Genomic DNA, 110,285 nt, shown 5'->3' with positions numbered 1-110,285 from the left:
CCAGCCCTTTTTGGTTTCCCGAATGATCCTGAACGACCCGCGCGCCGCCCACCCTTCGGCCGACAGACCCCTGCGGAGCGGATTCGTCGCCACCGCCAGCCTGATCGCCCTGATGGCGGCCGGGCCTGCCCTGGCCCAGACGGCACCCCCGGCGCCGAACGTCCAGCCCGGTCAGCTCCAGGCCACCGGCCAGGCGCCGACGGCACCGCCGACCGAGACCGGTGTGGTCAACCGCATCCTCGTGCAGGGCAACCAGCGGATCGACCAGACCACGGTCCTGTCCTATCTGCCGATCCAGCCGGGCGACACCATCGACCCGGTCATTCTGGACGTCGCCATCCGCACCCTGACGCGGACCCAGCTGTTCGCCGACGTCCAGATCGGGCTGCAGGAAAACGGTGACCTGGTCGTCCGCATCGTCGAGAACCCCATCATCAACCAGGTGGTGTTCGAGGGGAACAGCGCGATCAACGAGGACAAGCTGCGCGAAGAGGTCACCATCTCGCCGCGCGGCATCTACACCCGGGCCCGGGTCCAGGAGGACGTGGGCAAGCTGATCGAGCTGTATCGCCTGTCCGGCCGGATCTCGGCGACCGTCACGCCCAAGCTGGTCCAGCTGGAGCAGAACCGCGTCGACGTCGTCTTCGAGATCGACGAGGGCCCCGAGACCGGCGTTCAGGCCATCACCTTCCTGGGCAACCAGGCGTTCTCGGATTCCGAGCTGCGCGAGGTCATGGTCACCAAGGAATCGGCCTGGTACCGCCTGTTCACCAAGAACGACAACTACGACCCCGGCCGCCTCGACTACGACCGCGAGCAGCTGCGCAAGTTCTACACCAACCGCGGCTACTACGACTTCCGCATCACCTCGGCCGTGGCCGAGCTGGTGCCCGACGACAGCGCCTTCGGCATGACGCTGACGGTGGACGAGGGCGACCGCTACAACTTCGGCACCATCGACGTGGTGACCGAGAACGACCGCCTGAACGCGGACTTCCTGAAGCTGCTGCTGCCGATCCAGTCGGGCGACCTCTACGAGAGCGACAAGATCGAGAGTTCGGTCGACGCGCTGACCTTCGCGGCCGGTTCGGCCGGCTACGCCTTCGTCGACATCAACCCGACCTACCGGGCCAACCCCGACACCGACACCGTCGATGTGACCTTCAACATTTCCGAGGGCCAGCGCGTCTACGTCGACCGCATCAACATCATCGGCAACACCCGCACCGTCGACCCGGTCATCCGGCGCGAACTGCTGCTGACCGAAGGCGACGCCTTCAACCGCACCCTCGTGGAGCGGTCGCGCAACAACCTGCGGGGTCTGGGCTTCTTCAAAGATGTGACCATCGAGGAGCAGCGCGGCTCCGCGCCCGACCGTTCGATCGTCAACGTCACCGTCCAGGAACAGCCGACCGGCGAACTGTCCGTCGGCGCGGGCTTCAGCTCGGTCGACAGCTTCGTCGTCAACCTGGGCATCTCGGAGCGGAACTTCCGTGGCCGGGGCCAGAACGTGGTCGCGCGCGTCGAATGGGGTTCGCTGCGCCAGCAGATCGACTTCCGCTTCACCGAGCCCCGCTTCCTGGGTCGTGACATCGGCGCGGGCTTCGACCTGTTCCATTCGCGTTATGACTTCCAGGAAGAGTCCTCGTTCGACTACCGCTCGACCGGCGCGGGCCTGCGCCTGACCTATCCGCTGAACGGCTACAGCCGCCTGGCGACGCGCTACTTCATCAAGGACGACGAGATCATCGTCCCGACGGGCTATTGCTCGGGCGGTGGACAGGGCTCGGCCGCGCTGTGCGAACAGATCGGGGCCTCGCTCAACTCCTCGGTCGGCTACACCCTGCTGGTCGATCGCCGGAACGATCCGATCCGTCCGACGCGCGGCTGGACCGGGTCTCTGCGTCAGGACGTGGCCGGCCTGGGTGGCGACGTGAACTATGTGAAGACCGAGATCGAATCGTCGGTCTACTACGGCATCACGCCCAGCTGGATCGTCACCGTCACCGGATCGACCGGCTATGTCTCCGGCTGGGCCGGCGACGCGATCCGCATCAACGATCGCTTCTTCAAGGGCGGCAACACCTTCCGCGGCTTCGAGAACGCCGGCATGGGTCCCCGCGACCTGGCCACCAACGACGCCCTGGGCGGCAACTTCTACGCCGTCGGCAGCGTCGAGCTGACCCTGCCCAACGGCCTGCCCGAACAGTACGGGATCAAGACGTCGCTGTTCGCCGACGTCGGGACCCTGGGCGTGCTCGACGACCGCTATACGCTGAACGCGACCACGGGCCTGTCCAGCGCCTGTCCCGACGGTGCCGTCATCGGCGATTCCTGCGTCGCGGACGACCTGTCGCTGCGCGCGTCCGTCGGCCTCAGCGTCCACTGGAGAGCGCCGGTCGGACCGATCCGATTCGACTTCTCCAAGATCCTCAGCTCCGAAGAATACGACCGCACCGAAACCTTCCGCTTCTCCACCTCCACCCAGTTCTAAGCCGGGCCGTTCCGGCCTCCATAAGGTTACCCATGAAACTCCTCGCTCTCGGCGCCGTCGCCCTGGCCTCGTTCGTCGCCACCGCCGCCCCTACCGCCGCCTCCGCCCAGACCGCCGGTCCGCAGAACCCCGGCCCGGCCATCCCCGGCGTGTGCGTCTATTTCAACCAGCGCCTGCTGGCCCAGTCGACCGTCGGCCAGGCCGTCCAGGCCCGCGTCGAACAGCTGGCAACCGAAGTGCAGGGTGAACTCGCCCCCTACGGCACGACGATCCAGACCGAAATCACGGCCCTGCAGCAGGGTGGCCAGGCCGCCGATCCGGACGGCTCGCGCCGCACGGCCCTGCAACAGCGCATCCAGGAAGCCCAGACGCTGGAACAGACCCGCCAGGAAGAGCTGCGCTACACCCTGTCGGAACAGCGCCGCCTGATCTCGGCCGCGGTCGAGCCCATTCTGGTCGCCGTCTATCAGGAGCGCGGCTGCGGCATCCTGCTGGACCGCGAAAGCGTCTTCATCATGAACCCCGCCATGGACGTGACCGACACGGTCATCGAGCGCCTGAACACGCAGCTGCCGACGCTCAGCTTCAACCGCCTGCCGGTGCCCGTCCAGCAGGCCCAGTAAGGCCTCTGGCATGATGCCCGACGCCCGGTTCTTCACCACGTCGGCTCCGCTCGGCCTGGACGACCTCGCTGCCCTGACGGGTGGCGAGGTCGTTCGCCGTTCGGAGGTCGCCGTGACCCGCGTGGCCCCCCTCGCCGAGGCCGACGCCGGGTCCCTGGCCTTCATGGCCGACCGCAAGTTCGCCGCGGCCCTGTCCGCCTCCGGCGCCGGGGTGGTCATCGTGCCGCCGTCGGCCGTGGACGCGGTCCCCGCCGGGGCCGCCGTGATCGTCTCGCGTGAGGCCCAGGCCGCCTGGGCCCGCGTGGCGGCGCATCTCCACCGCCCGATCCTGCTGGAGGCCGCTGGTCCGAGCGACGTCTGCGAGGACGATACGGTCGTGCTCGAGCCCGGCGTGGTCGTCGGCATCGGCGCGCGCATCGGGCGGGGATCCCGGATCGGGGCCAACACCGTCATCGGCCCGGGCGTCCAGATCGGACGGGACTGCGTCATCGGGTCCGGCGCGACGATCGGCTTCTCCCTGATCGGGGACCGGGTGAAGATCTATGCCGGGGCGCGGATCGGAGAGGCCGGATTCGGGGCCGCCGGGGCTGCCGGCGGGCCGGTGGACATCCCGCAACTGGGTCGGGTCATCCTGCAGGACGGCGTGACGATCGGAGCCAACACCTGCATCGACCGGGGGGCCTACGGCGACACCGTCGTGGGCGAGAACACCAAGATCGATAATCTGGTCCAGATCGGCCACAACTGCATCATCGGCCGCAGCTGCCTGATCGCTGCCCACACCGGCATTTCCGGATCGGTCACCGTCGGCGACAACGTCATGTTCGGCGGCAAGGCGGGGATCGGCGACCACATCGCCATCGGCGAGGGGGCCCGCGTCGCGGCCGGTGCCGGCGTGCTGGCCGACATTCCGGCGGGCGAGACCTGGTCCGGCTATCCGGCCAAACCGATCCGTCAGTTCTTGCGCGAGGCCGTCTGGCTTGCCAGACAGGTCAATCGCAAGAAGGACTGAGTGCGTGACCGACCCGACGACCGACGACATCAAGATCGACTATGCCGAGGTGATGCGGCGCCTGCCGCATCGCTATCCGTTCCTGCTGGTCGACAAGGCCGAGGCCTTCGTGCCCGCGACCTCGATCGTCGGCATCAAGAACGTGACGCATAACGAGCCGTTCTTTCCCGGCCATTTTCCGATCGACCCGGTCATGCCCGGCGTCCTGATCGTGGAGGCCATGGCCCAGACCGGCGCGCTGCTGATGTCCAAGACCCTGGACGTCGCGGTGGCCGACAAGGTCATCATGTTCATGTCGATCGACGGGGTGCGGTTCAGGAAGCCCGCGCGTCCGGGCGACCAGCTGCGCATGGAGGTCAAGGTGACCCGCGCCCGGGGTGACGCCTACAAGTTCCGCGGCGAGACCTTCATCGAGGGCAAGCTGGCGGCCGAGGCCGAGTTCATGGCCATGGTGGTCAAGGTCGACCAGCCCGCGACATGACCGTCCACCCCAGCGCCATCGTCGATCCGTCGGCGCGTCTGGCCGACGACGTCGTGATCGGTCCCTGGTGCACCGTGGGGCCGGGCGTGACCCTGGCGGCGGGCGTTCACCTGGTCAGTCATGTGGTTGTCCAGCAGGACACCAGCGTCGGCGAACGCACCGTCATCCATCCCTTCGCCGTCATCGGCGGCGACCCCCAGCACAACGGCTACAGGGGCGAGCCGGTACGGCTGGAGATCGGCGCGGACAATTCCATCCGCGAACACTGCACCTTCAACCGGGGCACGCCGCAGGGATCGGGCGTGACCCGCGTGGGCTCCCACGGCCTGTTCATGACCGGGGCCCACGTCGGCCACGACGCGGTCGTCGGCGACCATGTGGTCATGGCCAACCAGGCGACCCTGGGCGGCCACGCGAAGATCGGCGACCGGGTCTTCCTCGGCGGCCTGTGCGCCGTGCACCAGAACGGTCGGGTCGGGCAGGGCGCGATCGTCGGAGGCCTGGCCGCCGTGACCCGCGACGTCATCCCCTACGGCTCGGCCTGGGGAAATCACGCGCAACTGCACGGGCTGAACCTGATCGGGCTGAAGCGGAAGGGCTACGGCAAGGATGCCGTGCGCCGGCTGCTGGCCGCGTTCCGCGAGCTGTTCGAGGGGGACGGCGTCTTCGCGGACCGGCTGGACCGGGTCGAGGCGACCTATGCCGACCTGCCCGAGATCATGGAGATCGTCGCCTTCATCCGTGCCGACGCCAGACGCCCCCTCTGTCTGCCGGGCGAATGACCGGCGAAGCGGGCAAGCTGGGCCTGATCGCGGGCGGCGGCGAACTGCCCCATGCGATCGCCCGACGCTGCGACGAGGAGGGGCGGCCGCTGTTCATCGTGCGGCTGGACGGCTTCGCCGATCACCATCTGGATCGCTGGCCCGGCGCGACCTTCGGCATGGCCGAGATCGGCGGGATCCTGAAGGCGCTGAAGCAACAGGGGTGCGCGGCCGTCTGCCTGGCCGGCACCGTCAGCCGCCCCGATTTCAAGCGGCTGAAACCCGACCTGAAGGGGGCCTCGGTCCTGCCCGGGATCATCGCGGCGGCGACGAAGGGCGACGACGCCCTGCTGCGCAAGATCCTGTCGGTCTTCGAGACCGAGGGATATGGCGTCGAGGGGGCCGACGACATTCTGGGCGGTGAGACCCTGCCGGGCGGGGCTCTGGGCGCGATCACGCCGACCCCGGAACACCTTTCGGATCTGAAGAAGGCGCTTCACGTCGCTGAAAAGGCAGGCGAACTGGACATCGGTCAGGGGGCCGTCGTCTGCGACGGTCTGGTGCTGGCGGTCGAGGCCCAGGAGGGCACGGACGCCATGCTGTCGCGGGTGGCGGAGCTTCCCGCCGATCTCCGGGGCTCCCCGTCGGCCCGCAAGGGCGCGCTGGGCAAGGCCCCCAAACCCATTCAGGACCTGCGGGTCGACATGCCGGTCATCGGCACCCGCACGGTCGAGATGGCGGCGGCCGCCGGCCTCGCGGGCATCGGCGGCCTCACGGACCATCTGATCCTGATCGACAGGAAATCAATCATTGATACGGCTGACCGGCTAGGCCTGTTCGTCTGGGGCGAGACGCGGTCATGAAGGTGATGCTGGTCGCAGCCGAGGCCTCCGGCGACGCCCTGGGCGCGGGCCTGGCCTCGGCCATCAAGGCGCGGAACCCCGGCGTCGAACTGGTCGGCATCGGCGGTCCCCGCCTGGCCGAGCAGGGCATCGTCAGCCCCTTCGACATCGCCGAACTGTCGGTCCTGGGCTGGCTCGAGGGCCTGCGGGCCTATGGTCGGGTCAAGGCGCGCGTGGCCGACACCGTTGCCATGGCGGTGCGCGAACGGCCCGATGCCGTCGTCCTGATTGACAGCTGGGGCTTCACCATCCGCGTCGCCAAGGCCATCCGAGCCGCCCTGCCGAACGTGAAGCTGGTCAAGTATGTCGGCCCCCAGGTCTGGGCCTCGCGCCCGGGCCGGGCGAAGACGCTGGCCGCCGCCGTCGACCACCTGCTGGCCCTCTATGCCTTCGACGCGCCCTGGTTCGAGGCCGAGGGCCTGCCCACCACGGTCGTCGGCTCGCAGGCGCTTCATGTCGATATGACCGCGTCCGATCCGGTCACCTTCCGGGCGGCGCGCGGGATCGCGCTCGATGCGCCCCTGCTGCTGATCCTGCCCGGCAGCCGACCGGGTGAAATCCGCCTGATGACGCCCGTCTATGAGGCGGCTGCCGCGCGCCTGAAGGCCGAGCGTCCGGACCTGCAGATCGCCGTGGTCGCCGCCGGCACGGTCGCCGCCGACGTCACCGCCCGCGTCGCCGCCTGGCCCTTCCGCGCCCATCTGGTGACCGAGACGGACAAGTACGCCGCCATGAAGGCCGCCACCGTGGCCCTCGCCACCAGCGGCACGGTCTCGACCGAGCTGGCTCTGGCCGGCGTGCCCATGGTCATCGGCTACCGGTTCGCGCCGGTCAGTTATGCGATCATGAAGCCCTTCTTCACCGGCAAGTACGCGACCCTGTTCAACCACGCCGCCGACGCCGAGATCGCCCGGGAGCTGATCCAGACCGACGCGACCCCCGATCGCTTCGCCGCCGAACTGGCCCGGCTGCTGGACGACCCCGCCGCCCGCGCCGACCAGTCTGCCCGCCAGACCGCCGCCCTCGACAGGATGGGCCGGGAAGGGCGGGATCCGTCGGAGATCGCGGCGGACACCGTCCTCAGCCTTCTGGACGGTGTCTCGGCCAGTCCGCGCACTGGTTCCTGAACCAGGTCAGCTGGCGCTTGGCATAGTTTCGCGTGGCCTGCTGCAGGGCGACGGTCGCCTCCGCCAGTGTCAGGTCGCCCGCCAGATGCGCCGCCAGCTCGCGCACGCCCACGGCCTTCATGGCGGGCAGGGCCGGCTCCAGCCCGCGCGCCGACAGGGCACGGACCTCATCCAGCGCGCCGGTCTTCAGCATCGTCACCACCCGCGCGTCGCAGGCGGCATAGAGGGCCGTCCGGTCCGGCTCGATCACCCGCCGGTCGTAGGTGCCTGGCTCCAGCAGCGGCCGGGTCGAGGCGCGCCAGTCGCTGAGCGAGCGCCCCGTCGCCCGTGCCACGGCATAGGCCCGCGTCAGGCGCTGGCGGTCCCCGGCCTCGATGGCGGCTTCGGCCGGTGGATCGAAGGTCGTCAGCCGCAGACGGAACGCGGCCTCGCCCTCGGTGTCGTACAGCGCCGTCGCCTCCTCGCGCGCCTCCATCGGCACACCGGGAATGTCCGCCAACCCCTTGATCAGGGCGTTGAAATACAGGCCCGTGCCGCCCACGATCAGCGCCGGGCGACCCTCGGCACGCAGCGTTTCCAGCAGCGGCATCACCGCCCGGCTCCAGCGCCCCACCGACCAGGCCTCGGCCGCATCGACGGTGCCGTACAGGTGGTGCGGCGCCTGCGCCTCTTCCTCCGGCGACGGCCGGGCGGTCAGGATGCGCAGGTCGGCATACAGCTGCTGGCTGTCGGCATTGACGATGGCGGCCCCCGTCCGCGCGGCGATCTCCAGCGCCAGCCGCGACTTGCCCGAGGCGGTCGGTCCGGCGATCAGGGTGATGGACGGTCGGGGCACGGGACGCTCGCTTGCGGCAGGGGTTGGCGATAGAACGCGCGTCCCGGGCCTGCAACCATGGCCCCGCAACAGCCCCCGAGTCCGTCTTGATCGATCGTGCCGCCGTCGAAGCCGTCCTGAACGCCATCCCCGACCCCGCGACGGGTCGGGGCCTGGTCGAGGCGGGGGTGCCGAAGGGCCTGACGGTCACGGAGGATCGCGCGGGCTTCGTCATCGAGGTGCCCGCCGACCGCACCGCCGCCTATGCCCCGGTGCGCGACGCGGCCGAGGCGGCACTCAAGGCCATGCCCGGCATGGCGCGTGTGTCCGTCATCCTGACGGCCGAGACCGCCCCCGCCGCCCGCAAGGCCTCCCTGTCGCCCGCCGCCGTCGAACAGACCCGGGCGAAGGCCCCCGTGCCCACCGACCGCCCGGCCCATGTCCGTCGCGTCCTGGCCGTCGCCAGCGGCAAGGGCGGCGTCGGCAAGTCCACGGTCTCGGTCAATCTGGCTACCGCTCTGGCGCGGCGGGGCCTGAGCGTCGGCATCCTCGACGCCGACGTCCACGGCCCCAGCCTGCCGACCATGCTCGGCCTGTCGGGCAAGCCGGACTATGTCGACGGGGCCATGGTCCCGCACCGCGCCCACGGGCTGAAGGCCATGTCCGTCGGCCTGCTGACGAAGGCGGAGGACGCCATGGTCTGGCGCGGCCCCATGGCGTCGCAGGCCCTGACCCAGATGCTGACCCAGACCCGCTGGGGCACAGAGGATCAGCCGCTGGACGTCCTCGTCGTCGACCTGCCGCCCGGCACCGGCGATGTCCAGCTGACCCTGATCCAGAAGACCCCGCTGGACGGGGCCGTTATCGTCTCGACCCCGCAGGAGGTCGCTTTGGCCGATGCCCGCCGCGCCCACACCCTGTTCCAGCGTGTCAACGTCCCGACCCTGGGCCTGATCGAGAACATGTCCGGCCCGGTCTTCGGACGCGGCGGGGCGGAGGCGGAGGCCGGCCGTCTGGGCGTCGACTTCCTCGGCGATCTGCCGCTGGAGGCCTCGGTCCGGGAGGCGGGCGATGCGGGCGCGCCCCTGACATCCGGCGACGTCGCCGATCGGTTCGACGCCATCGCCGCGGCGGTCGCGCAAAAACTCGGCCTCTGAGGGTTTTCAAAGGCAACGCAAACGGCCACCTTGTCGGTATCAATCCCCGAGCGAGACTTTCCCGATGAGCGTCGACACCCTGTTCCGGCCTTTCACGATCAAGGGCCTGACCCTGCCCAACCGCATCGTCATGGCCCCGATGACGCGCTCGTTCTCTCCGGGCGGCATCCCGACGTCGGACGTCGCCGCCTACTACCGCCGCCGCGCCGAGGGTGAGGTCGGCCTGATCATCACCGAGGGCACGGTCGTGGAACGCCCGGCCGCCCGCAACGACGCGGCCGTGCCCGTCTTCCACGGCGACGCCCTGCCGGAATGGAAGAAGGTCGTCGACGAGGTCCACGCCGCCGGCGGTCTGATCGCGCCGCAGATCTGGCACGTCGGGGCCGCCCGCGGCCAGGGAGCGGATTGGCAGCCGCTGGGCCAGGTCGACAGCCCGTCCGGCCTCGTCGCCCCCGGCAAGCAGAAATACGAGCCGATGACCGAGGAGGACATCGCCGATACCATCGCCGCCTTCGGCCGGTCCGCCCGCGCCTCGCGCGAACTGGGCTTCGACGCGGCCGAGATCCACTCCGCCCACGGCTATCTGATCGACCAGTTCTACTGGTCCGGCCTGAACGCCCGGGGCGACAAATGGGGCGGTCCGTCGATCGCCGAACGCGCCCGTTTCGGCGTCGAGGTGGTCAAGGCGGTCCGCGAGGGGCTTGGCCCCGACATCCCGCTGATCATCCGCCTGTCGCAGTGGAAGCAGCAGGATTACACGGCAAAGATCGCCCTGAACCCCGACGAGATGGCCGAATGGCTGATGCCGCTCTCCGATGCGGGCGTCGACGTCTTCCACTGCTCGCAGCGCCGGTTCTGGGAGCCGGAGTTCGAGGGTTCGGACCTGAACTTCGCGGGCTGGGCCAAGAAGATCACCGGCAAGCCGACCATCAGCGTCGGTTCGGTCGGCCTGGACGGCGAATTCATCGCGGCCTTCGGTGGCGAGGGCTCCAGGCCCGCCTCGCTGGACGGCCTGATCCAGCGCATGGAGCGCGAGGAGTTCGACCTGATCGCCGTCGGTCGCGCCCTGCTGTCCGATCCCCACTGGGTGCTGAAGGTCAAGGAAGGCCGCCAGGACGAACTGTCCGCCTTCGAGCGCGGCCATATGGCGGTTCTGCACTGATATTCCTCCCCCGTGGGGGGTGGAGGAAGGATCGCATGCGATCCGACGACGGGACCACGAAGTGGTGGAGGGGGCCAACCGCGGACGAGTTGCTCGGGTTTGGCCCCCTCCGTCACGACGCAAAGCGGCGTCGCGCCACCTCCCCCAAAGGGGGAGGATTGGTTAGGGTGACGCCATGACCCCGACCGCCGTCCTCGTCACCACCCTGTGGCTGACCCTGATCATCGGGGCGCGCTATCTGCTGATCGCGGGCGGGGTCTGGTGGCTGACCTGGGGCCGGGCCCGGGGCGTGGGCCGCCGCCTGAACCGCGAGCGGCCGTCGCGCAAACTCATCGCGCACGAGATCAAGTTCTCGCTGCTGTCGACGCCGATCTATGCCTTCCCCGCCGCCATCGCGCTGGAGGCTTGGAAGGCCGGCGGGACCCTGATCTACGTCGATCCGGGCGCGTATCCGCTGTGGTGGCTGCCGGTCAGCTTCATGCTGCTGCTGGTGGTGCAGGACACCCACTACTACTGGACCCACCGGCTGCTGCACGACCGGCGGATCTTCAAATGGGCCCACGCCGCCCATCACCGCGCCCGCGACCCCAGCCCCTTCGCCAGCTTCGCCTTCGACCCGGCCGAGGCCGTGGCGACGGCCTGGCTGCTGCCGCTGCTGACCTTCCTGATCCCGCTGAACCTGTGGATGCTGGCCGTCATGCTGGCGTTCATGACGGCGACGGCCGTGATGAATCACTGCGGCTGGGAGATGTGGCCCGAGCGCTGGGTGCGCGGCCGGGTCGGGTCGCAGCTCATCACCGCCACCCACCACAGCCGCCACCACACCCACATGAAGACGAATTTCGGGCTCTATTTCCGACTGTGGGACCGCTGGTGCGGGACGGATGCGATGCCGGAGGAGAAGGCAGTAGGCAGTAGGCAGTAGGCAGTAGGCAGTAGGAAGTAGGATTCGGCTCAGTGGCTTGTGTGGGCTTCCAGGCTCACGATCAGCCCCCTCAGCATGCGTCCGCGTTCGTCGGTCTGGGAGAGGAGCTCCGTCACGACGGCCTCGTCACAATTCGACAGTCGCGATGCCAGGATCAGGTGGGTCTCGGTTTCCTTCAGTGAGCCCTGTGCGATCCGCAGGAAGTTCAGGTAGGCGGGCTTGGTGGAGCGGCCATATCCTTCTGCGATATTGGCGGCGACCGAAACCACGGACCTTCTGACCTGTGAGGTCAGCCCATACTGCTCGTCCCTCGGGAAGCTCCGCGTAAGCTCATAGACGACGACCGTCAGGTCCATGGCGTGCTGCCACACCTTGAGGTCCCGATAGCTTCTGACCGCTGGCACAGCTCAGTTTCCTACTGCCTACTGCCTACTGCCTGAGCCCTAAGCCCTAAGCCCTAGCCTTCCTCCACCACCACCGCCGTCCCGTAGGCCAGCACCTCGGTGACGCCCGGCATGATCTCGTTGGACTCGTAGCGCAGGGCCAGGATCGCGTTGGCGCCGGCGGCCTGGGCGTGTTCGACCAGCTGTTCGAAGGCTTCCTGCCGGCCCGCCTCGGCCAGCTTCACATAGGCCCCGACGCGCCCGCCCATCATCGATTGCAGCCCGCCGATGGCGTCGGACACGACGTTGCGCGACCGGACGGTGATGCCGCGCACGACGCCGATGTGGCGCACGATCCGGTGTCCGGCGATGTCGTTGGTGGTGGCAGTCAGCATGGCGGCGGGCCCTTGTTCAGATGCGGTCCAGGATGCGGAAGACGAACGGATGGTCGTCCTTCTCGCCGGCATCATGCCGTTCGTTCAGCGTCTCGGCAAAGAGGGATTCGTCGAACGCCGGGAACAGGGCGTCGCCCTCCGGCTCGGCCTCGACCTCGGTGATGTACAGCCGCTTCGCGCGGGGCAGGGCGGCCTCGAACAGGGCCGTGCCGCCGATCACGCAGATCTCGTCGATCCCGTCGTCCTCGGCCGTCTCGCGCGCCATGTCGATGGCGTCGGCCAAGTTGGAGCAGACGACCGCCCCCTTGGCCTTGCCCCGCTCCTCGTAGGACAGGTCGCGCGACAGCACGAGATTGAGCCGGCCAGGCAGGGGCCGCAGCGGCAGGCTCTCCCACGTCGAGCGCCCCATTATGCAGGGCTTGCCCAGGGTGATCTGTTTGAACCGCTGCAGGTCGCTGCGCAGCTTCCACGGCAGGTCGCCGTCCCGACCGATGACGCCGTTGCGGGCCCGGGCGACGACGAGGGCGATATGGGGGATGGGCATCAGGCGGGCTCCAGCCAGCGCAGCCATTTGCGGCGCATCGCGGCTTCAAGGTCGATGCCCTGTCCATGGCAGTAGATCAGCAGCATGCCCAGCACATCGGCCGCCTCGTCGGCCTGGGCCTGCGGATCGGCGCCGCCACGGGCGCGCGAGGAAAGCCGCAGATGCTCCGCCGTCAGCTCGCCGAGTTCCTCCTGCAGCTTCAGCAGGGCCCAGTCGCGATCGCGGTCGATCGCGTGTTCGGCGGCGTAGATGTCGGAGATGCGCAGCACGTCGGCCTGCAGGCCGGTCAGGTCCATCGCCATCAGATCGCGACAGCCGCCTTGATGTGCGGATGCGCCTCATAGCCCGAGAGCACGAAGTCGCCCGGCTCGAACGCGAACAGGTCCCGCTTCGGCGCGATCGTCATGGTCGGCAGCGCCAGCGGCTGGCGGGTCAGCTGCAGCTGCGCCTGTTCGATATGGTTCGAATACAGGTGGGCGTCGCCGAAGGTGTGGACGAAGTCGCCGGGCTCCAGCCCCACCACCTCGGCCACCATCATCGTCAGCAGGGCATAGCTGGCGATGTTGAACGGCACGCCCAGGAAGACGTCGGCCGAGCGCTGGTACAGCTGGCAGCTCAGCTTTCCATCCGCCACGAAGAACTGGAACAGGCAGTGGCAGGGCGGCAGGGCCATGTCCTCGATATCGGCCGGGTTCCAGGCGCTGACGATGTGACGGCGGCTGTTGGGGTTGGTCTTCAGCCCCTCGATCAGGCGGGCGATCTGGTCGATGCTCTCGCCGTTCGGCGCGGCCCAGGACCGCCACTGCTTGCCATAGACGGGGCCCAGCTCGCCGCTCTCGTCGGCCCACTCGTCCCAGATCGAACAGCCGTTGTCCTTCAGCCAGCGGATGTTGGTCTCGCCGCGCAGGAACCACAGCAGCTCGACGATGATGGAGCGCAGATGCAGCTTCTTGGTCGTCAGCAGGGGGAAGCCCTTCGACAGGTCGAACCGCATCTGGCGGCCGAACACGCCCAGCGTCCCCGTGCCGGTCCGGTCGTCGCGTCGCACGCCATTGTCGAGGATGTCCCGCAGCAGGTTCAGATACTGGAACTCGGGATGGTCGGCGGGCGCAGCGGCCTGCGCTCCGGTCCGGGCTTCGAGCTCACTGATTCGGGCGACGGCGTTCATGGATGACACCATCGGTCATCAGGCCGGAAAGTGAAGACGCTAACCGCGCCCCGGAGTGTCTCCGTCGGCTTGTACTGTGGATGGCCTTGCGCCCGGGGCCTTGTTGCGTCCCTCGCCACGGTGCGACCGATACTGACGTAGCGTTGCTGCAGGATGACGTCATGTCCCTCGTATCGATGCGCCTTCAGCCGGTCCGCAAGGCGAACAGGTCGGACGGGTCGGACGGGTCGGACGGTGTTTTTCGGTCGCTCGCCGTCCGTTCAGCCGCTGAACCCGCCCTGATCCAGGAACGCCTGCTCCTCCGCCGTCGTCTCGCGGCCCAGCGCCCGGTTCCGGTGCGGGAAGCGGCCGAAGCGGACGATGATGTCGCGGTGGATCTTCGCGTATCTCGCCGTTTCCGGCATGTCCTCACCCAGCAGAGGGATCAGGGCGTCGTGGTCGGCCAGGTCCTCGGAATGCTCGAACGGCGTCATGAAGAACTGGCGCAGGTCCGGAGCGAACGTCGCGGGATGGCCGAGGTCGAAGGCCCGGCGGGCGAACATCAGGCCCAGGGCATCCGTCGCGAACTGGTGCCCCGTGCCGCGAAAGCTGTTTCGGGGGTACTGGTCCAGCAGGATCATGAGGGCCAGCGCGCCCTCGGCCGTCTCGATCCAGTCGTCCAGCTCGCGGCGCGCCGCCGCCCAGTGCAGGGCGTGGCCCGCGTCGCGGAATTCGCGGTCGAAGGCCTCGTCCTTGGCATACCACCTGTCCTTTCCGGCCTCTTTCCAGAAGGCGACGACGGACGAAGGCGTTATGAGAGGCGTCATGACCCAGACCCTACCCGCTCCCTTGCCCGTCTTCCATGACCGCGATTGCGACCTGTCGATCATCCGCGGCAAACGCGTCGCCGTGATCGGCTACGGCAGCCAGGGTCGGACCCATGCCCTGAACCTGCGTGATTCGGGCGTCGCCGACATCGTCGTGGGGCTGAAGGCGGGCTCGGCGACGCGGGCGAAGGCCATCGCCGACGGCTTTCCTGTCCTGACGGCCGGCGAGGCGACCGCCGGGGCCGACGTCGTGGCCATGATGGTCTCGGACGAGGCGCATCGCGACCTGTACCGCGACGAGATCGAACCCAATATCCGCGCCGGGGCGGCGCTGATCTTCGCCCACGGCCTGTCGGTCCGGTTCGGTCTGGTGACGCCGCGCGCGGACATCGACGTCATCCTTGATTCGCCCAAGGGCATCGGCCCGCGCATCCGGGACCTGTACGAGGCCGGGGAGGGCGTCTTCTGCCTGTTCGGCGTGCACCAGGACGCGACCGGCGGCGCCCATGCCCTGGGCCTGTCCTATGCGGCGGCTCTGGGTTGCGGCCGCAAGGGCATTTTGGAAACGACCTTTGCCGCCGAGTGCGAGAGCGACCTGTTCGGCGAGCAGGTGGTGCTGTGTGGCGGGGTGGGCGAACTGATCGACGCGGCCTTCATGAAACTGGTCAATGCCGGCTATCCGCCCGAGGTCGCCTGGTTCGAATGTTTCTACGAGGTCAAGCTGGTCACCGACCTGATGTACGAGCGCGGCATCGCCGGGGCCTTTGCCAAGATCTCCAACACCGCAGAATACGGGGCCTATCTGACGGGACCGCGCGTGATCGGCGACGCCTCCCGGACCGCCATGGACGCAGTGCTGGGCGAGGTCCGCGACGGATCGTTCGTCAAACGCCTGATGGCCGACTACGACGCCGGCTCTCCCGAACTCCTGGCGCGCCGCAAGGCCTTGGGCGAGCGCACGATCGAGACCGTCGGCGCGCGACTGGCGGCCGTGGCGGCGAAAGCGACCGATTGAGGAAAGAGAGAGAAAGTTCGCGCTGGAGGCCCGGCCCCCCGAGGGGTGAGCGTCACCGCAACGATGTGATGGTCGGAGTGGCAGGATTCGAACCTGCGACCCCTGCGTCCCGAACGCAGTGCTCTACCAGACTGAGCCACACTCCGACTTGAGGACGGGGCTTATAGCGACGGGGTTCGGGGCCCGCAAGCGGCGTTCATGCCGACTGCAAAATAGTCCGGAAACCGGGTGTTGCATCCCCCGACGCCTTGGCGTATTCGACCGCCTCCCTCGGGCCCAGGCCCTTGGGCGCACCGGTCCTGCTGGGGAATGGTGTAATGGTAACACTCCGGTTTTTGGTACCGTCATTCTAGGTTCGAGTCCTAGTTCCCCAGCCACCGACCCCGCCGCCGCCGCGACGCGACCGTAACCCGGCCGCGGTCAGTGGGTGGTGGTTCCCGCGATCGGCAGCCGCACGCGCACGCCGACCCCGGCCCCCGCTGCGGTCTCGATCGCCAGCGTGCCTCCCAGATGTTCGACCAGGCCCTGCACGAGCGCCAGTCCGTCCCGCGGCGTCAGCGCGTCGGTGCCCACGCCCGTGTCCCGGATCACCAGGCTGACCCCGTCCGACGCCCGCGAGTAGGCGACGGCGATCGACCCGCGCTCGCGCTCGGGGAAGGCATGACGCACGGCATTGGACATCACCTCGTGCACGATGATGGCCAGCGGCAGGGCATGGGTTTCCGGCAGCAGGGCCTCGGCCGCGCGCACGTCGATACGGACCCCGCGCGCCTCGCCGACCCGTCGCCAGAAGGCCGTGGCGTCGTTCAGATAGGCGGCGAAATCCACCGGGCCTTCATCGGTCATCCGACGGTTCAGCAGACCCATGGCCGCGACCACGTCGCTGAGCCAGGTCAGATGCCGCCGGCTCTCGGGATCGGAAACGCTGCGCAGGCGTATACCCAGCAGGGCCTGCAGCAGGGTGTAGCTTCCCGTCAGGCGGCGCTCGAGCGTCGCGATCCGGACTTCCGCATTCGCGGTCATTCGCCCTCCGGGCATGAAATACTGACGCTTTTCATAGAGGCGGTGAACCCTTTGGCCAAGGACGCGTTGGAAGTGTTCGGTAACCGACATAGTAACCGTAATTCGGTGGCCGGGGCTTTGGGGTGTTTGGGTGAAGCAGGCTTCTGACCTTCGGGTCATGATCGTGGAAGACCAGGCCATCCTCGCGATGGAACTGGAGCTGGTGCTTGGCGACGCCGGGTGCGACGTCGTCGGCTGTGCCATGGACCGGGCAGGCGCGTTCGAGATTGCGGACCGCGAACGGCCCATGCTGGCGTTGGTTGATGTGAACCTTCTGGACGGCATGACGGGACCGCAGATCGCCCAGAGACTCGTCAGCGAATACGGCACGGCCGTGATCTTCCTGACCGCCAATCCCGAGCAGATCCCCGAGGGGTTCGCCGGGGCCCTGGGTGCGGTCTGCAAGCCGTTCGACGACCAGACCATTCGCGCCGTCGTCGCTTTTGCCAGCCGGTTCATCACCGACCGCACCGTGGGCGAGGCGCCCCGAAAGTTCCGCCTCGCCCCCTGGCTCAAGACGCCGCCTGCCGGCATCCCGTCGCACTGACGTCAGTCGATCTTCAACCGAATGAAGATCATCCCGCCGTCCGGATCGCCGCCGTAGGAAGGCTCGAGCCCGTCCGGGACGAAGTTGCTGGCATAGAGCGCGCCCACGCCAAACCGGACGTGCTCTGCCACGCGCCAGTCTCGGATCGCCCCGACCGAGACCTTGCCGACCGTATAGACCGGTCCATGCGCCCCGCCCGGCAGTTCCAGCAGCTCGTCGGTCTCCGTCCTTTCGGCCCGCGCGAACATCGTCCATCGGTCGTTGGGGCTGAAGGCCGACTCGAGCGCCAGCGCGTTCGTCGCGTCGTCACCCCCGTGGGACTTTGCGCCCCAGGCCAGGGTCGTGGACCACCAGCCCTCAGCGCCGATCCGGCGGGTGTGGATGGCGCTGGCGGACCACTTCGTGTCGTCCTCTCCAGGCGACAGCTGTTCGGGCGACGTCACATCGGCATAGGAGGCCTGCAGCGACCATTCGGCCGACGGGTTCCAGGAAGCGCGCACCGACCAGCTGTCGAACTCCGGCCGTTCAATATCGTAGCGATCCTGGTCGGGCTCGCGGCCCTTGAACGTCGAGGCCTCCAGCTTGAAGGCATCGTGCACCCAGCCCAGGGTCGCCACGCCGAAGACGATGTGGGTCGAATCCAGCCAGTGATGGGTGATGGGCGCTTCGGGCGAATCCATCGCGCTCATGCGGTGCATGAAGGCGGGTGGCCCGAAGGCGGGCTCGCCCGGCAGACCGACGTAGGCGAAGACGCTGTCGGTGTCCGAAAGGCGGCGCGCGTAGCTGGCTGACAGCTCCATGAACAGGTCGTGGGGATGCTGGCGGTCAATCAGGGTCTCGACGCCGTCCGCAGTCTCCCCGGCGGCCAGCAGCAGGGGATAGCCGCGCTTGCCCATGAGAGGATCGGGGCTGACCATGGCCCGCAGGTTCAGGGTCGATCCATCGTCGAAGTCGCGGCGCGCCGACGTCATGACCATTCCAGACACGAAGGTCTGATCGTCCCCGCGCGGTCCGTTCTGGCCGTCATAGGTCAGGTTCAGCAGGGCGTGGGTCATGAACGACCAGCCGCCCTGCGTCGTGTGGATCCCTGCGTGCTCCGACACGTCCGGCTGCCAGCTGGTCCCCGAGGCATCCCGGCCTATGGGCCAGGGACCGAGGGCACTGGTCATGGGGTGGTCGCCGGGGGGCATGCCGCTCATGGCGTGATCCATCCCTTGCATCGCCGACATGTCGTGGCCCTGATGCGAAGACGGTGACGGGGCTGTCTGTGGAGCTCGTGCCGCAGGCATCGCATGCCCGGCGTGGGGGGCGGCAGAGACGGGCGTCTGTGCCGGAGTGGCCGCGGGCTGCGGGATCGGCATGGTGTGCCCGGCATGATCCTGCGCGAACACAGGCAGGGCGAAGGCGAGCAGGGAAGCGCCGGCGCTGAGCGCGGCGAGAGATCGGGCAGCCATCAAGGGCTCCTTGCAAAGAGAGTTCGGGGTGGCGAGCGGGTCGCCGACGAATCTGTTCGAAAGGATCAGGCCTTGGGCGGGCCGGTCTCTGGTGCTGTGAGCAGGCCGTTCGGCAATGCGCGGTCGAGCGCCACCGGACGCGCGCGGGGCAGGGTGACCACCGACCGCAGGGGCGGAGTCACATGGGGCGCGGCGATGCAGGCGACACAGCAGGCCATGCTCTTCATCGGGCGTTCGGGTGCGGAGGACGGTGTGCCGTGATCCATGCCCGCCATGGCGGCCGTCTCGTGACAGGGCGCGGGACCGGTGTCGGCCAGGACCGGTGAGGTCGCGCCGAGGAGCAGGACGCCCAAGGCGCCCAGAAGCATAAACAGGGTCCGAACCGTCGCCATGAGCCTGTCTAGGCCCGATGGCATCTCGCCTCAAGCAAGACCACCGCCCAGGTCGAGACCCGGCGTGGTGGGCGGCTGGCCATCGGGCAGGAGGTCCAGCTGCATCAGGTGCACGTCGATCCACCGATCGAACTTCCAGCCGACCTGGGCGTAAGTGCCGACCCGACGGAAGCCCAGCCGCTCATGCAGGGCGATCGACGCCTCGCTGGTCGCGCTGTCGCTGATGGCCCCGATTACGTGGCGCAGACCCATCGCGCGGACCCGTTCGACCAGCGCCGTCAGCAGGGCGCGCCCGACGCCATGACCGCGCGCCGCCTCCTCGACATAGATCGACCCCTCGACGCCATAGCGATAGGCGGGGCGAGGCCGGAACGGCGAGGCGTAGGCATAGCCGGCGAAGGCTCCGTCGATCTCGGCGACGAGCCACGGCAGACCCTTGGCCCGCACGGCCTCGAACCGCGTTGTCATGTCCGCCGCCGAGGGCGGATCCAGTTCGAAGGTCGCGGTGCCGGTCAGGACCTCGCGGCCATACAGCGCCGCGATGGCGGGCAGGTCAGCCGGGGTGGCCGCCCGGATCACGCGGTCTCCCAGCCCCGGTCCACGGCCCACACGGCGAAGGCATAGTCGTGAGCGACTTCCTTCAGATAGTCGAACCGGCCCGACGCCCCGCCGTGACCGGCCTGCATGTTGATCTTCAGCAGGACCGGATTGCCCGAGGTCGTCGCCGGACGCAGCTTGGCGACCCATTTCTGGGGCTCCCAGTAGGTGACGCGCGGATCGGAAAGCCCGCCGGTCGCCAGGATCGCCGGATAGGGCTTGGCCTCGACCTGATCGTAGGGGCTGTAGCTCATCATGTAGTCGTAGGCCGCGGGGTCCTCGATCGGATTGCCCCACTCGGGCCACTCCGGCGGGGTCAGGGGCAGGGAGGTGTCGGACATGGTGTTGATCACGTCCACGAACGGCACCTGGCCGATCACGCCGGCCCACAGGTCCGGACGCATGTTGTTGACCGCTCCCATCAGCAGGCCGCCGGCCGATCCGCCTTGGGCCACGATCCTGCCGGCGCTGGCATAGCGGTTGGCGATCAGGTGTTCGGCCGAGGCGATGAAGTCGGTGAAGGTGTTCTTCTTGGTCATCTTCCGGGCGTCCAGGAACCAGCCCCAGCCCTTGTCCGACCCGCCCCGGATGTGGGCGATGGCATAGATCCAGCCGCGATCCACCAGCGACAGACGCCCGGTCGAGAAGCTGGCAGCCATGGGAATCCCGTAGGATCCATAGCCGTAGAGCAGCAGGGGAGCGGACCCGTCGACCGGCGTGGTCTTCCGGCGCAGCACGGTCACGGGGACCAGCTGCCCGTCGGGGGCCGGCGCGTTCAGCCGCTCGACAACATAGCCGGCCGGATCGTGGCCGGACGGGATTTCCTGCACCTTCATCAGCGTCCGGGCCTTGCTGCCCATGTCGTAGTCGTAGGTCGAGGTCGGGGTCGAGGGTGAGTTGTAGGTGTAGCGGGTGACGGTCGTATCGAACTCCGACGCCCCCGCCAGCGACAGGGCATAGGCCGGTTCGTCCGCAGCGATCGCGTGCTCATCGCCCGCCTTGTCCCGGATGATGATCGTGGTGTTCGCCTCGGCGCGCTCCTGCCAGGCCAGGTGCGCCGAGGTCAGGTCGAAGCCCTCGATGAACCGGCCCGGGCGATGCGGCACCAGCTCGCGCCAGGCGATGCGCGCCGGCTGTCCCGTCGGGGCCTGCATCAGCTTGAAATCGACGGCGTCGTTGTCGTTGGTGCGGAACACCCAGCCGTCCGGCCAGTGATCGGCGTCGTAGCGGATACCGACCCGGCGAGGTGCCAGGACGGTCGGCATGGCGGTCGGGGCACCGTTCGGGATCGCCCAGGCCTCGGACGTCTCCTGGTTCTGGACGCTGATGACGACGAAGGCGTCGTCCGACGAGCGTCCTACGCCGAGGAACATGCCTTCGTCGGCCTCGTCATAGACCAGGACGGTCTCCCCGCCGCGCGCGGGACGGCGATAGATCTTGTCGGGGCGTCCGTTGTCGTCGCGGTTGGTCCAGAAGATGTAGCAACTGCAGGGGCTGAACGTGAAGTTGCCGTTCGACGACTGGATCGGGTCGGGCAGCAGTTCGCCGGTGTTCAGATCGCGGGTGTAGATCTGATGCACCTCGGAGCCCTGCGCATCCTCGGCGTAGGCAAACAGGGTGTGGTCGGGACTGTGCTCGACGGAAGCCACTTCCGAATAGGCTTTGCCCTCGGCCAGGGCGTTGGCGTCCAGCAGGATCGTTTCGGCTCCCCCGCCGCGCGGACGGCGACAGAACAGCGGATGCTGCATGCCCGTCTCGAACCGGCTGTAGTACTCCCACGGACCGTCGGGGGAAGGGACCGACGAATCGTCCTCCTTGATGCGGCCCTTCATCTCCTCGAACATCTGCGTCTGCAGCGGCAGGGTCGAGGCCAGCATGGCCTCGCGGTAGGCGTTCTCGGCGATCAGGTGGTCCCTGACGTCGGCCTTGATCAGCGTCGGATCGCGCAGAACCGCCTGCCAGTTGTCGTCCTTCATCCAGTGATAGTCGTCTGTCCGGGTCCGGCCCAGCTGTTCGATGGTCACCGGGATCTTCTTGGCGACGGGGGGCGTGGGCAGGGTCATCGAAACTCCGGACGGGCGGGCGAGAACAGGGGAGGCGGCGGCCGTCAGCGCGGAGGCTGCGGTGGTAGCGACGAACTGGCGACGGTTCATGCGGGGCTTCCCTTTAGGACAGGAGACCAGCTTGTGCGACGGGAAGCGCCCGCGTCAAATGCCGCGAGCCGGAGACCTCGCCGAATGATCCAGACCCCACCCGTTCAGGACGCGCCCCCGCCGGCGACCGCCCCCGCCTGGGATCTGACCGTGGGCCTTATCGACGCGACGGTGCAGCTGGATCAGCCGTCCGGCCCGGCGACCCGTACCGTGGGCACCGGGTTCCTGATCCAGGCGCCGCGCCCCGACGGCACGCCCCGCATCGTGCTGGTCACCGCCGCCCACGTGCTGGAGACGATGCCGGATCCGGAGGCGCGGATCGGCTGGCGGGTCGCCCTGCCGGACGGGGCCTGGCGATTCGATCCGGAGCCTCTGATCATCCGCGACGACGCCGGCCGACCCCTCTGGACCCGGCATGGCGACAAGGACGTCGCGGTCATGGAGATTACGGCCCCGGAAACCTTTACACGCGCGGCCATTCCCCTCGGCTGGCTGGCGGACGAGAATGCCTTCGATGCCTGGCAGGTCGGGCCGGGCGACGAACTGCTGTCGCTGGGCTTCCCGCGCGGCCTGTCGTCGAACCGGGCGGGATTTCCGATCCTGAGGGTGGGGCGGATCGCGTCGTATCCCCTGTCGCCGGTCAGCGCCTTTCCCACTTTCCTGCTGGATTTCACCGTCTTTCCCGGCAACTCGGGCGGGCCGGTGTTCTGGACACCCAGCGCGCGCAAACGGCCCGGCACGACGGAGCCCGAGACCGCCTTCATCGCCGGCCTGCTGAGCCAGGAGGTGCGGGTCGGCGACGACGCGCTTGAGATCGGGGTGGTCACCCACGCGGTCTTCATCCGCGAGACCATCGCCCTGCTGGACGCCGAAACTACGCCCGCGCCGTAAGTCCGTTCAGCCGTGCCAGTTCGCGGGAGCCGTAGAACTGCGGTTCGAACCCCCGGGTCCAGAACACCTTCCCGAGGCCCCGCGCGGTCCGGTCCATCATCGTGGGTCGGGCGGGATGGGCGATGACCGTCAGGGCGATGGCCGCGAGGCCCCAGACCCCGGCCTGCGCCGCGCCGATCAGCATCCAGCGGGCGACACCGGCCCAGTCGCGGGCCTTGGCGGCCGTCTGGCTGGGCCCCTGACCATAGGCAAAGGCGCGGGACAGGGCGTATCGCATGGTGGCCCGGTGCGGGGGTGCGAACTCCTCGACAAGGGCGTCCGCGGCCCAGCCGAAGCGGCCGCCTCGCGCCCGAAGCGCAGCGAACAGGGCGTCGTCCTCGCCCCCGCTCTGGTCGGCGCGGGCGTCGAACGGGGCGATCCCGGGCAGGGCGGTGGCCCGAACCAGCAGGGAGTTCCCGCAGCCGTAGCTGTGGTTGATCAACCCCGTGGATGTCGGGCCCTCGCGGCCGAAGAAGCGCTCCAGATGAGCGGTCGCCCATCCGGTGCCGTCCGGCACGCGCCCCGAAATCGGGCCGAACACGGCGTCCGCGCCCGTCGTGGCCTGAGCGACCAGAAGCGCCGAAAGCCAGCCGGGCGAGGCCGCCTCATCGTCGTCCAGAAAGGCGATCAGGGGTGCCGTGGTCATGCCGAGCCCGGCGTTGCGCGCCGTGGCCACGCCGGGACGTGGCTCGTGCCGATAGACCAGCGGGCAGGGGCTGGCAGGGGACAGGCGCGACACGGTCCCGGCCGCCGTACCCTCCGGATCGTTGTCGACCACGACGATGGAGGCCAGATGGTCGCCGACCCCCGTCTGCGCGAACAGCGATCGCAACGCCCGCTCCAGGCTTTCGGGGCGTCGCAGGGTCGGCACGATCACCGATACGTCCTGCATCACACAGCCTCGGCGTAGAGGGCGGCGCGGTACAGGCGCAGCGAAAAGGCCCGCGCGCCCGTTGGCATCCAGCCCGCGACCGCGGCCTGCTTGATCCATGGGCGGACCCGCGACAGGGCCGGGACCCGTTTCAGCAGTCTGGCGGCCTTGAAGCTGGGATAGGTGCCGACGATGTCGGGATGGCGGGCGACGACGCGGGCGAAGTTTCCGGCCGACTGCTCGTACTTGCCGGCCAGGGCCTCCACGGTGTCCAGGCCCATGTGGGTGGCCGGGTTGTCGACGTGGACGACGGTGAAGCGGCGCGATACGCGCATGGCCCATTCCACATCCTCCCAGCCCCAGCCGGTGAAGGCCGGATCGAAGGCTTCGGCCTCGAACACGTCGCGGCGGACCAGAAGGTTGGAGGTGTAGACGTATTTCTCGGGCGTGCGGGCGCGTTCGCCATAGGGCACGCAGTCGCTGCGGGTCGCCATGGCGCGGTGGACCGAGAACCGGGCATCGGTCGGGGCCTGGAGCAGGGAGAAGCCGCCAAAGGCCACCGCCGGATCTTCCCGCGCCACCAGATCGGCCCAGGTCCAGAGGAACCGGCGATGGTCCGGCCGCATGTCGCTGTCGAGGAACAGCAGGCTGCCGCCGCGCGCCGAGGCGGCCAGCCGGTTGCGCCCCTGCGAGCGGCCTTCGTTCACTGTCAGCGAGATCAGGCGGACAGGCAGGCTCATGGCGTGCACCACAGCCTGAAGCCGCGCGGTCAGCTCGGCATCGCCGGTGCCGTCATCCAGCAGGACGATCTCGACCGCGCCGTCCAGCGCGCCCGCCTCCTCGTCCAGCAGGCCCAGCAGCTCGGTCGGGTCGTCGCGAAGGAAGGGGATCAGCACCGAGACGGCGGGTCGCGCCGCCTGTCGGCGGGCGTTGTCGGTCAGGACAGATCCGGGCGAGGGGGGACGGGTCATATCGGCATGCTCCGGCCGGTTCGCGCGATGATCAGGCGGGTCGCCAGGTCGCGCACGCCCGCCGCGTTCAGGGTCATGACGACGGCGGCATAGACGATCGCGCCGACTGTCGCCTTGAGGGCCAGTTCCAGCACACCGCCCCAGGCCGGCAACAGGAGGACGACGCCCGCCATGGCCCCGCAGGCCAGCGCGCATCGGCTCAAGGTCGTCCACGGGATCGGCATGGCAATGATGCTGCGCCCCATCACGATGGAGGCCAGCACGCCGATAGCGAAGCTGGTGGTCGTGGCCAGCGCCGCGCCCATCACGCCCATGCGGGGCACGAGAATCAGGTTCAGGATGACGTTGGCGGCCGCCGGGATGCACAGGGTCAGCAGCAGCCGATCCGTTCGCCGGCCGAGCACGAAGGACTGGCTGAGGTAATAGGAGGTCATGCCGGACAGCAGGGCCGACAGGGCGATCCATGGCGTCACCGAGGCGGCCACGCTGCGCAGGTCCTCGCCGATCATGAAATCCGCCAGGGGGCGGGCGACCAGGGCCACGCCGACGGCTGCGGGCAGACCGATCAGGATGAAGGTCGAGGCCTGTTCGCGGGCCGCGGTCATGAAGGCCTCGCGGCTGCCCCGCTCCCACGCCATGATGAGGGCGGGCGTTCCCGCCGCGCCCAGCCAGATGAACAGGACGTCGAGTGTGCGGCTGGAGAGGCTGTAGCCCGCGTGGTAGGCCCCGACCGCCGCCGGACCCATGAAGACCTCCAGCAGGAAGCGATCCGTCGAGGCCATGATGAGCGACAGGCCCAGCCCGGCCGCGATCGGATAGCCATAGCGGGCATAGCCGAAGAGCCGGTCGCGGTAGTGGACGCCGCCGCGCGCCTGCCTCAGCTCGCCCGGCAGGACGAAGGGCAGGGCCAGCAGAGGGGCCACGGCCAGGCCGATCAGGGGCGAGGCCGCGCCGACACCCAGCAGCGCGCAGGTCGCCCCGATCAGAAACCCGCCCAGGGTCACGCCGATGTCCATGGCCGCCGATTTCGAGACCTCGCCCGCCGCCCGGAAACGCTCCTGCGCCAGTTTGGCCAGAGACCGGATCGGCAGGCCGACCAGACCCGCGCCGATGGCGAGCTTCAGACCGTCTCCGATCGGCGACAGCCACAGCAACAGGGCTGCGACCGGCAGGACGGCTGCGGTCATCACCGCCATGGTGCGGTAGAGCGTGGTGAAATGGTCGGCGAGACCCTGGTCCCGCTCGGCCGCCCAGAACCGCGCCATCGACGCTTCCAGCCAGCTGAACGTGCCGACGTGGACCAGGGTCATGACGGAGAAGGCGATGGCGTAACGGCCGAAATCCTCCGGGCTCAGCAGCCGGGTGAAGACGACGATCGCCCCGAACCCGACCAGGCCCTGGACGATATTGGCGGGCAGATAGCCCCAGACGCCGCGCCAGAACATCAGCGGGCCCCGATCAACGGACGGCCGCGCGGTCGCCCAGCAGGACGGGCACGGTCACGGCCATGATCCAGAGGTCCAGCCACAGCGACTGTCGCTCGATGTACTCGACGTCCAGCTGCACCCGGCGGCGCACGTCCTCGGCGGAATGGAGTGGCCCGCGCGACCCCTTGATGGCGGCCCAGCCGGTCATGCCGGGCTTCATGCGGTGACGATGGGCGTATTCGGCGACCAGGCGGGCGCTCTCGACCGCTCCGGTCTTCATGCCGATCGCGTGGGGGCGGGGGCCGACCAGCGACATCTCGCCCTTCAGGACGTTCAGCAGCTGGGGCAGTTCATCGAGGCTGGTGGACCGGATCAGGCGGCCGACGCGTGTCACGCGGTCGTCGTCGGTGGTGACCTGCCGGCTGGCGGTCGCATCGGCGGCGTCGGCCCGCATGGAGCGGAATTTCCAGACCACGATCTCCTCGTGATTGAAGCCGTGGCGGCGCTGCCGGAAAAAGATCGGGCCGGGGCTGTCCAGCCGGATGGCGAGCGCCGTCAGCAGCATGACGGGCGACAGCACGACGAGCGCCAGGAGACCGATGATCAGATCCTGCATCCGCTTGTTGAAGGCGCGACGGTCGTCGTCGATCGGACCGTCCAGCGACGCCAGCGGAGCCCTGGCCAGCCGGTCGAGCGCGGCGTTGCGTTCTCCCGCGTCGATGGGGTCCACCAGCAGGGTGACCTCGTTGGGCAGGGCCGACAGCCGTGACGTCAGTTCCCGGACCCGCTTCTCCGCCCTGGGGTCGATGGCCAGGACGATGCGGTCCACATAGGGAGTCATCCGGTGGGTCATCAGCGCCTCGGCGTCGCCCAGCACGGGAACGCCCTCGATGCTGTCCGGCGAGCGCGCCAGCCGGTCGTCGAAGACCCCCAGCACATTGATGTCGCGGCGTTGCAGGGCGTCGCGGATCAGCCGCTCCGCGTGTCGGGTGGCCCCGACCAGGACGATGCTGGGGGTGAGCGCGCCGGACGCCCGCCAGCGGACGACCGCCTGGCTCCATCCGAGGTGCAGGCCGTAAAGCGCGATCGTGACCAGGGCGGTCCACAGGATGTAGCCCGTCAGCGCCGGACTGGTGCCCGTCAGGAGCGCTTCCAGGGCGATGGCGCAGAGGCCGCCTCCCAACGCCACGGCGGACACGGCGGCCAGATGGACCGGCACCCGCTGGCCCCGCGCAAAGCGGTAGAGCCCCAGCGAGCGCATCAGGCCCAGGATGACGAACGCGCCGGCCGCCAGCGGAAGGGCCCGCGACAGCGGCATGGCGAGGACACCGCCCGGTGTGATGGCCCAGGCGATGGCCACGGTCAGGGAAAGGACGACGACGACATCGGCGCTGCGGAACCAGTGAACCGCGAGGCGGGAGGCTCCTTTCTGGCGCGCGTTCAGCCAGACCCCGGGGCGAAAGGGGCCGCGACGGGCCGCGCCTTCGGTCGAGGCCGTCATCGGGTCCGCGGCCAGGGTCTGCAACCCCGACGCATCCCGCCGATGCGCTCCTCTCGCGCGATCCAGATCCAGGGCATTGGTCATGCGGCCATTCTGCACAGGCGCCGTGGATGTCGCGTTAACAGGGGTCGGTGAGTTTTCGCCGATTGCGCGTTCGCCCGGCCTCCGCTATCGAGCCGTCCTGCCGGAGACGTGGCCGAGTGGCTGAAGGCAACGGTTTGCTAAATCGTCGTACCCTGTAAGGGGTACCGAGGGTTCGAATCCCTCCGTCTCCGCCAGAACCCCCCCCCCAATGCCATCGACAGAACAAGCGTCTGACCCGAACCGGCAAGGGGCCGGGTCGTCGGGGCCTGGAATGTTGGTCCTGGAGACGATGGTGGGTGATGTAGGGTTCGAACCTACGACCCGCTGATTAAGAGTCAGCTGCTCTACCAACTGAGCTAATCACCCGTACCATTTCGTCGTGGCGGACGATGAAATCGGTCTGCCACAGGCTCGCATCGTGTTGGGACGACGCGGGCGAACGGGCGAGATAGAGAGATCGGCTCGCAGATGCAAGGCCTTTCGCCGCCGGTTCCGCATCCCGTCGCGAGCCGCTAGCATCGCGATGGATTCGCCCGGACGGGCACGGGGAGTAGCGGGCATGGCGTTCTGGAACCGGCGGAAGTCGATCGATGCGTTGCATCAGGCCTCGGACGGCCCGCGGCTGAAGGCCACGCTGAGCTGGCCGCACCTGCTGGCGCTGGGCGTCGGCGCGATCGTCGGAACCGGGATCCTGACGCTGATCGGCGTCGGGGCCGGGCTGGCGGGGCCGGCGGTGATGATCAGCTTCGCCCTGGCGGGACTGGTCTGCGCCTGCGCGGCCCTGGCCTATGCCGAGCTGTCGACCATGATGCCGCAGGCGGGCAGCGCCTATGCCTATTCCTATGCGGTGCTGGGCGAGGTGATCGCCTGGGTCGTCGGGTGGAGCCTGATCCTGGAGTATTCCCTGGTGGTCTCCGCCGTGGCGGTGGGCTGGTCGGGCTATGCCGTCGGGTTCCTGACCGGGCTGGGCATCGATCTGCCGACGGCCCTGACGGTCGGCCCCCACGTGGCGGGCGGCGTGGTCAACCTGCCGGCGGTGGCCATCATCGGCCTGGTCACCGGCCTGCTGCTGCTGGGCACGCGCGAGAGCGCGACGCTGAATGCCGTGCTGGTGGTCATCAAGGTCGCGGCCCTGATCGGCTTCGTGGCCATCGCGCTTCCGGCCTTCGACGCGGCCAACTTCACCCCCTTCATGCCCAATGGCTTCGGCTCGCCCTCGCTTCCGTTCGCCGAGGCGATCACGGGTCAGCCGGTGGTCCAGACCGGGGTTATTGCGGCCGCGGCGATCATCTTCTTCGCCTTCTACGGTTTCGACGCGATCTCGACGGCGGCGGAGGAGACCAAGAAGCCCGAGCGCGACCTGGCCATCGGCATCGTCGGCTCGATGGTCATCTGCACCGCCCTGTATCTGGTCGTGGCGGCCGCCGCGATCGGGGCCCGGCCCGTGGCCAGCTTCGCCGCGAGCCCCGAGCCCCTGGCGCTGATCCTGCGCGAGATGGGGCAGGGGACGGCGGCGCAGTGGATCGCGGCCTCGGCCGTCATCGCCCTGCCGACCGTGCTGCTGGCCTTCCTGTTCGGCCAGAGCCGGATCTTCCTGGGCATGGCGCGGGACGGGCTGCTGCCCACGTCGCTGGCGAAGATCTCGAGCCGCGGCGTGCCCGCAGTGGTGACCGTGTTCACGGCGATCGTGGTGGCGGCCCTGGCCGGGGTCATGCGGCTGGACGAACTGGCCTCGTTGGCCAATGCGGGGACGCTGGCAGCGTTCGCGGCGGTCGGGGTCTGCCTGATCGTGCTGCGGCTGCGCGACCCGGGCCGGGAGCGCAAGTTCCGCGCCCCACTGTTCTGGCTGGTCGGGGCGATCACCGTCGTCGGCTGTCTGGTGTTCTTCTTCAGCCTGCAGGCGCGGACGCAACTGTACTTCCTGTACTGGAACATCGGCGGGCTGGTGATCTATCTGCTGTGGTCGGCGAAGAACGCGCGGCTGGCCAAGCACCCCGAACAGGCCGGCTGATGTCGCGGCGCGACCTGACCGGGGCGGTCGACTTCTCGGTGCTGGACCGGACGACGGGCGGCGACGACGGGGTGGCCGAGGAGGTGCTGGGGCTGTTCGTCCAGCAGGCCGGGATGTGGTCGCCGATGCTGGACGCCCGTCAGGAGGGCTGGAAGGACGCCGTTCACACGATCCGGGGCGCGGCGGCCGGGATCGGCGCGGGGGCTCTGGCGGCGGCCTGCGCAGAGGCGGAAACGGCGGAGAAGGACCTTGCTCCGGCGAAACTGGATCGCGTTCGCGACGCGCTGAATGAAGCGCTCGCCGATGTCGCGGCCTGGCGGCACGAGCTGATGATGCGATCGCTCAGGGGCTGACGGCACCCCGGGGTGCCAGAAAAAACCCGTGCCACGGGTGCCATTGCCGGGCGCGGACCGTGGAAGAACAAGCACTTAAGCCGCGCCGGCGTGGCACCCCGGCCGGATTATGCGCAATTCAGGCCAGCGGGGCGGCCGGGTGTCTGAACGTGTGAAAGACCCATGGCGGGACATGGGGCATCCGGTCGCGACGACAAGGGGTGTGTCAGGAATAAATTCCTGATCAGCTCCGCGTGCGGTCGTAGACGCTGAACTCGTGGGCGATGCTGCGGTCGATCAGGGTGCGCCACACGGGCTCGGCGATGGCGGGCGACAGGTGGTGGGCCTCGGCGCTTGCGAGGACCTTGGCGACCACGTCCTCGATCCGCGCGTCGTCGTGGACGGCGCCGCGGTCCGGCTTGATGCGGGCGGCGGCGTCCATGTAGCGCTGACGCTCGGCCAGCAGGGCGACGAGGGCACGGTCCAGGGCGTCGACGCCCTGACGGACCTCGACCATCGACCGGCAGGCGGCCGGGTCGACGCGGGCATCGACGGCGACGATCTGAGGGTGATGCAGCCCGTCAGCCGACAAAGGCGCGCTCCAGAACATAGTCGCCGGGCTCTGCGTTCGAGCCCTCCTTCAGGCCGAAGCCTTCGAGCAGTTCGGCGGTTTCCTTGATCATGGCCATGGAGCCGCACAGCATCACGCGGTCGCGATCCGGCGAGAACCCGGCGGGCAGGCCCAGATCGGCGAAGATCGCGCCGGACTTGATGCGGTCCGTGATCCGGCCGGGCGTATCGAAGGCCTCGCGGGTCACGGTGGGATAATAGGTCAGCTGCGCGGCCGCCTCTTCGCCGATCAGGGGATCCTCATGGATGCCGGAGGTGAAGAAGTCGCGGTAGGCCAGGTCGGCGACGTTGCGGACCGTATGGCAGACGATGACGCGGCCGAAGCGGGCGTATGTGTCGGGATCCCGCGCGACGCTGAGCCAGGGCGCGAGGCCCGTGCCCGTGCCGATCAGCCACAGCGTCTGGCCGCCGGTCAGGGCGTCGAGCACCAAGGTGCCGGTCGGCTTCTTGCCCATCAGAACGGTGTCGCCGGGCTGGATCTTCACCAGCCGCGAGGTCAGGGGGCCGTCCGGGACGGCGATGGACAGGAACTCCAGCTCCTCGTCCCAGCAGGGACTGGCGATGGAATAGGCGCGCAGGATCGGCTTGCCGCCGTCCTCGCCCGGCAGGCCGATCATCACGAACTCGCCGGAACGGAAGCGAAAGTCGTCGGGGCGGGCGATGCGGAAGCTGAACAGGCCGTCGGTCCAGCGCTGGACGGACAGCACCTCCAGCTCATGGAAGGCCGAGGGCTTCGGCGGCGGCGGGGCGAGGGCGGTGTCGGTCATCGGGGTTTGTATTAAGCGGATGGGGCGGATCGGGAAAGACGGCGCGACATCTTCCCTCTCCCAGAGGGAGAGGGCTTGAGCGCCCGGGAGCCGTCAGGCGATCGGACTTTGCGCGAAAGGGTGAGGGGGTACGGTGCGAACCGGTGAGAGCATAACCCCTCACCCTTTCGGCCAAGGCGCATCGCTGCGCTCTGCGGGCCTCAAGCCCTCTCCCTCTGGGAGAGGGAAGGGGGAGTGACGGCGGCAAAATCATTCTCTAGCGTCCGCGCCCATGCGCACAGTCCTTCTTGTCTCCGCCCTCGCCCTGATCGCCGGATCGGCGCTCGCTCAAACGCCGGATCCTGCCGTGCTGACGCCGGAGCGGGTGTTCTCCAACCCCGGCCTGAACGGCCCGGTGGCCCAGGGCGTCAGCCTGTCGCCCGACGGGGAACTGGTCGCCTTCCTCAGGGCGCGGCCGGACGACGTCTCGGTGCTGGACCTGTGGGCCGCGCCGACGGGGGCGGGCGAGCCGTTCAAGCTGATCGACGCGCGGGCGCTGGTGCCCGACGCGGGCGAGCTGTCGGAGGCCGAGAAGGCCCGGCGCGAGCGGATGCGGATCAGCCAACGCGGCGTGGTCGAATATTCGTGGGACGAGCAGGGTCGCTACATCCTCGCGCCGCTGGAAGGCGACATCTTCCTGGCCAGCCGGGAAGGGGGCCAGATCCGCCGGCTGACCGAGACTTCGGCCGACGAGATCGACGCCAAGGTCAGCCCCCGAGGCAACTATGTCTCCTTCGTGCGCGACCAGGACCTGTTCGTCGTCAATCTGGCGACGGGGGACGAGACGCCCCTGACGACGGAAGGCGAGGGCCTGATCACCTGGGCCACCGCCGAGTTCATCGCCCAGGAGGAGATGGATCGCGACACCGGATACTGGTGGAGCCCGGACGAGCGTTTCATCGCCGTGCAGCGGACCGATGAGTCGACCGTGGACATCGTGCCCCGGCTGGACATCACCGGCGGCGGGGCCAGCGTGGTCGAGCAGCGCTATCCCCGCGCCGGCCGGCCCAATGCGGTGGTGGAACTGTATGTTCAGGACGTGACGGCGGCCCGGCGGGTCAAGGTCGATCTGGGCGACAACACCGACATCTATCTGGCGCGCGTGAACTGGTCGCAGGACGGTCGCACGCTTTACGTCCAGCGCCAGAGCCGGGACCAGAAGCGTCTGGACCTGCTGAGCGTCGATCCGACGACCGGGGCGTCGCGCGTGATCGCCAGCCAGACGTCGCGGGCCTGGGTCGAGCTGACCGACGACTTCAAGCCCCTGAAGGACGGGGGCTTCATCTGGTCGGACGAGAGCACCGGCTGGCGGCACCTGTATCTGTACAATGCGGCAGGCCAGAAGGTGCGGGCCCTGACCGAGGGCGACTGGCCGGTCCAGACGCTGGACGGCGTCAACGAGGACACCGGTCAGGTCTTCTTCTCCGCCTCGATGCGTGACGGCGCCGAGGCCCCGCTGGAGCGGCGGCTGTTCACCGTGGCCCTGACGGGCGGCGCGCCGGTCGCGGTGACCGAAACGAGCGGATCGTTCAACCTGAACGACACGGCCACGGCCTATGTGACCACCTATTCCGACGTCGACACGCCGCCGCAGACCGCGCTGTACCGCGCCGACGGGACGTTCGTGCGCTGGATCGAGGAGAACAAACTCGACGAGACCCATCCCTTCTGGCCCTACCGCGAGCGGCGGATGGACCCGGAGTTCGGGACGCTGGAGAGCCACGGCGAGACCCTGCAGTGGATGATGACCAAGCCCTATGGCTTCGATCCCACCAAGACCTATCCGGTCATCATGCAGGTGTACGGCGGGCCGTCGGCGGGCGGCGTGCGCGCGGGCTGGCAGTCGGCGACCAATCAACTGTTGACCGAAGCCGGCTATATCGTCTTCCGCCTCGACAACCGGGGCGAGGGCTATCGCTCGGCCCGATTCAAGCAGGCGCTGCATCTGAAGATGGGGCAGCCGGAGATCGAGGATCAGGTCCTGGCGGCCAACTATCTGAGAACGTTGCCCTATGTGGACGACGCGCGGATCGGGATGATGGGCTGGTCCTATGGCGGGTTCATGAGCCTGATGGCCCTGACCGAGCCGGACATGGGACTGGCGGCCGCGGCCGTCGGAGCCCCGCCGACCGAGTGGAGCCTGTACGACACCCACTACACCGAGCGGTTCATGTCGACGCCGGAAGCCAATGCCGAAGGCTATGCCGCCTCGGACGCCATCCCGCGCCTGGACAACCTGACCGGCCGGATGCTGCTGATGCACGGGATGGCGGATGACAATGTGATCCTGGAGAACTCGACCCGGGTCATCGACGCGCTTCAGGCCAAGTCCATTCCGTTCGAGCTGATGCTGTATCCGGGCCAGCGCCACGGGGTGCGGGGCAATGAGCGCCAGCTGCAGCAGTGGCGGACGTATCTGGACTTCTTCGACCGGACGATCGGGTCGCGGTCGGCCCGCTAGTCCTTTCCCCCGTGCATCCCGGCGCAGGCCGGGATGCAGATCCAGACCGGATGTTTGACGCCATGACGATGTCCCTCTTCGGCCAGCACCGGGCCCGCGATCTGGACCCCGGCCTTCGCCGGGGTGCACGGAAGGGGGTGAGCGTCGTGACCGTGCTGGCGGCCCTGATCTCGGGCGGCGTCGCCCAGGCCCAGTCGCAGCCCGAGGGATACGGCTTGCAGTGGGCGCAGCGGGATCGCGAGACGATCAACAGCGTCGTGGCCTGGGTCGAGGACGCGGGCGAAACCAATTGGACCTCGGCCGATGGCATCACCGGCCTGCCCATCCTGCTGAAGGACAACATCGAAACGCGCGATATGCCGACCACGGCCGGGTCTCTGGCGCTGCTCGACAACGCCCCCGGGCGGGACGCGCCGCTGGTCGCCCGCCTGCGCGCGGCCGGGGCCGTGATCCTCGGCAAGACCAATCTGTCGGAATGGGCCAACATCCGCTCGTCGGCCTCCGTCTCCGGATGGAGCGGGGTCGGGGGACAGACACGCAATCCGCACGTGCTGGATCGCAACACCTGCGGCTCGTCGTCGGGCAGCGGCGCGGCGGTGGCGGCGGGGCTGGCGCCGGCGGCCATCGGGACGGAGACGGACGGGTCGATCGTATGTCCGGCGGCCATCAACGGCATCGTCGGCTTCAAGCCCACGGTCGGGATGGTGTCGCGGACCCATATCGTGCCGATCAGCCATTCGCAGGACACCGCCGGGCCGATGACCCGCTCGGTCGAGGACGCGGCCATCGTGCTGTCGGTCATCGCGGGGACCGACCCGGCCGACCCCGCGACGGCTGAGGCGGATGCGCGCAAGGTCGATTTCCGGGCGGCGCTGGACGCCGGCTCGCTGCGCGGGACCCGGATCGGGGTGGCGCGGTTCCTGACGGGCTATTCAGCCGGGACGGACCGGGTGTTCGAAGAGAACCTGCAGGCGCTGCGCGACGCGGGCGCGGTGCTGGTCGAGATCACCGAAGGGCCCGACATGGAGGCCATCGGGGCGGCCGAGACGACGGTGCTGCACTATGAGCTGAAGGCTGACCTGAACGCCTATCTGGCCTCGACCGACGCCGGCCAGGTGAAGACGCGGACGCTGGCCGACGTCATCGCCTTCAACGCGGCAACGCCGCGCGAGATGGGGCTGTTCGGGCAGGAGACGTTCGTGCTGGCCGAGGCGACGACGGGGCTGGAGACGCCCGAATACATCGCCGCGCGCGAGACCTCGCTGCGGCTGGCGGGCGTCGAGGGCATCGACCGGATGCTGGCCGAGAACAATGTGGTCGCCCTGGTCGCGCCGACGGTGGGGCCGGCCTGGTCGATCGACGCGGTCAACGGCGACCACTATCTGGGCGCGGCCTCAACCCTGCCGGCGGTGGCGGGCTATCCACACCTGACCGTGCCGATGGGCTTCGTTCAGGGCCTGCCGGTCGGGATCAGCTTTATCGGGACGAAGTGGGACGACGCGCGGATCCTGTCGCTGGGCTATGCCTATGAGCAGGCGACCCGGGCGATCCGGCCACCGACCTTCGCGCGGTCGGCCGACGACCTGCCGGACCTGGCGCCGCTGCTGGCCCCCCACGTCCGCTAAGTCGGGACGGCGACCCAGGAACCTTCGCCAAGCGGTACAGTTGGGACGCCATGGAAAGACTGTTCATCCGGTTCGCCACCCTGACCGCCAAGATCGCGGGCAAGCCGTGGACCTTCATCGCCTGTCTGATGATCGTGCTGCTCTGGGCGGTGACCGGGCCGATCTTCGGCTTCAGCGAGACCTGGCAGCTGGTCATCAACACCGGCACGACCATCATCACCTTCCTGATGGTGTTCCTGATCCAGAACACCCAGAACCGCGACGGGGCGGCCATGCAGGCCAAGCTGGACGAGCTGGTCTATGCGGTGAAGCGGGCCGATGCGCGGTTCATCGGCATCGAGCATCTGACCGAGCGCGAGCTGGACAAGATCCTGGAGGAGGTCGAGCACCGGGCCCAGGAAGTCCATGCCGGCAAGCCCGCGCGGGCCATCAAGGGCCGGCCCGCCGTCCGGGCCGAGGACGTGGAGGCGGCCCAGCCGAGGGCGGCGACCCCCGCCGCCGAACGCAAGCCCGCCGCCCGCGCGCGTCGCAAGGCCTCGACATGAGCGACTGGATCGCCACCGCCTTCGGCACCGCCGCGGCCCTGTGCTCGATCACCAGCTTCGCGCCGCAGATGATCAAGATCTGGAAGGAGCGGGACGCCTCGTCGGTGTCGCTGCGGACCTATGCGCTGACGGTGACCTGTTTCATCCTGTGGGTGGTCTATGGCGTCCTGACCGAGGCCTGGCCGGTGACGATCGCCAATGCCTGCGCCCTGCTGATGGCCGCGGGTGTGCTGGGCATGAAGTGGCGGTTCCGGGACGGGGATCCGGAAGCGGCCGGGCGCTAGCCCGCCAGGCTGTTCAGCCAGTCCTCGAGGTTCGTGTACCCGTCGCCGTCGCGGTCGGCCGCGCCGTCGGCGACGCGCGCGTCGTGGCCGTGGTCGGCCTCCCAGTCGTCGGGCATGCCGTCGCCGTCCGTGTCGATCCAGGGGGTGCCGGGGGCGAGGTCGGGCCAGCCGCCGACGTCGGTCTGGCTGTTGATGATGCGGCCCGTGCCGGCGGCCACGCCCGCGACCACGCGGGTGTCGACGGCGTCGCGGACCCGGGAGGCTCCGGCGGAGGCGAGGACAGACGCCCAGGCCTGTTCGGCGGTTTCGGTGGCGGGGGTGGCCCAGTCGGGCAGGGCGGCCAACCGGTAGCCGGGGGTGTCGTCGCCGGTGACGGGCGCCCAGGGATCGGAAGGGACGACGCCGCCGATGCTGTTGGCGTCGAACCAGGCGTGGGCGGCGGTGCTCTCTTCCTCGAAGATGACCGCCCCGGTCGAGTCCGGGCCCCGGCGGTAGGCGTTGGCGACGAAGGCATAGGTCGAGACGGTCGCCGGGTCCCTGTCGGAGTTGTAGCCCGCGTGGCCCTGGCCCCAGTTGTAGAAGACGTTGTTGGTGAACTCGAACCGGGGGCCGACGGGGTCGACGTCGGGGGTCAGATAGTTGCCGGGGCGGGGCATGCGCGCCCGGTGGCTGGCCCACAGGTTGTGGTGGAAGGTGAAGTGAGCCCCGCGATTGCCGCGCACCAGCGAGCCGTAGCCGTGGTCGCCCTTGGAATGGGCCGACAGGTTCAGGCTCTCGGCGATGATCGACCACTGGACGGTGACGGCGTCGATCACGCGGTCCCGGCTGCCGATCGAAAGGGTCTCGTCCACCGACCAGGAGGCCGAGACGTGGTCGAGGATGATGCGACTGCCCCGGTCGATGGTGACGGCGTCGGTCTCGACCCGGTCGGCGTCGCCGAGGCGTGAACGGATATAGCGGACGACGACGTCGTCGGCCGAGATCAGCAGCGGCTGGCCGCGCAGGGTGATGCCGCCGCCCGGCGCGGTCTGGCCCGCGAGGGTGAGGCGCGGCTCGCGGATGCGCAGGGGCGTCAGCAGGTGGATGGTGCCGCCGATGTCGAAGACGACCGTGCGCGGGCCCTCGGTCTCCACCGCGGCGCGCAGGCTGCCGGGTCCCGAATCGTCGAGATTGGTGACGCGCACGACTATCCCGCCGCGCCCACCCAGCGATACCCGACCCGCGCCTTCAGCGCCGGGAAAGGCCACGACGCCGGCGTCTTCCGGCAGCGGGGAGGGACGTGCGTGGGCGCAGGCGGCCATGCCCGACACGGCGGCGATGCCCAGACCGGCCGACAGGATACGGCTTGCAAGAATGTGCATCATGGGGTTAGGCTCGCATTGATACCGGTGTCACGACGCGTTTCGCGCGCAAATGATACCGGTGTCAATCGCGCTGGCAAGACAGTGGCGACATCAAAAGACAGACCGGCGAAAGCGTCGGCGACCACATTGACCTTGGGAGGAGGCATTATGTTTTACGCACCTGGAGGGCGCACGCGCGCCTATCGAAACGGCCTCGTGGCCGGCACTTCGGCCCTGGCCATCGCCCTGACGCTGAGCGTCGGCGCGGCCTCGGCCCAGACGGCCCCGGCCCAGGATGAGGAGACCCAGGTCGACGAGATCGTCGTCACCGGGTTCCGCGCCAGTCTGGACGCCGCCCTCGGGATCAAGCGCCGCGAGGCGGGCGTGGTCGACGTCATCGTCGCCGAGGACATCGCCGACTTCCCCGACCTGAACCTGGCCGAATCCATCCAGCGGATCCCGGGCGTCTCGCTGGACCGCGACGCCGGCGAGGGCCGCTCCCTGACGGTGCGGGGCCTGAGCTCGGACTTCACCCGCACGCGCATCAACGGCATGGAGGCCCAGGCCACCACCGGCGGATCGGACTCCTCGGGCGGGGCCAACCGCGGGCGCGGCTTCGACTTCAACGTCTTCGCCTCCGAGCTGTTCAACTCGATCACGGTGCGCAAGACGGCCGCGGCAGAGACCGAAGAAGGCTCGCTGGGCGCCACCATCGACCTGCAGGCGGTGCGTCCGTTCGACTACGACGAGGGCTTCACCTTCGCGGCGTCGGCACAGGGCGGTTACAACGATCTGTCCGAAACGACCAACCCGCGCGCGGCCGTTCTGCTGTCCAACATCTGGGGTGACGGCCGGTTCGGGGCGCTGATCTCGGCCGCCTATTCCGAGCGCGACCTGTGGGAGGAGGGCTTCAGCTCGGTCCGCTGGGCCCCGGCCGCGGCCCCCGGTTCGACCAACTCGGGCGGCTTCTGCAGCCCGGTCGGCGTCACGCCCCAGAACCCCGGCAACAGCACCGCCAACGGCTCGTCCGCCGCGAACTGCGCCGTCGGCGTCGCGCGCCCGGCCAATACGGCGTCCAACGTCGCCGCCTACAACACGGCCAACCAGGCCAACGTCTTCATTCCGCGCCTGCCGCGCTACGGCCGGCTGACCCACCACCAGGAACGCCTGGGCGTCACGGGGGCCTTCCAGTTCAAGCCGGACGACGCGACGGTGCTGAGCCTGGATGTCCTGTATTCCAAGCTGGACTCCACCCGTCAGGAAGACTTCCTGGAGTCGCTGTCGTTCAGCCGGAACGCCGCCGCCGGCGGCCAGACCCAGATCGCCGTGCGCGAGGCTGCGGTCGAGAACGGGGCCCTGGTCTATGGCGTGTTCGACAACGTCGACGTCCGCTCGGAGCAGCGGTTCGACGAGCTGACGACCGAATTCACCCAGGTGAACTTCACCGCCGAACACGACTTCTCGGACACGGTGCGCGGCAAGTTCTTCATCGGTCGCGCGCTGTCGGAATACACCAACCCGGTGCAGACGACGGTCACGCTCGATCGCCAGAACATCCAGGGCTACAGCTTCGACTTCCGGGGCAACCCGAACACGCCGACCCTCAACTACGGGTTCGACGTCGCCAGCCCGGCCAACTGGCAATGGCGGGACGTCACGCTGGGCACGACCCTGGCGACCCTGCCGCGCTCCGAAATCCGGCTGCGCCCCAATGGCGTGACGACCACCTTCGAATCCATCAGCGGCGATCTGGAGTGGGATGTCCGCGACTGGCTGACGCTGAAGGTCGGGGTCAACGGCAAGTCGTTCCAGTCGGATTCCTATGAGTTCCGGCGCACGGACGAGACCCTCGTTCCCGCCCTGCCGGCGGGCACGACCGTGGCGAACATTTCCAACGTCCTGACCGGGTTCGGCAACGATCTCGGCGGCACGGGCAATGCGACGTCCTGGCTGCGTCCGGACCTGAACGCGCTGGCCAGCCTGTTCAACATCTACTGCAACTGCAACACCGGGGTGGCGGGCGGGGACTTCACCCTGACCGGCGTGACCAACGGCAATGCGCGCGGCGGCAACCGGACGATCCGGGAAGACGATTTCGCCTACTATGCGCAGGCGGACTTCAACACCGAGTTGATGGGGGTCCCGTTCCGGGGCAACTTCGGCGTCCGTCAGGTGCGGACCGAGCTGGATGCCCGGGGCTTCTCCTCCACCGGGGGCGGGACGCGGGTCAGCGGCACCAACACCTATGAGGACACGCTGCCCTCCCTGAACCTGGCGATCGAGCCGGCGCAGGACCTGATCGTGCGCTTCGCGGCGGCCAAGGTCATGGCGCGGCCGCAGATCGGCAACACCCTGGCCGGGACCAACTATCTGGTGCCGACCACGTCGCTGTCGACCGCGACCAACTTCACCGCCAGCATCGGCAACGTCGATCTGGAGCCCTTCCGCGCCAAGACCTACGACCTGAGCGTGGAATGGTACTTCACGGACGAAGCGCTGATTTCGTTCGCCTATTTCTACAAGGACATCGACACCTACATCCAGATCATCCGCCAGGACCTGCCCTATACGGCCCTGACGGCGCTGAACCCGACGGCGTTCGATCCCGCGTTCTGCACCACCACCTGCTCGGGTTCGACCGTGTTCCAGCTGACCAGCGCGGTGAACACCGAAGGCGGGCCGCTGAAGGGCTTCGAGATCAGCTACCAGCAGCCGTTCACCTTCCTGCCGGGCTTCCTGCAGTATCTGGGCGTGCAGGCGAACTACACCCACGTCGAGAGCGAGATCGACTATTGCAACGACGCGGTGTGCTCGACCTTCGTCACCAACGACCTGATCAACCTGTCGCCGGCCGCCTACAACGGCACGCTGTACTATGACGACGACCGCTTCTCGGCGCGGATCTCGGCGGCCTATCGCGACGAATATCTGCAGAACGTTCCGGGGCGGAACGGCAATCTGGTCGAGGGCAAGATCGAGACGCTCAACATCGACGTGTCGTCCTCGTTCAAGCTGACCGATCAGATCACCCTGACGTTCGAAGGTCTGAACCTGACCGACGAGGACAATCACCAGTACGTCGGCGACGACAATCGCCAGTCGACCTCGGTCTACAACCATACGGGTCGCCAGTACTATTTCGGGGCGCGCTACGCCTTCTAGACGGATCGTTCTCTCCTGAACGTATGCCTGGGCCGGGGACGAGCGATCGTCTCCGGCCTCTTTTTTGGCCTGTGTTCAGGGCTGGGCCGGTACCGTCGGGGCAGACGCGGCGTCTTCCATCAGAGGCACCGAGACGACGCGGCGCAAGGTGGCGCCGGGACGTCCGTCGAGACCGGCCATGACGATATCGAGGCCGATGGCGGTGATGCCCTGCGACACGGTCGAGGGCGGCGTCGTCGGGCCGGGCGGGGCGAGCGGGGCGGGCGTGGCGGTCACAGGCTGGGGCCAGGTGTCCAGCCAGTCGCCGCGCCGACGATGGAAGGTCCAGCGCACGGAGGCGACGTTCTCTAGCAGGATCTGGGTCCGGGACCCGGACGCGCCGGACAGGGTGCGGGTCAGGCGATCGCCGGTCAGGTCGTACTGAACGTTGACGACGCCGCCCGACAGGTCGGTCTTCTGCAGCGACAGGGCCGCTCCGGAACCGCCCAGGGAGTTGGCGACCTGGTCGAGGTCGGTGGAGATCACCAGCATGGCGCGCTGGATCTCGGCGAGGCGCGACAGCCGGGTCTCGGTCGCGCCCTGGGTGCGCAGGACGCCGTCCAGCAGGGTGAAACCGGCGATGCCGATCAGGGCGAAGAGCGCCATGGCGATCAGCACCTCGACGAGGGTGAAACCCTGGCGCGACCGTGCCCGCTTCGTGCTAAGCGGCGACGAACGCCGGAGAACGCCCCATGATGAAGGTCTGGAGAACACGCGATGGCGATGACGGCCGGGCAGGGGGCGCATTTCAGTTCGAGCGCCTGACGGTCCGGGTCACCCGCTGGCGCGTGGTGCTGGCCGGCGTGGCGGTCGGGGCATATGCGCTGGGCCTGATCGCCATGGCCCCGTCCGAGATCGTCGTGGCGCGATCCTCGAACGGCGAGCGGCAGGCGGTGGGCACGGTCTGGGCCGGCGAACGCGCCCTGCCCGGCGGGTTCGGCGCGGGATGGACGCTGATGCCCTTCGCCTCGATCCTGCATCTGTCGGCGGCCGAGCGGATCACATTGCGCGGACCGGAGACCGAGGCCTCGACGCAGGTTCTGGTGCGGCCGGGCCGCGTTCTGATCCGCGATCTGGAGGGGACGATGTCGATGCGGATGCTGAACGCCGTGGCTCCGGGTCTGCCCTTCGCCTGTTCGCCCGTCATGCGGCTGGAGGTCGAAAGCCTAGCGCTGAAGGGGGCACCGGCCGGTGCCGGCCGGATCCTCAGCGGGCCGGGCGAGTGCGCGGCGACGGGTGGCGCGGCGACGCCGATCGCCGCCCTGACCGGGACGGTGAGCGCGGAAGAGGGCGCATCGAACGTGGTCTTCACGCGGGCGGGCGGGACCGAGCCGGTACTCAGGGCGCGGGTCCAGGCGGACGGCACGCTGACGGCCTCGGTCGAGCCGGGCGGGGTCGGACTTCTGCCGGGGATCGGCGCGCCCATGTCGATCGACACGACGCTGTAGCGGCTCCGGATCACAGCCCGGCGAGGTTGTTGAGGTTCACGATCGGCATCAGGATGGCCAATACCATCAGCAGCACGATGCCGCCCATCACCAGCAGGACGCCGGGTTCGACCAGCGACACCAGGGCCTGGACCAGGCTGTCCAGCTCCTGCTCCAGATCCTGCGCCGCGCGTTCCAGACCGTGGCCCAGCTTGCCCGACTGTTCGCCCGCGGCGACGATGGCCAGCAGCAGGGGCGGAAAGACATCAGCCTCCGCCATGGCCCGACGCAGGGAGGCCCCTTCGCGCACCCGGGCGGCGACCAGGAAGGCGCGCTCGCGGGCGTAGCGGTTGGGGGTGACGGCGGCCGAGGCCTGCAGCGCCTCCACCAGTGGCACGTCGGAGCGGACGAGAGTCGCCAGCGAGCCCGCGAACCGCGCCGCGTTCAGATGCTGGACGAAGCTGCGGAAGGGCGGGGTCTTCAGCAGGAATTCGGCGAAGCGGCGGCTGTTGGCCGGGACGGCGAGCCAGCGGTTCCAGGCGAGACCGGCCACGGCGAGGGCGATCAGCACATAGAGGCCGAAGGCCTGGACGAAGGCCGACAGGGCGATCAGGGCGCGGGTCAGGAAGGGCAGCTCGGCCCCGCGCGAGACGAACACCTTCACGATGTCGGGCACCACATAGACCATCATCAGGGTGATCATCAGCAGCGACACGACCGCCAGCAGGGCGGGGTAGAGCAGGGCCAGCTGGACCTTGCGGCGGGCCTTCTCCTGATTGCCGACGAACTCGGTCAGGTGGGCCAGGACGGTCGCCAGCTTGCCTGACTGTTCGCCCGCCGCGATCGAGGCGCGGTAGAATTCGGGGAAGACCTTGGGATGGCGGGCCAGGGCCGAGGCGAAGCTGCGGCCCTCCAGGATGGCGGCGCGGACGTCGGTCAGCACCACGCCGATCGGCTGGCCCTCGGTCTGCTGGGCGGCGATGCGCAGCGCCTCCTCGATGCGGATGTCCGAACCGATCAGGGTCGAGAGCTGGCGGGTGACGGCTGACAGGGTCTTTGAACTGATGCCCCGCTGGAAGATGACGATGCCCTTGGACAGGTCCGTCTTGCGGCGTTCCCCGGCCAGGGCGACCCCCGTGGGCAGAAGGCCCCGGTCGCGAACCAGCTGGCGCGCGCCGACATCCGAGGCGGCCTCGATCGTGCCCCTGTGGGCCTTGCCCTCGGCATCGACCGCCTGGAAGGCATAGACCGGCATCAGACGTCTTCCCGGACCACGCGGGCGACTTCCTGGACCGAGGTCTCGCCGTCGAGGGCCTTGGCGGCGCCGTCCTCAAGCAGGCCGGGACCGCGCTGGCGGGCCAGACGGATCAGATCGGCCTCGGCCGCGCCGTCATGGATGGCCTGCTGCATCTCGCCGTCGATCTCGATGACCTCATAGACGCCCAGCCGACCCTTGTAGCCCTCGCCCCGGCATTCGGGGCAGCCGACGGGGCGGAAGATGCGGGCGCCGACCGGGACCACGCCGCCGGTCATCTCGCTGTCGGCCTGGGTGGCCTCGGAGGGGGCCTTGCAGTGGGGGCAGAGGCGGCGGACCAGACGCTGGGCGATCAGGCCCGACAGCATGGGGGCCAGCAGATAGCGTTCGACGCCCATGTCGATCAGCCGGGTGACGCTGCCGACGGCCGTATTGGTGTGCAGGGTCGACAGCATCAGGTGACCGGTCATGGAGGCGCGGACGGCGACCTCGGCGGTCTCGTGGTCCCGGATCTCGCCGACCATGATGACGTCGGGGTCCTGGCGCAGGATGGCGCGGAGGCCCCGGGCGAAGGTGAGGTCGATGCGGGCGTTGACCTGCATCTGGCCGATGCCATCCAGCGCGTATTCGATCGGATCCTCGACCGTCATGATGTTGCGGCGGCGGTCGTTCAGGCGGGTCAGGGCCGAATAGAGGGTGGTGGTCTTGCCCGAGCCGGTCGGGCCGGTGACCAGGATCACCCCGTGCGGACGGGTGATCATCCGCTCGAAGGTGTCGAGGTCGCGGTCGCTCATGCCCAGCTGGGCGAGATCCAGACTGGTCGAGCCGCGGTCGAGCAGGCGCAGCACCACCCGCTCGCCGTGCTGGGACGGGATGGTCGAGACGCGGACGTCGACGTCCAGACCGCCGATGCGCAGGGTGACGCGGCCGTCGTGGGGGACGCGCTTCTCGGCGATGTCGAGGCGGGCCATGACCTTGATGCGGCTGACCAGCAGGGGAGCCAGGGCGCGGGCGGGCTCGAGCACCTCGCGCAGGACGCCGTCGATGCGGAAGCGCACGATCAGCCGCTTTTCCTCGGCCTCGATATGGATGTCGGAGGCGCCGTCGCGGATGGCCTGGAGCAGGAGGGCGTTGATCAGGCGCACCACGGGGGCGTCGTCCCGGCTGTCGAGCAGATCGTCGACGGCGGCGGCGTCCTCGGCCAGGGCGGCCAGATCGTCCTCCGAGGCGGCATAGTCGGCCGCGGGGGCGGCCTCGCTGCCGGTCTGTTCGCGCAGGACGGCGTCGAAGCGGTCGTCGTCCACGGCCTCGAAGGCGATGTCCCCACCGTTGACGCGGCGGACCTCCAGCAGGGTCTCGAGCGTGGCGCTGCGGCGGTGCAGGCAGACGGGCCGATCGCCGCCCCGCAGGATCATGGCTCCGCGCCGCCGGGCGAAGCCGTAGGCGAGGGTGGCGGGGGCGGCGGCGGTGTCTTCGGCGAGGCTCATGGCTGGACGCGCACAGATACGTTGACGACGCCCGGCTGGCTGCCCCGGTCGATGCGGACGGACGACAGGGTGGCCCCCGAGGCTTCGAGACCGGCGAGCCACGGCACGACGCTGTCGTAGCGGGCCTCGGTCACCGTCACCGTGGCGGCGTCGCCGTCGGGCGTCACGCTGGCGGGGATGATGCCGAAGGTGGCGGCCTGGGCGGGGATGGCGGTTTCCAGCGGGCCGGACAGGCCGGCGGCGGTGGCCCCGACGGGCCCCGCGGTGCGGACCCGGACCATGACGGTTTCATAGGCGGCGATGCGGCCGATGGCGGTGGCGCGGGCGTCCAGCAGGGGCTGCAGGATCCCCAGCCACAGGACGGCGACGGTCAGGAAGCCGCCCAGCACGGCGAGCAGCACCTGCTCGCGGCGGGACCGGCCGGCGTACCAGGCGGTGGCGGCGTCGAGCGCGGGCGAGGCGCGATTCGGGAGGACGGGGGCCTTCATCCGGCGGCTCCCGTCGTGACCTTCAGGGTCGCGTTCAGGCCGTTGGTGGCGGACGAGGCGTCGACGCCGGACGGCGCGCCGCTGGCGGTCAGGCCCGAGGCGGTCAGCGCCTGGACCGCGCGGTCCAGGGTGGCGGCGTCGGAGACCACCACGCCCATGTCGAGGCTGCCGGGGGCGTAGGTGGCGCTGTTGAAGGCCACGGCCCCGGCCCCGGGCAGGGCACCGGACGTCTGGGCCAGCAGGCGGGTGAAGGGCCGGACGCCGGACCCCGCGCCGGGCACGATGCGGTCGGCGGCGGCGACGATGTCCTCGTCGGGGGTGGTCGCGGGCGCGACGGCCTGCAGAACGGTGCGCGCTTCGGCCTCCTTCCGGTCGGCCATGCGGTCGAGCAGGAAGGTGTCGAGGCCGAGCAGGGCGATGTGGGCGACGACGCCGACGCCGGCGACGAGCGCCAGGGTCCGGAGGGCCGAGGCCGACGTCGCGCGGGTGGCGGCATAGGGGCCCTGGCGAAGGTCCAGGGGCGGCAGGACGACGACCGGTTCGCCCATGGTTCCGAGGTGGAGGGTCTCCGACCCGACCGCCTCGGCGAAGGTGGCGGGCAGGGCGTCGCCGAGCGGAATCAGGCGCGGCCGACCGGCGGCGGTCCAGGCCCCGTCCAGGGCCGACAGGGGCAGGGCGAAGCCGGCCCCGGTGTCGGTCCGCACGAGGCAGCGCCCGCCCTCGACACGGACGACCCAGACGCCCTGGGGCGGCATCGGCAGGGTCAGGGCGTCCGGCATCAGGATGGCGGGGTCGAGGTCGGCCTCGGTCAGCAGGGCGATCCAGCCCTGTATCCGGGCGTGGCGGACGACGCCGGCGATATGGCGGCGCGGCGCGACCTCGGTGCCGAGCGCGAAATGCAGGGTCGCCAGCGGTTCGGCGACGGCGTCTTCCAGCGCGAACGGCAGGGCGGACAGGCGCTGGGCTCGGGTGGCGAAGGGCAGGTCGACGGCGACGGTCAGGACGTCTTCGGACGGCACCAGAACCGTGGTGGGTCCGGAATAAGTTCTGTCCACTGCCAAGATTCTGTCATCGACAATGCGCCATAAGCCTCGACTCGGAAGGTTCGAACGGACGGGTCGACCGAGCATCGGGGGAACTCTGTAGAATGGCGTGGCTGCAAGGCGCACCCCGGTCTATAGCAGCCAAAAACCGCCTGTCGCCACTGCCTGCGCTTAAGAGAAAAAGTGTCATGATGACTTTGCCGAAGCGTCACAATACAGCCCGCCGAGCCCGCTCGCATCGCGCTGGACTGACGCTGGTCGAGATGATCGTGGTGCTGGCCATCATCGCGGTCGTGGCCGTCCTGATCGTGCCCAATGTGATCGGCCGCCCGGACCAGGCGCGTGTGACCGTGGCCAAGACGGACCTGAAGACGATCGCCACGGCCCTGCGGGTCTACCGGCTCGACAACGGCGACTATCCGACCACGGATCAAGGGCTGCAGGCGCTGGTGACGCGCCCGACCGCGCCGCCCGAGCCGCTGTCCTACGCGGCCGACGGCTACCTGCCGGAGGTCCCGACCGATCCCTGGGGCAAGGCCTACATCTATCGAAGCCCGGGCACGGGCGGTGCCTATGACCTGCTGTCCTACGGCAAGGACGGCAAGGAGGGCGGCGAGGCCCTCGACGCCGACCTGAGCGACAAGACGCGCTGATGAGCCGTGTCGGGGGACACATCGGGCGTGCACGCAAGACGCACCGGTCGGGGATGACGCTGGTCGAGATCCTGGTCGTGCTGGCCATCGTCGGCGTGATGGCGGGCGTGGTCACGCTGGGCGTGGGCCTGGGGGACCGGGGGCTGGGCGTCGAGAGCGAGGCCAACCGGCTCGCCGACCGGCTGCGGCTGGCGTCCGACGAGGTGCTGACGACGCGGCGGCCGCTGCAGCTCGCCTTCGATGCGGAAGGCTATGGATTCGTGCGGGACGAGGGCCAGGCGGACCGGGTCGTCGACGCCCTGGCCGAGCGGCACGCGCTGCCGGACGGCGTCCGGATGATCGGTCTGGGCGTAACTTCGCCCGTGACGATCGATCCCGATGGAGCCCAGCCCGTGGCGGCGTTCGGCCTGGCCAAGGGCGACCGGCGCTGGCGTGTGGAATTCGACGGACTGAACGCGGTGGCGACGCCGGTGGCGGCGGACGCGGCGGCATGAGACGGGACGGCTATTCCCTGATGGAGGCGCTGGTGGCGCTGTTCATCCTGGCCATCGCGACCGTGGGCCTGACCCGGGCGACCCAGAGCCATGTGGACGGCGTGCGCGGGCTGGAACAGCGGGTCGTCGCCCAGTGGGTGGCCGAGAACCGTCTGGTCGAGCTGAATCTGGAAGGCACCGCGGTATCGCCCGACGTGTCCACGGTGCGGATGATGGATCGCGACTGGGCGGTGCGCGTGGCGCGCCGGGCCACGGACGATCCCGATCTGGTGGCGGTCGACGTCGCGGTGGGGCCCGCCGGCACGTCGCAGGACATGGTGCGGCTGTCCGGCTTCGTGGATCGCCTGTCGGGACTGGCGTCATGAGCCCCGAACGCAGGGACGAGATCGCGCTGAGGGTCGTCAGTGTCGTGGTCGTGGGATCGCTGGCCATGGCCCTGGCCGGCCTGACCTGGCGGCTGACCGGCTGGGACGACGGGCGATCCGAGGTGGCCGTGGCCGAGACCCTGCCGCCCCTGGGGGCACAGGCGGGCGGGGCGGACAACGACGTCGCGCGGATCGTCGGCCTGGCCCCGTTCGGGGGCGGCGCGACCCTCGTCGGCGGCCTGCCGGCCTCCAGCCTGGGGCTGGTGCTGAAGGGCGTCCTGATGGCGTTCCCGCCCGGCGCCTCGACGGCCCTGATCGCGCTCGGGGACGGACCGGCGGCCATCTATGGCGTCGGCCAGTCGCCTACCGGGAATGCCGTGATCGAGGCCATCGGCGTCGACCATGTGATCCTGAAGGTCGGGGAGACCCGCGAACGTCTGGACTTCCCCGTGGCGGTCCTGGCCGCGCCGGTGGAGGGGGCTCCGGCGCCCGGGGCCGGGATCACGGTCGCGCCAGTCGGCCCGACCCCGCTGTCGCCCCAGGCCCAGGCCGTGCTGGCCAGTGCGTCGCCGATCGCATCAGCCGCGGCGGCAGCCAGTGCCGCTGCGCCGCGCGCGCCCGCCGCCAGCGCGCCTGCGCCCAATGTGGGCCAGACCGCCGCCGCGCTGGGGGCCACGGCCAGCGCCCAGGGCTACCGCATCGGCGCCAATCCCTCGGCCGAACTGCGCCGGTTCGGTCTGCAGCCCGGCGACGTGATCGAGACCCTGAACGGCCAGCCCGTCGGCGATGCCGCCAACGACCAGACGCTGATCAACCGCGCGCGCGAGGCCGGTCAGGCGAGCGTCGTCGTCGTCCGCGGCGGTCGTCGCCTGACCCTCAACTTTCCCCTTCGCTAGGAGCCCGGCGTGACCAAGTTACTCCGCCTGTCCACCACGAGCTTCCTGGCCCTGACCATGGTCGCCGGACCCGTGGCCCCCGTCTCGATGGCCGCCACGACGGGGGGGCAGACCGGCGCGCCGCCGCCGGTCGCCATGCAGGACGTGGTCATCAACATGCGCGGGGCGGACATCAAGGATGTCGCCGAACAGGTGTCGCGCATCACCGGCCGGACCCTGGTTCTTGACCCCCAGGTCCAGGGTCAGGTCAATGTCGTCTCGGCCGAGCCCCTGAGCCGCAACGGGGTGTGGGAACTGTTCCTGTCGGTCCTGCGGACCTCGGGCTTCGCCGCCGTGCGCAGCGGCAACGTCTGGCGCATCGTGCCCCAGGCCACGGTGGTGCAGAGCGGGGCGTCCGAGACGGGCGCGGCCGTGTCGAACCAGCAGATCATCACCCGGCTGATCCGCCTGCGAAACCTGCCCAGCGACCAGGCGGTCCGGGCGCTGCGACCGCTGGTCTCGTCGTTCGGGGCGATCGAGCCGATCACCGAGCCGAACGGCGTGGTCGTCACCGACTATGCCGAGAACATCCGGCGCGTTCAGCAGCTGGCCTCCACGCTGGACAGCGGCGGCGGGTCCAGCTTCGAGAGCATCGCCCTGCGCTACGCCAATGCGGGCGAGGTGGCCACGTCGGTCGGGGCCCTGCTGGGATCGGATGCCGGCGGGCCGCGCGTGACGGCGGACGAGCGGTCCAATGTGCTGCTGATCCGCGGCGATGCGGCGGATCTGGCCCAGGCCCGGTCGATCGTGGCCGCGCTGGATACGCCGGGCGGAGCCACGCCCGTGACGCGGGTCGTGCGCCTGAGAAACTCCGACGCGGAATCCATCACCGAGATCGTGCGCGGCCTGCTGGGCGGCGAGCCGTCGGCGACCAATCCGGTCGCCCGCTCGCTGCGTCAGGATACCGGGCTGGCGAGCCTGAGCGCCAACAACCGCGATGTCGCGGCACAGGCGGCCAGCGCGATCTCGTCGTCGGGCGAGGGCGCGGCCACGTCGCTGCCGTCGTCCGCGCCGAGGAGCCCCGCCGCCAGCTTCACCCTGGAAGGGGTCACGGTCCAGGCCTCGCCCGAGCTGAACGCCGTGGTCATGCGCGGCCCGCCGGCGACCGTGGAGATGCTGCAGGACCTGATCAGCCAGCTGGACCTGCGCCGCGCCCAGGTGAAGATCGAGGTCGCCATCGTCGAGATCACCGGCGAGCTGGGCGAGCAGATCGGCGTGCAACTGGGCCTCGGCGGGGCGGTGCCGGACGACGGCGTGATCGGCGGGACCAGTTTCTCGAACGGCGGGTCCGACCTGGGAACCGTGCTCAGTGCGCTCGGCTATCCGGCGGGGCGCCTGCTGGGACAGGGGCTGTCGCTGGCGGCGGGCTCCGAAGGCGAGTTCGGCCTGCTGCTGCAGGCGCTCGGCACCAACAGCGCGGCGAATCTGTTGTCGTCGCCCAGCGTGACCGTGCTGGACAACCAGCCGGCCGAGATCGTGGTCGGCCAGAACGTGCCGTTCCGGACCGGCAGTTTCGCCACCGACGGCAACTCGACCAATCCCTTCACCACCATCAGCCGCGAGGACGTCGGCCTGACGCTGCGGGTCATTCCGCGCGTGCATGAGGGCGACGTGGTCAAGCTGGACGTCAGCCAGGAGGTGTCGTCACTGGTGACGACCAACATCACCGGGGCGGCCGATCTGATCACCAACCGGCGCAGCATCCAGACCTCGGTCCTGGCCAACGACGGCGAGACGATCGTGCTGGGCGGACTGGTCACCGATGACCGGATGTCGAACAACAGCCGCGTGCCGGGCCTGAGCAGCCTGCCGGTGGTGGGCAACGCCTTCCGCTCGCGCCGGGACAGCCAGACACGCCGGACGCTGTTCATTTTCCTGAAGCCGACGATCCTGCGCACCGACGACGACGTCGCGGCCTCGGCGCGCGAAAGCTTCGACCGGCTGCGGGCCAACGAGCCCGTGCGGATCGACCCGACCCGGCCGCCGCCAATCGCCCGCGATCCCCGGCTGCCGCCCGAGGTCGACGACGTCTTCTAGCGGTCGGCCCGCGTTTCGAAGCGGGGAATGACCAGGTCCGGATCGCCCTCGCCGGCCTCGAGTCTCGGGGTGGGGGCTGATCGCTGGTCCGTCAGGCGAAGCAGGGGCGAGGCCAGTCGGGCCCGCGTCTCGGCGTGCCGATAGACGGTCTGGCCCCCGAACAGGGCTGCCCCGCCCGCGACGGCGCCGGCCGCGAACAGCAGGAGGGCGCCGAGGGCCCCATCCCACCAGCGGTCCCGGCCATAGACGGCGGCCGGCACCGGCTCGGCCACGACGCGGGCCGGTGCGACGGGGGCTGCGGGCGAGGGCAGGGTCATCAGGACGCCACCGCGCGCCATCAGCATCGGCACATTGGCGCGGGGAACGATGGCATAGGCCCCGGGGCCGGTCTGGATCAGGGCGATGTCCTGATCCAGCAGGGCGCTGCCGAAATCCTGCAGCAGGGCGGGGCCGGAATAGAGTCCGTCGGCGGAAAAGGTGACCACGCCCTCGGCCGCAGGGTCGACCGTCAGGTCGTAGCCGAGCGCCGATCCGATCACATCCTGCGCTGCCTCGGCGACGGGAGTGTCGGTGAAGCGGAAGACGTAGAACTGCACCGGTTCGGCGGCGGACGAGATCGGCGCGGGCATCACGGGCGCGGCGTACGTGGATGTTCCCGCCAGACAGGCCAGGCCGAACGCCGTGGCGGCGAGCGTGCGTCTCAGCATGGCGAGATTGGTCCCATGACCCCTCCTGACGCGGGAATGAGACAGGACGATGAAGGCGACGCCTTCGCATTTCGACCGGATCGGCTAAAGCTGTCGCGGTTCGCGGTCCCGGCCGCCTGTGGAGTGACACACGTGGTCCAGGTTCCCGGTGCCGCCAGACGCGCCGCCGCCTTTCGCCGGATGCGCGACGCCCGCTCCAGCGAGGTGGCGGAAGACTATGTCGAGCTGGTCGGCGACCTGATCGCGGAACATGGCTCGGCCCGCCTGACCGATCTGGCCGACTGTCTCGGCGTGGCCCCGGCCACGGCGGCCAAGGCCCTGCAGCGATTGCAGCGCGATGGACTGGTCGAAACGCGACCCTATCGCTCCATTTCCCTCACCGAGGCGGGCGAGGCCATGGCGTCAGCGTCGCGCGAACGCCACCGGATCGTGCACGAGTTCCTGACGGCGCTCGGCGTCAGCGGCGAGACGGCCGAGGCTGACGCCGAGGGCATCGAGCACCATGTCAGCCCCGAAACCCTGTCCCTGTTCGAAAAGATGACCGAGCGGCTGCGCAAGGGCGGTTGATGTCCATGCCTGTGCCGGTCCGGCCCGGGTCCCGCGCCGCCGGGCCTATTTGACGAAGGTGCTCGCCAGGATCGCGCCGGTGTCGGGGTCGAGCCGCACCCGCAGGCCCTGCCAGGTGTCGGCGAAGACGCCGGTCGCGTCGTGGTCCAGCGAAACGTAGGCGTCCGGCCCGTCGGTCCCGGGCGGTTTGGCGGTCCAGCGGCGACGGCGGTCGGGCTGACGCCGCACGATCGTGCCCCGGTCGGCGGCATGGGCCGCGAAGGCGTAGAGCACCAGTTGATCGCCGCCGGGCAGATCGATGACGACCGCTTCCTCGGGACGGCTCATGGCAGGGGCATGGGGTCGGAGAAGCTGTCGGGCGGGATCAGCTCCAGCAGCTGCACCTGCCGGCCCCCGCCGGGCTGGTCGAAGGCAGGGGCGGCGGTGCCGACCTTCATCAGGGTGCCGGCCGGGACCGTGACCACGGAATAGAACTCGGCGGTATTCTGGGGCGGCAGGGCGAGGCTCTCGCGGACGGACTGGCGCGAGGCCGGCGGGGTCGGCGACAGCCAGGACCCCAGCCGGTTCGCGCCGCCGCCATAGGCCCGGTAGAAGGTCATGACCCGGTCGGTGCGGATCTCCTCCACCGGCCCGATCCAGGCCTCGACCATGACCGAAGCGGTCGGTGGTGCGACGGTGGGGCCCACAGGCGTGGCACACGCCGCAAGTCCTAGCGTCAGGCTGATCGAGACCAGCATCAGCGGCCCGGTCAGCCAGCGTGACACCGCCGCCCGCCAGCCCTTTCGATCGTTCCCCCGCGCCATGATCCCCTCCGTCCCCACGGTGAAGCTACACCGCTTCGGCGGACGGGCAAGGGTGCGGCAAGCGGCCCTGTTCAGAACCCGGACGGTCGGGCTAGGGTCGCTGTCAGCGCGGTGTGCGCGGGGGATCCATCATGTTCGGAACGAAGATCGCGTGGGCTGTTTCGGCCTCGGTGCTGGCGCTGTCGGTGGCGACGGGCGCGGCGGCCCAGAGCTGGGGCTCGGCGGCCGCGGCCCGGGACGAGGCGACAGCCAACAGCGTGATCCTGTGGAACCCCGCGGTCGGCCAGGTCGAATGGACGCCCGCGGACGGCATCACCGGCATGCCCATCCTGTTGAAGGACAATATCGAGACGCGCGACATGCCCACGACCGCCGGGTCGCTGGCGCTGGCCAACAACGCGCCGGGTCGGGACGCGCCGCTGGTGGCGCGTCTGCGCGAGGCGGGCGCGGTGATCCTGGGCAAGACCAATCTGTCGGAATGGGCCAACATCCGCTCCAGCGCCTCGATCTCGGGCTGGAGCGCGGTGGGCGGGCAGACGCGCAATCCCTATGATTTCGAGCGGACGCCCTGCGGATCGTCGGCCGGATCGGCGGCGGCGGTGGCGATCGGCCTGGCCCCGGCCGCGATCGGTTCGGAGACGGATGGATCGATCACCTGCCCGGCCTCGGTCAACGGCGTGGTCGGCTTCAAGCCCACGGTCGGTCTGGTGTCGCGGACCCATATCGTGCCGATCAGCCATTCGCAGGACACGGCCGGCCCCATCGCCATGGACGTGGCCACGGCTGCTACGGTCCTCACCGCGATGGCGGGGTCCGATCCCGCCGATCCGGCGACCGCCGAGGCCGATGCGCATACGACCGATTTCCGCGCCGCCCTCGACGCCGGGTCCCTGAAGGGTGCACGGCTGGGGGTGCTGCGCTATCTGGTCGGCAACTATTCGGCCGAGGCGCAGGCGACCTTCGAGCAGGCGCTGGTGGCGCTGCGGGAGCAGGGGGCCGAACTGGTCGAGATCACGACCGCTCCGGACACCTCGGGCGTCGGCGCGGGGGAGCTGATGACCCTGATGACCGAGCTGAAGGCGGACCTGAACACCTATCTGGCCTCGACCGATCCCCAGCAGGTGCCGACCCGGACGCTGGCCGACGTGATCGCGTTCAACAACGCCGAGCCGCGCGAGACCGTGCTGTTCGGCCAGGAGCTGTTCATCACCGCCGAGGCGACCAAGGGGCTGGACGATCCGGCCTATCTGGAGGCGCGGGCCACGGCCCTGCGTCAGGCCGGGCCGGAAGGCATCGACCGGATGATGGCCGAGAACACGGTCGTGGCCCTGATCGCGCCCAGCACCTCGCGCGCCTGGACCAACGATCCCGACGACGACGACCGGGGGCAGGGGTCGGCCAGCCGGCTGCCAGCCGTGGCGGGCTATCCGCACCTGACCGTGCCCATGGGCCTGGACCGGGGCATGCCGGTCGGGCTGAGCTTCATCGGCGGCCAGTGGGACGACGCGAAGATCCTGTCGCTGGGTTATGCCTATGAGCAGCACACGCCCCGGCCGCCGCGGCCGCCGATGCCCTAGGCCTGACGGCCTGTGGGTCGCAGGCGTCGGACCCAGCCCGGCAGGGCGGTCGTGCGGTTGCGCTCCAGTCCCCACAGGCCGGTCAGGGTCGCCAGCAGGCCGATGAACCAGGGCCAGGGCGAGCCTTCGGCCTGGACGGACGCGGCCGACGCGGCCGTCCGCGCCGCGGCGTGGGTCAGGGCGAGCGTGGCGGATCGATGGGCGGCAGCGACCAGAGACGGGGTCGCGTCGGCGGGCTGGACGAAGACGTTCGTCTCGCGTCCCCGGCCATCGCGCACCAGATGCCAGCCGCTGCGCTCGGGCCAGACGCCCGCGCAGGCCTGATCGCCGGTCGCCGGGTCGATGCGGAGCGGCTGCCCGGTTCCGTCCGGCCCGATCACGCTGGCCTGCCCCGAGAGGCCGCAGACGGCGAAGCGCGTTCCGGCGCGCGGGATGTCCGGCACCGTGGCGCGGCTGGCGTCGCCGGCCCGGGCGAGGTCGGAGAACAGGGCGCTCCACAGCTCTCCGTAGCGATCCGGGCGGCCGGTCAGGACGAGGGCGTAGCTGTCGGTCACCGTCCACACGCCGACCCGGCCCCGGCCGCGCGCGCGCCAGCTGGCGAGCGGGGTGCCTTCGGGGTCACGAATGATGGAGACCGCATCGGTGCCGGTCGCCGTCGTGTCGAGGCGGCCGAGCTCCGGCAGGGCGTCCGGCTCCGGCTCGGGGGTCTCCGGGGTGGCCGGTCCGGCGGTCGGTGGGTCGAGCTGGAGCGGCAGGACCTCGCCGCTGCCGGTCAGTGTCAGGCCGAGGTTCGCCCAGTCTCGCCGGGTCGCGGGCGACAGCGCGCCCGTCGGACGCAGCAGAAGGCCCATGCCGCGATCAACGGCGCCGGCCAGGGCCGCGCGCCCGCCTGCGCCGAGGGCCTCCCAACGCCGGTCGTCGATGACCACCAGATCGATCGCGCCCAGCGCCGTCGCGTTCAGGGCCAGGGGCGCGTCCCCCAACTGGATGCCGGCTCCGAGGTCGATGTCGATGCCCAGATCGATGCCGGCATCCTGGGCCCAGCGCTGAAGGTATTTGGTTTCGGGGCCGGGCGCTCCGGCCAGGACGCGGATACGGGGCGGGGTCTGTGGGCGGGTTTCCACGGGAACGGCGATCCGCTCCACCAGCCGTCCGGCAGCGTCGCGCACACGCAGGTCGAACAGGGCGAGGCCGGGTGCGCGGGTGCTGGCGGAGAGGACGAACCGCTGGTTCGCGACCACGCGGACGCGATCGACGACGGTGTCGGCGGGATCGACCAGTTCGACCGTCCCGGCGGGCAGGGTCCCGACCTGTCCGCCCGCCTGGACAATGGCACCGGGGGCCGCCGGATCCGGCAGGGTGACGTCGATCAGGCCGCCGGGGAGGAGCGGCGGGTCGAAGTCGACCGGCAGGGGCAAAGGGGTCTGGTCGCGGGGGACGAGGCCCTGTCCCTCGATCCGGATCCGGCTGGCCGAGGCATGACGGCGCAGCGCGGTGGCGAGGTCCGGCATCCGCCCGGCCCCCGCGATCTCGCCCGCCTCGGGCAGGGCGACCAGGACGTCGCCGGGGGCCTGAGCGATCGTCGCGGGTGATCCCGCGGTCGCCACGATCAGGGTACCGGACCGCAGAACGGCCGCGGGCGGAAACAGGGTGAACCAGAGCAGGGCCGCGGCCATGACCTGGAGCCCGGCGAGCAACAGCAGTCGCCATGCCGGCGCGCGGTCCGCCACCGCCGCCGCGCGTTGCCACAGCCAGAGCCGGATCAGACCCGTCGCCACGGCGATGAGAAGGATCAGCGCGACCCACAGCCGGGCATCGAACGTTCCGGCCATCATCGCAGGGCATCCAGATAGCGCTGGCCGCGCGTGCCGGGGGCCTCGCGCCGGCGCACGACGACGGGCGGACGCTCGAGCGCACTCCACAGCAGGGCCCGCAGGCGACGGCGGCAGTCCAGACAGCCCGGCTCGTTCCGGACGGTGTCGATGGCGGCTCCGAGCGCGAGGGGATCGGACAGGCGGCCGCGGTTCTCGCGCACCCAGCGATCCAGCGCGCCGAGCGCCAGGGGCGGGGCGCGGCCGGGGCTCGGACGCTCATCCAGGGCGCGCCAGGCGTCAGCGACGACGGTGTCGGCTGGCGTCCGGACGGGCGGCGTTTCCTCCTCGGCGACGATGTCGTCACGGTCGCCGGTCAGGCGGCGCGACAGGTCGATAGGCGGCAGATCCGAGCCGGTGCGGCGCAGGAAGATGCGCGTCGCCTGCTGCGCCTGTTTCAGCAGTTCCAGAGCGATGTTGGCGAAAGGAAGCGCGTCTTCGGGCTTGCCCTGACGCAGGGCGCGTTCGGAGCTCCACATCGCATCCAGCGCCTGGCTGAGCGTCGAACGGGTGCCGGGGTCGAACAGGGTGGCGGCGTCGCCCTCGTCGTGGGCGTGGCCGAACTCGTGCAGGACATCTTCCGCCTCACCGAAAACGGCGGGGGCCGCGTCGCCCTCCTGATGGCCCTCGTGGTCGGGGTGGGCTTCCGGGCGTTCGAAGCGTGAGAGCGCGGGCGCGTCATTGGTCGGAAGCGCGGGCGTCGGCGGGGCGTCGTTGGTGGGCAGGGCGATGCCGCCCCCCGATCCACCGGCCTCGTTCTCGCCGCCCATGAACTGGCCATAGCGGTTGCGCAGCCGGGCCTGGTCGTTGCCGATCCCATCGGAGCGGCTGACGAACCGGGCCGGGTCCAGCCGGGGCCGTTCGGCGATCAGGGCCTCCGCGTCGATGATGATCTGGCGCTGGCTGGCGAAATAGACCGGCAGGACGGGGGCGGCCATGCCGTCCAGACCATCGGCCAGACCCAGATTCGTCGGCCAGCGCAGGATCACGCTGGGCCCCTCGACCACATGGCGTTCGGGGCTGCGGTTGTCGCTGACGATCAGCTGGACGATCAGGTCGCTGCCGGGAGCCATGCCTTCGCGGGCGAGGTCGAGCGTGGGGGAGAAGCGGCGCTGCCGGGCCTCGCCCGTGCCGCTCAGCGATGTCGATCGTTGCTCGAAGGTGATGTTCTCGCCGTCGCCCTTGGTCACGGTGATCTTCAGGGTGGCGCTTTCGAGCACGCCGTAATCGTCGCTGACCTCGAAGACGGGGCTCCAGCGCGCCTGTCCGGGGGTCACGAGCAACAGCTGGCGATCCGGCTCGATCAGCTGGACCACGGGGACGGCGTCGGCGACGGCGTCGAGCCGGTGAAGCCGCTGGCGCGGCAGCGCCTCGGCCGCGAGACGGTACAGGGTGGGCCGATCGATCAGCCGCGCGCCGGTCCATCGGGTACCGTCGCGCACCAGCGGCGTGGCACGGCTGTCCGGGACATCGACGCTGGCCGTGGTCGGTTGCGGCGCGAAGTCGACGAGCCACTCGACACGGGAGCCTTCGGGCACGCTGGCGTCCAGCGCCGTCTGCTCGCGGACGGGCAGGCCGGTGTAGGCGGGGGGCGTGATCCGGAGGCGCACGCCGGTGATCGCGGGCGGGCCGGCGGTGCCGGGCGCGGCCGGATCCCCGGTCGTCGGACGGGCGGTCGTGCCGGGGGCGGGCCACAGCAGGATGATCGCGGTCAGGACGACGCTGGCGGCCCAGCTCACCGCGATCGGGCGGCGGGACCAGGCGGGGCGGAGATCGACCGCGCGGGCCTCGTCGACGCGGCTCTCGAGGCGGGCGCGTTGCAGGCCGACGAGGCCCGACAGGCCGGAGCGATCGCGAAACAGGAGGGCCGAACTGTCCTCGAACCGGGGCAGGCGCGCGTCCAGAGCGCCGATCAGCCAGTCACGGTCCAGCCGCCGCGCGCGCCTGACGGAGACGATCGCAAGGACGCACAGGCCGGCCAGCGCGAGCGCCAGAAGCCCCGCGAGGCCGAACAGCCGCCAGCCCAGCGCGGACGCCACGAGGATGGCGGGCAGGCCGATGGCCACGGTGTCGGCCACCATCCGCCACTGGGCGTCGCGCTGCCGGTCGAGAAGGACGGGCACGGCGGTCATGGCGCGACCGCTCTCTGCCGACGGGTCGCCATCCATCGCTCGGCGGCGAAGGCTGCGGCGATCAGCAGCGCCAGCCAGGGCCGGAGGTCAAGGGGCGGCTGTGTGTAGGGGGCCGCGCCGATCAGGGGCGCTAAGGCCGATGCCGCCACACGGGCCGGGGCCGGCGCGGGCCGCAGCATGGTCATCAGGGCATCGGGGAAGGAGGCCTCGACGAGGGCCGGAATGGCGGCCGGTTCGAGCGCGCGGGTCAACCGGATGACGCGCCCCCGGCCCAAGGCCCCGGCCAGGGCGAGCGGGGCTCCGGTGGCGTCTCGCCAGACCGGTGTGGTCTCGCCCTCGACGGGGATCACGGCGTCCAGCGCGGTCAGGATCGTGCCTCCGTCGCGGACCCAGGCCACGACGCCAGCAGGTACGGAGCCCGCGGCCAGCCAGACCAGGGCGCGCGTATCTCGCGCCACGGGACGATCGGTCGTGGCGGCGTCGAACGCCGGGTCGGCACCGGCCATGGTCCAGGCCGTGGCGGCGGCGCGGAAATAGCGGACGGTCCCTTCGGCTTCGGGTGCGTAGCGGACCGAAAGGGCCAGCGGCCGGGTCTGTGCGGGCGATGCGGCGCGTGTCGCTACCGGTCCGACCCGCCAATCGACGCGACGCGACAGTCGGGGCCGTTCGGCATCCACGCCGGTCAGGGTGCCGGGCACGACGAGGGCGAGGGGCGTTCCGGGCGACAGCTCCGTGTCGAGCTGGCGGATCAGGCTGGCGAGGTTTGGACCAGGGCCAGGCGCGGGACCGCCGACGGCCGGGAACCCGGGGGCCAGCCAGACGCGGCGATCTCCGCCGTCCGTCAGGGCGGCGAGGGTCGCCGCATCGACGCCGGGCGCGACCGCGACGACCGGGCGTTCATCGGTGGCGTTCCAGAGCACGGGCCGCGCCAGCCAGAGCGCCAGCAGGGCCAGCAGGGCGAGGCGGAGGACCAGAAGCCAGCGCTCGTCGACGGTCACGCTGCGCCGGGGGTTCGGGCGGGCCTCCAGCCAGCGCAGGGCGGCGAAGGCGATGGTCCGGTTCTCGGTCCGGCGAGCGATGTGGAGGATGACCGGGATCGCCAGCGCCAGCAGGGCGAACAGGCCGAGCGGGGCCAGCAGGGACGGGCTCATGCGCGGCCCGCCGCTCGAAACAGGGTGCGGATCGGCAGGTCGGCGCTCTCGTCAGCGAAATGCGCGACGTGGCGGATGCCGCGGGCCTCGAGGCGGGCCGACAGGGCGGCGCGGGCGGCGGCGAACCGGGTGAGGTAGTCCTGACGCAGGGCGCGGCCGTCTCCGACGATCTCCTGCCCGGTTTCGGGATCGTGGAAGCGGTACGCCTGGGCGAACGGGAAGTCTCGCTCGTCCGCGGTCAGGACCTGGAACAGGGCGACGTCCCGGCCGGACGCGGCCAGGCGTTCGGCGGTGGCGACACAGGTTTCGTCGAATCCGTCGCTGACGATCAGGATCAGGTCGTTGCGCCCCATCTGTTCGCCGAAGACCGGGACGTCACGCTCCCACCGCGCGACGCCGCCCGGCTGGAGGGGGGCCAGAGACAGCAGCAGCCGGTCGCGGTGACGCCCGCCGCCGCCCGGCGCGATAACGATGGGGCCCTCGGCCGCCTCGACGATCAGGCCGAACCGGTCGCCCTGGTACAGGGCGATCTCGATCAGGCTGGCGACCAGCCGCCGGGCCGCGTCGAAGCGGGACCAGCCGGGTCGGGCCAGATCGGCCTGGCCCATCGAGGCGCTGGCGTCGAGGACGAACCAGACGGCGATGGGGCTCTCGCGTTCGGCGTCGCGGACGAAGAATTTGTCGGACCGGGCGTACAGCTTCCAGTCGATGGCGCGCAGGTCGTCGCCACGCTCGTAGGCGCGGTACTGGGCGAACTCCAGGCCGCCGCCACGGTTGCGGCTGTCGTGCATGCCCGCGCTGGCCAGCGCCGCCGCGCGACGCGGGACGATGGACAGGGCACGAAGACGCGTGCGCAGTTCGGGTGGCAGGTCCAGGGGCGACAAGGCCGGGGTCGACATGGCCGGCGTCAGTCCGGCCGCGGCGGGGGCAGGGCGGCCAGCAGGGCGGCGACGACGTCGTCGGCGGTCTTGCGCTCCGCCTCGGCGGCGAAGGACAGCAGGATGCGGTGGCGCAGCACCGGCGCGGCCAAGGCGACCACATCCTCGCGCGTCGCCGCCAGACGCCCGTTCAGCAGGGCCCGCGCCTTGGCGGCCAATACGAGGGCCTGACCGGCGCGCGGACCGGCTCCCCAGCGGACGTAGTCCTGGATGGCCTTTGGCGCGTCGGGAGAGGGGCGGGTGGCGCGCACCAGCGACGTGATCCAGGTCAGCAGGGCGTCGCCCACATAGACCTGCCGCACCCAGCCCTGCAGGGCGACGACGTCGGCCCCGGTCATGACCTGGGGCACCGCGCCGCCGGCGCCGCCGGTCGTCTGGACAAGGATGGCGCGCTCCTCGTCGGCGGTCGGATAGCCGACCCGGATGTTCAGCAGGAAGCGGTCAAGCTGCGCCTCGGGCAGGGGATAGGTCCCGGCCTGTTCCAGCGGGTTCTGGGTCGCCAGGACGAAGAACGGTTCGTTCAGTCTGTGGGTGACGCCGGCATAGCTGACCGTGTGTTCCTGCATGGCTTCCAGCAGGGCGGCCTGGGTCTTGGGCGGCGTGCGGTTCAGTTCGTCGGCGAGGAACAGGTTGGTGAAGACCGGGCCCGGCTGGAACCGGAACGACCGGTGGCCGGTGCCGTGATCCTCTTCCAGAACCTCGGTGCCGAGGATGTCGGACGGCATCAGGTCGGGGGTGAACTGGACCCGGCGAAACTCGAGCGCGAGCGCCTGGCCCAGGGTGCGGACCAGCAGGGTCTTGCCCAGTCCCGGCACGCCCTCGATCAGGCAATGCCCCCCGGCGAGAAGGCCGATCAGCAGCTGCTCGACGACCTCGGTCTGGCCCACGATGGCCTGGCCGATGGCGGCTTTCAGCTTGCTGAGCTCGCCCAGACGGGCGTCGATCTCGGATTGGGTCGGGGTGGTCATGAAGGCTCCGGGGAGGAGGAGAGGCGGATCAGGCCGTCAGCGCGTAGATGACGATGTTGACGGCGAATTTCGTATTGTCTTCAGCGAGGAAGCGCTTGTTGCGCCAGTCGTAATCCCACTCGCAGCCGTAGTCCTTGTTGGAGTAGAGCAGACCCAGGCGGCCGCCGATCTCGATGCCCTTCAGATAGTCGTGCACCAGGTCGTCGCCCCAGCCGTTCAGCTCGAAACTGGTGGCGGGCGGGCCGTCCTCGAACCGGAAGAAGCTGCGATAGATGCCGTGGTCGTTCGGCAGCTTCTTCAGGGCGTCGCCGCCGAAGATCGATCGCATCTGGCGCTCGAACGAGGTGGCGAACAGGCCGTCGATGTCGTGGTTGCAGTCGTCGACGAAGACGAAGCCGCCGTTGCGGACATAGCGCTCGAAGTTCCGGGCCTCGGCGGCGTTGAACTCCACCAGCTTGTGCCCCGCCAGGTAGCAGAAGGGGGCGGTCAGCATGGCCGGGTCGGCCAGATCGACGACCCGCTCCTCCGGATCGACCCGCAGGTTGGTGTAGTCGACCAGCGAGGTCAGCAGATTGGCGGGCATCCGCTGATCCACGTCCCAGTCGCCGGAATCATAGCGCAGGCGGGTGAACCAGAAATCGTAGGTCGCCTGGGCCCGGGCTGACCCCGGCGATGCCGCGAACAGGCCGCCGAGGGCGCCTCCGGCCAGCAGTCTCAGGCAGTCGGCGCGTGTCATACTCGAACCCGACACGCGCCTTATCCGAAATCAGACGGCGTCGGAGAGTGAGGTGAAGGTGAAGTCGCGCAGACGCATCGGCGGGATCATCATCGTCGGGCCGTCATCGCCGACCCGAACCGGGCGGCCCAGCTCGTCGATGTTGTTCAGCATGATCACGGGCGACTCGTTGAAGCGGAAGTTCTTCAGCGGATACTTCAGCTCCCCGTTCTCGATGTAGAAGGTGCCGTCGCGGGTCAGGCCGGTCAGCAGGACGGTCTGCGGGTCCACCATGCGGATGTACCAGGTGCGAGTCACCAGGATGCCGCGTTCGGTCTCGCGCACCAGGTCGGACGTCGACTTGGTGCCGCCCTCCATGATGATGTTGCCGGGCTGGGCCATCTGCGGCTTGCCCTGCTTGTCCGCCCAGAAGCGCGAATAGCGCAGGTTCCGGACGACGCCGTTCTCGACGATGTTGACGCGCTGGCGGGGCAGGCCATCGCCATCCCAGGGCAGGGACGGGATTTCGGGATGGTTGGGGTCCGAATAGACGTTGACCCGCGGATCGAAGACCTGCTCGCCGATCTTGTTGCCACCCCCGGCCTTGGACAGGAAGCTGCGGCCCTCGTCCGCCGAGCGGGCGTCGAAGAAGTTGAACATGAAGGAGATCAGGCCGGCCGCCGCCGCCGGTTCCAGGATGACCGTGTACTTGCCGGGTTCCAGCGCCTGGGCGTCGGCCGAGGCGCTGGCCTTGCGCATGGCGATCTGGATGTCGGCGTCGACGTTGAACCGGCTGGCGTCCTGCAGGTTGCGCGCGACCCATCCGGACCCGCGCCCGTCCTCGGTTCGCACCGTGCAGGTGTAGTCCATGCCGGTGGAGCGCTGGTAGCCGAAAGCCCCCTTGGAGTTGGCCCAGGCGGTGAAGCTCTGGTTGTCGTTCAGGAAGCCGGCCGCGATCAGGTTCTCGCCCTTGCAGGGTTCGATCGACGCGCGCGCGATCTCGGCCCGGTTCTCGGGGGTGATGGCCGCCGTCGCGGCGCTGAAGGTGTTGGTGGCGCGATAGGTCTGGGGCCCGACGGCCGGCATGAACTCGGGGTTTTCGGGGGCCAGCTTGGCCAAGTCCTCGGCGCGTTTCACGACGCGCGCCAGGGCGGCGTCGGAGAACTCGTTGATCGAGGCGCTGCCGACGCGCTTGCCGAACGCGACCTGGACCGAGAGGTCAGTGTTGGTGATCACCCCGCTGGTCGACACGTTGTTCAGGGCGAAGCGGATGTTGCCGTCGATCGTCCCGTCGATCTGGGCGGTGCATTCGTCGGCGGTGGACAGCGCGATCACCTTGTCGAGGATCGTCTTGGCCTCGGCTTCCGTCATGATGCTCATGTGATTTTCCCCTGGAACCGATCAGCCGAGCGAACGGGCGGTGTTGATGACGTTGATCTTGTCGAAGCGGGTGGTCGACGAGCCGTGGCTGACGGCCGAGACCTGGCTGGGCTGGCCCTTGCCGTCGAAGAACGACCCGAACATGCGATAGTCGCTCTCGTCGCAGATCGCCGTGCAGGCGTTCCAGAACTCGGGCGTGCGCATCTGGTAGGCGACGTCTTCCAGCGGCTGGGTGATCTCGCCGTTCTTGATCTCGTAGAAGAGCGTGCCGCCGAACTGGGCATTGTAGCGCTGCTGGTCGATCGAGAAGGAGCCGCGGCCCAGGATGTAGATGCCGTTCTCGACGTTGGCGAACATGTCCTTGCGGGTCATGGGCTGGGTGCCGGGCTTCAGCGAGATGTTGGCCATCCGCTGGAACTGCACGGTCGACCAGCTGTCGGCATAGGAGCAGCCGTCCGAGGCGGTCTTGCCCAGGATATGGGCCTGATCGCGCGTCGCCTGGTAGTCGACCAGCTTGCCGTCCTTGACCAGATCCCACTGCTTGGTCTTCACGCCCTCGTCGTCGTACTCGACCGCGCCCAGGCTGCCGGGCTGGGTCTTGTCGGCGAACAGGTTGACGATCTCGGAGCCGTACTGGAAACGCGCCTCGCGCTTGTCCAGGGTCGCGAAGCTGGTGCCGGCGTAGTTGGCCTCGTAGCCCAGCACACGGTCGAGCTCGAGCGGGTGGCCGACCGATTCGTGGATGGTCAGGCCCAGGTGGTCGGGGTCCAGCACCAGATCGTACTGGCCTGGCTCGACCGACTTGGCGGTCAGCTTTTCCTTCGCCTGACGGGCGGCGGCGACGGCGTCCTCGCGCATGTCGTAGGACATGCCGTAGCTGATGACGCCCGGCGCGGACTCCAGCTTGTCCTCGGCGCGGCCGTCCAGATATTCGTAGCCCAGGCCCATCGGGGCCGACAGACCCTGGCGGGAGCGGAACTTGCCGGTCGTCTGGTCGATCACCGTCACGCCCAGGGGGGCCCAGATGCGGTGCACGTCCTGATCGATGTACGACCCGTCCGAGCTGGCGAAGTACTTCTGCTCGTTGACCAGGAACAGCTGCGAGTTGACGAAGTTGGCACCGGCCGCCATCGCCGCGGCGTTCACGCCCAGCAGCAGTTCGACCTTCTCCTCGATCGGCACTTCCATGGCGTTGCGGCGGATCGGGGTCTTCCAGCTGACCTCGCCGACGCCCGGCGTGGGAGCCAGCTGGACCGGCTGGGTCTGGTTCCTGGCATTGGCCTTGGCGATGGCGGTCGCCAGACGCGCGGCGTCCGCGACGGCCTCGGGCGTCATGTCGTTGGTGGCGGCGAAGCCCCAGGCTCCATCGGCGATGACCCGTACGCCCGTGCCGGTCGATTCCGTGTTGACGATGTTCTGGACGTTGGCTTCGCGCGTGATCACGAACTGGCGCAGGTACCGGCCGACGCGCACGTCGCAGTAGCTGGCCCCGGCGGCGGAGGCGGCGCTGAGGCCCGCATCGGCCAGGCGCTTCTTGACCGCGACGTCGATCGTCTCGACCAACTGGGACTCGGCGATGGCCCGGCCCGCGAACCCGGGGAGCAACAGCCCTCCCGCACCGATGCCGCACGCGGCCAGGAACGAACGTCTATCCAAGGCTTCTCTCCACCGACAATTCGCCCCCGCGGACGACGACCAAGGCAGGTGACCAGAGGCGGACGAAGGTCCACGCAGCGGTCACGGAAGCATCATCTTCGACGCGGGATCACGGCGCGTCAAACCGCTGAATCATTAAACTCAGGACAGGTTCAGGTCGCGGTCGCGCCGCCGGGCAGGTCTCAGGGCCGTCGCATCCGGCGTCGGCCCGTCACCCGTAGATCCGCGCCAGAAGGGTGATCAGCGTGTCCAGTTCGTCGGGCGTGAAGCGTTCCGAGAACCGGGTCTCGTGGGCCGTCACGAGCTTCTTCACCTGCACCAGCAGCTTCTGGCCCTCGGGCGTCAGATACAGCTCGTGGCGACGACGATCGACCATGGAGCGTTTCCGGACCACCAGGTCGCGGCCTTCGAGCCGGTCGATGATCGCCATGGTCGTGGCCCGGTCCATGCGCAGGGCCCCGCCGATGCCGATCTGCGACGCCCCGGGATTGGCACCCACCAGCCAGAGGGAGGCGGCCTGTTTCTGGGTCAGATCGACGGCGGCGAGGGTATCGATGATGCGCCGATGCATGGTCCCCTGGGCCTGGCGGATGTGAAACCCGAGGAACTGGTCCAGGTGGTCGAAGTCCAGGATGGCACCGGCCGCCCCGATGTCTTCCGGCAGCGTGATCAGGGTTTCGCTTTTCATCTCTGGGCAGATCCGACTTCAGTAACCGACAAAACAGGCGCGCAGCCCCAGACTCCGGGGCGCTGGCGACTGTGTTAACCGCATACTATCGCAGAGGCGAGGTTTCGAGGGCGGCGTGCGGTTCATCGCGCATCGACGTCCGCAGCGACACCAGCAGCGCGGCCAGGGCCTCGGGCTCGCCGGCCGCCATGCGGTTCGACAGCAGGGCCTCGGTTTCGCGCACGCGCCGCCGCGCCAGATCGGCCAGTCGAAGCCCGGTGTCGGTCAGACGCAGCCCGTGCGAGCGGCCGTCCGTCGGGTCCCGCTGGATGAGGTCGCGCGCGGCGAGGGTGGCGGTCAGGGGCGCGAGGTTGGCGCGCTTGATCCCGAGCGCCCGACCCAGTTCGGTCTGGGTGACGCCGGCGTTCGCCTCGACCATCAGAAGGACGGACAGGCTGGTGACCGTAAGCGACAGGTCGACAAGCCGCTCTCCCAGATCAGCCGCGACGATCAGCGAGGCGCGTCGCAGGTGAAAGGTCAGCAGATCCGAAAACGGATCGTTGAGCGCACTGGCAGGGGCGGGCACACTTTTCACGTCGGCATCATGAACAGACCGCTTGAGCCGCACAATCGATATTGCTATGAATCATAACTATAAGAACACAAACCATTAGGGTGGCCCCATGTCTCTGTCCGATCAGACCCTTGCGTCGCCGTCCGGCGCGACCTTCCAGCGACTGAACCCGATGACCGGCGCGGTCGCCAGCGAAGCCCCCGCGGTCTCCGTCGCGGACGCGCGCACCGCCGTCGATTCCGCACAGGCCGCCCTGGCGGGATGGAGCAACCTCGGTCCCAACGCGCGGCGCGCGATGTTGAACAAGGCGGCGGTCGCGCTGGAATCCAAGGCCGATGCCTTCGTCGCGGCGATGCAGAACGAGATCGGTGCCACGGAAGGCTGGGCCCGGTTCAACCTGATGCTGGCCGCCGGGATGGTCCGCGAGGCGGCCGCCCTGACCACCCAGATCGGCGGCGAGGTCATCCCGTCCGACAAGCCCGGCTGTATCGCCATGGCGCTGCGTGAACCCGCCGGTGTCGTCCTGGGCATCGCGCCCTGGAATGCGCCGATCATCCTGGGCGTGCGGGCGATCGCCGTGCCGCTGGCGTGCGGGAACACCGTGGTCCTGAAGGCCTCGGAGACCTGCCCGCGCACCCATTCCCTGATCGTCGAAGCCTTCGCCGATGCGGGTTTCCCCGACGGCGTCGTCAATGTGGTCACGAATGCCCCGGCCGACGCCGGCGAGGTGGTCGGCGCGCTGATCGATCATCCGGCCGTGCGCCGCATCAACTTCACGGGCTCGACTGCCGTGGGCCGGATCGTAGCGAAGCGGGCCGCCGAGCATCTGAAGCCTGTCCTGCTGGAACTGGGCGGCAAGGCGCCGTTCGTGATCCTGGACGACGCGGACCTCGAAGAGGCGGTCAAGGCGGCCGCCTTCGGGGCCTTCATGAACCAGGGCCAGATCTGCATGTCGACCGAGCGGATCATCGTCGTCGATGCCGTGGCCGATGCCTTCATCGAGAAGTTCGGGGCCAAGGTCGCGACCATGGCGGTGGGCGACCCCCGCGAGGGCAAGACGCCCCTCGGGGCCGTCGTCGATCTGAAGACCGTCCAGCATGTCGAGGGCCTGGTGGCCGACGCCCTGGCCGCCGGCGCGGTCAGCGTGACCGGGGGTCCCTCGACCGGGGTCCTGATGCCGGCGACGGTCGTCGACCGGGTGACGCCGTCGATGCGGCTGTTCAGCGAAGAAAGCTTCGGTCCCGTGGTTGCCGTAACCCGCGCCCGCGACGAGGCCCACGCCGTCGAACTGGCCAATGATACGGAATACGGCCTGTCGGCTTCGGTCTTCACCCGCGACATCGCGCGGGGGCTGAAGGTCGCCAAACAGATCAAGTCCGGCATCTGTCACGTCAACGGCCCGACCGTGCACGACGAGGCCCAGATGCCCTTCGGCGGGGTCAAGGGTTCGGGCTACGGGCGGTTCGGCGGCAAGGCCGGCATCGACGCTTTCACCGAACTGCGCTGGATCACGATCGAGACCCAGCCGGGCCACTACCCGATCTGATCGACCGCTCACTCTCGCCGACTTCACAATCACGACACGCGCGTCGCCAGGACGCCACGGGGACAAGACCATGACCGACGATCCGAACGTTGCCACCTACAAGATCGAAGACGGGATCGCCTGGGTCAGCTTCAACCGGCCTGACAAGCGCAACTGCATGTCGCCCAACCTGAACCGCCGCATGGGCGAGATCCTGGACGAGCTGGAGTACCGCACCGACTTCGGCGTGCTGGTGCTGAAGGGCGAGGGCACGGCCTGGTCGGCGGGCATGGATCTGAAGGAGTATTTCCGCGAGACCGAGGCCAAGGGCATCGGCGCGACCCGTCAGGCCCAGCGCGAGGCCTATGGCTGGTGGCGGCGCCTGCGCTGGTACAACAAGCCGACGATCGCCATGGTCAACGGCTGGTGCTTCGGCGGCGGATACGGACCCCTGTATTCCTGCGATCTGGCCATCGCCGCGGACGAGGCCCAGTTCGCCCTGTCCGAGATCAACTGGGGCATCCTGCCGGGGGGAGGGGCCACCAAGGTCGTCGTCGACCTGATGCCGCTGCGTGACGCCATGTACCATGCGATGACGGGTGAGCTGATCGACGGCAAGAAGGCCTCGGAATGGCGTCTGGTCAACGAAAGCGTGCCCCTGGCCGGGCTGGAGGCCCGCGTGCGTGAGCTCGCCGAAGTCCTGCTGAAGAAGAACCCGGTGGCCCTGAAGGCCACCAAGGACGCCGTGCGTCGGGTCAAGGAGATGACCTACGACAACGCCGAGGACTATCTGATCCGCGCGCAGGAAGCGTCGAACTCCTTCGACAACGAGGGTCGCAAGGAAGGCATCAAGCAGTTCATCGACGACAAGAGCTACAAGCCCGGTCTCGGGGCCTATGAGCTGAAGAAGCAATCGGCCTGATCGGGCCATGGGGCCGATCGACGACACGGCCTTTCAGGCCCGCCGCCAGCCGGACGCGCTGGCGGCGGTCGACCTGGCCTCGGGCCGACGCTGGACCTATGCCGAGCTGGACCGCGCGGTCGGGCGCTGCGCCGACCTGCTGAGGCATCGCCATGGCTGCGCTCCTGGAGATCGCGTCGCCTCGCTGGCGAAGAACCGGGTCGAGCTGATCGTCCTGCATCTGGCCTGCGCCCGGGCGGGTCTCATCTATGTGCCGCTGAACTGGCGGCTCAGCGGGCCGGAGATCGCGGCGCTGATCGCGGATGCGGAGCCGCGGCTGATCGTCGGCGACGCGGGGATGGCGGACCTCACGCCGATCGACCTGTCGCTCGACGACCTGGCGCAGCAGATCGACGGGCATGGCGCGATGTTCGCCGAGGCTGCCGATCCGGAGCGGGTGTCTCTGATCCTGTTCACCTCGGGCACGTCCGGCACCCCCAAGGGCGTGATGCTGAGCGAACGGGCGCAGCGCCAGACCGCGATCAACTTCAGCCTGCTGGGCCATGTCGATGCCCATAGCCGCATCCTGATCGACACCCCGATGTTCCACATCATCGGCCTGATCACCAGCGTGCGGCCGATCGTGATGCAGGGCGGGGCGATGCTGGTCTCGGACGGGTTCGAGCCCGCCCGGACGCTCGCTCGCCTGTCCGATCTGGACCTGGCGGTGACCCACTATTTCTGCGTGCCGCAGATGGCAGACCGGATCCGCGCCCAGCCCGGGTTCGACGGAGCGAGTCTGGGTCATCTGACCGCGCTGTTCACGGGTGGCGCGCCGCATCCGGCGGCGTCGATCATGGCCTGGCTGGACGCGGGCGTGCCCGTCGTCGACGGGTTCGGCATGAGCGAGGCCGGCACGGTCCTGGGCATGGCGCTCGATCCGGCGATCATCGCGGCCAAGGCCGGGGCCGCGGGCATCCCGGCGCCGGGGATCGAGCTGCGTCTGGTGGATGCGAGCGAAAACGATGTGCGGCCCGGTGAGCCGGGCGAGTTGCTGCTGCGCGGGCCCAATCTGTTCAGCGGCTACTGGCGGCGGCCCGACGAGATGGCCAGGGCTTTCACGGCCGAGGGCTGGTTCCGGACGGGCGACGTCGCGGTCTGCGATGCAGACGGCTATCTGACCATCGTCGATCGCCGCAAGGACATGTACATTTCCGGCGGCGAGAACGTCTATCCGGCCGAGATCGAGGCGGCGCTGGCCGACTTTCCCGGCCTGATCGAGACCGCCATCGTCGGCGTGCCCGACGCGCGGTGGGGCGAGGTCGGCGTGTGCGCCATGTCTCATGCAGACGCCGACGACACCCTGGCCGAGCGCGTGCGGACGCATCTGTCGGGGCGGCTGGCCGGCTACAAGCTGCCCCGCCATGTCGTGGTGGTGGAGGCCCTGCCGCGTACCGGATCGGGCAAGGTCAGGAAGGGCGACCTGCGCATCCTGTGTCTGGCGATGCTGGAGGCCAGGGACGACGCGGCGTCTTCGGTTGGCTGAACCCGGGACGGCGTTCCGCCCTGAAACCGGCCGTCTGGAGCTGCTGCTGACCCTGGGCGCGCTGGCGGCGTTCGGATCCCTGTCCATCGCCATGTACCTGCCGGGCCTGCCGGCGATGGCGCAGGAGTTTCACGGCTCGACCACGGGCGTCCAGGACACGGTCGCAGCCTTCTCGCTGGGTCTTTGCGCCGGTCAGTTGATCTACGGCCCGGTGTCCGACCGCTGGGGGCGCCGCGCGCCGCTGCTGTTCGGCATCGCCCTGTATCTGGTCGCAACGCTCGCCTGCATCGTCGCGTCGAACCTGTCGACCCTGGTCGCCTTCCGGTTCGTGCAGGGACTGGGCGGCTGCGCGGGCGTGGTGATCTCGCGCGCCATCGTCCGCGACCGGTTCACGCCGCAGGAGTCGGCCGGCGTCTATTCCACCCTGATGCTGATCCTGGGCGTGGCCCCGATCCTGTCGCCGCTGGCGGGAGGCTGGATCATCGCCGGATTCGGCTGGCGCGCGGTCTTCTGGGTCCTGCTGGCCTTCGGCGTCGTGCTGGGGGTCGTGGTGTGGCTTCGGCTGCGCGAAAGCAGCTCGGCCGAGTCGCGACGTCGCGCGCGCTCGGAGCATCCGTTTCGCAGCTATCTGGCCATCCTCGGCGATCGCCAGGTCGCGGCCTTCGTGGCGTGCGGAGGCTTCGGCGCGGCCGGCACCTTCATCTACATGACCATGTCGGCCCATCTGCTGATCGACGGATACGGCGTGCCGACGACCGCCTTCGGCTGGCTGTACGGGGCCGGGTCCCTGGCCGTCCTGATCGGGTCGCAGGTCAACCGCGTCCTGCTGAACCGGTTCAGCAGCCACCGGCTTCTGGTCTGGTCGACCCGGCTGAATCTGGCGGCCTGTCTGCTGATGCTGGCCACTGTGTCGCGATGGCCCGCCCTGATCCCGGCCTTCCTGATCCCTCTGTGCCTCGCCTTCTCGATGAACGGCCTGTCCAGTCCCAACGCCGCGGCCGAGGCGATGGGGGCGGCGGGCTGGCGTGCGGGGGCTGTCGCGGCGGTCATGGGGTTCGCCCAGTTCGGCATGGGCGCGCTGCTGGCCACCATCGCGGTCAGGGTGCTGGACGGCACCGCCTTCGAGATCGCCGCCATGCTGTGCGTCACCAGCGCCTGCGCTGTGGGCTGCCTGCTGTTCGCCGGGAAGTCGCGCGCCTTGGCCTGATCGGACGCTTGCCGATCATCAGCAATGCATACAGTATAAAGTCGAACGCTCGCCGCCATCGAAGCAGGACGGGCGACTTCCGGAGGATGTCCCATGAAGGCCGAACTGCTGTTGACCGTCGCCCTGCTCAGCCTGTCGGGCATGGGGGCCGCGCAGGCCCAGATCGCCAATCCGCCGCTGAGCGCGCCCCCGGTCGCCGTCGAGGGTCTGGGCGGGCCGTATCCCGTCGTCATGGAGATGGATCCTTCGCTGGCGGATCACACCATTTATCGCCCTGCGGACATGGCGGCCGTCGGCCATCCGCTGCCCCTGGTGGCCCATGGGGCCGGGGCCTGTCTGAACGTCGGCAACATGACACCGCAGTTTCTGGGGGAGCTGGCGTCCTACGGCTATCTGGTCGTGACCGGCGGTCCGATCATCGAAGGCGCGGACGCGCCGATGACGCCGGGCACACCGGGTGGCCTCGACCGGTTCGCGCAGAACCGGACCGCCCAGCTGCTGGAGACCATCGATTGGGCCGTCGCCCAGAACGACGTCACCGGGGGTCGGTTCGAGGGCCGGATCGCGGCCGACAAGATCGCCGTCATCGGTCATTCCTGCGGCGGGCTTCAGGCCATCGCCGCGGCGGACGATCCCCGTGTGACGACGGCCATCATCGGCAACAGCGGCATCATCCGCACCCCGCCCGCCGACGACACCCGCACCGGCCGCAGCTATCGCCCGGCTGGTGTCGACGATCTGAAGCGGATCCACACGCCGATCCTCTATGTCTCCGGTGGCCCGACGGATCAGGCCCAGCCCAACGCGATCCTCGATTTCCAGGCCATCGAAGGCGTGCCGGTCTTCCATGCCGACATCGGCACGGGTCATGGCGGCACTTATCGGGAGCCGCGCGGCGGCGACTATGCCGGGGTCATGAAGGACTGGCTGAACTGGCAGCTGCTGGGCGGCACGGCAGCGAGCCGAACCTTCGTCGGCGCGGACTGCCGGCTGTGCACCGACGACCGGTGGACGGTCGAGCGCAAGAACATCGACTGACCTCGGATAGGGTCAGGCCGCGTCGAAGACGACGCGGTTGCCGTCCCAGGCGAACCCGGTCTTGAAGCCGGCTTTCCGGGTGATGCCGATGATGTAGTCGGCGACCTCGCGACCCTTGTCATCGTGACCCAGGGGCTGGGGCTGGCCGCCGGGCAGCATCCATAACGGCCGGAAGCCTGCGCTGATCGTGCCGTCGGCCGCGATGTGGCACGCCGCGACCATGCCGTTCCGCGACTCCGGATGGAACGGATAGAGGGGATAGTCGGGCAGGGGCTCGAACCCGAACAGGACCTTGCGCCGCTCGGCCCAGGCCCGGCGTTCGGGGCTGGCATTGCCCTCGACCGACAGGGCGCGCGTGACGGTGATGAAGTTTCCCAGACCGTGGAAGATCGGCTTGCCGCGCCAGATCTCGACGCCGCGGGTGATGTGGGCGTGATGGCCGATGACGATGTCGGCCCCCGCGTCGATCGCGGCGCGCGACACGGCGGTCTCGTACATGGCGATGTGGGCCGGCGTGTGGACGACGCCCTTGTGCAGGGCGACGACCAGGACATCGACCTGATCGCGCAGGGCGGCGATGTCGCGCTGCATCGCCTCGACCGTGTCCGGGTCGGCGAAGGTGTAGACCTTGGGCGGGCCGCCGGGATTGGCCCCCTCAGGTTCGTAGTGGCTGATGATCTTCAGATAGGCGCAGCCGGCGTTCTTCGGGCCCGCCCAGCCTTCGCGCGGCCCGACGCAGTTGTAGCTCAGCAGACCGACGCGCTTGCCCGCGCGCGATGCCAGGGCCGGACGGCGCGCATCGGCCAGGGTCAGGCCGGCTCCGGCCGAGACGATGCCCTGTCCGGTCAGGTTGGCGATCGTGTCGGTGATGCCCTCGGCGCCCCGGTCGTGGATGTGGTTTCCGGCCAGGCTGGCCATGTGGAAACCGGCCCGGCCCATGGCCCGCAGGTTCTCGGGGTCGCTGGCCGGGGCCGGGATGTCGCCGATCGATTCCACACCGCGTGTCGTGTGCGGCACCTCGACGTGCCCGATCAGCAGGTCGGCCTCGGCCAGCATCGCGCGCGCCGGATCGAAGAAGGTATCGGCCTGCGGCTCGTCCAGAACGAGGTCGCCGGTCATGTACAGCTTGAAGACGTCGGCCATGATCCGGACTAGCCCGCCGCGGGGCGGAACGGAATGACGACGCTGGAGGGCGTGTCGCCGCCGAAGTGGACGCTCAGGGTCGGGGCGGGCGCGACCTCGACGCGGGCCCGCTCGCGCGCGTCTGATCCGGTGATGCTGACCCGCAGGGTGTGGCCCGCCTTGAAGACGTAGGACACGGCCAGAAGATCGAACGAGACCTTGACCGGCGTGCCCGCCACCAGCGGCTGGTGATCCTCGGCCCACGACCGGCGCCAAGGCGTGCCCATGGTGTTCCAGGGGGCCTCCACGACGCGGCGCAGCGAGGCGCGCTGGCGACCTTCGCTGATGACGGTGACGGTCCCGTCCGGCGCGACGTCCTCCAGATAGGCGAAGACCGGCTGTTCGGGCGCGGTGGACGAGATCCACAGGTCGGCGATCGGATTGCCGGTCACCTCGGTGTCGATGGCGAAGGTGCGGGCGGCGACGGTCACGCTGGCCGCCGATGAACGACACGGCTGGGCGAAGGGGCCGAAATTCGGCTCGACCGGATCGGGCGGGCAGACCGGAGCGTAGTCGACGGTGACCGCACGGGCCCCGGCGGCGCGGGGCTGTTCGCTGCCCAGTGCATCCCCCGCGAGGAACAGGCGCCGGTTGTCGGCGTCGGCGAGGGGCCAGACGCTCGCGCTGCGCCATTCCTGGCCCTCGGGCGCGTTGATCGTGAAGTAGTGGATCGGGTCGTCGCTCTGGATGCCCGTGTCCACACCCTTCAGATAGTGGTCGAAGAACCGGACCTGTTCGGCCTGCAGGTCGAAACCCGGATTCAGGCAGTGCCGCCACGGCCCGATGATCATCCGCGCCTGACCGGGCAGATTGGCGAGGGCGATCAGCCCCTCGGTGCGGAAATCGTCGTACCAGCCGCCCTGGATGTAGATGGGCACGCCGCCGTCGCGGACCTGGCTCAGATAGGCCCCGATGCTGACCTCGCCCCAGAAGCGAGCCATCACCAGCGGCGACCAGCTGTCGCGGTAGGGCATGGACTGCATCAGGGCCAGAAGGTTGGTGGACGCGACGTGTTCCTCGGCCGCCTGACGCAGCAGGGTCCGGTCCTCGTCGCCCTGCACGGGCATGGCGCGCAGGTCGTCCTCGACCGTGCGGGTCGGGCCCGTGCCGTACTGCGAGATGATGCCGCCGCGCGTGTGACCGTCGTAGCGGTCCCAGGCGAAGCAGCCGGCGAAGACCGCCTTCAGGTGCGGGGGGCGGGCGACGACCGCGTGCATCGCCGCCTCGCCGGTGTTCGAACAGCCGTACATGCCGACGTTGCCGGTCGACCAGGGCTGGGCCGCCAGCCATTCGGTGATCTCATAGGCGTCGAAGCCCTCGGTGAAGTCCTCATAGCCGCGGCGGGTGCCGAAGGACGCACCGTTGCCCCGGCGCGCGACGACGGCCACCACATAGCCGTAGCGGGTCAGGTCCGAGAGGGGGCGTCGGGCGTCGGTGCCCGTGCCGGTCGCGCGGGTTCCGGCCGCCTCGATGTCGAGGGCGTGGTGCCAGATGACGGGGAGGGGACCCTCGACCGGGACGCCGTTCACGGAGGGGCGATGCAGGGACACCGCGATCCTGAGCCCATCGCGCATGGGCAGGTGAAAGGAAGTCGCGACCTGTTCCGAATACTCCGGCGTCGCAGGTCCCGCGTTGAACCCGGACTGGGCCTGCGCGGACATCGGCGAGACGATCAGGGCGAAGAGGACGAACAGGGCAGCGATGACGCGGGTCATGAACAGGCTCTCAAAGAAAGCGGCGAGCCAGGACACGCCCGGCTCGCCGTCAAGTTACTCCAGGAAGGATCGGTGTGAGCTCACCAGCTCTTTGAGATTTCGAAGGAGATGAACCGCCCGATGGCCGAGGCCGCCTGGCTGTCCCAGGAGACCGTGCCGTTCAGGGCGACGGGCGGATCCTCGTCGAACACGTTCAGGGCATTGACCGAGATGCGGACGCCGTTGGCCAGGCCTTCGCCCTCGAACCGGTAGGACGCGGTCAGGTCATAGGTGGTCAGGCTGTCGACCATGACGTTGGGCGTGATGGCGGTGTTCAGATAGCTGTCGGTGTAGTTGGCGAAGGCGTTCGCCGACCAGCCGCCCATGTTCCAGCTCAGCGAGCCGCGCACGCGCAGATCGACCGGATTGCCGATGGTGTCCAGCACGTCCACGACCGGCAGGCCGGCTGCGCCCTGACGCTCGACCGTCAGGATCTTGGCGACGTCGACGCCGACCCGCCAGTCGCCGAAATCGGTGTCGAACGCATAGCCGGCCGAGATGTCATAGCCGTCCTGGTTCAGCGTGCCGAGGTTCTGGCGACGGCCGTCGAGGACGACGTTGATGTTGGCGACCGGCTCGACCGGGTTCTGCAGGTCGGGACTGGCGAAATAGGACGCGACGAGGGCGTCGAAGGCGGCGTTGCCGGCAACGTCCGTGGGGGCGGGGCGGCGGCGGATCAGGGCCGAATAGACCGTACCCTGGGCCAAGGCATTGCCCGGTGCCACGTCGATGCGGTTCTCGTACTCGATCTTGTAGTAGTTGATCGACAGGTTGAAGCCGTCGAGGAACTCGGGCGTCCAGTCGAAGCCGCCGGAGAAGGTCTTGGCCGTTTCCGGGCCCAGGTTGTTGTTGCCGCCGTTGAAGAAGATCCCGCGCGTTGTGCCCGTCCCGGACGTCGGATCGGTGATGTTCTGGACGAAGATGTTCAGGATCTGCGCCGCGCTGTCGACCAGCGACGGGGCCCGGAACGAGGTGCCGTAGGTGGCGCGGAAGTTCAGGTCATAGCCCGGCGAATAGATGATGCCGTATTTGGGGTTGGTGGTCGTGCCGAAGTCCGAATAGTCCTCGAACCGGCCGGCGACCGACAGCTCCAGGCGCTGCAACAGCGGCATGGCGTTGGCTTCGCTGACGATCGGCACGAAGATTTCGCCGAACACCGAGCCGATCGTGCGCTGGTTGAAGACGCTCTTGGTCGTCGTCGCGCCCGTGGCCAGCACGTTGGTGGCCAGCAACGTCTGGCGGAAGGCGTTGTCGTGGAACTCGGCGCCCAGGGCCATGCGGACGGTGCCGCCCGGCAGGTCGAACAGCGGGCCGTCGACCTTGGCCGACAGATCCTGGGTGATGTTGGTGCCGAACGTGGCCCGGTTGGCGTCGATGATGTCCAGCAGGGCCGCGTTGTTGGTGCGGTTGAAGGTGCCGTTGCCGAACGGGTTGAACGCCGTGGCCGGGTTGGTCGAGGCCAGCGCCGCCGTCAGGGCCGCGTTGTTGATGACGTTCTTCCGGTCCTGGAAGCCGCGGCTCATGCTGTGGGCGGCATAGGCGGCCAGGCGCCAGTCATGACCCAGATCGACGTTCAGGCCGATCGCGTTCTGCTGCGCGTTTTCGAACCCGGTCGAGTTGGGATCGTTGTCGTCCAGCAGGCGGTATTCGACGGTCTCCGAGGTCGCGCCGACCGGTCCGACGAAATAGGGGTTGGTGTTGCGAACCGTCAGGCTGAACAGGGCCGGCGGGGCTGCCAAGTCGTAGTCGCGCTTGGTGTAGAAGCCCTCGTACCAAAGCTCGAGCCGATCGGTGACCTGCTGGTTGATGTTGAACAGGACCGTATCGCGGTTCTGTTCGGGCAGAAGGTCGGCAGCGGCCGCCTCGTCGTACCTGTTGGGTGTCGTCGACAGCTGGGCCGACGTGACACCGACGCCGTTCGTGTTCGGCAGGCCGTAGCGAACGCCGCCGAAGACGATGTTGCCCGGTGCGGCGGTGAAGGGGCGGGCGTCGGAGCCGCCCCGCGCGGTGCGGTTCTGGCTGGCGAAGTCGCGATCGGCACCCGACAGGTTGCTGCGTTCGTTGTGCTCATAGGCGAGGAACAGGCCGCCGCCATCCCAGGTGCGGCCATAGGTCTGGCTGAACTGGAACTGCGACAGGGCATCGGCGAAGCCGTAGCGCGCGGTGGTCTCTGCTCCGTCCCAATTGCGGCGGGTGATCAGGTTGACCACCCCGGCCACGGCGTCCGAGCCGTAGATAGCCGAGGCGCCGTCGGTGACGACCTCGATGCGCTGCAGGGCGGCCGAAGGGATCTGGTCCAGATCGCCCAGCGCCTTGATCACGCCGTTGGGCGCGAGGCGGCGACCGTTCAGCAGCAGCAGGGTGGCTTCCGGCCCGATGCCGCGCAGATTGGCGCTGCGCACGGCGGTGGAGTTGGCGGCGGCGTCCTGCGCCCCGCCGCTGAAGCTGTTGCGGCTTTCGTCGGCACCCAGGTTCAGGACCTGGGGCAGGAGGCGCGTGGCGTCGCTGACGTTGCTGGAGCCGCTGGCGACGATGTCGTCGCGGTCGACGCCGATCGTCGGCGATCCGGCCGCCGCGACCCCGCGGATGCTGGTGCCGGTGACGACGATGTCGTCGACGGCGGAGCCTTCGTCTTCCTGCGCCGCGGCGGGCGCGGGGGTCGGAGTGCTCTGGGCGGCGGCCATCGACGGCACCGCGAGCGCAGCAAACAAGGCCAGCGCTGACGCGCCGGCATAGACGGACCTGTGACGTGACACGAACATGGCATCCTCCCCTTGATGATCCGGACTTGATGCCCGTGACCCATTGACGCCGACTATGGCGCGTTTTCGCTTAAACGCAAATAGTATGATTTCCAAACAGTCTCAAAGTCGCCGCGTGGTCATTTCAGCCTCGTGCACCGGCGATTTGCGGGCCTCCAGCGTGTCGAGGAAGGCCGCGATCTCGGCATCGACGGCGTCGTTTCCGGCACCCATGTTGTTGAGCGCGATCCTGAGAACCGGCACGCCGGCCCGCTCCAGAGCTTCGAGCACCAGCGGATCGGCGTCGTCGATGGCGACGGCCCCGTGGCAGCCGTGGGTCCGGGCTTCCTTCACGTGCCAGGCCCCCGACCAGGTCGGCATCCGCAGCTCGTCGCCCATGGTCACGAACCGGGCGGCGAGGGCGCGGATCACATCGTGTTCGCCTTCGAACGACCGCAGATAACCGTCGGCCGCCAGCCCAAGATACATCGACCAGACGAACACCGCGCCGTGGCTCTCCTCCCAGCGCTGATAGAAGCCGGTGTCGCTCCACAGACCTCGCCCGACCCACATCAGCCGCAGGCGTTCGCCGGGGCAGGCCGCCTCGCCGGCGGCTGCGCGTCGGGCGACTTCTTCGTAGAAGCGTCTGGCGGCGTCGCGGGCCCAGGCCGTGCCACGGTGCCACTGCGGAACCATGGTCGCGGGCATGGTGTCGACCACGCCGACGGGCACGGGATAGGTGCGGGCGATCAGGTCGCGCGTGCGGCGATAGAAGTCCTCCTGTTCGTTCACCAGGTTCATGACCTCGACCAGGCGGGCGCGATCCAGTGTCCGGCCGGTCAGGGCCTCCAGCCGCGCGATCTGCTGCTCGATCTGGGCCGCCATCAGCTCCAGCCGTTCGGGCTCCAGCGTCTGTTCCCAGCGCTCCGGCATGTCGTCCCACCAATCGATCGGCAGGTCGATGCGGCTCTCGATCGAGCGGTCGAAAACGAACAGGTCGGCCCCCGTCTCGCGCGCCCAAGCCTCGAAGATCTTGGGACCCGGGTCGGATCCGGCGATCAGCGACAGGGTCGACGGGGTCGGCAACCCGCCCCACGGGGCGTCCTCGAGTTGGTCGTCCAGCGCAGCCGCCAGCCCCTGGGCGCTGTAGGTCTCGACGTGGGACGGATAGTCCGCAGCCTTCAGCAGCCGCCCGTAAGGACCGGCCTTCTGCTTGGCCGCCACGATGGAGGCCCACCACTGGTTCACGACATAGGGGATATCGAGCGCACGCAGGATTTCCTGGGGCGCGTCGGCATTGACCACGGCGAAGGGGCCATCGGCCGCCTGCTCGCGCACGCCCGCGAACCAGTCGCGCTGCCAGGCGCCGAAATCGGCGGTGCAGTCGAGGGATTTGCGGCTGCGTCTGGCCTCGCGCTCGACAGGTTTCGAGGGCAGGGAGGGGCGGGGTGCCGCGACCTTGGGGGTCGGTGCACGGACTTCGCCGCTGGCCAGGAAGTGGGCGATGCGCTCGGCGGCCTCGGCTGCGAGGACGGCGGTCGGATCGAGGGCGGCAACCGCCAGGAAGGCTATTCCCGTCGGCTCGAGGGCCTGCCGGGTGGGTTTGATGTCCCACGGAGCGGCCTCTTCGTCCGCCAGGCCGCCATGAATGACGGCATCGACGGACAGGGCCTGCGCGCGCGCGGCCAGGGCCGCGGCTCGCCTGTCGGCGGACTGCATGGGGCTGGGCCAGTCGGGCGACTGGCTGCGGGTGGCGATCGCCTCGGCCACGGACACGGTCTCGTCGAGGGTCGCGGCCAGCCAGGGATCGCCCCAGCCATGATCCTCGGCCACGATGATCGCGCCGAGCGACTCGATCTGGCTATAGAGGGACGAGGTCTCGTGCGGCGAGCCGGTCAGCATGATGCGCTGTCCGGCCAGGACCGGCGACGCGGCCAGGTCCATCTCGACGCTGTCGAGGATGCGGTCGGCCGCCGCGCCGGGCACGCGGCTGATGACGCGGACCAGATCGAGGGCGTCGGCCCCTGAAAGTCGCGGCGTCGACCCACTGCGGGCCGCCGAAAACAGGGCGGCCAGCCGGGCCTTGAGGGCATTCTCCCGCCGGCGCGCCGTGTCCAGCGCTTCCGCGCTGACGGGGTGTCCGACGCTTTGCTCGAGCCAGGTCTGGAAGGTCGCGAGGCGGGCCAGATTATAGCGCCGGACGGCGTCGTCCCCGCCGTGCAGCAGATCCACGAAGGCGAACGGCACCGACGGGCCGCGGCCCGTGCGGTGAAGTTCACGCAGCACGGCGAACAGCTGGGCGTCCTCGGCCGCGGCATGGGTCAGGACGAGGCCGCGCGGGGTAAAGCCGTCCGCCTCGATCGTGGCCAGAATGCCCTGGGACCGGCGGCTCAGACCGGGATGCGCCCCGGTGCCGGCATCGCTGTCGGGGATGATGGCCCAGGGAACGAGCCCGGCCGCGACGATCAGTTCACGCGGCGCATCCGACCCGAGGCAGGCGACGGCATCCGACGACGGGGCAGCACAGGCGGCCATGGCCTCGGCGATGATGTCGGAGATCTGCATCAGATCGTGCCCGCGGCTCGCAGTTGCTCGAGCCGCTCGGCGGAATAGCCCAGGGTCTCGCCGTAGACGCTGGCGTTGTGCTGGCCGATCTCGACCGGCAGCACGTCGTCGAAGCCCGTGCGGCAGCCGGAGAACTGGATCGGGATGCCGACCGTGCGCAGCGACTCGTCGGTGTCGTAGCGAGGGTGTTTGACGGCCATGGTCTCGCCGCGCGCGACGACGCGGGGATCCAGCATGCCCTCGGATGGGTGACGCACCGGAGCGACCGGCACACCTTCGGCCTCGAGAAGGCGGACGACCTCGGCGGTCGGCAGACTGCTGGTCCAGGCCTCGATCTGGGCTTCCAGTCCGACGGCGTTGGCGACCCGGCCATCGCGGCTGTTGTAGCGGGGATCGTCCGCGAACCCGGGCTCGCCCATGATCCGGAACAGCGACCGGGCCAGGCCTTCATGCACGGCCACGATGGCGACATAGCCGTCGGCACAACGGAAGACGCCGAAGGGCGACAGGCGGTGGACGGTCAGCCCGGTCCGCCCGGACATGCCCGCCATCTCCATGGCGCGCCAGTTCTCGATGGCCACGAACGAGGTCAGGGCCCCGAGCATCGACACGTCGACGAACTGGCCTAGGCCGGTCTTCTCGCGGTGCTGGAGCGCCGCCAGAATGCCGATGACGCCGAAGACGGGGGCCAGCATGTCGGCCATGGGGATGCCGATGCGGACGGGCGGCGTCCCCTCTTCGCCGCTGGTGTACATCGCCCCGCTCAGGGCCTGGATCAGCACGTCCATCGCCTTGGAGCCGTCGGAGCCGCCGGCCCCGAAGCCGCTGAGCGCGCAGTAGATGATGCCGGGGTTGGCCGCCTGGGCCGCCGCATAGCCGACGCCCAGCCGGTCCGCCGTCCCGCTGGTGAAATTCTCGATGACGACGTCGGCGCTGCGAACGAGATCGGCGAAGACCTCCCGCGCCTCCGGTGCCTTCAGATTGAGGCTGACGCCCTTCTTTCCGCGTGCCCGGGTCAGGTGGGAGACCGACAGATCGTCCGGGTGGGCCCGCATGACCGTGACCCCGTCGCGCCCCACATAGGGGCTGTTCTCCCGGGCGAGGTCACCGCCCTTGGGATCCTCGATCTTGATGATCTCGGCCCCGAGGCCCGCCAGCAGAAGCGTCGCATAGGGCCCGGCCAGGGCCCGCGTCAGGTCGATCACGCGAAGCCCCTCGAGCGGACGGGGCGCGGAGACGGAAGATTGGGTCACGGACATTCCTCGGTGATCGCTTCTCGTGCCCCCAGCGGCGGCCCGGTCGATCTGCCGTGATTGAGCCGCGCGGCTTGCCGTGTGTCAATATTAGTTTCTAGAACATACGGTTTATATGTCGCCCGATGTTGCGGGCGAGAATCTGGTAGACCCCCTTTGGTCAACCGTGGCTGCAAGGATCCGTGCCTCATGTCCGACCCGATGCTTGCAGAGATGGATCACACGCCGACCTCGGCCGCGCGCTTCCTCGGCATCCTGACCCCGCTGCTGGGCTTCCGGATGCGGCGGATCCACAATCATCTGACCCGGTCCTTCAGCGAGCGTCTCGGCGATCAGGCGCTGAGGCCCGGCGGCTTTTCCGCCCTGGGTCTGATGGCGGCCAATCCGGGGATGTCGCAGAAGATGCTGTCCGACGAACTGGGACAGGACAAGGCGACGGTCGTGGCCCTGCTGGACGAACTGGAGCGGCGCGGCTGGGCGGAACGTCGCCGCGACGTCGCCGATCGCCGACGCCATCACCTCTTCATCACACCGGCCGGCGAAACGGCCCTGGCCTGGATGGCCAGGGAGGCCGTGGACAACGAGCGCGGCGTCGTGGCGGCCCTGACCGACGCCGAGGCCCACACCCTGCTGACCCTGCTGGACAAGGTGTACCGCGGGGCCTTCCCCACGGAGCCCTAGGCGGCGACCGTGGGGTCGTTGATGCGGATGCTGCGGCTGGCCAGCGCCAGGAACACCGACGAGATCACGAAGATCGCCGACATGACCAGCAGGGCCACCTGGAGGCCCGAGGCGGACGCCTGGGCGCACGCCGCGTTGACGGACTCCAGCGCGCCTTCGGGAGCGCGCCCTCCGGGGCAGATGGCCGTGAAGGCACCGGGCCCCGCGAACCGCTGGCCGGCCACCGTATCGCTGATGACGCCGGTCAGGAGCGGCCCGACCGTGCTGCCGACGACGGTCGCCGCGACCATGAAGACGGCCGTTCCGGTCGCCCGCATCGTCGACGGGACGATGTTCTGGATGGCGGCATAGAGCGGCCCGTTCTTCATGTTGTAGGCCACGGCCGCCGCCAGCAGGAACGGCATGGCCCAGCGGGGGTCCGGTGCCCCGAAGGCAACCAGATAGGCGACGGCCGCCAGCGCGCTGCCGAGGGCCGGGACCAGCACATAGGACCGGCCGCGGCTGTCGGAGAACTTGTCGGCCAGGAGGCCACCCAGCATGGCCCCCACCAGTCCGGCGATGCCGGTCATGCCCACGATCCCGCCGGCCTGGGACAGGGAGAACTCATGGGTCCGGAGCAGGAAGGACACGGTGAAGCCCGCGATGCCCGCGTTGGCGATGCCGACGAATGCGCCGCCGATGAAGACGAAGACGAAGGCGGGCGTCCCGAGCAGCCATTTGAAGTCGGCCCAGAACGTCGCCGGGCGACGCTCGGTATTGGCCGGGGCCGCCTTGCGCGGATCCTTCAGCGTGAACCAGACCAGCAGGCTCAGCACCACGCCGGGCAGGCCGAGCAGCAGGAAGGCGGAGCGCCAGCCCCAGGCCTCGGCCACGAAGCCGCCGATCAGGGGGGCCAGGATGGTCGCCAGCGGCGGGGCGGAACTGACCACCGACATGACCAGCCCGCGCTGCCGCGGCGTGAAATAGTCGGCCAGCACCGAATGGCTGATCGGGATACAGCCGCCTTCGCCGGCGCCGACGCCGATCCGGTAGAGCAGCAGCTGGCCGAAGTTCTGGGCCACGCCGCACAGGGCGGTCATGCCCGACCAGATGGCGATGGCGAGCGCCAGCAGCCCGGCCCGGTTGAACCGCTCGGCGAACCGTGCCGCCGGAATGCCCGACAGGGAATAGAACAGGGCGAACGCGGGCCCCGTCAGCAGCCCCAGCTGCGCGTCCGTCAGGCCCAGCTCGATCTTGATCGGTTCCTGCAGCACGCCCAGCACGATACGGTCCAGATAGTTGCAGACCGTCACGGCCAGCAGCAGCCCGACGACGTAGATCTGGTACGGCCGCCAACCCTTGGCGGGGGCACCGGATGCGGGAATGTCGGTCACGTCTGGAATCCTCCGGCGTCTGCGCCCATGCGCCGCTCTGCGTCGGCTGCAGCGGAAGGTTGATTGATAAAATCGTTTGTGTCTATGCCTATATCGGTCGTCTCGGGCGATCGCCTCCGGCCCGTCTGTCGAGGCGGTCGGACGAAGACCGTCCGGACATCTTTCGAAAGGCCCGTCGTCCCATGAGCAGGTCCCGAACCCAGGTTGCGATCGTCGGTGCCGGCCCCGCGGGGCTGCTGCTGGGTCACCTGCTGAGAGCCGAAGGGATCGACGTGGTCATCGTCGAACGGGCCTCGGCCGACTACGTGCTGGGCCGGATCCGGGCGGGGGTCCTGGAGGCCACCCTGACCGACCTGCTGCACCGTCTGGGCATCGACGCGCGGCTCAACGCCGAGGGTCTGCCGCACGACGGCTTCTATCTGTCAGACGGGGAGAAGCTGATCCACATCGCGGTGGGCGAACTGACCGGCAAGCGGGTCACGGTCTATGGTCAAACCGAAGTCACGCGCGACCTGATGGCGGCGGCGCCCGAACGCGGGCTGGAGGTCGTCTATCAGGCCGACGACCTGGCGCTGAACGCGATCGAGACGGACGCGCCGTATCTGACCTACAGCAAGGACGGCGTTGCCCATCGTCTCGATGCCCGCTTCATCTGCGGCTGCGACGGGTTTCACGGGCCCTCGCGCAAGGCCATCCCGGACTCTGCGGGGCGGACGTTCGAGAAGGTCTATCCCTTCGGCTGGCTGGGAATCCTCGCCGACGTCCCGCCGTGCGATGACGAACTGATCTACGCCAATCATCCGCGCGGTTTCGCCCTGGCCTCCATGCGGTCGCAGACGCGCAGCCGCTACTACATCCAAGTCCCGTCCAGCGAGGATGTGGCCGACTGGTCCGACGACCGCCTGTGGGACGAACTGACCATCCGCCTCGGGCCCGAGGCCGGATCCCGGATCACGCGAGGTCCGGCGATCGAGAAGTCCATCGCGCCGCTGCGGTCCTTCGTGTTCGAACCCATGGCCTATGGCTCGCTGTTCCTGGCCGGGGACGCCGCCCACATCGTGCCGCCCACGGGGGCCAAGGGACTGAACCTGGCCGCGTCGGACGTCGCCTATCTGTCCGAGGCCCTGGCCGGATTCTTCCGGCGCAGCGACAACGACGGGGTCGCCGGCTATTCGGCCCGCGCCCTGGCCCGGGTGTGGAAGTCGGAGCGCTTCAGCTGGCAGTTGACCACCCTGATGCACCGTTTCCCGGCCTCGGATGCGTTCGACCGGCGCATGCAGCAGGCCGAATTGGACTACATCGCCGGCTCGGAGGCGGCCCGAAAGAGTATCGCCGAAAACTACGTCGGTCTGCCGCTCTAGCGGGGCCGGGTGCGGGCCGCGCCGCGTTTCGGATTTCAGGAAATGGCGGAGAGGGTGGGATTCGAACCCACGGTACCCTTCCAGGCACGCCGCATTTCGAGTGCGGTACATTCGACCACTCTGCCACCTCTCCGCGGGGCCGTAAGAACGCTCGGTCGAAAGCGAGCGGCTTCTCTAATGGCGTCGGCGCGGCATCGCAAGCCGGAATATGACGCGGCGATCTAGCGAAGGGCCGGCAGGGCCAGACCGGGGGCCTGGCCGTCCTGAACGTCGGTCCCCGTGAAGCGGAAAAGTTCGGCCGGACGGCCGCCCGTACCGGTGGACAGGCGGCCGGTCGGGGTCACGAGACCCGTCCGCTCGACCCCGCGACGGAAGTTCTGCTTGTGCAGGTTCAGCCCGACGACGGCCTCGGCCGCGGACTGAAGGGTCGACAGGGTGAAGGTGGGCGGCATCAGCTCGAACAACACGGGACGATAGCGCAGCTTGCTCCGCAGCCGGCCCAGCCCCGTCGCCAGGATGCGCCGGTGGTCGGACGTCATCGGGCGGTCCCCCAGCGCCAGGGACGTCGCCTCCAGACCGTCCCGGGCGGCCTCGGCCACCAGACCGGCCTCATAGAGCAGTTCATAGCGCTCCAGCACCCGGCCTTCGTCCCAGCGCGCGGTGGGCGTCAGGGCGAACAGGGCCTCGCTCCGGGACAGGCGCCGGGCGTTCGCGCCGGACCAGGTCGTGACCGCCGCGCGGATCTCCGGCGGGGTGCCGTCCGCGCGGCGATCCTCCCACGGGAAGACGTCCAGGACGGGCGTCCATCGTGCGCCGGGCGGGGCGACGTCGACGGCATCGGCCGTCAGGGCCAGATAGCCGACCGAGATTTCGCGCTGCTGGTCCGGACCGGGCGTGGCACGCGGCGCGTCGCGTCCCGCGTCGCCGAAGGTGTAGAGCTGTTCCACGAAGCCGACGCCGAACCCGGTCTGGTCGGTCACGAAGGCCCTCAGGGCGCGCTCGAACGTGCGGTCGTGGGCCGGATCGAACGGTCCGGACGGCAGGGCCAGGGCCCCGTCCGCATCCTCGGTGGTCAGCACGGACAGCAGGCCGTTGCGGACGGCCATGACGACCGCCGACAGGCTGATGCGAACGCCGTGCTCCCCGCCCCAGGACATGGTCTATTCCGTATGCCAGGCGTCGGGCCCCGGCAGATTGCCCGTGGCCTCGGCCAGGACCCGATAGCGTTCCAGATAGCGGGCCTGGGCCACGGGGGCGGGCAGGGGGTCGATGACCAGATCGTAGCCCGCCGGCGGCGCGCCGAAGAAGCCCAGCGATTCCTTTTCGGTGAAGCCGGCCAGCTGCGTCGCCTCGAAATAGGCGCAGGCCTTGTCGGCCGACTTGATCAGCTTCTTGATCGGGAGGGGCGTCTTGGGCGGCAGGCCGAAGCGTACGTGGATGGCGTCTTCCAGCCGCGCCTCGAAGGACTTGTAGCTGACGCCCAGCGCCGCCTTGAACGGCGAGATCATGTCGCCGATCACATACTCCGACGCATCGTGCAGCAGGGCCGCCAGCCGCCACCTCGGTTCCAGCCCCGGCCGGATGTGGGCCGCGATCTCCTCGACCACGCAGCTGTGCTGGGCGACCGAGAAGGCGTGCTCACCGATCGTCTGGCCGTTCCAGCGCGCCACCCGGGCGAGGCCATGCGCGATGTCCTCGATCTCGATGTCGAAAGGGGAGGGGTCCAGCAGGTCGAGCCGACGGCCGGACAGCATCCGCTGCCAGGCGCGCGGGGCCTGCGAGCGCGTTTTGACGGTTCGGGCGGCTGGGTTCTTCGATTGGTCCAAAACGGCCTGGGTCCATCTGCGAGCGGCAGATCAGGTGGCCCATCCTGCGCCAGGGATCAAGCGTGACGGCCTCCCAAGGGTGTGGTCAGACCCAATAGTCCACATGGGCCGAGATCAGGCTGACCTCGCCTGGCCGGACGTCGAACGGGTCCGGCAAGGCGTAGGTATCGGTGATGCCCGGATAGAAGGCCCCAGCCCGCGAGGCCACCGCGTGGACGCCGCCGTCGTCGTCCTGGAACGGCATGACGGACGGCCCGAAATCCTTCTCCATGGGTTCCAGCCCCCCGGCGCCCGGGCCGGCGTAGAAGGCGAAATTGCCCGCCGACAGCTGGGCGATAGTCACGTTCTCGATCGTGAGCGTCTGGGCTCCGCCGGGGCTGATGATGACGTTGGCGCCGGACTGGGTCATGGCCGCCTGGACGGCCGCATAATTGGCGAACTGCGTCTGCGACAGGACGATGATCTCGCCGGCCGCGGCCGCGAAGTCGGTGATCCGGTCCTGGCCGGCGCTGGCGCCCAGATGCCAGAACTGGTCGACGCCCGTCCCGCCCGTCAGGATGTCGTTGCCGCCGTTGCCGTTCAGGGTGTTGTCCTGCGCATTGCCGACGATCGTGTCGTTGCCCGCCGACCCCAGCCCGACCCGCGCCGTCCCGACGAGGTTCAGCGTCTCGACGTTCAGCGACATCTGGTAGGTGTCGATGTAGGAATAGACCGTGTCGGTGCCTTCGGCGGCCGCCTCGTAGACGACGTCGCCCACCTCGGTGACCTCGTAGACGTCGTTGCCGCCCGATCCGACCATGGTGTCGTTGCCCCCGCCCCCGATCAGGACGTTGGACAGGGCATTGCCCACGATCTGGTTGCCGAGGCCATTGCCGGTGGCGTTCAGAGCCCCGCCCACCAGCCGCAGATTCTCGACATTGGCCCCCAGCGTATAGGTCACGTAGCTGAAGATGGTGTCGGTGCCCTCTCCGGGGTTCTCGATCACCACGTCGCCGGTCTCGGTGACCTCATAGGTGTCGTTGCCCGCGCCCCCATAGAAGGTGTCGTTGCCGGCCCCTCCGCTCAGGGTGTTGTCCAGTCCATTGCCGACCAAGACGTTGGCACCCGCATTGCCGCTGCCGGTCAGGGCTCCCCCGACCAGCCGCAGCTGCTCGACGTTGGCGGTCAGGGTGTATCCGTTGACGTAGGAGAAGACGACGTCGCTGCCTTCGCCGCTGATCTCCATTACCGTGTCGCCGGCGTCGGTGACCTCATAGGTGTCGTTGCCGTTGCCCCCGGCCATGTAGTCGTTGCCGGCCCCGCCGATCAGAAAGTCGTTGTCCAGATCCCCGTACAGGGCATCGATATCGGCCCCGCCAGCCAGATAGTCGTCCCCGGCACCGCCAAGCAGGATATCGCGCCCGCCCTCGCCGTACAGGCTGTCGTTCCCGCTGCCCCCCGCGCCTAGATCGTTTCCCCGTCCGAGCAGCAGGGTGTCGGCGAAGGCCGTGCCGATCAGGTCGTCGTCCAGAGCCGTGCCCGACAGGGTGATCCCGCTCTCTCGCGGGTCGTAGATGGCGTAGTTGACGTTCGGGACCGCGCCGGCCTGGGTCTCCCACGTGACCACGAACCGTCCGTCTGCCAGAACGGCGACGCTGGGGCGGAACTGCAGGCCCGCCGTGTTGATGTTGACCGTGAAGGCTGCGCTGTCCGGGGACCCGTCGGCGCGCAGGACCTGACCCCTGATGTCGCCGGCGTTTTCCGGCGAAGCATAGACGACGACATAGCGGCCGTCGGCCAGGGCCGCGATCGAATATTTGAAATCGCCCGCATAGATGCTGGCCGAGATCTGGAAGCTGCCGGCCAGCGGGTTTCCGGCGGAATCATACTGACGGCCGCGGAGAGCGTACACGCCGCCCGTAAATTGGGCATAGGTGACCAGGAACCCACCGTCGGCACCGGCCACGATCTGGGAGAAGGCGACATTCCCCGATCCGACATCCGCCACGGTGATGTCGGCCCCGTTTGTCCCGTCCGGGCCCATGAGGCGCGCCGTGATGGTGGCGTCGGGCTGGGTCCAGGAGACGACGTAGTCGCCCGTACTCAGGGCTGTAATCTGGGCGGTGTCGCCACCGAGGCTACTGTAGACCGACCCGTCGATGATGCTGGGTCCCGCAAACAGCGCCCCGGTGGCACTGTAAGATGCGAACGACAGACCCGTCGGCGATGTGAAGATGACCGCAAATCCGGCATTCACGGCCGATGCGGCCGCGTGGATGTTGGTCTGGTTTGCGGCACCTCCCGCGACGGGGGTGGCCGCGGTCAGCACCCCGCCATCGAAAGCGCGTATCGCGTAATAGACATCCAGGCCGTTGCCACCGCCCCCCACAGGCTCTTGCGCCCAGACGGTCAGGACCCGGCCGTCAAGCAGACCCACGGCCTGTGCAAACGAACTGTTTGCCGACGAAGTCAGTTCGCCCGAGTAGATGGTGTAGTCAGTCCCATCCGCGTTGCGAACAAAGTAGACGGGGTCGATGTCGCTCGGGGGGGCGCTGGTGTAGTCGCGTGAGAAGCCGATCGCGAACCGACCGCTACTGAGCGCACCGACGTAAGGATCCGTCCGGCTCAGCGATGCGGACGTCAGGGGATTGGCGTCAGCGCCTGTGACTCTGATGGGGATGGGCATGACCGTCTCCTCGCCCCCCTCAACGGGTGCGAGAACCAGAAACCCACAATTCCATGAAAACGCGAGTCCAAAAAACGCGGTTCTGCGATTAGGCCGGTGCCTACTCCCCCACGTTCAGCGTGACGAGGTCCTTGGCCGAGTCGAACACGCCGTCGCTGTCGCGGTCCTTGGCGCGGACGGTGGCGACGACGATGGGGCCGCCCACCGGCCCGCGCGCTTCGTAGCCGACCAGCCTCCAGCCCTCCTGGGCGGGCGTCTGGTCGGTCAGCATATAGGTGGCGCGCGTGGCCTCGCCTGGGGCGCGGGTGCGGATCTCGGCGGCGTCCTCGTGGGCCTGGATGCTGACGCTGTCGTCGCTCGAGTTGATGCTGGCGGTGCCGCCGGCATCGTCGGCATTGATGCTGAACCCGCCGATCTGGACGCTGGCGCGGTCGCCGTCGGCATTGACCGAAAGGCCCGGCAGGCGGACGTCCGCCTTCTCGCCCTGGGCATTGACCGTCAGGCCCGGGCCGCTGACCGTGACCCGCTCGCCGTTCGCCGAGGCGTCGGCGGCCCTGCGGGCCTCGTCCGCCTCGATCCGAGCCGCATCGGCCTCGACCCGGGCGGCGTCGGCCGCGACGCGCGCGCCATCGGCCGCCATCCGCGCTTCGGCGGCGTCGGCGGAGGCGCGGAGTTCGGCCGAGGTGTGCGGCATGGCGGCGGACAACAGGGCTTCGAACCGCCGCATCACACCGTCGGCAGACTCATCCTCAAGTTTGACGAGATGCAGCGAAACCTCGGCCCCGCGAGGTCCGGAATAGTTGCAGACCGTGCCGCCGGCCTGGGCCGTCCCCTTGCGCGTCAGGACCCCGAGGGTCTCCGGGCATTGCAGGGTGTCCACGACCTTGAGCACGCCCTTGGCGTCCGATGTCGTCGTGCTGCTGGAAATACGCACGCCGTTCTCGCCGTCGCACCCGGCCGCCAGGGCGGAAACCGCACAGAGGGTGACGAGAAGGGGCAGGCGCATAACAACGTTCCTTTCGCTCACCATCCTGAAGAAAAGCGCCGACCGATCCAGTGAAATCGCGGTAACGGCCCTGACGATATCTGTCCGTCCGGTGTCGGGAAGGCGGCAGCTTAGCCGCCGGGCCGGGCCCCTTCGCGACGGTTCAGGAAGGCCAGCCGTTCGAACAGATGCACATCCTGCTCGTTCTTCAGCAGGGCGCCGTGCAGGGGCGGGATGAGCTTGTTGGGCGATTTTTCCCGCAGGGTTTCCGGCTGGACGTCGTCGACCATCAGCAGCTTCAGCCAGTCCAGCAGCTCGGAAGTGGACGGCTTCTTCTTCAGGCCCGGCGTGTCGCGGATCTCGTAGAAGGTCTTCAGGGCCTCGGACACCAGGCGCGGCTTGATCGCCGGGAAGTGGACGTCGACGATGGCCTTCATCGTCTCGTCGTCCGGGAACCGGATGTAGTGGAAGAAGCAGCGGCGCAGGAAGGCGTCGGGCAGCTCCTTCTCGTTGTTCGAGGTGATGACGACGATCGGACGGACGGCCGCCCGGATGGTCTCGCCGGTTTCCTGGACGAAGAACTCCATCCGGTCGAGTTCCTGCAGGAGGTCGTTGGGAAACTCGATGTCGGCCTTGTCGATCTCGTCGATCAGAAGGATGGGGCGGACGGGGGAGGTGAAGGCTTCCCACAGCTTGCCCGGCTTCAGATAGTTGCGGACGTCATGGACCCGCTCGTCGCCGAGCTGGCTGTCACGCAGCCGGCTGACGGCGTCGTACTCGTACAGGCCATTGTGGGCCTTGGTGGTGGATTTGATGTGCCAGGTGATCAGCGGCGCGTTCAGCGCGGCGGCCATTTCATAGGCCAGGACCGTCTTACCGGTGCCGGGCTCGCCCTTGATCAGCAAGGGCCGCTCCAGGGCCACGGCGGCATTGACCGCGATCTTCAGGTCCTGGGTGGCGATATAGTTCGAGGTGCCCTCGAACCGGTCGGTCGGCCGCGTCATCGGATGCTCCGTGGGTTCGCCCCACGACTAGCCGAGGACGCGGCCGGTTAACAACGATCAGTTTGCCTCAGGTGATCCGCTTGGCCGAGACGGGGTCGCTGGCGGGAAAGGTTTCCTCGACGCCCTCGTCGACCAGCGCTTCCTGATGATCCTCGGCGGTCTTCTTCTTGTCGTGGAGCTGGTCGTGATCGTCGCGCATCGGATCGACCCGGCGCGCGTGGGGCGTGTTTGCGTCCAGATCGGGATCGCGCGCGGGCTTCTCGTTGGCGTCGGTCATTTTTCGTCTCCTTCGGGGCCGTAGCCCAAATCTTCGATGTCGTCGTCCGACAGGGTCTTTGCCTCCCAGTGCGCCGCGCTGGCCTGGGCTCCGCGCGCGTCCTCCATCAGGCCGGCATAGACGAGTTCGACCTCGCCGTTGCCCGGGCTGTCGGCCCCGAGGTCCAGTTCATTGATGCGCGAACCGTCCGCGCCGTACTGGGCGTCGGCTTCGGGTTCGACCCCGTCGGCCCCAAGATCGTCCTCGATCTCCTGGTCGTCCTCGTCGAAATCTTCTTCGTCGGCGTCGCCGTCGGCGGAGGTCACGTCCAGAACGTCCGGCATCTCCTCGAACGTCTTGAATTCGTTCGTGACGCCGCCCGTCTCCGATGCGTCGACATTGTCCTCGTCGAAGGCCTCGGACTGGTCCTGATCGTCTCTGCCGCTGTCGATGTCGGTCATGGCCGGCTCCCTGTTACGGGAGCAGAACGTCGGCTGTCAGGCGGCGTTCCCGACCTCGTTTTCGAGCGCTGCGCGCACCGCCCCGATCGCCCGCGGCCACCCGTCGAAGCCACCGGTCGCGAAGGTCCGGACGCGGGGGTAGAAGGGGTAGCGGTCGGTCGCCAGCAGGTGCCAGTCGTCGGGTGCATGGATCAGCCAGGTTCTGGCCCCGGCCGCCGCCGCGATATTGGTGCCCGCGATGCCCGGCCCGACCACCAGGTCCAGCGCACAGGAGAGCGCGGCGAGATCGTCCAGGTCGTCCTTCAGGTCCATCGGCGGGGTCCAGATCCTGACGCCCGCCGCCTCGGCCGCCGCCAGATCCTCGGTCACGTCCCCGCACTGCAGATTGACCATGATGCAGCCCGGTGCCGTCAGGACCGGCTTCCACCGCTCGAAGCTGGAGAAGTAGCGCGCCCGCACGCCGGTCAGGACCAGGCTCTTCCAGTGCAGGCCGACCTTCAGGCCTGGCCCGAGCGCCTCCAGCTCGGACTTCCAGCGCGCGACCTTGACCGGGTCGGGCATCAGATAGCCGTCGCGATCCGGGAAGGCGGACAGGTCCCGGCGATAGACGGCGCACAGGCTGGCCATGGGCGTCCAGGCGTCGGCCTTACCCTCGGTCTCGCCGATCTGCTCCATGAACGGGCAGTAGCGGGTCAGCCGGCCCTCCAGCCGCACGGCCCGGTGGGCACCGACCACGGCCGTGGGGAAGCTGCGCTGGTACAGGTCCACCAGCCGGGCCTCGACGGCGATGAAGACCTTGCCGGTCGGTCCGACGGCCTCGATGACGTCGGGCAGGCACCCCCCGAAGACCATCTCGTCGGCGATGCCCTGCTCGCCGACCACCAGCAGGCGCTTGCCCGCGATGTCCTGGGTCGCGGGATCCCAGCGGGGCGCATCGACCGCCACATGCATGGCCTCGGGCATTTCGGGGTCCAGCCGGACCTCGTATTCCTCGAAACCATCCTTCAGCCGGCCCATGCCCATCAGGGTCATGGCGCGCGCCATCCGCATCATGGCCCGCTCGTAGGGAGTTTCGGCCCCCGGCAGCGCCTCATCCAGATCGGCGAGGGCGCGGTCCGGCTGTCCCAGCGGCTGCAGGACGTTGGCCCGGTTGTAGCGAGCCTTGGCGAAGGCGGGGTCCAGCCGCAGCGCCTCGTCGAAGAAGGTCAGCGATTCCTTCATCTGGCCCTGATCGCTCAGCACGGTGCCGAGCGTGTTCCACAGCGTGGGGCTGTCCTGCTCGATCTGGATCAGGTCGCGCAGCCGGTCGACGGCCTCGGTGTAGCGCTTCTGGTCGCGGAGCACGCAGGCCAGGTTGTTGGTGCCCTCGACGTGGCCGGGCTCCACCGCCAGAAACTTCAGCAGAAGCTTTTCGGCGATGTCGAGGTGCCCCAGCCGCTGGGCCAGACGCGCCAGATCGTGGGCGATCGCCGGGTCTTCGGGCAGCAGGCACAGGGCCGAATCGTAGGCGTTGAGGGCGTCGGAGAGGTGACCTTCCTTCTCGCGCGAGATGGCCAGGACGTGCCAGGCGAGGCCGTTGTGCTCGTCCGCCTGCAGCACGGACAGGCAGCGGCGCGTGGCGGTCGCATAGTCGCCGACCCGGATCGCGGCCACGGCGGCCTTCAGGGTGTCGATGGCCTTTCGCTGGGCCTTGGCGCTGGGCCCCTTGCCGGCCAGCGCATGCGACAGGCGGCGGATGGCGGCCGGCGAGGCCGAATCGCCGGCCGATCCCTGGGCCACCGCCATGTGACCGAGCGCCAGCTCGGAAGGGGCCAGATCGGCGGGGGAGGGGGTGACGTGGGTCATGGGCGACTCATTGGCGGACAGGGCCTTATGCCCAGATAGGGCGCGCCATAGAACACATGGTTAACCACGCCTGTTTAGCCTGCGTCAGGCACCCCGCGGCTAGTCAGGAGCACGCGGGCTGGAGGAGGCCCAATCATGCCGTTGAAGCTGTCGCTGAAGCCCGGAGAAAAGTTCGTCCTGAACGGCGCTGTCGTTCAGAACGGCGATCGCCGTGGCGTGCTGATCCTGCAGAACAAGGCCTCTGTCCTGCGCGAAAAGGACATCATGCAGCTGGAGGAGGTCACGACCCCCGCCAAGCGCATCTATTTCCCCGTCATGATGATGTATCTGGACGAAAGCGCCGCGCCCAAGGTGTACGACGAGTTCGTCACCCGCCTGTCCGAATTCATGGGCGCGACCCGCAATCCGATCGCCATGGCCGACTGCGTCGCCTGCTCCAAGCATGTTCTGGCGCGCGAATACTACAAGGCCCTGATGGCCGCCCGGAAACTGGTGGACTACGAGGAAAGTCTGGCCTGATGCTGAAGGCATACGCACAGGCGTCGACGCGGACGGAGACGCCGCGGGAGATGGAATACCGGCTGTTCGGTCAGGTCACACGCGCGCTGATGCACGCCGCGACCGTCGACCCCAGCGACGTGAAGACCCGCATCGACGCCCTGGACTGGAACCGGCGGCTCTGGTCGGTCCTGGCCACGGATTGCTCGGATCCGTCGAACCAGCTGAACACGCCGCTGCGGGCGCAGATCATTTCGATCAGCCTGTTCGTCGGACGGCACTCCTCGGCCATCATGCGCGGCGAAGAGGACTTCGAGGCCCTGATCGACATCAACCGCTCGATCATGCAGGGCCTTGCCCCGCAGGGCCAGCCGGCCGCCTAGGCAGCCACCGCCCGGCAACCTTCGACGTCGACCGGCCAGATTTTGCCGGGTGACGCGGGCGGCAACAGGGTTTCCATAATCTTTTCAATCTGATGGGTCCGGCCCGGTCCTTGCGACGACGCGCGCAGGACCAGAACCGGTTCAACGGCCAGAAGGCCGTCTCCCCCGACCAGAATGGAAGGACTGTCTCATGGCCAACTCGGTCAACACAAATCTCGGCGCCCTCATCGCGCTGCAAAATCTGAACGCCACCAACGTCGAACTGTCGGCGACCCAATCCCGGATCAACACCGGCAAGAAGGTCGCCAACGCCAAGGACAACGGGGCCATCTGGGCGATCGCCCAGGGCCAACGGGCCGATATCGGCGCCCTGGGGGCGGTCAAAGGCTCGCTCGACCGCGGCGTATCGGCGGTGGACGTGGGCCTGGCGGCCGGTGAGAGCATTTCGGATCTTCTGATCCAACTGAAGGAGAAGGCCCTGGCGGCGACGGACAAGTCGCTGTCGACGTCATCGAGGAGCGCCCTGAACGAGGACTTCAAGGCCATCCGCGACCAGATCACCACGGTTGCCAACAACGCCGATTTCAACGGGATCAACCTGCTGAAGACCGGCGCGACCGGTTTCGCGGCTCTGGCCAACGCGGCGGGCACAGCGACCCTGACGGTCGGCGCCGAGGTGCTGGCCCTGGGGTCCACGAACGTCACCGTCACGGCGACCACGACCATCGGCACCTCGACCCTGGCCACCACAGCCCTGGGTCTGGTGAACGCCTCCATCGACAAGGTCTCGGGCGCCCTGGCGCGTCTGGGCACCAAGTCGAAGGCGCTGGAGACCCATCGTACCTTCGTCGGGAAACTGACGGACGCGCTGGAATCCGGTGTCGGCAATCTGGTGGACGCCGATCTGGCGAAGGAAAGCGCCAAGCTCCAGTCGCTGCAGACCAAGCAGCAGCTGGGCGTTCAGGCTCTGGGCATCGCCAACCAGTCGCCTCAGGTTCTTCTGAGCCTGTTCCGCTAAGTGTAAGGACGCCCGGGGCTCGCCCCGGGCGTTGCCTTTTGCGGGGTGCCAGCACTCGCGACGGGGTCGCTGGGGGCTTGAGCGCATGCCCGGGGCATGACGATGCGCCATCACGAAATCGGCATCGGGCCTTTGCGAAGCGGCCGAAGCGGTCCTACCTTCGACCTCCCTGTTTAACAGCGAAAGGAGGTGATCAAGTGATCTCATTGTCCCAAACCCGTACGGTGACCGAAACTTGGTCCTCCCACGAGGTCCGGGCCTGATCCTTTCAGGCTGGTTTTAGGTCCGACCGTAACGCGGTCAGACAATGAGGGCCGTCGGAGCGATCCGGCGGCCCTTTTTGTGGCTGGCGACAGCCCGGATGCAGGGCGTGCTGAAGATGTTGAGACAGGGGAGGCCTCGTCCCGGCCGGCCCCGCCCGGACCGACGATCACACGAGCTGGTGGAACCAGTGCAATGAGGTCTGGAACGCCGCCACGATCAGGCTCCAGGCCGCCCAGACGAAGACCCCGAAACCCGCGACGCCCAGCCAGGCGGCGCCGATCAGCGCCCCGTCCCGCTGCATCAGGCCGAACCCGAACAGGGCGACGAACAGGGACGGGAACAGGTTGCCGCCGAAGATCGGCAGCATGATGATGACGGTCAGAAGACTGGTGACCACACCGATCAGGACTTCGGACACCTCGTTGCTCATGACGCTGAAGCGAGGGCGCGACAGGCGCTCGACCTGAGTCAGGGGCTTGCGCACCTTTCCGATGGTGGTGCGGTAGCTGTCGCGTGGAATGCTCCGGCTCAGGGCCCAGGCGGGCATCCACAACTGGTCGCGCCGGATCACCAGATGCAGGCAGATCAGCAGGAGCGGGGCTCCCAGGATCGTCGTCGAACCGGGGATGGGCGATGCGATCGCGTTGATCAGACCGAAGAACACCATCAGCGCGCCGAAACCGCGCTCTCCGAACGCGTTGATCAGTTCGCCCAGATACAGTTTCGGGTCGTCCTTGGCCCCGATGTCGTCGAGCACCGTCGAGAACGGGCGCTGGTCGCTCTGAAAGTCATAATCGGGCATCAGGCGGGGCTCTGGATGGGTCGATCGGATTTAGGCACGTCCATCAACGCTCGCCACTTAACATTCGGCCATTTTCAGAAGACCTGTCCAAACCAGTCGAAGCCCAGCCGGAAGCCGGCCACGACCAGGTTCCAGGCGAAGACCAGCACAGCCACGGTGATTCCGGTCGTGATCCAGCCCAGCAGCACGGCCAGACCGTCCCGCTGCATGATGCCGAGGGCGAAGAATCCGATCGCGATGGCGGGGATCAGGTTTCCCCCGAACACCGGCAGCACCAGGATGGCCGACAGGATCAGACACGCGAACCCGATCAGTGCCTGACCGAGGCGGCCGGTCATGAAGTACAGGCGTGGACGGGCCAGCGCCTCGCTGAAGCGGATCAGCTTCATCAGGCGGCCGCTGAGTTTGCGGAAGGTCTCGCGCCCGACCGAGGCGCGCCCGAGCCAGTTCGGCAGCCACAGCGTATCGCGCCCCCAGGCCAGTTCGGCAGACAGGAACAGAAGAGGAGCCCCCGTCAGCGTCGTGCCGCCGGGGGGCCAGGGCAGCATGTTGACGATGGCGAACAGCAGCATGACCGCACCGAACGCCCGCTCGCCGAAGGCCTCGACGATCTCGCCGAGAAACAGTTTCTCGCCGCCATGGGTGCCCAGCCGCTCCAGCGTATCGGAGAAGCGGACAGGTCGGCCGGTCGAGGTCACCGTCAGGCTCATCGGGCGACCCTAGAGGGGGACGGTGACGCTTTCGAGCGGTTCAAGCGTCAGTCTTCGGCGACGTGCGCGGGTTTGCCCTTGCGCGTCGTACGGGCGAAATCCTCGAGCTGCGTCTCGCTCATGGACTCGACCATCTGTCTGGACGCGCCCTTGAGGTCTGATTTCAGCGTGTCGCCGCGCTTGGCCGACAGGGCGGCTCCGGCGGCCTTCTGCTGGGCAGCGGATCTGGCTGGCATCGGGAGGCTCCTTCCGGGGAAGGAAACTGCGCCTGCCGACGTCGGTTCCTAGCTGCCGAGAAGCTCCCGCCCGATCAGGAAGCGACGGATCTCGTTGGTGCCGGCACCGATGTCGTACAGCTTGGCGTCGCGTACCAGACGCTCGACCGGCCAGTCCTTGGTATAGCCCGCGCCGCCCAGGGCCTGGACGGCCTCCAGCGACACCTTCACGGCGTTTTCCGACGCCAGCAGGATCGCGCCGGCGGCGTCGTAGCGAGTCGTCAGGCCCGCGTCGCAGGCCTTGGCGACGGCATAGACATAGGTCCGGGCGCTGTTCAGGGCGACATACATGTCGGCGATCTTGCCCTGCATCAGCTGGAAGCTGCCGATCGGCTTGCCGAACTGCTTGCGGTCGCGGACGTAGGGCAGGACCACGTCCAGCGCGGCCTGCATGATGCCCAGGGGACCGGCGGCCAGAACGGCGCGCTCATAGTCCAGGCCGCTCATCAGGACGCCGGCCCCGCCGCCGACCGGACCCATGACGTTCTCTTCCGGAACCTCGCAGTCCTCGAACACCAGCTCGGCGGTGTCCGAACCGCGCATGCCCATCTTGTCCAGCTTCTTCGAAACGCTGAACCCCTTCATGCCTTTCTCGATCAGGAAAGCGGTGACGCCCTTCGAGCCCGCCTCGGGGTCCGACTTGGCATAGACGACCAGGGTGTCGGCGGACGGGGCGTTGGTGATCCAGAACTTGGTCCCGTTCAGGACGTAACGGTCGCCGACCTTTCTGGCCTGGGTCCGCATGGAGATGACGTCGGAGCCGGAGCCCGCCTCGGACATGGCCAGGGATCCGACGTGCTCGCCCGAAATCAGCTTGGGAAGGTATCGCGTCTTCTGGTCCGGCGTGCCCCAGCGGCGGATCTGGTTGACGCACAGGTTGGAGTGCGCCCCGTACGACAGGCCGATCGAGGCCGAGGCCCGGGAGACCTCCTCCATCGCCACGACGTGTTCGAGATAGCCGAGGCCCAGGCCGCCCCATTCCTCCTCGACCGTGATGCCGTGCAGGCCCAGGTCGCCCATCTCGGGCCACAGGTCGCGGCGGAAGGTGTTGGTCTCGTCGATCTCGGCAGCGATCGGGGCCAGCCGGTCGGCGGCCCAGCGGGCGGTGGTGTCGCGGATGGCGTCGGCCGTCTCGCCGAGGCCGAATTCCATCGATTGGGGTGCGTTGGGAATGCTCATGCCGAGCGGCCTAGCACCGCCCGAGCCGGTTCGCCAATGAGCTAGTTGTCGCCGCCCGGCAGACCCCACCGACGATACAGGTTGAACGAAGACACCCCCACGCAGGCCGCGCCGATGACGGCCAGGACCCAGGCGATGATGGTCGTCTCGTCGCCGCCCGACTGTTCCGAAGCGAGTCGGAACGCCGCCATGGCCGCCCCGAATGCCGTCAGACCGACCGCGCCCATGATGATGAACGCGCCGGTCTCGCTCCAGTCGAAGGAGGCCGGAGCTTCGAGCTCGATGTCGCCGTGACGCATCACCGGTGCGCCGCCCTGGGTCAGGGACAGGTCTTCGCCGAACAGGCCGCCGTCTGCGGTGTCCGCGGGCTCGGCGCGGTCCTCGGCCGTCCAGGGGGCGCGGGTCACGGCGGCGTCCGGAAAATCATCCGCTCCGTTCAGGACCAGAGGCTCGATCTCGGCGGCCGGGGCAAAGGATACGCTCTCGGGCTCGACGGCGGGGCCGGGCTCGACGACGGGTGCCTCGACGACTGGCTCGACCGCAACGAGCACCTCTTCGTGCACGACCGGCGGCGGGGTCACGCTCTCGGCGATGACCCGCTCGCGCGCCGGCTGCAGGAACGGGAGCGGGCCGACCATGGCCGCGCTGTAGGGCGTGTATCGCTGCACGATGATGGCGGCGTGATCGGTGCCGGTCACCGGCGAACCGGCCGCGCCGGTCGGGGCGTCGGTCTCGGGCGAGGCGACGGGGACTGCATCGGATGTCGGGGCAGGCTCGACGTCCGTCGGGGCGTCCTCGCCCTCCACGGGCACATCGACCGCAGGGTCAGCGGGTTCCGGGACACCGGCACTGTCAGCGCCCTCGTCGTCGGCCAGGGAGTCATTGGCTGCGGACGGCGGCGCTTCGACGACATCCTGGTCCGCGACCACGGGTTCGGCCACCGGGGGAGGGACGGCGAAGCTGGGGACCAGCACCGCATCGGCCTCTCCGAGAAGCGCCGACACGGCCGCGGTCCTTGGATCGGCCTCGGGCATCTGTTCGGCGGACGTCTCGCGGGGTGCACCGGAAGCATCGACGGGCGTTTCGACCGTTTCGACCCACGTCTCCGGTTCGACGATTTCGATGGGGGCCACCAGAAGATCGGAGACGGCCACCGGGGCTGCCGGATCGGCGACGAACAGGGCCCGTTCGGCCGCGCGGCGGCGCAGGGCGGCCTGGGGCAGGGCGGGCTCGGGCCAGCCCATCAGGGCATCGGCCGCGTGGCCGGTCGCGCCACGGGCCAGGTGGCCGAGCACGTCCGAGGTCTGGAATCGATCGACGCCGACCGAGTAGGCGAAACTGACCAGGGCATCGAACTGGTGCTGGTTCAGCACGGCCGACCCGGCGTGGTTGACGGTCTTCTCGACCGGCAGCAGGTCGTAGCGCAGCAACAGTTCGGCGTCGGCCTCCGACACGCTGGCTCCCTCGCGGGCCGACAGGGTGTGGCCATAGCCGATGACCCAGCCGCCATCCTCGCGACGGATCGCCCGGGGGCGGAAACCTTCGAAACTCTTGATCAGGATGATCCCCTCGCGGGAGATCTTCATGGTCGGTTTGCTGGCGTCGGACACTGGAATTGACCCAAAACGAGACGGAGCGCGCTCGCCCCGCGGGGGAGGGAGCAAGGCGCGGGCCGCAATCCCCGTCTTACATCAGGATGACGCCCGCGAGGCCCAGGAACGACAGGAAACCCACAGTATCGGTGATCCAGGTCACGAAGACCGGCGACGCCACGGCCGGATCGCGGTCCAGACGGTCGAGGGCGAGGGGCACCAGCGTCCCGGCCAGGGACGCGGCGACCAGGTTGATCAGCACGGCCAGACCGATGGTGAGCGACAGCAGCGGCTCCCGGAACCAGACCCAGGCCACGACCGCCAGCAGGGTGCCGATGGTGACGCCGTTGAACAGACCCACCATGACCTCGCGCCCCAGGATGCGCGGGGCATTCGCCGAGGTCAGTTCGCGCGAGGCGAGGGACCGCACGGCCACGGTCAGGGCCTGGGTCCCCGAGTTGCCGCCGATCGAGGCGACGACGGGCATCAGGATGGCCAGATAGACCAGGGCCTTCAACTCGTTCTCGAATTGGCCGATGACCATGGAGGCGAACAGGGCGGTGCCCAGGTTCACCACCAGCCAGGGGATGCGAGACCGCACCACGCCGAACACGCCCGCGCCGCGGCTTTCATCGGACACACCGGCCAGACGCAGGATGTCCTCGCGGTTCTCCTCCTGGATGATGTTGACGATGTCATCGACGGTGATCTGGCCCACCAGCCGCCCGGCCGAGTCGACGACCGGGGCGGAGATCAGGTGGTATTTCTCGAAGATGTAGGCGACTTCTTCCTGGTCGGTGTCGGCCGCGATGCCGTTCACCGGCTCCATCAGGTCCGACAGCTTCACCGTCCGCGCCGCGCGCAGCAGGCCGCTGATCGGGATGCCGCCGACCGGCTTGTTGTGGGGATCGACCACATAGATGTCGAAGAACAACTCGGGCAGGTCCTCGCCCTGGGCCCGGACGTGGTCGATGGTGTCGCCGACGCTCCAGAACAGGGGCGCGGCCATCACCTCGCGCTGCATCAGGCGGCCGGCCGTGTCCTCGGCATAGCCCAGCGAGTTCTCGATGGCGGCGCGGTCGGTCGCCGGCATGGCGGCCAGCACCTTTTCGCGCTGGTCGTCCTCCAGATCCTCGACCACCGCGGCGGCGTCGTCGGAATCCAGTTCCTGCAGCGCCTCGGCGAGCGTGCCCGGCGCGACCTGCTCCAGCACTTCCTCGCGGATGCCGTCGTCCAGCTCCGGCAGGGTCTCGGCCAGCAGTTCGGGCGGCAGCCACAGGACCACGACGCCCCGGTGCTCGGCCGTCAGAAAGCCCATCAGGTCGGCGACGTCGGCGGGGTGCAGATCTTCCAGCAGCGACCGCAGGCGCATGCCATCGCCGTCATCGGCGGCGTCCACGACCTTTTCCACGAAGGACGCCGTCAGGACGTAGTCCTCGTCCAGCGCCTCGTGGTCTTCGGTGACGACAGGGTCGAGAGTGGCGGTTCGGTCGCTCACGCGGGGGCCTCCCTCTCTCGATGTGAATCAGCCTGGTAGTGCCGATCTTATCCCTGTTTCGTCAGATGGTGCGGTCGAGAAGACTCGAACTTCCACGGGTTGCCCCACAGCGACCTCAACGCTGCGCGTCTACCAATTCCGCCACGACCGCTCGCATCGGAGCGGGGGCTGTAGCGGAGGGTTGGGAAGGAGGCAACAGGCAACAGGCAATAGGCAACAGGTGCTCAGGCTTGAGGACCCTGGGATCAGCCTACGCGCATGCGATCTGGCGTCAGGCCGCTCCGGCCATGAAGTCGTAGACGTCGGCGGGCCGGGTCACGGTGATCGCGATCCGATCCTCGCGGATCTCGATCATCCCGCGCGCCACCGGATGGTTGTTGGCCAGGATCCAGACTTCGTCGTGTTCGGACGCATCCAGCGGAATCACCGCGCCGCGGCCCATCTTCAGCAGCTGGGACATGGGCAGCACGGAACGGCCCAGCACCACGGACAGCTCGACGTCGACGGCTTCGATCTGGCTCAAGGGATCTCCGGATACGCTGGAGGGTACAGACGACTGGACTTGCATTGGCGGCCCCCGGGGACACATTGGTCCCATCATGCTTGCCGAGCCGTTAAGCGCCGCCGTTTCCCCGCTGTTTCGCCCCGATGGTCGCGCCGTCGAATGGGTCGTCGCGCCCGGCTACGTCCCTTATGATGACGCGGTCGCCGAGATGGAGGCGCGCGTGGCCGCGATCTCGGCGGGAGACGCGGCGGAGCGGGTCTGGCTGCTGGAGCATCCGCCGCTCTACACGGCGGGCGTCTCGGCGAAGGATACGGACCTGCTGGATACCGGCCGGTTTCCGGTGCACCGGACGGGACGCGGGGGGCAGTTCACCTATCACGGGCCCGGACAGCGCGTGGCCTATGTGATGCTGGACCTGAACGCGCGGGGCAAGGACGTGCGGGGCTTCGTGCGGGGGCTGGAGGCTTGGCTCACCGGGGCCCTGGCCGAGTTCGGTGTCGAGGCCGGCGTCCGGGACGGGCGCGTCGGCGTCTGGGTGGAGCGCAAGGGGCCCGGCTGGGCGCGCGAGGACAAGATCGCCGCGATCGGCGTCAAGGTCCGCAAATGGGTCAGCTTTCACGGCATCAGCCTGAACGTGGAGCCGGATCTGACCCATTTCGACGGCATCGTGCCCTGCGGCATCACGGAACACGGGGTGACCAGTCTTCTCGACCTCGGCGTCATTGCCGGCATGGACGAGGCCGATGCGGCGCTGAAAGCGAGTTTCCGGCGGGTGTTCGGCCCGGTCGCCTGACGGATGGCTTTCGCACCGGGGCGACGCGGTCCATATGCGTGCCATGGCACGTGGCGAACGATCGGGACATAGAGGCGGCTCGATGGAGGCCAAGGCACAGGGGGCCGGTCCGGCAGCGGACGCGGTGGACGGGCCAAAGACGATCCCGGCCCTGATGGACCTGGTCCGGCTGGTGGGGCGCTCGGGCGCTCCGCAGCTGAGATTGAGGCTGATCGCCTCCATCGGCCTGACCATCGCGGGCAAGGCCCTCGGCGTCCTCGCGCCTCTGGTCCTGGGGGCCGCCGTCAACCATCTGGCCAGCGATCAACCCGCCGGCGTCTCGATCGCGCTGGGCTTCGCGGCCTTTGCCGTGGGCTGGGCCGTGGTGCGGTTTCTGTCCTCGGCCGCGCCGCAGCTTTCGGACGTGGTGTTCGCGCCCGTGCGCCAGGCGGCCCAGAGGCGCGCCGCGACCGAGACCTTCGCCCACGCCCTGAACCTGTCGCTGGACTTCCACCAGACCAAGCGGTCGGGCGCCCTGTCGCGGACCGTGGACCGGGGCTCCCGCTCGGTCGATTTCCTGCTGCGCATCCTGGCCTTCAACCTGGCCCCGACCGTGCTCGAGCTGGCCTTGGCGGCGGCGGTGCTGGGGGGCAAGTACGACTGGCGGTTCGCGGCCGTCGCGGTGATCGTGGTGCTGCTCTACACCGGCCTGACCTTCGCGATCTCCAACTGGCGGATCGAGCATCGCCGGACGATGAACACCGCCGACACCGAGGCGGCGGGCCAGGTCGTCGACGCCCTGCTGAACTACGAGACCGTCAAGTCGTTCGGGGCCGAGGTTCGCGCGGCCGAGGGATACGACCGGGCGCTGGGCGTCTACAACGCCGCGGCCCTGAAGGCGAACAGCTCGCTGGCGCTGCTGAACGCTATCCAGGCGCTGATCATGAACGTCGGTCTGGGCGTCATGGCCGTGATGGCGGGCTTCGAGGCCGCCGCCGGACGGATGGGCCCGGGGGACGTGACCGCGGCCGTCCTGATCATGATCTCCCTGTACGCCCCCCTGAACATCCTGGGCTTCGCCTATCGGGAAATCCGCCAGTCTTTCATCGACATGGAAGAGATGCTGAAGGTGACGCGCCAGTCGCCACAGGTCGCGGACGCGCCCGGTGCCGCCGACCTTCTGCGTCCTGTCGACCGGCGTGGCGGCTCGCTGGCGTTCGAGGACGTCTCCTTCCGCCACGACGCGCGGGCCAACGGCCTGGAGGACGTGTCCTTCCAGGTCGCGCCGGGCACGACGACCGCTCTGGTCGGTCCGTCGGGCTCCGGCAAGTCGACGATCGTCAAGCTGGCGCTTCGCCTGCTGGACCCCCAGACGGGCCGGGTGATCATCGACGGCGCGGACGTGCGCGACGTGACCCAGGCCTCGCTGCGCCGGGCGGTGGCGCTGGTGCCCCAGGACGTGGCCCTGTTCAACGATACCCTGCGCGTCAACATCGCCTTTGCCCGGCCCGATGCGGACGAGGCGGCCATCTGGGCGGCCGCCGAGGCGGCGGAGCTGTCCGACTTCATCCAGGGCCTGCCTGAGGGCATGGAGACGCGGGTCGGGGAGCGCGGCCTGAAACTGTCGGGCGGCGAACGCCAGCGCGTCGGCATCGCCCGCGCCCTTCTGGCCGATCCGTGCATCCTGATCCTGGACGAGGCGACCAGCGCGCTGGACAGCCGCACCGAGGCCGCTATCCAGAAGACCCTGCGAAAGGCCAAGGCCGGACGCACGACGCTCGTGGTCGCCCACCGCCTGTCGACCATCGCCGATGCGGAACAGATCCTGGTCCTGAAGGCCGGTCGCATCGTCGAGCGCGGGGCCCACCACGAACTGGTGGCCCGGGTCGGCGGCGAATACGCGGCCCTGTGGAAGAAGCAGACACGCGGCGCGCGGTCGGCCGCCGACGTCGACGGCTAGAGGCGTCCGATCGCGTAGAACCGGTCGGAGCGCTGTTTGCGCAGCTCGGCCGGGGTAAGAGGCATCAGCGCCTGCAACTCTTCCCACACGGCGTCGCCCACGGACAGCATCGCGGCCTCCGGATCGGCATGGGCACCGCCCATCGGTTCCTGGATGACGCGATCCACGATCTTCATCGCCAGCAGGTCGGGGCCGGTGATCTTCATGGCGTTCGCGGCGTCCTTGGCCCGCGCGCCGTCGCGCCACAGAATTCCGGCGGCCCCTTCGGGCGAGATCACCGAATAGATCGAGTGTTCCAGCATCAGCACGCGATTCGCGGCGGCCAGGGCGATGGCCCCGCCGGACCCGCCTTCGCCGGTCACGGTGGCGATCATGGGGGTTTTGAGGACCAGGCCGCGCTCGGTCGAGCGGGCGATGGCCTCGGCCTGGCCGCGCTCCTCGGCCCCCAGGCCCGGATAGGCCCCGGCGGTGTCGACGAACGTCAGGACCGGCAGGCCGAACCGGTCGGCCATGTCCATCAGGCGGACCGCCTTGCGGTAGCCCTCCGGCCGGGCCATGCCGAAATTGTGCGTCAGGCGGGTCGCGGTGTCGTGGCCCTTCTCATGGCCCATGACCACGACCGGCTGGCCGCGGAAGCGGGCAAGCCCGCCCAGAATGGCCTGGTCGTCGCCGAACTGGCGGTCCCCGCGCAACTCGACATAGTCGGTGAACAGGGCGTCCAGATAATCGACGAAGTGCGGCCGCTGGGGGTGGCGGGCGACCTGGGTCTTCTGCCAGGGATCCAGCGCGCCATAGGTCTTCTTGCGAAGCTGATCCGCCTTGCGCTTCAGCCCGTCGATCTCGGTCTCGAACGAGCCGGAGGTGGCCGCGAGAAGCCCGAGCTCCTCGATCTTGGCCTCCAGTTCGGCGATCGGCTTTTCAAACTCGAGATAATGGGTGGCCATGAGGCGTCCGGAAGGGGCGGGCATACGGCCCTGTCGCAAGGCGGCGGAACCTAGAGAGGTCAACGCATCGGGGCAAGCGGGGGTTCAGAAGGCCTTTGGGAGGCCAGCCTGTTTCAGGACGCCGTTGGCGGTGTGTCGGCTCTTCGAGCGCGGAACGACGACGCTGTGCGCCACATCCGGGTGTCGCCATTTTTCATGGCTGCCCTTGGCGTTTTCGGCGCGACGCCAACCGGCTGCAGAGAGAAGCGTGGTGAGTTCTGCGTAGAAATCGTGGGGCATCGTGTGTCGTCCGATAAGGCCCGCTAAGGATGTCCCGGATCTTCAAGTTGACTCAACGCACGGTGCGGTTCGCACAACTCCTCACGCCGCGATAACGTCAAACCCACCAGCGGCCTCGAAGCGGACCGGCACATGACCCTTGATGCCCAGGTTCTCCGCGAGAAGTTCGGGAGCGAAATGCCGCGCCATGGCCTCGAACTCTGCAAGCGTCGCGGTCTCAAGCACGAGGCCCTGGATATTGGACTCGCTGGTCCAGACGGAGGCCTCCGCGTCCCAGATGGCCTTGACGTAGAAGGACTGGCTCATGCCGCCACTATGCGCTTTCAGTCGTCCTTCGCCAAGGGATGGTGCCGGTTGACCACCTGCGTCAGACGATCGGTGGCGACGTGGGTATAGATCTGGGTCGTGGCGATGTCCGCGTGACCCAGCAGGGTCTGGACGACGCGAAGGTCGGCCCCGCCTTCCAGCAGATGGGTGGCGAAGGCGTGACGCAACACGTGGGGGCTCACGCGGGCCGGATCGATTCCCGCATCGACGGCGGCCTGGTCCAGCATCTGGGCGAAGCGGCGGGGGGTCAGGTGTCCGGATGCGGCCCCGGACGGGAACAGCCACGGGCTGTCCGGAGCCTTCTCGGGACGCCGGGCATCGCGCGCGATGAGCCAGGCCTTCACCGCCTCCCGCGCCGAGGCATTCAGCGGGGCCAGCCGCTCCTTGCCGCCCTTGCCGCGCACGATCAGATAGGCCGGATCGCGGCGCACGGCCTCCACGCGCAGACCCAGAAGTTCGGAGACGCGCAGGCCGGAGGCATAGGCCAGCTCGACGAGCGCGATCATGCGAAGGCCCGCCGCCCCGTCGCGGGCCGCCGAGGCGGTCAGCAGGCCCACGACCTCCTCGCGGTTCAGGGTCCGGGGCAGGGGGCGACCCTGCTTCGGCGCATCCAGACGGCGGGACGGGTCGTCGGTGCGCCAGCCTTCGCCCATGGCAAACCGGTAGAACTGGCGGATCGCGGAGCGGCGGCGCGCGGCGGTGGCGGCGGAGAGGCCGCGCGGCGCCAGTCCGGCAAACCAGGCCTCGATCGCGGCTTCATCGGCCGCGATCAGCCCGCCCCCGTCGATGGACGCTTCCGCATCGGCCAGATCGCGCGCATAGGCCGACAGGGTGTGGGGCGAGGCATCGCGCTCGACCGCCATCATCTCCAGGTAAGCCTCGATCTGCGGCGACGTCATCGATGGCAAACCGGCGTGTTCCGGTGGCGGAGCGCGTGGCTTGGTGTAGAGAACGAGCCGATCATGTCTGTCCTTGCCTCCCTGCCCAGCGCGACCGTCCGGTGAGTCGCGATACGTCCCGTCCGGCGATTCCGGCTCCCACCCGCATCATAGCGCTGGTGGGGCTGATGGGCGTGGGCAAATCGACGGTGGGGCGTCGGCTGGCCAACCGGCTGGGCCTGCCCTTCGTCGACGGCGACGACGCCATCGAGGCGGCGGCGCAGATGACCGTGTCGGAAATCTTCGCCCAGATGGGCGAGGCCGAGTTCCGGGCCGGCGAGGCCCGGGTCATGCGTCGCCTTCTGGAAGGCCCGCCGATCGTCCTCGCCACCGGCGGCGGTGCGGTGCTGAACCCCGACACGCGGGCCCTGATGAAGGCGAAGGCGACGTCGGTCTGGCTGCGCGCCGACATCCGGGTCGTCGCGTCGCGCGTCCAGCGGCGCGACACGCGGCCCCTGCTACGCGGCAAGGATCCGCTGGCCGCCCTGACCGCGATGGCCGAGGTGCGCTATCCTGTCTATGCGACCGCCGACGTGACGGTGGACGTCGGCGCCGGCGCCCATGCCCAGGCGGTGGAGGCGATCCTCGCGGCGCTTCAGGCGTACTGGGCGACGGAGGGTGAGCGATGACCACGGTGGTGTCCGTCGGGGGCGGGACCTTCACCCCCTACGACGTGGTCGTGGGGCGGGGCCTGCTGCACGAGGCCGGGGCCCGGATCGCGCCCTTCGCGCGGGGCCGTACCTTGATCGTCAGCGACGAGACCGTGGCCGCGATCCATGGACCGGCTCTGAAATCATCTCTGGAAGTTTCGGGAATCCGGACGGAAATCGTGTCCGTTCCCGCCGGCGAAGCCTCCAAATCCTTCGCCGAACTCGAGCGGCTGATGGACCGTCTGCTGGCGGCGGGACTGGACCGCAAGGACGTCGTGGTCGCGCTGGGCGGCGGCGTGGTCGGGGATCTGGCCGGTCTGGCGGCGGCGCTCTACATGCGCGGCATCGACTTCATCCAGGTGCCGACGACCCTGCTGGCCCAGGTCGATTCCTCGGTGGGCGGCAAGACCGCGATCGACACCCCGCGGGGCAAGAACCTCGTCGGAGCCTTCCACCAGCCTCGCCTCGTCCTGGCCGACATCGACGTCCTGGCCACCCTGCCGCCGCTCCAGCTGCGGTCCGGATGGGCCGAGGTCCTGAAGCACGGTCTGATCTGCGACGCCGGGTTCTTCGACTGGCTCGCCGCCGACGGCGCGGCGGGCGCGACCGGTGATGCGGAGGCCCTGACCCGCGCCG

General features: G+C 69.1%; 104 protein-coding genes and 6 tRNA genes (1 of these 110 only partly in view). 44 read left to right on the top strand and 66 right to left on the bottom strand.

What is annotated here, in order from left to right; all coding sequences use genetic code 11:
* Nucleotides 1-22 precede the first annotated feature (22 nt).
* The 7 genes from bamA to lpxB are packed head-to-tail and all read left to right on the top strand — an operon-like array spanning nt 23 to nt 7,400.
* Nucleotides 23-2,494, top strand: a complete 2,472-nt coding sequence (gene bamA / locus BRESU_RS12405) for an outer membrane protein assembly factor BamA (RefSeq protein WP_013269901.1) — start codon at nt 23-25, stop codon at nt 2,492-2,494.
* Between the two features lie 32 nt (nt 2,495-2,526).
* The gene (locus tag BRESU_RS12400) at nt 2,527-3,117 is read left to right on the top strand and encodes an OmpH/Skp family outer membrane protein (protein ID WP_013269900.1); all 591 of its coding nucleotides are present in this window, start codon (nt 2,527-2,529) and stop codon (nt 3,115-3,117) included.
* A gap of 13 nt (nt 3,118-3,130) precedes the next feature.
* Nucleotides 3,131-4,129, top strand: coding sequence for a UDP-3-O-(3-hydroxymyristoyl)glucosamine N-acyltransferase (gene lpxD / locus BRESU_RS12395; RefSeq protein WP_041762571.1), 999 nt, complete (start codon nt 3,131-3,133; stop codon nt 4,127-4,129).
* A gap of 4 nt (nt 4,130-4,133) precedes the next feature.
* Nucleotides 4,134-4,610 carry a 3-hydroxyacyl-ACP dehydratase FabZ gene (gene fabZ / locus BRESU_RS12390; protein ID WP_013269898.1) on the top strand — a complete coding sequence of 159 codons (477 nt, stop codon included), beginning with the start codon at nt 4,134-4,136 and terminating at the stop codon, nt 4,608-4,610.
* A complete protein-coding gene (gene lpxA / locus BRESU_RS12385) occupies nt 4,607-5,392 on the top strand; it encodes an acyl-ACP--UDP-N-acetylglucosamine O-acyltransferase (protein WP_013269897.1) in 786 nt (261 codons plus the stop codon). The genes fabZ and lpxA overlap by 4 nt, the downstream gene beginning before the upstream one ends.
* Complete coding sequence (gene lpxI, locus BRESU_RS12380; RefSeq protein WP_013269896.1) at nt 5,389-6,234, top strand: UDP-2,3-diacylglucosamine diphosphatase; 846 nt, start codon at nt 5,389-5,391, stop codon at nt 6,232-6,234. Before lpxA ends, lpxI begins: the two co-directional genes overlap by 4 nt.
* On the top strand, nt 6,231-7,400 hold the full coding sequence (lpxB, locus tag BRESU_RS12375) for a lipid-A-disaccharide synthase (RefSeq protein ID WP_013269895.1): 1,170 nt from the start codon (nt 6,231-6,233) through the stop codon (nt 7,398-7,400). The genes lpxI and lpxB overlap by 4 nt, the downstream gene beginning before the upstream one ends.
* Here the strand turns inward: lpxB and miaA are convergent.
* Complete coding sequence (gene miaA / locus BRESU_RS12370) at nt 7,354-8,235, bottom strand: tRNA (adenosine(37)-N6)-dimethylallyltransferase MiaA (protein ID WP_013269894.1); 882 nt, start codon at nt 8,233-8,235, stop codon at nt 7,354-7,356. The genes lpxB and miaA overlap by 47 nt on opposite strands.
* 86 nt (nt 8,236-8,321) lie before the next feature.
* Between miaA and BRESU_RS12365 the strand changes: the two genes are divergently transcribed.
* The 3 genes from BRESU_RS12365 to BRESU_RS12355 all read left to right on the top strand — a co-directional run bounded on the left by BRESU_RS12365 (nt 8,322) and on the right by BRESU_RS12355 (nt 11,458).
* Nucleotides 8,322-9,371 carry an Mrp/NBP35 family ATP-binding protein gene (locus BRESU_RS12365; protein ID WP_013269893.1) on the top strand — a complete coding sequence of 350 codons (1,050 nt, stop codon included), beginning with the start codon at nt 8,322-8,324 and terminating at the stop codon, nt 9,369-9,371.
* 64 nt (nt 9,372-9,435) lie between these two features.
* Nucleotides 9,436-10,533 carry an NADH:flavin oxidoreductase gene (locus BRESU_RS12360; protein ID WP_013269892.1) on the top strand — a complete coding sequence of 366 codons (1,098 nt, stop codon included), beginning with the start codon at nt 9,436-9,438 and terminating at the stop codon, nt 10,531-10,533.
* Nucleotides 10,534-10,708: 175 nt separating this feature from the next.
* The gene (locus BRESU_RS12355) at nt 10,709-11,458 is read left to right on the top strand and encodes a sterol desaturase family protein (protein WP_013269891.1); all 750 of its coding nucleotides are present in this window, start codon (nt 10,709-10,711) and stop codon (nt 11,456-11,458) included.
* 29 nt (nt 11,459-11,487) lie between these two features.
* Here the strand turns inward: BRESU_RS12355 and BRESU_RS12350 are convergent, their stop codons facing one another.
* From BRESU_RS12350 to BRESU_RS12325, 6 genes are all read right to left on the bottom strand, one after another.
* Complete coding sequence (locus tag BRESU_RS12350) at nt 11,488-11,862, bottom strand: four helix bundle protein (RefSeq protein WP_013269890.1); 375 nt, start codon at nt 11,860-11,862, stop codon at nt 11,488-11,490.
* 53 nt (nt 11,863-11,915) lie between these two features.
* The gene (locus BRESU_RS12345) at nt 11,916-12,236 is read right to left on the bottom strand and encodes a YbjQ family protein (protein ID WP_013269889.1); all 321 of its coding nucleotides are present in this window, start codon (nt 12,234-12,236) and stop codon (nt 11,916-11,918) included.
* Nucleotides 12,237-12,252: 16 nt separating this feature from the next.
* A complete protein-coding gene (locus tag BRESU_RS12340) occupies nt 12,253-12,780 on the bottom strand; it encodes a dihydrofolate reductase (RefSeq protein WP_013269888.1) in 528 nt (175 codons plus the stop codon).
* The gene (locus tag BRESU_RS12335) at nt 12,780-13,082 is read right to left on the bottom strand and encodes a pyrophosphohydrolase domain-containing protein (protein WP_013269887.1); all 303 of its coding nucleotides are present in this window, start codon (nt 13,080-13,082) and stop codon (nt 12,780-12,782) included. Before BRESU_RS12335 ends, BRESU_RS12340 begins: the two co-directional genes overlap by 1 nt.
* On the bottom strand, nt 13,082-13,948 hold the full coding sequence (locus tag BRESU_RS12330; protein WP_013269886.1) for a thymidylate synthase: 867 nt from the start codon (nt 13,946-13,948) through the stop codon (nt 13,082-13,084). Before BRESU_RS12330 ends, BRESU_RS12335 begins: the two co-directional genes overlap by 1 nt.
* 260 nt (nt 13,949-14,208) lie before the next feature.
* Nucleotides 14,209-14,754 carry a DUF924 family protein gene (locus BRESU_RS12325; protein WP_013269885.1) on the bottom strand — a complete coding sequence of 182 codons (546 nt, stop codon included), beginning with the start codon at nt 14,752-14,754 and terminating at the stop codon, nt 14,209-14,211.
* Here BRESU_RS12325 and ilvC point away from each other — a divergent pair.
* A complete protein-coding gene (gene ilvC / locus BRESU_RS12320; protein ID WP_083777554.1) occupies nt 14,753-15,769 on the top strand; it encodes a ketol-acid reductoisomerase in 1,017 nt (338 codons plus the stop codon). The genes BRESU_RS12325 and ilvC overlap by 2 nt on opposite strands.
* A gap of 69 nt (nt 15,770-15,838) precedes the next feature.
* On the opposite strand, the gene BRESU_RS12315 is transcribed toward ilvC, so the two are convergent.
* A tRNA-Pro gene (locus BRESU_RS12315) sits at nt 15,839-15,915 on the bottom strand.
* 157 nt (nt 15,916-16,072) lie between these two features.
* Between BRESU_RS12315 and BRESU_RS12310 the strand changes: the two genes are divergently transcribed.
* Nucleotides 16,073-16,146: transfer RNA gene (locus BRESU_RS12310), tRNA-Gln, on the top strand.
* Nucleotides 16,147-16,189: 43 nt separating this feature from the next.
* On the opposite strand, the gene BRESU_RS12305 is transcribed toward BRESU_RS12310, so the two are convergent.
* Complete coding sequence (locus tag BRESU_RS12305; protein WP_013269883.1) at nt 16,190-16,792, bottom strand: sensor histidine kinase; 603 nt, start codon at nt 16,790-16,792, stop codon at nt 16,190-16,192.
* 157 nt (nt 16,793-16,949) lie between these two features.
* Here BRESU_RS12305 and BRESU_RS12300 point away from each other — a divergent pair, with 157 nt between their 5' ends.
* Nucleotides 16,950-17,378 (top strand): response regulator, encoded by a 429-nt coding sequence (locus tag BRESU_RS12300; RefSeq protein WP_013269882.1) that lies wholly within the window; start codon nt 16,950-16,952, stop codon nt 17,376-17,378.
* 2 nt (nt 17,379-17,380) lie between these two features.
* Here the strand turns inward: BRESU_RS12300 and BRESU_RS12295 are convergent, their stop codons facing one another.
* From BRESU_RS12295 to BRESU_RS12280, 4 genes are all read right to left on the bottom strand, one after another.
* Entirely contained in the window at nt 17,381-18,577 is a 1,197-nt protein-coding gene (locus tag BRESU_RS12295) for a hypothetical protein (RefSeq protein WP_218915385.1), read from the bottom strand.
* Nucleotides 18,578-18,897: 320 nt separating this feature from the next.
* Nucleotides 18,898-19,200: a hypothetical protein gene (locus BRESU_RS12290; RefSeq protein WP_169308024.1), complete on the bottom strand. Its 303-nt coding sequence runs from the start codon at nt 19,198-19,200 to the stop codon at nt 18,898-18,900.
* A gap of 54 nt (nt 19,201-19,254) precedes the next feature.
* On the bottom strand, nt 19,255-19,803 hold the full coding sequence (locus BRESU_RS12285; protein WP_013269879.1) for a GNAT family N-acetyltransferase: 549 nt from the start codon (nt 19,801-19,803) through the stop codon (nt 19,255-19,257).
* On the bottom strand, nt 19,800-21,974 hold the full coding sequence (locus BRESU_RS12280) for a S9 family peptidase (RefSeq protein WP_041761597.1): 2,175 nt from the start codon (nt 21,972-21,974) through the stop codon (nt 19,800-19,802). The genes BRESU_RS12285 and BRESU_RS12280 overlap by 4 nt, the downstream gene beginning before the upstream one ends.
* An 84-nt stretch (nt 21,975-22,058) precedes the next feature.
* On the opposite strand from BRESU_RS12280, the gene BRESU_RS12275 reads away from it, so the two are divergent.
* Nucleotides 22,059-22,865, top strand: a complete 807-nt coding sequence (locus BRESU_RS12275; protein WP_013269877.1) for a trypsin-like serine peptidase — start codon at nt 22,059-22,061, stop codon at nt 22,863-22,865.
* Here BRESU_RS12275 and BRESU_RS12270 read toward each other — a convergent pair.
* Genes BRESU_RS12270 through BRESU_RS12255 form a run of 4 tightly spaced genes read right to left on the bottom strand, consistent with a single transcriptional unit; the run spans nt 22,849 to nt 27,758 of the window.
* Complete coding sequence (locus BRESU_RS12270; protein ID WP_013269876.1) at nt 22,849-23,796, bottom strand: glycosyltransferase family 2 protein; 948 nt, start codon at nt 23,794-23,796, stop codon at nt 22,849-22,851. The genes BRESU_RS12275 and BRESU_RS12270 overlap by 17 nt on opposite strands.
* Nucleotides 23,796-24,746, bottom strand: a complete 951-nt coding sequence (locus BRESU_RS12265) for a glycosyltransferase family 2 protein (protein WP_013269875.1) — start codon at nt 24,744-24,746, stop codon at nt 23,796-23,798. The genes BRESU_RS12270 and BRESU_RS12265 overlap by 1 nt, the downstream gene beginning before the upstream one ends.
* Entirely contained in the window at nt 24,743-26,191 is a 1,449-nt protein-coding gene (locus BRESU_RS12260; RefSeq protein ID WP_013269874.1) for a lipopolysaccharide biosynthesis protein, read from the bottom strand. Before BRESU_RS12260 ends, BRESU_RS12265 begins: the two co-directional genes overlap by 4 nt.
* Nucleotides 26,192-26,204: 13 nt before the next feature.
* On the bottom strand, nt 26,205-27,758 hold the full coding sequence (locus BRESU_RS12255) for an exopolysaccharide biosynthesis polyprenyl glycosylphosphotransferase (protein WP_013269873.1): 1,554 nt from the start codon (nt 27,756-27,758) through the stop codon (nt 26,205-26,207).
* A 102-nt stretch (nt 27,759-27,860) separates the two neighbouring features.
* Between BRESU_RS12255 and BRESU_RS12250 the strand changes: the two genes are divergently transcribed.
* Nucleotides 27,861-27,952 (top strand) — tRNA-Ser (locus BRESU_RS12250).
* A 96-nt stretch (nt 27,953-28,048) separates the two neighbouring features.
* Here BRESU_RS12250 and BRESU_RS12245 read toward each other — a convergent pair.
* Nucleotides 28,049-28,124: transfer RNA gene (locus BRESU_RS12245), tRNA-Lys, on the bottom strand.
* 193 nt (nt 28,125-28,317) lie between these two features.
* Here BRESU_RS12245 and BRESU_RS12240 point away from each other — a divergent pair.
* The gene (locus BRESU_RS12240; RefSeq protein WP_013269872.1) at nt 28,318-29,769 is read left to right on the top strand and encodes an amino acid permease; all 1,452 of its coding nucleotides are present in this window, start codon (nt 28,318-28,320) and stop codon (nt 29,767-29,769) included.
* Entirely contained in the window at nt 29,769-30,122 is a 354-nt protein-coding gene (locus tag BRESU_RS12235; protein ID WP_013269871.1) for an Hpt domain-containing protein, read from the top strand. The genes BRESU_RS12240 and BRESU_RS12235 overlap by 1 nt, the downstream gene beginning before the upstream one ends.
* 223 nt (nt 30,123-30,345) lie before the next feature.
* Here BRESU_RS12235 and BRESU_RS12230 read toward each other — a convergent pair whose 3' ends face one another.
* Together BRESU_RS12230 and BRESU_RS12225 are read right to left on the bottom strand one after the other, a co-directional pair.
* Entirely contained in the window at nt 30,346-30,711 is a 366-nt protein-coding gene (locus BRESU_RS12230; protein WP_050762505.1) for a chorismate mutase, read from the bottom strand.
* Entirely contained in the window at nt 30,683-31,498 is an 816-nt protein-coding gene (locus tag BRESU_RS12225; RefSeq protein ID WP_013269869.1) for a ferredoxin--NADP reductase, read from the bottom strand. Before BRESU_RS12225 ends, BRESU_RS12230 begins: the two co-directional genes overlap by 29 nt.
* Before the next feature lie 271 nt (nt 31,499-31,769).
* Between BRESU_RS12225 and BRESU_RS12220 the strand changes: the two genes are divergently transcribed.
* The 4 genes from BRESU_RS12220 to BRESU_RS12205 all read left to right on the top strand — a co-directional run bounded on the left by BRESU_RS12220 (nt 31,770) and on the right by BRESU_RS12205 (nt 36,452).
* On the top strand, nt 31,770-33,998 hold the full coding sequence (locus BRESU_RS12220; protein WP_013269868.1) for a S9 family peptidase: 2,229 nt from the start codon (nt 31,770-31,772) through the stop codon (nt 33,996-33,998).
* Nucleotides 33,999-34,060: 62 nt separating this feature from the next.
* Nucleotides 34,061-35,623 carry an amidase gene (locus tag BRESU_RS12215; protein WP_013269867.1) on the top strand — a complete coding sequence of 521 codons (1,563 nt, stop codon included), beginning with the start codon at nt 34,061-34,063 and terminating at the stop codon, nt 35,621-35,623.
* Nucleotides 35,624-35,673: 50 nt separating this feature from the next.
* Complete coding sequence (locus tag BRESU_RS12210) at nt 35,674-36,168, top strand: low affinity iron permease family protein (RefSeq protein ID WP_013269866.1); 495 nt, start codon at nt 35,674-35,676, stop codon at nt 36,166-36,168.
* Nucleotides 36,165-36,452 carry a SemiSWEET family sugar transporter gene (locus BRESU_RS12205; protein ID WP_013269865.1) on the top strand — a complete coding sequence of 96 codons (288 nt, stop codon included), beginning with the start codon at nt 36,165-36,167 and terminating at the stop codon, nt 36,450-36,452. The genes BRESU_RS12210 and BRESU_RS12205 overlap by 4 nt, the downstream gene beginning before the upstream one ends.
* On the opposite strand, the gene BRESU_RS12200 is transcribed toward BRESU_RS12205, so the two are convergent.
* Entirely contained in the window at nt 36,449-37,816 is a 1,368-nt protein-coding gene (locus tag BRESU_RS12200) for a pectate lyase family protein (protein ID WP_013269864.1), read from the bottom strand. The genes BRESU_RS12205 and BRESU_RS12200 overlap by 4 nt on opposite strands.
* A 147-nt stretch (nt 37,817-37,963) precedes the next feature.
* Between BRESU_RS12200 and BRESU_RS12195 the strand changes: the two genes are divergently transcribed.
* The gene (locus tag BRESU_RS12195) at nt 37,964-40,957 is read left to right on the top strand and encodes a TonB-dependent receptor (RefSeq protein ID WP_013269863.1); all 2,994 of its coding nucleotides are present in this window, start codon (nt 37,964-37,966) and stop codon (nt 40,955-40,957) included.
* A gap of 75 nt (nt 40,958-41,032) precedes the next feature.
* On the opposite strand, the gene BRESU_RS17650 is transcribed toward BRESU_RS12195, so the two are convergent.
* The gene (locus BRESU_RS17650; protein WP_083777553.1) at nt 41,033-41,743 is read right to left on the bottom strand and encodes a prepilin-type N-terminal cleavage/methylation domain-containing protein; all 711 of its coding nucleotides are present in this window, start codon (nt 41,741-41,743) and stop codon (nt 41,033-41,035) included.
* On the opposite strand from BRESU_RS17650, the gene BRESU_RS12185 reads away from it, so the two are divergent.
* Nucleotides 41,689-42,444: a hypothetical protein gene (locus BRESU_RS12185; RefSeq protein WP_013269861.1), complete on the top strand. Its 756-nt coding sequence runs from the start codon at nt 41,689-41,691 to the stop codon at nt 42,442-42,444. The genes BRESU_RS17650 and BRESU_RS12185 overlap by 55 nt on opposite strands.
* Nucleotides 42,445-42,454: 10 nt before the next feature.
* Here BRESU_RS12185 and BRESU_RS12180 read toward each other — a convergent pair whose 3' ends face one another.
* The 4 genes from BRESU_RS12180 to gspL are packed head-to-tail and all read right to left on the bottom strand — an operon-like array spanning nt 42,455 to nt 46,708.
* Nucleotides 42,455-43,678: a type II secretion system F family protein gene (locus BRESU_RS12180; protein ID WP_013269860.1), complete on the bottom strand. Its 1,224-nt coding sequence runs from the start codon at nt 43,676-43,678 to the stop codon at nt 42,455-42,457.
* Nucleotides 43,678-45,165 carry a type II secretion system ATPase GspE gene (gene gspE, locus BRESU_RS12175; protein WP_013269859.1) on the bottom strand — a complete coding sequence of 496 codons (1,488 nt, stop codon included), beginning with the start codon at nt 45,163-45,165 and terminating at the stop codon, nt 43,678-43,680. The genes BRESU_RS12180 and gspE overlap by 1 nt, the downstream gene beginning before the upstream one ends.
* Nucleotides 45,162-45,653 carry a type II secretion system protein GspM gene (gene gspM, locus BRESU_RS12170; protein ID WP_013269858.1) on the bottom strand — a complete coding sequence of 164 codons (492 nt, stop codon included), beginning with the start codon at nt 45,651-45,653 and terminating at the stop codon, nt 45,162-45,164. Before gspM ends, gspE begins: the two co-directional genes overlap by 4 nt.
* Nucleotides 45,650-46,708, bottom strand: coding sequence for a type II secretion system protein GspL (gene gspL / locus BRESU_RS12165; RefSeq protein WP_169308023.1), 1,059 nt, complete (start codon nt 46,706-46,708; stop codon nt 45,650-45,652). The genes gspM and gspL overlap by 4 nt, the downstream gene beginning before the upstream one ends.
* A 176-nt stretch (nt 46,709-46,884) precedes the next feature.
* Between gspL and gspG the strand changes: the two genes are divergently transcribed.
* The 5 genes from gspG to gspD are packed head-to-tail and all read left to right on the top strand — an operon-like array spanning nt 46,885 to nt 51,180.
* Nucleotides 46,885-47,349: a type II secretion system major pseudopilin GspG gene (gene gspG / locus BRESU_RS12160; RefSeq protein ID WP_013269856.1), complete on the top strand. Its 465-nt coding sequence runs from the start codon at nt 46,885-46,887 to the stop codon at nt 47,347-47,349.
* A complete protein-coding gene (locus BRESU_RS12155; protein ID WP_013269855.1) occupies nt 47,349-47,843 on the top strand; it encodes a GspH/FimT family pseudopilin in 495 nt (164 codons plus the stop codon). Before gspG ends, BRESU_RS12155 begins: the two co-directional genes overlap by 1 nt.
* Nucleotides 47,840-48,208, top strand: a complete 369-nt coding sequence (gene gspI, locus BRESU_RS12150; RefSeq protein WP_013269854.1) for a type II secretion system minor pseudopilin GspI — start codon at nt 47,840-47,842, stop codon at nt 48,206-48,208. Before BRESU_RS12155 ends, gspI begins: the two co-directional genes overlap by 4 nt.
* On the top strand, nt 48,205-49,104 hold the full coding sequence (locus BRESU_RS12145) for a type II secretion system protein N (RefSeq protein WP_013269853.1): 900 nt from the start codon (nt 48,205-48,207) through the stop codon (nt 49,102-49,104). Before gspI ends, BRESU_RS12145 begins: the two co-directional genes overlap by 4 nt.
* Nucleotides 49,105-49,113: 9 nt before the next feature.
* Nucleotides 49,114-51,180 (top strand): type II secretion system secretin GspD, encoded by a 2,067-nt coding sequence (gspD, locus tag BRESU_RS12140; RefSeq protein WP_013269852.1) that lies wholly within the window; start codon nt 49,114-49,116, stop codon nt 51,178-51,180.
* On the opposite strand, the gene BRESU_RS12135 is transcribed toward gspD, so the two are convergent.
* Nucleotides 51,177-51,887, bottom strand: a complete 711-nt coding sequence (locus BRESU_RS12135; RefSeq protein ID WP_013269851.1) for a hypothetical protein — start codon at nt 51,885-51,887, stop codon at nt 51,177-51,179. The two genes, gspD and BRESU_RS12135, sit on opposite strands and share 4 nt — an antisense overlap.
* A 132-nt stretch (nt 51,888-52,019) precedes the next feature.
* Here BRESU_RS12135 and mntR point away from each other — a divergent pair, with 132 nt between their 5' ends.
* On the top strand, nt 52,020-52,454 hold the full coding sequence (mntR, locus tag BRESU_RS12130) for a manganese-binding transcriptional regulator MntR (RefSeq protein WP_041761589.1): 435 nt from the start codon (nt 52,020-52,022) through the stop codon (nt 52,452-52,454).
* A 45-nt stretch (nt 52,455-52,499) separates the two neighbouring features.
* Here mntR and BRESU_RS12125 read toward each other — a convergent pair whose 3' ends face one another.
* On the bottom strand, nt 52,500-52,781 hold the full coding sequence (locus BRESU_RS12125) for a DUF7957 family protein (RefSeq protein ID WP_013269849.1): 282 nt from the start codon (nt 52,779-52,781) through the stop codon (nt 52,500-52,502).
* Nucleotides 52,778-53,257: a glycohydrolase toxin TNT-related protein gene (locus BRESU_RS12120; RefSeq protein ID WP_013269848.1), complete on the bottom strand. Its 480-nt coding sequence runs from the start codon at nt 53,255-53,257 to the stop codon at nt 52,778-52,780. Before BRESU_RS12120 ends, BRESU_RS12125 begins: the two co-directional genes overlap by 4 nt.
* Nucleotides 53,258-53,388: 131 nt before the next feature.
* Here BRESU_RS12120 and BRESU_RS12115 point away from each other — a divergent pair, with 131 nt between their 5' ends.
* Entirely contained in the window at nt 53,389-54,834 is a 1,446-nt protein-coding gene (locus BRESU_RS12115; protein ID WP_013269847.1) for an amidase, read from the top strand.
* On the opposite strand, the gene BRESU_RS12110 is transcribed toward BRESU_RS12115, so the two are convergent.
* From BRESU_RS12110 to BRESU_RS12065, 10 genes are all read right to left on the bottom strand, one after another.
* Entirely contained in the window at nt 54,831-56,669 is a 1,839-nt protein-coding gene (locus BRESU_RS12110; RefSeq protein ID WP_013269846.1) for a hypothetical protein, read from the bottom strand. The genes BRESU_RS12115 and BRESU_RS12110 overlap by 4 nt on opposite strands.
* A complete protein-coding gene (locus BRESU_RS12105) occupies nt 56,666-58,837 on the bottom strand; it encodes a DUF4175 family protein (protein ID WP_013269845.1) in 2,172 nt (723 codons plus the stop codon). Before BRESU_RS12105 ends, BRESU_RS12110 begins: the two co-directional genes overlap by 4 nt.
* Nucleotides 58,834-59,988 carry a BatA domain-containing protein gene (locus tag BRESU_RS12100; protein ID WP_013269844.1) on the bottom strand — a complete coding sequence of 385 codons (1,155 nt, stop codon included), beginning with the start codon at nt 59,986-59,988 and terminating at the stop codon, nt 58,834-58,836. The genes BRESU_RS12105 and BRESU_RS12100 overlap by 4 nt, the downstream gene beginning before the upstream one ends.
* Nucleotides 59,985-60,887: a DUF58 domain-containing protein gene (locus BRESU_RS12095; protein ID WP_013269843.1), complete on the bottom strand. Its 903-nt coding sequence runs from the start codon at nt 60,885-60,887 to the stop codon at nt 59,985-59,987. The genes BRESU_RS12100 and BRESU_RS12095 overlap by 4 nt, the downstream gene beginning before the upstream one ends.
* An 8-nt stretch (nt 60,888-60,895) precedes the next feature.
* Complete coding sequence (locus BRESU_RS12090; RefSeq protein WP_013269842.1) at nt 60,896-61,894, bottom strand: AAA family ATPase; 999 nt, start codon at nt 61,892-61,894, stop codon at nt 60,896-60,898.
* A gap of 28 nt (nt 61,895-61,922) precedes the next feature.
* On the bottom strand, nt 61,923-62,630 hold the full coding sequence (locus BRESU_RS12085; RefSeq protein ID WP_013269841.1) for a DUF4159 domain-containing protein: 708 nt from the start codon (nt 62,628-62,630) through the stop codon (nt 61,923-61,925).
* Nucleotides 62,631-62,660: 30 nt separating this feature from the next.
* Complete coding sequence (locus BRESU_RS12080; protein ID WP_013269840.1) at nt 62,661-63,989, bottom strand: TldD/PmbA family protein; 1,329 nt, start codon at nt 63,987-63,989, stop codon at nt 62,661-62,663.
* Nucleotides 63,990-64,010: 21 nt separating this feature from the next.
* Nucleotides 64,011-65,645 carry a TldD/PmbA family protein gene (locus BRESU_RS12075; protein ID WP_013269839.1) on the bottom strand — a complete coding sequence of 545 codons (1,635 nt, stop codon included), beginning with the start codon at nt 65,643-65,645 and terminating at the stop codon, nt 64,011-64,013.
* 211 nt (nt 65,646-65,856) lie between these two features.
* Nucleotides 65,857-66,333 (bottom strand): MarR family winged helix-turn-helix transcriptional regulator, encoded by a 477-nt coding sequence (locus BRESU_RS12070; protein ID WP_013269838.1) that lies wholly within the window; start codon nt 66,331-66,333, stop codon nt 65,857-65,859.
* An 85-nt stretch (nt 66,334-66,418) separates the two neighbouring features.
* Entirely contained in the window at nt 66,419-66,907 is a 489-nt protein-coding gene (locus tag BRESU_RS12065) for a MarR family winged helix-turn-helix transcriptional regulator (protein ID WP_013269837.1), read from the bottom strand.
* A gap of 88 nt (nt 66,908-66,995) precedes the next feature.
* On the opposite strand from BRESU_RS12065, the gene BRESU_RS12060 reads away from it, so the two are divergent.
* The 5 genes from BRESU_RS12060 (at nt 66,996) to BRESU_RS12040 (ending at nt 73,103) form a co-directional block, all read left to right on the top strand.
* The gene (locus tag BRESU_RS12060; protein WP_013269836.1) at nt 66,996-68,432 is read left to right on the top strand and encodes an aldehyde dehydrogenase; all 1,437 of its coding nucleotides are present in this window, start codon (nt 66,996-66,998) and stop codon (nt 68,430-68,432) included.
* Between the two features lie 70 nt (nt 68,433-68,502).
* Complete coding sequence (locus BRESU_RS12055) at nt 68,503-69,333, top strand: p-hydroxycinnamoyl CoA hydratase/lyase (RefSeq protein ID WP_013269835.1); 831 nt, start codon at nt 68,503-68,505, stop codon at nt 69,331-69,333.
* Nucleotides 69,334-69,340: 7 nt separating this feature from the next.
* Entirely contained in the window at nt 69,341-70,858 is a 1,518-nt protein-coding gene (locus BRESU_RS12050) for an AMP-binding protein (RefSeq protein ID WP_013269834.1), read from the top strand.
* Nucleotides 70,851-72,065 carry a multidrug effflux MFS transporter gene (locus BRESU_RS12045; protein WP_013269833.1) on the top strand — a complete coding sequence of 405 codons (1,215 nt, stop codon included), beginning with the start codon at nt 70,851-70,853 and terminating at the stop codon, nt 72,063-72,065. Before BRESU_RS12050 ends, BRESU_RS12045 begins: the two co-directional genes overlap by 8 nt.
* Nucleotides 72,066-72,158: 93 nt before the next feature.
* On the top strand, nt 72,159-73,103 hold the full coding sequence (locus BRESU_RS12040) for an alpha/beta hydrolase (protein WP_013269832.1): 945 nt from the start codon (nt 72,159-72,161) through the stop codon (nt 73,101-73,103).
* Between the two features lie 12 nt (nt 73,104-73,115).
* Here BRESU_RS12040 and BRESU_RS12035 read toward each other — a convergent pair whose 3' ends face one another.
* The 5 genes from BRESU_RS12035 to BRESU_RS12015 form a co-directional block, all read right to left on the bottom strand.
* Nucleotides 73,116-74,246, bottom strand: a complete 1,131-nt coding sequence (locus BRESU_RS12035; protein WP_013269831.1) for a CapA family protein — start codon at nt 74,244-74,246, stop codon at nt 73,116-73,118.
* A gap of 8 nt (nt 74,247-74,254) precedes the next feature.
* Complete coding sequence (locus BRESU_RS12030) at nt 74,255-76,000, bottom strand: CocE/NonD family hydrolase (protein WP_156796161.1); 1,746 nt, start codon at nt 75,998-76,000, stop codon at nt 74,255-74,257.
* A gap of 80 nt (nt 76,001-76,080) precedes the next feature.
* Nucleotides 76,081-78,801: a TonB-dependent receptor plug domain-containing protein gene (locus BRESU_RS12025; RefSeq protein WP_013269829.1), complete on the bottom strand. Its 2,721-nt coding sequence runs from the start codon at nt 78,799-78,801 to the stop codon at nt 76,081-76,083.
* Between the two features lie 102 nt (nt 78,802-78,903).
* The gene (locus BRESU_RS12020; RefSeq protein ID WP_013269828.1) at nt 78,904-81,345 is read right to left on the bottom strand and encodes a 2-hydroxyacyl-CoA dehydratase family protein; all 2,442 of its coding nucleotides are present in this window, start codon (nt 81,343-81,345) and stop codon (nt 78,904-78,906) included.
* Nucleotides 81,345-82,604 carry a CaiB/BaiF CoA transferase family protein gene (locus tag BRESU_RS12015; RefSeq protein ID WP_050762501.1) on the bottom strand — a complete coding sequence of 420 codons (1,260 nt, stop codon included), beginning with the start codon at nt 82,602-82,604 and terminating at the stop codon, nt 81,345-81,347. Before BRESU_RS12015 ends, BRESU_RS12020 begins: the two co-directional genes overlap by 1 nt.
* Before the next feature lie 183 nt (nt 82,605-82,787).
* On the opposite strand from BRESU_RS12015, the gene BRESU_RS12010 reads away from it, so the two are divergent.
* Nucleotides 82,788-83,279: a MarR family winged helix-turn-helix transcriptional regulator gene (locus BRESU_RS12010; protein WP_013269826.1), complete on the top strand. Its 492-nt coding sequence runs from the start codon at nt 82,788-82,790 to the stop codon at nt 83,277-83,279.
* On the opposite strand, the gene BRESU_RS12005 is transcribed toward BRESU_RS12010, so the two are convergent.
* Complete coding sequence (locus BRESU_RS12005) at nt 83,276-84,652, bottom strand: spinster family MFS transporter (RefSeq protein WP_013269825.1); 1,377 nt, start codon at nt 84,650-84,652, stop codon at nt 83,276-83,278. The genes BRESU_RS12010 and BRESU_RS12005 overlap by 4 nt on opposite strands.
* 182 nt (nt 84,653-84,834) lie before the next feature.
* Between BRESU_RS12005 and pobA the strand changes: the two genes are divergently transcribed.
* Nucleotides 84,835-86,013 (top strand): 4-hydroxybenzoate 3-monooxygenase, encoded by a 1,179-nt coding sequence (pobA, locus tag BRESU_RS12000; protein ID WP_013269824.1) that lies wholly within the window; start codon nt 84,835-84,837, stop codon nt 86,011-86,013.
* Between the two features lie 43 nt (nt 86,014-86,056).
* Here the strand turns inward: pobA and BRESU_RS11995 are convergent.
* From BRESU_RS11995 to BRESU_RS11955, 9 genes are all read right to left on the bottom strand, one after another.
* A tRNA-Ser gene (locus BRESU_RS11995) sits at nt 86,057-86,146 on the bottom strand.
* Nucleotides 86,147-86,234: 88 nt separating this feature from the next.
* Nucleotides 86,235-87,170 carry an NUDIX hydrolase gene (locus BRESU_RS11990; RefSeq protein ID WP_013269823.1) on the bottom strand — a complete coding sequence of 312 codons (936 nt, stop codon included), beginning with the start codon at nt 87,168-87,170 and terminating at the stop codon, nt 86,235-86,237.
* A 3-nt stretch (nt 87,171-87,173) separates the two neighbouring features.
* A complete protein-coding gene (locus BRESU_RS11985; protein WP_041761585.1) occupies nt 87,174-87,767 on the bottom strand; it encodes a YfbR-like 5'-deoxynucleotidase in 594 nt (197 codons plus the stop codon).
* Nucleotides 87,768-87,924: 157 nt separating this feature from the next.
* Nucleotides 87,925-90,255, bottom strand: a complete 2,331-nt coding sequence (locus tag BRESU_RS11980) for a calcium-binding protein (RefSeq protein WP_169308022.1) — start codon at nt 90,253-90,255, stop codon at nt 87,925-87,927.
* A gap of 349 nt (nt 90,256-90,604) precedes the next feature.
* Entirely contained in the window at nt 90,605-91,510 is a 906-nt protein-coding gene (locus BRESU_RS11975) for a hypothetical protein (protein ID WP_013269820.1), read from the bottom strand.
* A gap of 110 nt (nt 91,511-91,620) precedes the next feature.
* Nucleotides 91,621-92,493, bottom strand: a complete 873-nt coding sequence (locus BRESU_RS11970) for an AAA family ATPase (protein WP_013269819.1) — start codon at nt 92,491-92,493, stop codon at nt 91,621-91,623.
* A 67-nt stretch (nt 92,494-92,560) separates the two neighbouring features.
* Entirely contained in the window at nt 92,561-92,770 is a 210-nt protein-coding gene (locus BRESU_RS11965) for a hypothetical protein (protein ID WP_013269818.1), read from the bottom strand.
* A complete protein-coding gene (locus tag BRESU_RS11960; protein ID WP_013269817.1) occupies nt 92,767-93,210 on the bottom strand; it encodes a hypothetical protein in 444 nt (147 codons plus the stop codon). Before BRESU_RS11960 ends, BRESU_RS11965 begins: the two co-directional genes overlap by 4 nt.
* 36 nt (nt 93,211-93,246) lie before the next feature.
* The gene (locus BRESU_RS11955; RefSeq protein WP_013269816.1) at nt 93,247-95,055 is read right to left on the bottom strand and encodes a tetratricopeptide repeat protein; all 1,809 of its coding nucleotides are present in this window, start codon (nt 95,053-95,055) and stop codon (nt 93,247-93,249) included.
* 135 nt (nt 95,056-95,190) lie between these two features.
* Here BRESU_RS11955 and flbT point away from each other — a divergent pair, with 135 nt between their 5' ends.
* The 3 genes from flbT to BRESU_RS11940 all read left to right on the top strand — a co-directional run bounded on the left by flbT (nt 95,191) and on the right by BRESU_RS11940 (nt 96,954).
* Nucleotides 95,191-95,574: a flagellar biosynthesis repressor FlbT gene (gene flbT / locus BRESU_RS11950; protein WP_013269815.1), complete on the top strand. Its 384-nt coding sequence runs from the start codon at nt 95,191-95,193 to the stop codon at nt 95,572-95,574.
* Complete coding sequence (flaF, locus tag BRESU_RS11945) at nt 95,571-95,936, top strand: flagellar biosynthesis regulator FlaF (protein ID WP_041762530.1); 366 nt, start codon at nt 95,571-95,573, stop codon at nt 95,934-95,936. Before flbT ends, flaF begins: the two co-directional genes overlap by 4 nt.
* Nucleotides 95,937-96,126: 190 nt before the next feature.
* Entirely contained in the window at nt 96,127-96,954 is an 828-nt protein-coding gene (locus tag BRESU_RS11940) for a flagellin (protein WP_013269813.1), read from the top strand.
* Nucleotides 96,955-97,384: 430 nt separating this feature from the next.
* Here BRESU_RS11940 and BRESU_RS11935 read toward each other — a convergent pair whose 3' ends face one another.
* The 8 genes from BRESU_RS11935 to BRESU_RS11900 form a co-directional block, all read right to left on the bottom strand.
* On the bottom strand, nt 97,385-98,020 hold the full coding sequence (locus BRESU_RS11935) for an exopolysaccharide biosynthesis protein (protein ID WP_013269812.1): 636 nt from the start codon (nt 98,018-98,020) through the stop codon (nt 97,385-97,387).
* A 74-nt stretch (nt 98,021-98,094) separates the two neighbouring features.
* Entirely contained in the window at nt 98,095-98,730 is a 636-nt protein-coding gene (locus tag BRESU_RS11930) for an exopolysaccharide biosynthesis protein (RefSeq protein ID WP_013269811.1), read from the bottom strand.
* Nucleotides 98,731-98,777: 47 nt separating this feature from the next.
* Nucleotides 98,778-98,966 carry a DUF3008 family protein gene (locus tag BRESU_RS11925; RefSeq protein ID WP_013269810.1) on the bottom strand — a complete coding sequence of 63 codons (189 nt, stop codon included), beginning with the start codon at nt 98,964-98,966 and terminating at the stop codon, nt 98,778-98,780.
* A gap of 48 nt (nt 98,967-99,014) precedes the next feature.
* A complete protein-coding gene (locus BRESU_RS11920) occupies nt 99,015-100,184 on the bottom strand; it encodes an isovaleryl-CoA dehydrogenase (RefSeq protein WP_013269809.1) in 1,170 nt (389 codons plus the stop codon).
* Between the two features lie 41 nt (nt 100,185-100,225).
* On the bottom strand, nt 100,226-101,770 hold the full coding sequence (locus tag BRESU_RS16950) for a lysozyme (RefSeq protein ID WP_013269808.1): 1,545 nt from the start codon (nt 101,768-101,770) through the stop codon (nt 100,226-100,228).
* A 100-nt stretch (nt 101,771-101,870) separates the two neighbouring features.
* The gene (gene mgtE / locus BRESU_RS11910; protein ID WP_013269807.1) at nt 101,871-103,274 is read right to left on the bottom strand and encodes a magnesium transporter; all 1,404 of its coding nucleotides are present in this window, start codon (nt 103,272-103,274) and stop codon (nt 101,871-101,873) included.
* Nucleotides 103,275-103,340: 66 nt separating this feature from the next.
* Nucleotides 103,341-103,425 (bottom strand) — tRNA-Leu (locus BRESU_RS11905).
* A 120-nt stretch (nt 103,426-103,545) separates the two neighbouring features.
* Nucleotides 103,546-103,797, bottom strand: coding sequence for a FliM/FliN family flagellar motor switch protein (locus BRESU_RS11900; RefSeq protein ID WP_013269806.1), 252 nt, complete (start codon nt 103,795-103,797; stop codon nt 103,546-103,548).
* 76 nt (nt 103,798-103,873) lie between these two features.
* Here BRESU_RS11900 and lipB point away from each other — a divergent pair, with 76 nt between their 5' ends.
* The gene (gene lipB / locus BRESU_RS11895) at nt 103,874-104,572 is read left to right on the top strand and encodes a lipoyl(octanoyl) transferase LipB (protein ID WP_013269805.1); all 699 of its coding nucleotides are present in this window, start codon (nt 103,874-103,876) and stop codon (nt 104,570-104,572) included.
* Between the two features lie 82 nt (nt 104,573-104,654).
* Entirely contained in the window at nt 104,655-106,511 is a 1,857-nt protein-coding gene (locus tag BRESU_RS11890; protein WP_013269804.1) for an ABCB family ABC transporter ATP-binding protein/permease, read from the top strand.
* Here BRESU_RS11890 and BRESU_RS11885 read toward each other — a convergent pair.
* The 4 genes from BRESU_RS11885 to BRESU_RS11875 form a co-directional block, all read right to left on the bottom strand.
* Nucleotides 106,508-107,455, bottom strand: a complete 948-nt coding sequence (locus BRESU_RS11885) for an acetyl-CoA carboxylase carboxyltransferase subunit alpha (RefSeq protein ID WP_013269803.1) — start codon at nt 107,453-107,455, stop codon at nt 106,508-106,510. The two genes, BRESU_RS11890 and BRESU_RS11885, sit on opposite strands and share 4 nt — an antisense overlap.
* An 84-nt stretch (nt 107,456-107,539) precedes the next feature.
* Nucleotides 107,540-107,734, bottom strand: coding sequence for a type II toxin-antitoxin system HicA family toxin (locus BRESU_RS17190; RefSeq protein ID WP_083777550.1), 195 nt, complete (start codon nt 107,732-107,734; stop codon nt 107,540-107,542).
* A gap of 81 nt (nt 107,735-107,815) precedes the next feature.
* Nucleotides 107,816-108,040, bottom strand: coding sequence for a DUF1902 domain-containing protein (locus BRESU_RS11880; RefSeq protein ID WP_013269802.1), 225 nt, complete (start codon nt 108,038-108,040; stop codon nt 107,816-107,818).
* Between the two features lie 17 nt (nt 108,041-108,057).
* Nucleotides 108,058-108,960, bottom strand: coding sequence for a tyrosine recombinase (locus tag BRESU_RS11875; RefSeq protein ID WP_013269801.1), 903 nt, complete (start codon nt 108,958-108,960; stop codon nt 108,058-108,060).
* A 101-nt stretch (nt 108,961-109,061) separates the two neighbouring features.
* Here BRESU_RS11875 and BRESU_RS11870 point away from each other — a divergent pair, with 101 nt between their 5' ends.
* Together BRESU_RS11870 and aroB are read left to right on the top strand one after the other, a co-directional pair.
* Nucleotides 109,062-109,628, top strand: a complete 567-nt coding sequence (locus tag BRESU_RS11870; protein WP_013269800.1) for a shikimate kinase — start codon at nt 109,062-109,064, stop codon at nt 109,626-109,628.
* On the top strand, nt 109,625-110,285 hold the 5' portion of the coding sequence (aroB, locus tag BRESU_RS11865; protein ID WP_013269799.1) for a 3-dehydroquinate synthase. 446 nt of this gene lie beyond the right edge of the window; only the first 661 of its 1,107 coding nucleotides appear in the window; it begins with the start codon at nt 109,625-109,627; its stop codon lies beyond the right edge, outside the window. Before BRESU_RS11870 ends, aroB begins: the two co-directional genes overlap by 4 nt.

Origin of the sequence: Brevundimonas subvibrioides ATCC 15264 (assembly GCF_000144605.1) — a bacterium.
In the GTDB taxonomy this organism is placed as follows: Bacteria; Pseudomonadota; Alphaproteobacteria; order Caulobacterales; family Caulobacteraceae; genus Brevundimonas; species Brevundimonas subvibrioides.
The sequence above is the reverse complement of the archived record's forward strand: the minus strand, read 5'-3'. Positions and strand labels throughout refer to the sequence as shown.

What these genes read in the sequence shown, in the direction of transcription:
- BRESU_RS17650 (WP_083777553.1), bottom strand. Translation starts at nt 41,743, where the DNA reads ATGCGCCCCCTGCCCGGCCGTCATCGCCATCGCGTGTTCTCCAGACCT.
- flbT (WP_013269815.1), top strand. Translation starts at nt 95,191, where the DNA reads ATGCCGTTGAAGCTGTCGCTGAAGCCCGGAGAAAAGTTCGTCCTGAAC.
- BRESU_RS12205 (WP_013269865.1), top strand. Translation starts at nt 36,165, where the DNA reads ATGAGCGACTGGATCGCCACCGCCTTCGGCACCGCCGCGGCCCTGTGC.
- BRESU_RS12355 (WP_013269891.1), top strand. Translation starts at nt 10,709, where the DNA reads ATGACCCCGACCGCCGTCCTCGTCACCACCCTGTGGCTGACCCTGATC.
- BRESU_RS12300 (WP_013269882.1), top strand. Translation starts at nt 16,950, where the DNA reads ATGATCGTGGAAGACCAGGCCATCCTCGCGATGGAACTGGAGCTGGTG.
- lpxA (WP_013269897.1), top strand. Translation starts at nt 4,607, where the DNA reads ATGACCGTCCACCCCAGCGCCATCGTCGATCCGTCGGCGCGTCTGGCC.
- BRESU_RS12080 (WP_013269840.1), bottom strand. Translation starts at nt 63,989, where the DNA reads ATGAGCATCATGACGGAAGCCGAGGCCAAGACGATCCTCGACAAGGTG.
- BRESU_RS11960 (WP_013269817.1), bottom strand. Translation starts at nt 93,210, where the DNA reads ATGACCGACATCGACAGCGGCAGAGACGATCAGGACCAGTCCGAGGCC.
- BRESU_RS12185 (WP_013269861.1), top strand. Translation starts at nt 41,689, where the DNA reads ATGATGAAGGTCTGGAGAACACGCGATGGCGATGACGGCCGGGCAGGG.
- BRESU_RS11875 (WP_013269801.1), bottom strand. Translation starts at nt 108,960, where the DNA reads ATGACGTCGCCGCAGATCGAGGCTTACCTGGAGATGATGGCGGTCGAG.
- BRESU_RS12055 (WP_013269835.1), top strand. Translation starts at nt 68,503, where the DNA reads ATGACCGACGATCCGAACGTTGCCACCTACAAGATCGAAGACGGGATC.
- BRESU_RS11985 (WP_041761585.1), bottom strand. Translation starts at nt 87,767, where the DNA reads ATGCTGTCCGGCCGTCGGCTCGACCTGCTGGACCCCTCCCCTTTCGAC.
- ilvC (WP_083777554.1), top strand. Translation starts at nt 14,753, where the DNA reads ATGACCCAGACCCTACCCGCTCCCTTGCCCGTCTTCCATGACCGCGAT.
- BRESU_RS12340 (WP_013269888.1), bottom strand. Translation starts at nt 12,780, where the DNA reads ATGCCCATCCCCCATATCGCCCTCGTCGTCGCCCGGGCCCGCAACGGC.
- BRESU_RS12275 (WP_013269877.1), top strand. Translation starts at nt 22,059, where the DNA reads ATGATCCAGACCCCACCCGTTCAGGACGCGCCCCCGCCGGCGACCGCC.
- BRESU_RS12040 (WP_013269832.1), top strand. Translation starts at nt 72,159, where the DNA reads ATGAAGGCCGAACTGCTGTTGACCGTCGCCCTGCTCAGCCTGTCGGGC.
- pobA (WP_013269824.1), top strand. Translation starts at nt 84,835, where the DNA reads ATGAGCAGGTCCCGAACCCAGGTTGCGATCGTCGGTGCCGGCCCCGCG.
- BRESU_RS12060 (WP_013269836.1), top strand. Translation starts at nt 66,996, where the DNA reads ATGTCTCTGTCCGATCAGACCCTTGCGTCGCCGTCCGGCGCGACCTTC.
- BRESU_RS12225 (WP_013269869.1), bottom strand. Translation starts at nt 31,498, where the DNA reads ATGACCGACACCGCCCTCGCCCCGCCGCCGCCGAAGCCCTCGGCCTTC.
- BRESU_RS12290 (WP_169308024.1), bottom strand. Translation starts at nt 19,200, where the DNA reads ATGCTTCTGGGCGCCTTGGGCGTCCTGCTCCTCGGCGCGACCTCACCG.
- BRESU_RS12360 (WP_013269892.1), top strand. Translation starts at nt 9,436, where the DNA reads ATGAGCGTCGACACCCTGTTCCGGCCTTTCACGATCAAGGGCCTGACC.
- BRESU_RS16950 (WP_013269808.1), bottom strand. Translation starts at nt 101,770, where the DNA reads ATGAAGATCTCCCGCGAGGGGATCATCCTGATCAAGAGTTTCGAAGGT.
- BRESU_RS12125 (WP_013269849.1), bottom strand. Translation starts at nt 52,781, where the DNA reads ATGAGCCGTCCCGAGGAAGCGGTCGTCATCGATCTGCCCGGCGGCGAT.
- BRESU_RS12015 (WP_050762501.1), bottom strand. Translation starts at nt 82,604, where the DNA reads ATGTCCGTGACCCAATCTTCCGTCTCCGCGCCCCGTCCGCTCGAGGGG.
- BRESU_RS12305 (WP_013269883.1), bottom strand. Translation starts at nt 16,792, where the DNA reads ATGACCGCGAATGCGGAAGTCCGGATCGCGACGCTCGAGCGCCGCCTG.
- BRESU_RS12400 (WP_013269900.1), top strand. Translation starts at nt 2,527, where the DNA reads ATGAAACTCCTCGCTCTCGGCGCCGTCGCCCTGGCCTCGTTCGTCGCC.
- BRESU_RS11885 (WP_013269803.1), bottom strand. Translation starts at nt 107,455, where the DNA reads ATGGCCACCCATTATCTCGAGTTTGAAAAGCCGATCGCCGAACTGGAG.
- BRESU_RS11890 (WP_013269804.1), top strand. Translation starts at nt 104,655, where the DNA reads ATGGAGGCCAAGGCACAGGGGGCCGGTCCGGCAGCGGACGCGGTGGAC.
- BRESU_RS12210 (WP_013269866.1), top strand. Translation starts at nt 35,674, where the DNA reads ATGGAAAGACTGTTCATCCGGTTCGCCACCCTGACCGCCAAGATCGCG.
- BRESU_RS12180 (WP_013269860.1), bottom strand. Translation starts at nt 43,678, where the DNA reads ATGCCGGTCTATGCCTTCCAGGCGGTCGATGCCGAGGGCAAGGCCCAC.
- BRESU_RS12260 (WP_013269874.1), bottom strand. Translation starts at nt 26,191, where the DNA reads ATGTTCTGGCGCGGCGTCTGGGGCTATCTGCCCGCCAATATCGTCCAG.
- BRESU_RS11975 (WP_013269820.1), bottom strand. Translation starts at nt 91,510, where the DNA reads ATGCGCCTGCCCCTTCTCGTCACCCTCTGTGCGGTTTCCGCCCTGGCG.
- BRESU_RS12345 (WP_013269889.1), bottom strand. Translation starts at nt 12,236, where the DNA reads ATGCTGACTGCCACCACCAACGACATCGCCGGACACCGGATCGTGCGC.
- BRESU_RS12120 (WP_013269848.1), bottom strand. Translation starts at nt 53,257, where the DNA reads ATGGCGCGGGGGAACGATCGAAAGGGCTGGCGGGCGGCGGTGTCACGC.
- lpxD (WP_041762571.1), top strand. Translation starts at nt 3,131, where the DNA reads ATGCCCGACGCCCGGTTCTTCACCACGTCGGCTCCGCTCGGCCTGGAC.
- BRESU_RS12105 (WP_013269845.1), bottom strand. Translation starts at nt 58,837, where the DNA reads ATGACCGCCGTGCCCGTCCTTCTCGACCGGCAGCGCGACGCCCAGTGG.
- BRESU_RS11940 (WP_013269813.1), top strand. Translation starts at nt 96,127, where the DNA reads ATGGCCAACTCGGTCAACACAAATCTCGGCGCCCTCATCGCGCTGCAA.
- gspI (WP_013269854.1), top strand. Translation starts at nt 47,840, where the DNA reads ATGAGACGGGACGGCTATTCCCTGATGGAGGCGCTGGTGGCGCTGTTC.
- BRESU_RS12235 (WP_013269871.1), top strand. Translation starts at nt 29,769, where the DNA reads ATGTCGCGGCGCGACCTGACCGGGGCGGTCGACTTCTCGGTGCTGGAC.
- BRESU_RS11990 (WP_013269823.1), bottom strand. Translation starts at nt 87,170, where the DNA reads ATGTCCTGGGGCGGGGAGCACGGCGTTCGCATCAGCCTGTCGGCGGTC.
- BRESU_RS12095 (WP_013269843.1), bottom strand. Translation starts at nt 60,887, where the DNA reads ATGTCGACCCCGGCCTTGTCGCCCCTGGACCTGCCACCCGAACTGCGC.
- gspE (WP_013269859.1), bottom strand. Translation starts at nt 45,165, where the DNA reads ATGAGCCTCGCCGAAGACACCGCCGCCGCCCCCGCCACCCTCGCCTAC.
- BRESU_RS12280 (WP_041761597.1), bottom strand. Translation starts at nt 21,974, where the DNA reads ATGAACCGTCGCCAGTTCGTCGCTACCACCGCAGCCTCCGCGCTGACG.
- BRESU_RS12025 (WP_013269829.1), bottom strand. Translation starts at nt 78,801, where the DNA reads ATGTTCGTGTCACGTCACAGGTCCGTCTATGCCGGCGCGTCAGCGCTG.
- BRESU_RS12325 (WP_013269885.1), bottom strand. Translation starts at nt 14,754, where the DNA reads ATGACGCCTCTCATAACGCCTTCGTCCGTCGTCGCCTTCTGGAAAGAG.
- BRESU_RS12335 (WP_013269887.1), bottom strand. Translation starts at nt 13,082, where the DNA reads ATGGCGATGGACCTGACCGGCCTGCAGGCCGACGTGCTGCGCATCTCC.
- gspM (WP_013269858.1), bottom strand. Translation starts at nt 45,653, where the DNA reads ATGAAGGCCCCCGTCCTCCCGAATCGCGCCTCGCCCGCGCTCGACGCC.
- BRESU_RS12295 (WP_218915385.1), bottom strand. Translation starts at nt 18,577, where the DNA reads ATGAGCGGCATGCCCCCCGGCGACCACCCCATGACCAGTGCCCTCGGT.
- BRESU_RS17190 (WP_083777550.1), bottom strand. Translation starts at nt 107,734, where the DNA reads ATGCCCCACGATTTCTACGCAGAACTCACCACGCTTCTCTCTGCAGCC.
- BRESU_RS12030 (WP_156796161.1), bottom strand. Translation starts at nt 76,000, where the DNA reads ATGACCCGCGTCATCGCTGCCCTGTTCGTCCTCTTCGCCCTGATCGTC.
- BRESU_RS11930 (WP_013269811.1), bottom strand. Translation starts at nt 98,730, where the DNA reads ATGAGCCTGACGGTGACCTCGACCGGCCGACCTGTCCGCTTCTCCGAT.
- BRESU_RS11955 (WP_013269816.1), bottom strand. Translation starts at nt 95,055, where the DNA reads ATGACCCACGTCACCCCCTCCCCCGCCGATCTGGCCCCTTCCGAGCTG.
- BRESU_RS12155 (WP_013269855.1), top strand. Translation starts at nt 47,349, where the DNA reads ATGAGCCGTGTCGGGGGACACATCGGGCGTGCACGCAAGACGCACCGG.
- BRESU_RS12090 (WP_013269842.1), bottom strand. Translation starts at nt 61,894, where the DNA reads ATGACCACCCCGACCCAATCCGAGATCGACGCCCGTCTGGGCGAGCTC.
- BRESU_RS12115 (WP_013269847.1), top strand. Translation starts at nt 53,389, where the DNA reads ATGTTCGGAACGAAGATCGCGTGGGCTGTTTCGGCCTCGGTGCTGGCG.
- BRESU_RS12230 (WP_050762505.1), bottom strand. Translation starts at nt 30,711, where the DNA reads ATGTTCTGGAGCGCGCCTTTGTCGGCTGACGGGCTGCATCACCCTCAG.
- BRESU_RS12010 (WP_013269826.1), top strand. Translation starts at nt 82,788, where the DNA reads ATGTCCGACCCGATGCTTGCAGAGATGGATCACACGCCGACCTCGGCC.
- BRESU_RS11925 (WP_013269810.1), bottom strand. Translation starts at nt 98,966, where the DNA reads ATGCCAGCCAGATCCGCTGCCCAGCAGAAGGCCGCCGGAGCCGCCCTG.
- lpxI (WP_013269896.1), top strand. Translation starts at nt 5,389, where the DNA reads ATGACCGGCGAAGCGGGCAAGCTGGGCCTGATCGCGGGCGGCGGCGAA.
- BRESU_RS11880 (WP_013269802.1), bottom strand. Translation starts at nt 108,040, where the DNA reads ATGAGCCAGTCCTTCTACGTCAAGGCCATCTGGGACGCGGAGGCCTCC.
- BRESU_RS12035 (WP_013269831.1), bottom strand. Translation starts at nt 74,246, where the DNA reads ATGGCCGACGTCTTCAAGCTGTACATGACCGGCGACCTCGTTCTGGAC.
- gspG (WP_013269856.1), top strand. Translation starts at nt 46,885, where the DNA reads ATGATGACTTTGCCGAAGCGTCACAATACAGCCCGCCGAGCCCGCTCG.
- BRESU_RS12330 (WP_013269886.1), bottom strand. Translation starts at nt 13,948, where the DNA reads ATGAACGCCGTCGCCCGAATCAGTGAGCTCGAAGCCCGGACCGGAGCG.
- BRESU_RS12085 (WP_013269841.1), bottom strand. Translation starts at nt 62,630, where the DNA reads ATGACACGCGCCGACTGCCTGAGACTGCTGGCCGGAGGCGCCCTCGGC.
- BRESU_RS12195 (WP_013269863.1), top strand. Translation starts at nt 37,964, where the DNA reads ATGTTTTACGCACCTGGAGGGCGCACGCGCGCCTATCGAAACGGCCTC.
- BRESU_RS12240 (WP_013269872.1), top strand. Translation starts at nt 28,318, where the DNA reads ATGGCGTTCTGGAACCGGCGGAAGTCGATCGATGCGTTGCATCAGGCC.
- BRESU_RS12070 (WP_013269838.1), bottom strand. Translation starts at nt 66,333, where the DNA reads ATGAAAAGCGAAACCCTGATCACGCTGCCGGAAGACATCGGGGCGGCC.
- BRESU_RS12135 (WP_013269851.1), bottom strand. Translation starts at nt 51,887, where the DNA reads ATGCTGAGACGCACGCTCGCCGCCACGGCGTTCGGCCTGGCCTGTCTG.
- lipB (WP_013269805.1), top strand. Translation starts at nt 103,874, where the DNA reads ATGCTTGCCGAGCCGTTAAGCGCCGCCGTTTCCCCGCTGTTTCGCCCC.
- BRESU_RS12220 (WP_013269868.1), top strand. Translation starts at nt 31,770, where the DNA reads ATGCGCACAGTCCTTCTTGTCTCCGCCCTCGCCCTGATCGCCGGATCG.
- BRESU_RS11935 (WP_013269812.1), bottom strand. Translation starts at nt 98,020, where the DNA reads ATGCCCGATTATGACTTTCAGAGCGACCAGCGCCCGTTCTCGACGGTG.
- BRESU_RS12215 (WP_013269867.1), top strand. Translation starts at nt 34,061, where the DNA reads ATGACGATGTCCCTCTTCGGCCAGCACCGGGCCCGCGATCTGGACCCC.
- BRESU_RS11920 (WP_013269809.1), bottom strand. Translation starts at nt 100,184, where the DNA reads ATGAGCATTCCCAACGCACCCCAATCGATGGAATTCGGCCTCGGCGAG.
- bamA (WP_013269901.1), top strand. Translation starts at nt 23, where the DNA reads ATGATCCTGAACGACCCGCGCGCCGCCCACCCTTCGGCCGACAGACCC.
- BRESU_RS12100 (WP_013269844.1), bottom strand. Translation starts at nt 59,988, where the DNA reads ATGAGCCCGTCCCTGCTGGCCCCGCTCGGCCTGTTCGCCCTGCTGGCG.
- BRESU_RS12265 (WP_013269875.1), bottom strand. Translation starts at nt 24,746, where the DNA reads ATGACCCGTCCCCCCTCGCCCGGATCTGTCCTGACCGACAACGCCCGC.
- BRESU_RS12200 (WP_013269864.1), bottom strand. Translation starts at nt 37,816, where the DNA reads ATGATGCACATTCTTGCAAGCCGTATCCTGTCGGCCGGTCTGGGCATC.
- BRESU_RS12270 (WP_013269876.1), bottom strand. Translation starts at nt 23,796, where the DNA reads ATGCAGGACGTATCGGTGATCGTGCCGACCCTGCGACGCCCCGAAAGC.
- BRESU_RS12050 (WP_013269834.1), top strand. Translation starts at nt 69,341, where the DNA reads ATGGGGCCGATCGACGACACGGCCTTTCAGGCCCGCCGCCAGCCGGAC.
- BRESU_RS12145 (WP_013269853.1), top strand. Translation starts at nt 48,205, where the DNA reads ATGAGCCCCGAACGCAGGGACGAGATCGCGCTGAGGGTCGTCAGTGTC.
- BRESU_RS11965 (WP_013269818.1), bottom strand. Translation starts at nt 92,770, where the DNA reads ATGACCGACGCCAACGAGAAGCCCGCGCGCGATCCCGATCTGGACGCA.
- lpxB (WP_013269895.1), top strand. Translation starts at nt 6,231, where the DNA reads ATGAAGGTGATGCTGGTCGCAGCCGAGGCCTCCGGCGACGCCCTGGGC.
- BRESU_RS12110 (WP_013269846.1), bottom strand. Translation starts at nt 56,669, where the DNA reads ATGATGGCCGGAACGTTCGATGCCCGGCTGTGGGTCGCGCTGATCCTT.
- BRESU_RS12255 (WP_013269873.1), bottom strand. Translation starts at nt 27,758, where the DNA reads ATGACCAATGCCCTGGATCTGGATCGCGCGAGAGGAGCGCATCGGCGG.
- BRESU_RS12020 (WP_013269828.1), bottom strand. Translation starts at nt 81,345, where the DNA reads ATGCAGATCTCCGACATCATCGCCGAGGCCATGGCCGCCTGTGCTGCC.
- BRESU_RS11970 (WP_013269819.1), bottom strand. Translation starts at nt 92,493, where the DNA reads ATGACGCGGCCGACCGACCGGTTCGAGGGCACCTCGAACTATATCGCC.